Below are 115343 nucleotides of genomic sequence, written 5' to 3'. Positions count from 1 at the left end.
TGGTCCGCTGCGGTCACCACGTCCGAGACGGAGGTCTTCTGCTGCGACTGGAGCCCGGCCATCCGCATCAGCAACGCAAGGTTTCCGGCTTCCCGGACCAGGGCTGCCGCCAGCTGGTAATCGTCCAATGCGGGGTCAAGTTCAACGGCGCTGTGCCTGCCAATGGTCATGGTTTCAGTTTATGGGGCGGGATAATGGGGTTATGGCCAAAACCCCCGCCCAGCGCATCAGGAAGCACGGATCCAAAGCGGTGGTGCCGCAGCACCGGCTCCCGCCGGTGTTGAACCCCACCACCCCCCGGACGCCGGAGAAGGCGCAGAACAACACCAACCTGATCCTGATCGCGGGCGTGGTGGCCAGCCTTTTCCTGTTCTGGTACGTGCACCTGCTGACCCTCGACCAGCTCCGCCAGCTGACCGTTGGCCTGGCGATGCCCGACTCGCTGGTGGGCGGTTTTGATCCCGCGTACATCGACCGGCTGCACAGTGTGATGAATGACGACGCCCGCGGGCAGTTGAACTACGTCCACAAGACTGCCGGCACCCTGTTTCCCCTGATTTTCGGGTTTACGTGGCTGCTGCTGATCGGCACCAACGTTGCCCGTAAGGCCCTCCGGTGGGCGCTTTGGGCCCTGCCGCTGCTGTTTGTGGTGGTCCGACTCTGGGCCAACGTGGCCATTGACGGCATATTGGCCACGGAACCAGCCGACCCCGGGCAGGTGGCCCTCGCCTCGGTCCTCACCGTGGCGGGCTGGGTGCTGCTGGTCCTCAGCCTGCTGGCCGGTGGTGCAGCAGTGGTGCTGCGGACCCGGAAGCGCAAGACCGCAGCCTAACCCCGCAGCTGCTTGCGCTGGCGGTGGACCCGCCGCGCGATGACCAGGCCTGCCGTGGCAATGCCCACTGTCACCGGATAGCCCATCAGCCGTTCCAGGGTTCCCGGCTCGGGCACGTCCATGCCGGTAAGTCCGCCCGTCGCCAGCGCGGCAAGGGACACCGCGCCGCAGGCGAGGATGAACCAGGCCATGGCTGTTTTCCGCAGCCACAGTCCGCCCAGGACCAGCAGGGCCGCCGCCCCGGCCAAAAAATACACCACAGCGCCGATGTAGTGCCACGCGGATCCTGCGTCCTCGGGCACCAGCCCCACCACCACGGTGCCCACACCGGCTGCGCCCGTCAGCAGGCGCACGGCGATGGCAGCCCGCCAGGGTGCGCGTCGGCCCGGCTCAACGCGGGCCCCGGGCCGGGCCGCTACGCACAGCAGCCCGGAGGTGAGCAGGATGGCGCCCAGCACCATGCCCAGCCCCTGGACCACAAAGGAAGCGTTCATCAGCCAGTTCAGGGGCGAACAGACGTCCCGCCCGTCGTACACACCGCAGTGCAGCGCGCCGAGGTCGCTGATGTAGCCGGTCCGCAGGTCATAGGGCAACGGTCCCGCCCACGCGGCGATCACCGCCGCTTCGGCGGCGAAATACTGCAGGACGCTCAGCACCGCCCACGCGCCCACGTACTGGCGGGTGGCGGCGGTGTCCGGAACCAAGGCTGCCGCGGGCGCGGCGGACGGGGCGGAATTCATGCCTTGAGCGTAGTACGGCTCCGCACCTTGTATGCTTGTATCCGTGTCCGGCCGGACTGCCTCGCGGTTCACGGAACGCCCGCCCTCGTAGCTCAGTGGATAGAGCACGGCTCTCCTAAAGCCGGTGTCGTTGGTTCGATTCCAATCGAGGGCACTTGAATGAACTGCCTCCGGAGTTTGATCTCCGCGCCTACCTCCTGGGTGGCCCGGCCAGCCCGGTTACCGGCACCTGGGTGGTGGAAAGGGACCTCCTGGACCGTGCAGCAGGCACCCGCGGAACCTTCGCCGGCGTCGTCCGCTTCAGTCCCACGCCCGACGGCGGCCTGGCCCTCCGGGAAGAAGGCACCATGCGCTGGCCTTCCTTCGTGGGCCCCGCCTCGCGGGAGTACCTCCTGCGCCCCGCCGGCCGGGCCGACGCGCTGGACGTGTTTTTCCCGGACGGCAGGCCTTTCCACCGGATGGGCTTTGCCCCGGAGGCCAACGCGGCCAGCCACTGGTGCGACCCCGATGCATACCGCGTGGCGTATGCCTACGAAAACGCTGACCGGTTCAGTTACACCTGGGATATCACCGGCCCCCGCAAGGACCTGGAACTCGCCTCGCGCCTGCACCGCAGCCAGGGGACGGACGCATGAAGCACCGCATTGTGGTGTCCGCCGTCTGCGTTTTTGATCCTGCCGGCCGGCTCCTGACCGTCCGGAAACGCGGCACCGGCATGTTTATGCATCCCGGCGGCAAGCCCGAAGCCGGCGAGACGGCGGTCCAGGCCGCTGCCCGGGAACTGGCCGAGGAAGTGGGCATCGGTATCGACCCGGCGCTCCTGCAGCCCATGGGCGTGTGGATCGCCGACGCCGCGAACGAGGCGGACACGGACATCGAAGCCACCGTGTTCCTGGCGCCGGGAACCTGGCAGGCCAGCCCGTCCGCCGAGATCGCGGAAATCCGCTGGCTGGACCTGGCCGCGGCCTGGCCCGCGGACCTGGCCCCGCTGCTCACGGACCACATCCTGCCGGCACTGGCCGCGGGCCCGGCCCGGTAACCTGCTACGTCTCCGGGACGGCTTCCTGCGCCACTGCGGTGGCTTCGGCGAACTGGGTCCGGTACAGCTCCGCGTACCGGCCGTCGGCTGCGAGCAGGCCGGTGTGCGTGCCCCGCTCCACGATCCGGCCGTCCTCCACCACCAGGATGGCGTCGGCGGCGCGGATGGTGGACAGCCGGTGGGCGATTACAACGGCGGTACGGCCTTCAAGGGCTGCACCCAGCGCAGCCTGGACCGCGGCCTCGTTGGTGGAGTCCAGGGCTGCGGTGGCCTCGTCAAGGATCACCACGCGCGGCTGGGCTATCAGCAGCCGGGCGATGGTGAGGCGCTGGCGTTCGCCGCCGGACAGCCGGTAGCCGCGCTCCCCCACCACGGTGTCCAGTCCGTCCGGCAGGGACCGGATCATCGTTTCCAGCCGGGCCTGCCGGATGGCCTCCCACATGTCCTCCTCCGTGGCGCCGGGGCGGGCCAGCCGCAGGTTGGACGCGATGCTCTCGTGGAAGAGGTGGCCGTCCTGCGTGACCATGCCCAGGGTGTCCCGGAGCGAGTCGAAGGTGGCATCGCGGACGTCCAGCCCGGAGCCGGCGGCCCCGCCGCCCAGCCTGACGGCGCCGGAATCCACGTCGTACAGCCTGGTCAGCAACTGGGCGATGGTGGACTTGCCGGCACCGGAGGAGCCCACCAGGGCAACGGTCTGGCCGGGTTCCACCCGGAAGCTGATGCCGTGCAGGACCTCCTCGCCGCCGCGGGTGTCCAGGGTGGCAACCTCTTCGAGGGAGGCCAGCGAGACCTTGTCGGCGGACGGGTAGGCGAAGCGGACGTCGTCGAATTCCACGGCCACCGGACCGGCGGGAACCGCCGCGGCGTCCGGTTTCTCGGCGATCAACGGCTTGAGGTCCAGGATCTCGAAGACCCGCTCGAAGCTGACCAGCGCGCTCATGATCTCCACCCGGGCGTTTGACAGGGACGTCAGCGGGGCGTACAGCCGGGTGAGGAGCAGCGCGAGCACCACCACGTCGCCAGGTGCCAGCTGGCCCGCGATGGCCAGCCAGCCACCCATTCCGTAGACCAGGGCCAGCGCCAGCGCCGAGACCAGGGTCAGGGCGGTCACAAACGTGAACTGCAGCATGGCGGTCCGGATGCCGATGTCCCGCACCCTGCCGGCGCGGACGGCGAACTCGCGGGACTCGTCGGCAGGCCGGCCAAAAAGCTTGACCAGGGTGGCGCCGGGGGCCGAGAACCGTTCGGTCATCTGCGTGCCCATGGCGGCGTTGTGCTCCGCTGCTTCGCGGCGCAGGTCGGCAAGGCGCGAGCCCATCCGGCGGGCCGGGACCAGGAAGATGGGCAGCAGGATCATGGCCAGCACCGTCACCTGCCAGGAGGTGCCCAGCATCACGATGAGGGTCAGGATGAGCGCCACCACGTTGCTGACCACCCCTGACAGGGTTCCGGCGAAGGCGGACTGGGCGCCGATCACGTCATTGTTCAGGCGGCTGACCAAGGCTCCGGTCCGGGTCCGGGTAAAGAACGCGATGGGCATCTTCTGCACGTGGTCAAAGACCCTGGTGCGCAGGTCCACAATGACGCCTTCACCGATCACCGAGGACAGCCAGCGGGTCACCAGGCCCAGGCCTGCCTCCGCGACTGCCACGACGGCGATCAGCACGGCCAGCCGGATGACCTCGTCAATGCCGGCCTTGGCCACGATGGTGTCCACCACCTGCCCTGCCAGGACGGGGGTGGCGACGGCCAGGAAGGCCATGGCCACGGACAGCAGCACAAAGGCCAGCAGTTTGCCGCGGTAGGGCCGGGCAAACGCGAGGACCCGCTTCAGGGTGGCCTTGGAGAACGGCTGGGAACCGCTCTTGGCCCGGGTGATGTTGTAAAGGGAGCCCCAGGCTACCCGTTCCATGCTCATGGTTGCTGCTCCGCGCCTAGATTGGTGGTGGTTCCCCCGGGGTGCTTCAGTTTCAGGAACTGCTGCCGGTGTGCTGCTCGGTGACCTTGCCGCTGTCCACGTCCCAACGTACATCCAACCGGACGTTCTCCAGCAGCCGCCTGTCGTGCGTCACCAGCAGCAGGGCGCCGTCGTAGCTGTCCAGGGCATCTTCGAGCTGCTCGATGGCCGGCAGGTCAAGGTGGTTGGTGGGTTCGTCCAGGACCAGCAGGTTCACCCCGCGCGCCTGGAGCAGGGCCAGGGCCGCCCGGGTCCGTTCGCCGGGCGAGAGGGAGTCCACGGGACGTGCCGTGTGGTCCGCCTTCAGCCCGAACTTGGCCAGCAGGGTGCGGACCTCCGCGGCGGTCAGGTCCACCAGGACGGATTCGACGGCGTCTGCCAGGGGCAGGTGCCCGGCCAGCAGGCCGCGGGCCTGGTCAATTTCGCCCACGGCCACCGAGGCGCCCATGGCTGCGTTGCCGGAGTCCGGTTCGATACTGCCAAGGAGCAGGCGCAGGAGCGTGGACTTGCCGGCCCCGTTGGGTCCGGTGATGCCGATCCGCTCCCCCGCGTTGAGCTGGAGGTTCACGGGCCCCAGGGTGAAGCTGCCCTGTCGGACCACGGCGTCGCGGAGGGTCGCCACAACGGCGCTGGACCGGGGGGCCTGGCCGATGGTGAACTGCAGCTGCCATTCCTTGCGCGGCTCCTCCACGGTGTCCAGCCGGGCGATCCGGGATTCCATCTGCCGCACCTTCTGGGCCTGCTTCTCCGAGGACTCCACGCTGGCCGCACGGCGGATCTTGTCGTTGTCGGGGCTCTTTTTCATGGCGTTCCGGACGCCTTGGGAGCTCCATTCGCGCTGGGTCCGGGCCCGGGACACCAGATCGGCCTTGGTGGCAGCGAATTCCTCGTACTTTTCGCGGGCGTGGCGCTTGGCCACCGCGCGTTCCTCCAGGAAGGCGTCGTAGCCGCCGTCGTAGACGGCCACGGAGTTCTGGGCCAGATCCAGTTCCACCACGGTGGTGACGCAGCGGGCCAGGAATTCGCGGTCGTGGCTGACCAGGACCACTCCGCCGCGCAGGCCGGTCACGAAGGCCTCAAGCTTGGCCAGGCCTGCGAGGTCCAGGTCGTTGGTGGGCTCGTCCAGAAGGACGACGTCGAAGCGGCTCAGCAACAGGGCGGCGAGCGCCACCCGTGCGGCCTGGCCGCCGGACAGCCCGGTCATGGCCGAGTCAGCACCTGCGGTCAGTCCAAGGTCGGCCAGGACCCCGGGAATGCGGTCGTCGAGGTCCGCGGCACCGGATGCCATCCAGCGGTCGAAGGCGCGCGCGTAGTCATCGTCGGCGCCGGGCGCGCCGGCACCCAGGGCCTCGGCAGTGGATTCCATCTCGATGGTGGCCTGCGCGCAGCCTGTCCGGCGCGCGATGTAGCCTGCCACTGTTTCGCCGGACACCCGTTCGTGTTCCTGGGGAAGCCAGCCCACAAAGGCGTCAGCGGGGGCCAGGCTAACGGTCCCCTCCTGCGGCTTGTCCACACCGGCGAGGAGTCGCAGCAGGGTGGACTTCCCGGCGCCGTTGGCACCCACCACGCCCACCACATCTCCCGGGGCAACGGTCAGGGAAAGATTGGCGAAAAGTTGGCGGTGGTCATGCCCGCCGGCAACATCCTTGGCAACCAGGGTGGCAGTCATCCGTGTGTCCTTTCGCCGGCGCATCCGCAACCGGATTCCTGCCTGGCAGCTGCCGGCAAAAGCCATGCGGTTCAGGCATTGCGGCCGCAGGACATAAAAGAACCCGCTGGTCCGGACTTGGGGGGGTGTACGGACCAGCGGGCTCGACGTTCAAGCATAGTCGAAGCGGAGGCCTGCGTAAAATCCGAAGATTCCGGCAGGCTAAAATGGGTACACCGTCCGTTCTGCAGAGAGCTGTCCATGCCACTCCCCGCCAAGGCGTTCCAGCGCTGGCTGCAAGGCATCGCGCCCAACGCCAGCACCGCCGACGTCTGCAGGGTTTCCGGAATCAAGCGGACCACCCTCGCCCAGCAGCTGGTCCGGGGCAAGGTATCGGAAAGCACCCTTGTCAGCATCAGCCGCGCCTACAACATCGGCCCGGTCGCGGCCCTCGCGGATTTCGAGGCGTACCGCGAGCTGGCCGGCCCGCCCCGGCTGCCCACCCGGGGCGAACTGGTCAGCCAGATTTCCACCCCCGACCTGCTGCGGGCCGTGCTGTCGCGGACCGCGGTGGAGCCTGAGGGCGCAGCAGCCGGACTGCCACCGGCGCTCAGCCCGGCCCCGCACGCCACCTCGGTTAAAAACTGGGTTGATGCCATTGACGACGGCGAGGTGCGGCACCGCGTTTCAGCCGCCACCGGCATCGCCCCGCAGAACTACTCAGCCCAGCTGACCGCCAACCGGTTGACGCCGGAGCTGGCCCTGGCCACTTCACAGGCGGCCGGGGTGGGGCCAGCAGGGGGGCTGGTTGCCACGGGCCTGGTTACGGAGGAGGAGGCCGGCTGGCCACCCGGGGCGCGGCAGGCAGCACTGGAGGGCATGTCCGACGCCGACCTGACCGTTTTGGCGGGCGAGCGGCTGCAGGCCCTCGGCAAGGTGCTGCGGCGCCAGGAGCAGGACCACGAGCAGGCAGAAAAGATCTGGGAGAACCTGGGATGATCGATATTCTTCAGTGGACAACGCTGGCCGTGTGCGGGCTGGTGGCCCTGGCCCGGATCCCCAGCGCCCTCCGGGGGGAAAACAGGTCGCTGTTTTCCATCTTTGCGCTGATGACCCTTGCCATCCTGCTCAGCATCGAAGCACCATACGTGTGGATTGATGCGGCCCTGGGCGGCATCAACCTCACCAACCTGGCGCTGCGCTTCATCATTTTCGGAGCCGTGTTTTTTATCGGCGTACGGACCACCCGTGGGTTCGGCGCCGATGGTGCCTACCGGCTTTTGACCGGCCGGGTGGGGATGGCGGCCCTGCTGGTCATCTCCGTAGCGGTGGTGGGCGTGTTCCTGCTGATGGATACCACCGGTTCCTCGGCGGGTCTCTCGGCAGTCTCCGACAGGGACGCGCGGCACGCCATGCTGGCCGAGTACTACGGGGCGGCAGGACGGGCCTATCCCGCGTTTGTTGCCCTGGTCCTGCTTCCGGCCATGGTCCGGGCGGCGCTGGGCCGGCTGCCCGTTCCGGTGCGCTTTGCGGCTGCACTCCTGGGCCTTGGCGCCATCGCCACTGCGCTGTCCCTGCTGTTCCCATTCCTGCCGCCGAATTCCGACGCCGTGGCCTTTGTGGTCAACTACACAGCCATCCTGTGCTTCGTTCTTGGCCTCGCGCTGATCTGGGCGGCAAAGGTCTGGACCCGGCGAAAAAGCTGCCGACGCAGGAAATATACCGAAAAGTAATCTCCCGACCTTTCACAAAATCATTAGAATGTGAAACAATCATGAATGTGTGAAGGTGGGGCGCAGCGCGTTTCTGAACGGGGATAAATTTCTTTAGCGTCGTTCGCCCCGGGGGCCTTTGCACACATTGGGGGGATGAGTGGTGGCGGCCGTTGGGGACCGCCCCCACTCAGCCTGTTTAAGGCTGTTTTGCCTTGCCGCGCTTCCCGTTGGCTGCGCGGCAAGGCAAAAAGTCAGGACGCGGGCAGCTGCTGCCGGACGAACCGCAGCGTCACCAGCTGGAAGGGCCGCAGCCGGAGGCCGGCGCCGTCGGAGCCGGCATCCACGCCGGGAGCCTCAACGGGGCGTTCCAACAGATCGACGGCCTGCACCGTGGTGCAGGGGAAGCCTGCCGTGATCCTGGCCGTGGAGCGCCGGCCCAGCGACTCGTACAGCCGCACCACCACATCGCCTGAGCCGTCCTCGGCAAGCTTCACGGCTTCGACCACCACAGCGTCGTTGCTCACGGCCACCAGCGGCTCCACCGGCGCCGCCCCGCTGACCAGCCGGGGCACCAGGTTGGTCCGGTAGCCTTCCTGGACGGCGTCGGCGATTGCGGCACCGGGCCGGATGGTGACGGTGAACTCGTGGCGGCCGCGGTCCGCTTCGGGATCGGGGAACTTCGGAGCCCGCACCAGGGACAGCCGGACGGTGGTGGTGGTCCCGCCGTCGGCCCTGACGTTCCTGGTGACGTCGTGGCCGTAGGTGGACGAATTGGAGACCGCCACCCCGTAGCCGGGTTCGGCAACGTGGATCCACCGGTGGGCGCAGACTTCAAACTTCGCTGCTTCCCAGGACGTATTGGTGTGCGTCGGCCGGAAAACGTGGCCGAACTGCGTCTCCGCGGCGGAACGGTCCGCCCGGACGTCCAGGCCGAAGCCGAGTTTGAGCAGCTTCTCCCGCTCCTGCCAGTCGACCGTGGTGGTGATGGACAGCGCGGGGCTGCCCGGGGCAAGGGTGATGTGCTGCGTTACCGGGGACGTGCCGGCCAGCCGCTCCACCACCACGCCGGCGTCCGGCCCGTGGGTGGACACCCGGACGGACGCCGCAGCCGTCAGCGGTGTGACATTGCGGCGGTAGAACTCATCGATGTCCCAGGCGTCCCATTCATTGGGGGTGTCCCGGTGCAGCTCCAGGAGGTTACCCGGCTGGCCGGGGGCGATGGCCTCACGGCCGCTGGCATGGTCCACCAGGGAGACCAGTAACCCCGCCCCGTCCAGCTCTGCCCTGATAACGCCGTTATCCAGGACGTAACTGCCGCCCTGGGCCTGGGCCGTCGCCGGCACGGGCACGATCGACCGTTCGGCCGCGCCCAGGGCCGGCACACCGTCCCTGGCGTGCGGTGCTGCGTTCAGCAGGAACTGCCGGCCGCCCTGGCCCAGCATCGCAGCAGCGGCTGCGGCGATAACGGCCTCCAGCCCGGCCGCGGCGGCGGCGTAGTTGCGTTCGGCATCCTGGTGCACCCAGGCGATCGAGCTGCCGGGCAGAATGTCGTGGAACTGCTGCAGCAGCACCAGGCGCCAGAGGCGCTTGAGCTCGGCTGCGGGATACTCGAAGCCGCCATGGGTCCGGACTGTTGCGGTGGCGCACCAGAGTTCCGCTTCGCGCAGCAGGTGTTCACTGCGCCGGTTGCCTTTTTTGGTGTTGGCCTGGCTGGTGTAGGTGCCACGGTGCAGTTCCAGGTACATTTCACCCACCCAGACGGGCAGGCCCTGGTAGTCGTCCTCGGCCTGCTGGAAGAAGCTCTCCGCGGATCCCAGGCGTACCTTCGGGGACCCTTCGAGGTCAGCGGTGCGGGCAGCGGCTGCAAGCATCTCCCGGGTGGGTCCGCCGCCGCCGTCACCGTAGCCGAACGGTACCAGCGAGACTGAGCCGCGGCCGTGGTCGCGGTAATTGCGTTCCGCGTGGGCCAGGTCCGCTCCGCTGAGTTCGGAATTATAGGTGTCCACCGGCGGGAAGTGGGTGAACAGGCGGGTGCCGTCGATGCCCTCCCAGTTGAACGTGTGGTGCGGCATCTTGTTGGTCTGGTTCCAGGAAATTTTCTGGGTCAGGAACCAGCGGCTGCCTGCTTCTTTGACGATCTGCGGCAGGGCGGCTGAGTAGCCGAAGGAATCGGGCAGCCAGGCCTCCCGGCATTCGACGCCGAACTCGGCCAGGAAAAAGCTCTTGCCCTCAAGGAACTGGCGGGCCATGGCCTCGCCGCCGGGCATGTTGGTGTCCGACTCCACCCACATGCCGCCCACGGGAACGAACTGGCCCGTACGGACCTTCTCCCGGATGCGGGCGAAAAGTTCAGGGTAGAACTCCTTGATCCAGGAAAGCTGCTGGGCGGAGGAGCACGAAAACACAAAGTCCGGGTCCTCGTCCATCAGGGCCACCACGTTGGAGAACGTCCTGGCACACTTGCGGATGGTTTCCCGCACCGGCCACAGCCAGGCCGAATCGATGTGCGCGTGCCCGGTGGCCACCAGCTGGTGCGCGGATCCGTACGCGGGCCGGGCCAGGACCCTGGCCAGGACCTCCCGTCCGGCGGCGGCAGTCCCGGCGATGTCGTCCGGATCCATCAGATCGAGCATGCGTTCCAGGGCGCGGAGTATTTCGTGCCGGCGGGGAAGCTCAAGGGGCAGCTGCGCCATCAGGCCCGCCAGGGTCAAGATGTCCTGCTGCAGCTCCCAGACCTCCTGCTGCAGTTCGGCGATCGCGATGCGTCCCAGCCGGTACTGCGGAGCCGTTCCGGCCGTCGCCTTGTCGCCGTAAGGAGTGGCCGCAAACGTCCACCCTTGCGCCACATCGGGGTTGGCTGCAGCCTCCACGTAGAAGTCCACCGCCATGCCGCTGCCCAGCAGCTTCAACGGGATGTACTGGTTGCGGGGCGAGATGGCCTTGATGATGCTGCCGTCTGCCCGCCAGGCGATGCCCTCGCACTGGAACCCCGGCACCTCGGTGGTGAAGCCAAGGTCAACCACCACCTCGACGGCGGTACCAGGCCCGGTGCCCCACGTTTCGGGGACCTCGCCCTGCACGCGCAGCCAGGTGGTCCCCCACGGCTTGCCCCAGGCGGCGTTGTGCTCCTGTGGAAGGAATTCCTGGCGCATGGCCTCCAGCGCGGGGACCGGCTCGTCCGGAACCTCCCAGCTGGTCAGCGTCAGCGGCAGGCTGCGGCTGTATACGGCGGGGTTGATGCGCTCACGCAGGAACCTCTCAAGGCGGACTTCCGTGATCCGGCGGTCGTCATGCAATCTGGGTCCTCTTTAGCGCTGGGAAGTGGACCAAGATGTCCATTCGATGGATAAATCTACCGGGTGCTTTCGGTGATAGCTACCCCGGCACACGGGCCGCGGGTAGCCCGGGCTGCAGCTCCCGGGCCCTCAGGATGGCTGAACAGCAGCGCCGGGTGGGGCAATGCGGCCGGCCCCGGCATAGACGTTAAAGCTGGTGCCCCGGCTGAAGCCGGCCAGGGTCAGCCCGCTGGATTCCGCGAGCTCCACTGCCAGGGACGACGGCGCACTGACGGCGGACAGCACCGGGATACCTGCCAGGGCCGCTTTCTGGACCAGTTCAAAGGAGGCGCGGCCGGAGACCTGCAGGACCGTCCCGCGCAGCGGAAGGAGGCCTTCCCGGAGGGCCCACCCCACCACCTTGTCCACGGCGTTGTGCCGGCCCACGTCCTCCCGGACGCACAGCAGCCGGGCGCCGCCGTCGCCGTCTATGGTGAACAGTCCGGCGGCGTGCACACCGCCGGTGCGCTCGAAAACAGTCTGCCCTTTCCTCAGCTGGTCCGGCAGGGACGCCAGGACTTCCGCGGCCACGGTGAGCTGATCGCCGGCGGGGCTGTAGTGCGAGGACCGGGTCACCGCATCCACCGAGTCGGTCCCGCAGATTCCGCAGGCGCTGGAGGTATAGGACCGGCGTCCGTGGTCCGGGACGGTGACGTCCGGGCGGAGCTGGGCTTCGACCACGTTAAAGGTCTGGACACCGTTTTCGTCTTCGCCGGCGCAGAAACGCAGGGACGGCAGCTGTCCGGGCTCCCAGATGATGCCCTCGGAGACCAGGAAACCAGCCACGAGGTCAAAATCATCGCCCGGCGTGCGCATGGTGACCGAGTGGCTCAGGCCGCCCAGCCGGATCTCCAGCGGTTCCTCCACCGCCAGGATGTCCTCCTTGTGCCGCACCGGGAACTCGAGGGCAGCCGCTGAGCCGTCCAGGACATACCTGTGCACCTTGCGGCGCTGTGTCACCCTGCCCATGTCTGCTCCGTCCTGCTCATCGATCCATCATCCCAACGTGGCGGCCGGCGCTCAACCAAGGAGTGCGCTCCAGTCCACCGGGCCGGCCGCAGCTGGTTTTGCCGCCGGCCTGGCTGGCCGGGTGGCAGTCCTGGGTTTGGCTTTGGCCTTGGCGGCCGGGTCGGCGGGGGCCGGCAGGTCCGGACCCCAGGGCAGGGCGAAGGCCGGGACCGGTTCGCCCAGTTGGACCCCGTGCGGCGGCACCACCAGCACGCCGTCGGCGGCGGCGAGGCCGCGCATCATGCCGGGCCCGGTGTGCTGCGCGGGTGAGGCCATCCCATATACGAGCCGGAACGGCATCAGCCGGGTGCGCCCGGGCTCGGGTTCGATCATGGTTCCGCACGGCACCTCCTGCACCGGCGGCAGCGGCGCGTGCCCCAGCGCAGCCAGCAACGGCCCGCCCACGGTGGACAGCGCCAGCATGGCGGCCAGGGGGTTGCCGGGCAGCCCCAGGATAAAGCGGCCGTCGGGCAGTTCGGCGAGCACCACCGGGTGCCCGGGCCGCATCGCGATGCCGTCGATCAGCAGCCGGCCGCCCAGCCCGGCAACGGCTTTGCGGAGGTGGTCGGTGCCGGAGAGCCCGGTTCCGCCGGTGGTGATCACGACGTCGGCCGGCAGGTCCGCCGCACCGGCCATCTCCGGAACGTCGTCCTCCAGGGCTCCCAGCCAGTCGTCGTAGGCATCGCCGATCCGTTGCCGGCCGCCGTCCATGCCGCCGAGCATGGCCACCGCCCCGGACAGTTGCGGGCCGAAAGTGTCGCGGACCTTGCCCGGTCCGGGCACGCCGTTGTGGACCACCTCACCCCCGGTCAGGAGCAGCCTGACCAGCGGTTTGCCCTGCACCTGCAGGGTATCGTGGCCGGCGAGGGCCGCCAGGGCGATGTGCGCGGGGTTCAGTGTCACACCGGCCTTCACCAGGACGTCTCCGGTCAGCGCTTCCTCACCGGCCTTGCGGATGTGCTGGCCGTTCCGGGGTTCGCCGGGCCGGGCCGCACGGCCGCTGGTGAGGACGGGCAGGCCGTCCTCGTCGCTGGTCAGCACGGCGGCCTCGGTGCGCAGGATTGCCTTGGCTCCGGGCGGGATGAGTCCGCCCGTGGCGATGGGGCTTGCCTGGTGGGGCGCCAGCCGGGTGCCTTGCTCCGCCAGGATCCACGGCCCGCTGCCGTTGACCGCCCAGCCATCCATGGCCGAGGAGGCGTAGTGCGGCATGTCCTGCAAGGCCACAATGTCCTGTTCCAGGCGCCTGCCCAGGGCGAGGTCCAGCGCCACCGGTCCGGCCGGAATCGGTGTGGCTGCGTCGAAGGCGGCCTGCCGCGCCTCTTCCCACGTGTGGGCAAGGCGTGTTGGCGGCTCCGTTTGCTCGGGCTCCTGCGTTTCCTGGTGGGCTTCGGTCATTCGCCGGCTGTCCCGGCGGCGTCCTCGGCATAGGCGACGGCCAACCCCCGGGCCACGGCCAGGACGGCGTCCATGGCTGCCGGATCCTGGACCTGGCCGGGTGCCGACGCCAGGCCTGCGGCGTAACCGGCAATAAACGTTGTCAGGGGCGCGGCCGGGCGGACCACCGAGTGCGCTGCTACGCCGGCGAGCGAGAGGACGGCGTTCACATCCACGTGGAAGCCCTCAAGTTCGTAAGCCTGCAACAGTGCCCGGCACCATTCCTCGAGGGTCTCTTCCTGGCTTTTCACGTGCTGCCTCCAAGGTAGCTGCGGCCGCGGGCGTCAGGGCCCGTATGTGGTTCCTGACCTTCAGCGGCAATTCCTAGTGCGGCGGCGTCGTCCCACGTATCCACATCTGCTGTGGAGCCGGCCGGGACGGTGACGGGCTGCACGTCAAGACTAGCAAGGAGGGACCGGACCGAGCCGTTCGTCAGGCGGCCATCGGCGGCCAAGGCAGCGGCCGCCTTTTTTAGTCCATCTGTGCTGTAAAGGCCGGCCAGCGGCTGGTTGGTGCCGTCGGCTGCCCGGGCGATCACCCCCTGCTTTCCCGCGTCCGCCGCATCGGGGAGCGCCGCGCACAGCACCCGAACGGCTTCCGCGGCGTGCGGCATATCGCAGGCAAGCACCAGGACAAAAGCGGCCGGGGCGTGTGCGTGCGGTCCGGCCAAGGCTTCCAACCCGGCCAGGGCGTCCAGTCCGGCCGCGATGGCAGCTGCCGGCCCGGCAAAGGCCGGCTCCTCCCGGCAGGACTGCACACCGTCCGGCAGGGTTCCGGGGTCCGGCCCCACCACCACCCTGCGGGCCGCGCCGGAGGCTGCTTCGAGGGCACGGTCCAGAAGGCTGGCAGCGCCAAGAACCAGGTCCTGTTTGGGGGTTCCGCCCAGCCGGGATGACCTGCCGCCGGCAAGGATTACAGCATCAAATTCAACCGGGGTACCGTCCACTCCCCCAGCCTAGCCACGGACGGCTCCGCCCGCACAGCCGGTATGTGCTGCCGTGGCAGCGGTCAGGCAGCGCGCTCCGGCAACAGGAAGGGGTCCCAGGCGGGGGTCGGCTTTTCGAGTTCCTTGATCTGCCAGATGGCGCCGCGGGGCGGGGCAGGCACAAACCGCAGTTTCCAACCCATTTCGCCGGGCGTGTGGTCACCCTTGACGTTGTTGCAGCGCAGGCAGGCCGCCACCAGGTTCTCCCACGAGTCGGCTCCGCCGCGTGATTTGGGCTGGATGTGGTCTATGGTGTGCGCTGCCTTGCCGCAGTAACCGCAGGCATGTCCATCCCGGCGCAGCACCCCCCGGCGGCTTACCGCTGTTGACTGGTTATACCGGGGACGGATGTAGCGGTTCAGCAGGATAACGGAAGGCCTGCCCAGGATCTCCTGCGGACCCACGACGGGATCGTCGCCTTCGGCCACAACGCTTGCCTTGCCCGTGAGCACAAGCACCAGCGCCCGGCGGAAGGTGATAACCGCCAGCGGTTCATATCCAGCATTCAGAACGAGAGTGCGCATGCACGTACCTCCGGCCGCACCCGTCAGGGGCACGAGGGCCGGCTGCCCCCGGCGTGTCCGGGCTATGGATCGACATGACAAGAGTAAACAACGAAACGCGCTATCAACTAATTCCGGAGTTCACCGGTTCCGTGTCGTTGCGGCAGCTCCCTGCGGGGCGGCATCACATGGCAGGGCCTGGCGGCGGATGCACGAAGGACCCCCGCACCGTGGTGCGGAGGTCCTTCGGAGTGTGGCCTTTGGGCGGTTGACGCCGGCCGGGCCTGGGGTTCCCGGGAACCCGCTGGAATCAGCTGACGCGGATAAACACGGGGCCGGAGCCCACGTTGGCACTGAACACGATGGTCTGGTTGCCGTTGAAGCCGCCGTGAACTGCCTGGCCGTTGCCTGCGTAGACAGCGATGTGGGCCATGCCCGAGCCGCCGTTGGCGTAGTAGATCAGGTCACCGGGCTGAGCCTCGGCGGCACTCACGGTGCGGCCCAGGGAGAGGTAGCCTGCAGGCCAGTCGTGGAAGTTGATGCCCACTGCTGCGAGGGAGTTGGTGACCAGCATGGTGCAGTCCTGGACCACACCCAGCTGGGCGTAGGCGGCGGAGAGGATAGCCGCGCCCTTGCCGCTGGCGGGGGCCTGGGCTGCGGGTGCAGCCGCCGGAGCGGGAGCCGAGGCAACGGTGGCCGTGACCTTCGGTGCCGCAGCAGGCTGCGCAGCAGGGGCTGCGGCGGCGGGCGCTGCGGGCTCGGCTTCCTGGACGGTAACTTCGGGCTCGGGCTCAACAACGGGAGCCGGCGTGGTGGTCACGGCCGGCTTCTCGAAGGTGATGGCGATGGTCGAAGCGGCGGAGATGGGGGCGTCAACCGTCGATTCAACTTCCAGCCCGGACAGCGGCGCTGATTCGCGCTGGGTGCTGGCGTCTGCAGCGTTGGCTGCGATTCCGCTGGTGAGGACCAGGCCGGAAGCTGCGGCGATGACGGCAGCCTGGCGTCCGAAGACTCCGGCGTTGCTGCCGACAGCCTTGGCAATGACGGTGATCGAGTTGGTTTTGGTGACCTCGGCGCGATGCCGTGCGATTGCACGAGTAGTCATCAGTTCTCTCTTTCGTTGTCCCGGGCCCTGCTGGTGGGCAGGCCCGGGGCGTTGGCCGCGCCGGCATCTTGGGGGTATTCCGGCGCGTCCAGAACGGGGATTTGGTGATTGGCGTGAAGCGGTTTCGAGCAAAGAAAAAGTTCCCGGGGCCGAAGCCCCAGGAACTACTTGCCGAGCGTGTAGAACGAGGAGGAGCCCGTGGCTGCCACTGCGTGGAGCAGGGTGCCCTGGGAGGGGTTGAGCGCGCTGATCATCATGCCGTTGCCGACGTAGATACCAACGTGCGCGCCGCCATTCTGCATGACCAGGTCACCCGGCTGCGGGTTGGACGTGGGCGTCATGGCGTTCCAGGCATTCGTGCGGGGAATGCTGATGCCGGCCTGGGCGTAGACCCACTGGGTGAATCCGGAGCAGTCCCAGCCATTGGGGCTGGTGCCGCCCCAGACGTAGGGACGGCCGATGCCCGTGTAGGCGATGGCTGCGATGCCGGACGTCGAAGCCGCAACAGGCGCGGCCTTCTCTGCCGGCGCTGCTGCCGCGGCCGTAGCTCCGGCTGCGGCCGGGGCTGCTGCCGTTGCGGTGGCTGCGGGGGTGGCCTGCACTCGGACCGGCTCCGGCTTCGGCGCAGCAATGGTTGTGACCACTGTGCGTTCGAAGGAAACGGTGGCGGTGGGAGCGGCGGTGACTGCCAGCGCGGTCTGGGCGGTGCCGGACTCGGTGGAAGCGGACACTCCGGCAGTGGTGTCAGCAGCTGTGGCAGGCAGTCCCATGGTCAGGATCAGGCCCGACGCGGCGGCGAATACTGCCGCCTGGCGACCTACTGTCCCGGCATTGGCACTGACGGCTTTGGAAACACTGTCCAAAGGGCTGGTGCGAACCGTGAGCGCACGGTGGCGCGCAGAATTGTGGCGTGAAGACAAGAAGGTGGCCTCTCCCAATGCCTGCGAGGTGAGCTGTCGGATTCGGATGGGAGTCACCCGGCCGCGCTGCTTCCTGGGAAGCTTTGCGACTTAACCCCAAGGCCTTCGATACAGCTGAAGGCCAAAATTGGTTCCCCCGCCCCTGCCAGACGATGAAATGCGAACGGACCTTGAGCGGTGGCAGAGCTAGGCAATCCACTCAAGAGCGTCAAGTTCGGAAAACTTGACGCAAGTTAGACGGTACAGCAGTTTCGTTTCAATGTCACATTCAGGTCACGGCGGATCTCGGCGATCCGGTAGTGAACCATCATTTGACTAGAGCCAGCCGGTAGGATCGACGACTTCGCCGTTGACCTGGACCTCGAAGTGGAGGTGGCAGCCGGTGGAAGCGCCCGTGGTGCCGCTCAGGGCCACCACATCGCCGCGGGACACCGTCTGGCCTTCCTTCACAGTGAAGGAGGAGAGGTGGTTATAGGTGGTCTCCAGGCCATTGCCGTGGTCGATCACCACGCGGTTTCCACCGCCGTACTGGTGCCAGCCGACGAATGTCACGGTTCCGGTTGCAGCAGCAAGCACGGATGTGCCGCACTGGGCCACGTAGTCCTGGCCACGGTGGAAGTCGCCGTTGCCGCCGGTGATGGGGCTGACGCGGTAGCCGAAGGGAGAGGCAGTGGTGAGCGTGGCCAGCGGCGCAGCAAGGCTGCCTGCCGAGGCCGCCCGGGAGACGGCGCTGGCGGACTGGGCGCTGAGCAGCTGCTTGAGCTTGCCGTCCGGATCGGCCTGGGTCACCACAGCGGAACGGCTGAAGTCCAGCTGGGCGCCGGCTTCTGCGGAGATCCGGGGCTGCGGGGTTACTGCGGCGGCAGCCACGGGGGTGGCTCCGGGTGCGTCGGTTGCAAGCACGGGGCTGGTGGCCGGGACGGTCACGGTAAGGACCAGGCCCGTGGCAGCCAGGGCGATGCCGGCTTTCTGGCCCATGCCGCTGGCCGACGCGAAGTCGGTGATCTGCCGGAAGGGACCCCTGCGGCGGCGCGCGTCGCGGTGGAAATCGCGCGGGCGCTCCGTGCTGGTGGCTTCAGCTGCCCGTGGCGCCGAAGCGGGGACGGCCGCACGGCGGCGTCCCCTGGAGGTCTGCATGGTCAAGAACGGTTCCTCTCTGGAAAAGCCTGCGGAGTTAGCTGTCGGATTCGGGTCAGAGAGTTCGTTCGACCCGGTCCGCGCGGGCAAGCTTTGGCACAGGGGTATCCCGTAGGATCCTTCACTGGAGAGGCTTGCTGCTGACGGACTTCACCCCAAGGCAGCCCCCGCTGCCGGTTGTGGTTCCCCCGCCTCTGCCAGAAATGACTTGTGCGCCTGATCCGCTGGCAGAGCTCGGCTCCGGATCAAGTAACGCTTATGTATCAACGCTTAGGTTCAACTATATCCGTTACCCCCGCAAAGTAACAATTCCGTTATCTTTGCGTAACCCGCTCGGGATTGGGTAAGTGCGGCGTCGGGCAGCGTCAGTTGACCGCGACGAAGACGTGCGCTGCCACTTCAGGGGGCAGTTCCAGGGCACCTTCGATGCCGGCCACGCGGACGGAGATGTAGTCGCCAACGCGCTCCAGCGAAACGGCTGCGCCGGGCCGGATGCCGCCTTCGTCGAGCTGGACCAGAAGTTCCGGTTCAACCTGGATGGGCTCCGCCAGCCGGCTCACCGTCACCGAGGAGGCGGGGCCGTAGGACTTCATGGCTTCGAGCAGGCTGACGGCTCCGTCCCGGAAGCCGTTGCCGGGCTGGCCACCCAACGCCGCGAGGCCCGGGATGGGGTTGCCGTAGGGCGACTCCGTGGGGTGGTTCAGCATCTCGTAGATGCGCTTCTCCACGCGTTCGCTCATCACGTGTTCCCAGCGGCAGGCCTCGTCGTGGACGTACGCCCAGTCCAGGCCGATAACGTCCGCCAGGAGGCGCTCGGCGAGCCGGTGTTTGCGCATGACTTCGGTGGCGCGCTTACGGCCGGTCTCGGTCAGTTCCAGGTGCCGGTCCCCGGACACCACCACCAGGCCGTCACGCTCCATCCGGCCGATGGTCTGCGAAACCGTGGGCCCCGAGTGCCTCAGCCGTTCCGCGATGCGGGCCCGGAGGGCAACGATGTTTTCTTCCTCAAGCTCCAAAATGGTGCGAAGGTACATCTCCGTAGTGTCGATAAGATCCGTCATCCAGCTCAGCTCCTCGAGCGCAGTACCTTGCGTTGTCCCACCGTACCGCCCAGACGGCGGCGTAGTCCGTGGAAAAGCTTAGCCTATTTTGAGTTTGTCCGAATAGATTCGGCTCTTCTGCCGGACTGTCTCAATGACTGGACTATGACGGGTGCGGTTCCCGCCGAAACACCACTTCAGGCACAATTGGAGGGTCCGGGCCGAGGGCCGCTGACCACTGGCGGCCGGCACCCAGCCGTCCCGGCGCAACAACTTCCACGCCGAAATTGGAGCACCTGTGAGCGAAACCAGCATCACGATCCCCGCCAACCTGCTGCCCCGGGACGGACGGTTCGGCGCCGGACCCTCCAAGGTCCGGCAGGAGCAGATCGATGCTCTTTCCGCCGCGTCCAAGGCCATTCTGGGGACCTCCCACCGCCAGGCTCCGGTCAAAAACCTGGTGGGCTCCGTCCGCTCCGGCCTGAGCCAGTTCTTCCGCGCCCCCGAAGGCTACGAAGTAGTCCTCGGCGTCGGTGGCTCCACCGCATTCTGGGATGTTGCCAGCTTTGGCCTGGTTGAGGAGAAGGCGCAGCACCTGTCCTTCGGTGAGTTCGGTTCCAAGTTCGCAGCCGCCACCAACAAGGCCCCGTTCCTGGCGGCTTCCTCCATCATCAAGGCGGAGCCGGGCACCCGTCCCACGGCACAGGCAGAGGCCGGTGTGGACGTCTACGCCTGGCCCCAGAACGAAACCTCCACTGGCGTCTCCGCCCCGGTGCGCCGCGTCGCGGGGGCCGATGAAGGCTCGCTGGTCCTGGTGGATGCCACCTCGGCTGCCGGCGGGCTGGACGTGGACGTTGCCGAAAGCGATGTCTACTACTTCGCACCGCAGAAGAACTTTGCCTCGGACGGCGGGCTGTGGCTGGGCCTGTTCTCGCCGGCCGCACTGGAGCGTGCCGCGCGGATCAAGGCCGGCAACCGCTGGATCCCGGATTTCCTGGACCTGCAGACGGCCATCGACAACTCCCGGCTGAACCAGACCTACAACACCCCGGCGCTCTCCACCCTGGTGACCCTGGACGCCCAGGTGCAGTGGCTGAACAGCAACGGCGGCCTGGACTTTGCTGCCGGGCGCACCGCCGATTCGGCAGGCCGGATCTACAGCTGGGCCGAGGCTTCGGAGTACGCAACACCGTTCGTAGCCAACCCGGACGAACGGTCCAATGTCATCGCCACCATTGATTTCGATGATTCCGTGGACGCCGCCCAGGTGGCAAAGGTCCTGCGAGCCAACGGCGTGGTGGACACCGAACCCTACCGCAAGCTGGGACGCAACCAGTTGCGCATTGCCACGTTTGTTGCCATCGATCCGGACGACGTGACCGCCCTGCTGGCCAGCATCGACTACGTGGTGGGCGAACTGCGCAAATAGCGCGCAGCGACATGTCCTGAACGCACGACGGCGCCGCCCGGCTAAACAGCCGGGCGGCGCCTTTTTGTTGTGGTGCGGAGTGCCGTGGTGCGGAGTGCTTGGTGCGGAGTACTTTGGTCAGAAAATGCCGTGCGGAGTGCTGGGGCTTCGGCGGGAAAAACCGGGCCCGCGGGGCCTTAGTCTCCCCGGCCGCCGAAACCGGCACTGTCCGGCGAGTCTTCATCCTCGTCCGTTTCGGCGTCGTCCGCGTCATCGTCGTCATTGTCGTTAGCTGCATCAGCTGACACAACTGCGTCGTGTTCCTGGCCTTCCGGCACCTGGTCCGCAACGTCGTCGTCCGTTTCTGCGGCATCCGCATCAGCAGAGCTGTGGGCCGGCGCGTCCCGGTGCCGGCGTTCCTGCTCCTGGGCAGCCTGTTCCTGCTCATCCTCAGGCCGGACGCGTTCGGCCCACGGCACCCATTCAGGGGCGAGGATGGATTCCCCGGACGGTAGCATGCCGAGCTCGTTGACGGTGACCGTCTTGGAGCGGGAGTTGCGGGTCAGCACGGCGTACCACTGCCAGCCCTGGTAGCCGGCGAGCCTGGACTCGAACAGGTGCGTCACCAGGCGGTCGCCTTCGCTTTTGGCGGCCAGGTGCCGGCCAACGGCGCCAGGTTCGGTGATGCCCTCGACGGCGGCGCGGGCCGAATCCACGGCTGCGGCCAGGAAGGCATCCGGCTTTCCAACCCGCCAGACGGGCACACCGGCGCCCCGCTTGGGCGCGGCCGGTGCGGGGGCTGCCGCAGCAGGGGTGGCCTGGTCAGCGGCCGGGGCGTCAGCGGCCTGGTCCTGCAGCACCGCTTCCGGCTGTTCAGCTTGGGGGTTCATGGTTGCCTAAACGTCCAGCTCGTCGGCGACCTTGCGGAGGGCAGCGGCGATGGCCTTGCCCTTGTTGCCTTCCGGGTACTTACCGGCCGACAGGGTGCCGGACAGGTTATCCAGCACACTCACGAGGTCCTGGACCAGGGGCGCCAGGTCCTTGGCGCTGGGCCGCTTGGCCTTGGCCAGGGACGGCGTTTTGTCCAGTACCCGCAGGCCCAGCGCCTGGGCACCCTTCCGGCCGTCAGCGACGCCGAACTCCACACGGGTGCCGGCCTTGAGTTCCGTCACACCCTCGGGCAGCGACGATTTGGGCAGGAATACTTCCTGCCCGTCCTCGCCGGCGAGGAAGCCGAACCCTTTGTCCTTGTCATACCACTTGACCTTGCCGGTAGGCACGTAATCAACCTTCTTCGTCTTAATGTCTGGGGACCCGGCCGGCCACCACCGCGTCCGCACTGTGGTGCGGGTTCAGGGTATGGCAGCTGCGGACCGTCTTGGTCTGTATCCTTCAAGGTTATCCTGCCCGGTGCCACATTCCCGCTTTACCGGGCCCCACGGGAGCCGTTCACCCCCGCCGCCGCGGGCCTGTAGCGTTACTTCCATGACACCCCCGCGCTACCGCAGGCCCCTGATGATTGCGGCCGCAGCCATTGCCCTGCTGTCCCTGGCCGCCGTTGCAGCCGTTATGGCGCTGGCCTTCGCCGGCGCCGTGGCTCCGCCCTGGGTGACCTACTCCGCCCTTTACGGGCTGCCGCTGGCATTCATCCTGATGCTCTTCCTGGTTCTGGACAGTGTTGCCGGGCGTCGCCGGGCAACAAAGCCTGACCGGCGGTAACGTTGGACTGATGTCCCTCATTCGCGCGCTCAGCAAGGACTTGGCCGCCCGCACCGATGACTCGCTGCGGGCGCTGTTTGCGGCGCGGCCGGACCTTATCTCCCCGGGCGTCCCGGATTTCGCCGCGCTGGCGGCCCGGGCCAGTGCGCGGGTCAGCGTCCAGCGGGCGCTGGAACGGCTTAACCGGCCGCAGATGCAGGTCCTGGAAACCCTCCACCTGTGCACCAACACGGACACCGGCCACAGCGCGTCCGCCGCGGGGCTCCGCAAACTCATCACCGGGTCCACCGCCGCCACCGTCGACGGCATCCTGGCCACCCTGCAGGAAATGGCGCTGGTCCACCGGGCAGCCCCACCGTCCGGAACCGCCGCCGGGCCGGCAAAACACCGGTTTTACCTGCCTGTGGGCTCCTTGAAGGACGTGGTGGGGATTTACCCGGCCGGGCTCGGCCGCAGCTACACGGAACTGGTCCGGCTCCAGCCCGCGTTTGCGCAGCGCGCCGTTCAGCTGGTTTCCGAACTGCACCGCAGCGGTGCGGACATCCACGATGCCACCACCCCCATGGAAGCAGCTCTGGCCCTGCAACATTGGACGTCATCGCCGGAGGGACTGCACCATATCCTCGCAGGGGCACCGGCAAGGACCACGGCGTTGCTCGCCAGGTTCCGGAACTGGGCCATGGGCGCCGTCCCCCAGGCGCAACGCAAGGCGTCGATCACCACCGAGGGTGCCGACGTCGGGCCCGTGGACTGGCTGCTGGCCCGCGGCCTGCTGGTGCCCCTGGACGCGGCGCATGTGGAACTGCCGCACAGCGTGGGCACGTCGCTGCGCGGCGGTGTGGTTATCGACGACTTCAGCCTTACCCCGCCCCGCCCCGAGCTTGGCCGGACCACCGCCGCGTTGCGCAGGAACGCTGCCCTCAGCGCCATCTCGGAGACCCTGCGCCTGGTGGGCGAGCTGCTGCACGCCGTTGGCGAACAGCCGTTGGCAACCCTGCGCAGCGGCGGCGTGGGCGTCCGCGAAACCCGCAGGCTGAGCGAGGTGCTGCGCCTTGACCAGACCCGGGCGGGGGTGCTGCTGGAACTGTGCGCCCTGGCGGGCCTGATCCGGCTGGACGTGGACACCAGTTCCTGGGTGCGCCCGGCGGACCTCGAATGGCTCCTTGTGCCCCGGCAGGAGCAATGGTTGTGGCTGGTCAACGCCTGGCTGGCCAGCGAGCGGGTGCCCTCCCTGGTGGGCCAGCCCGGCGCCGGGCCCGCAACGGGCCACCGCGCCCCGGGCGGCGGTGCCATCGTGGCGCTCTCCGCCGAGGCGCAGCGCCCCGACGCCCCGGTGGTGCGCAAACGGATCCTGGAAATCCTGAAGGAGCTCACCGACGAGGCAGGGGCGCCGGACGGAACGGCGCCCGTGCTGGACGCAGTCGCGGTCCTCCAGCGCGCCGAATGGTCGCAGCCCAGGATGGCCCGGCGCTTCAGCTCCCTGATCCGCGGCGTCCTCGCCGAAGCCGAGCTCCTGGGCCTGGTGGGATCCGGCGCGTTGACCCAGCTGGGCAGTGCCGTGGCGGCGGACCAGCAGGACGATGCGCTGGACATCCTGGGCGAGCACCTGCCCGCGGCACTGAACCACGTGCTGCTCCAGGCCGACCTGACCGCCGTTGCCCCCGGCTACCTGGCACCGGCCCTGACGGAGCAGCTCCTGCTGATGGCCGACGCCGAGGGCCAAGGACCTGCAGGGATCTACCGCTTTTCGGCCGGGTCCATCCGCCGGGCCCTGGACAACGGTTTTGATGCCGCCGGGCTGCTCGCCTTCCTCCGCGAGCACTCGGCCACTGCCGTGCCCCAGCCGTTGGAGTACCTCGTGGCGGACACGGCATCCCGGCATGGCAGGCTCCAAGTGGGGCCCGCCGCCAGCTTCATCCAAAGCGACGACGAGGCCGCCCTGCAGGAGCTCCTCTCCGGCCCCCGCGCGGTCGCCCTGGGCCTGGCCCGGATCGCCCCCACGGTGCTGGTGGCCTCCGTGGCTCCCCGGGAAGCCGCGCAGGCCCTCCGCAGCCTGGGCCTCTCCCCCGCGGTGGATAACGGGGACGGGCCAGCGTTGCGGCTCCGGCGGACCACCGCGCCGCAGGAGAACGGCCGCCCGGTCTATTCCGCGCCGCGGACCGCGCCCCCGGCTGAGGACGTGGAGGCGCAACTGGCCGTGCTGCGGCAGGTGGGGGCCGCCGTCGGCAACGGAACATCCGGTGCCGGCGCATCCGGCAACGGGCACTCCGGCGAGGTGGCCACCCAGCTGGGGCTTGAGGCGCTGCAGCGGGCCATCCGGCTCAAGCAGAAAATCAGCATGAACGTGGTGGACAGCCTGGGGAATGCCAACCTGGAAATTGTTGTTCCGCTATCCGTAAGCGGCGGCCGGGTCCGGGTGTTTGACCCTGCCAGGGAAACAGAACGGGTCCTGTCCGTCCACCGCATCATCGATATCGAGGCCGCAGGGGAACTGCGCCAGTAAAGGACCCCCGTGAACGACGGACCCCTGATCGTCCAGAGTGATAAAACCATCCTCCTGGAGGTGGACCACGAGCTCGCCACCGAAGCCCGGCACGCGATCGCGCCCTTCGCGGAACTGGAACGCGCCCCGGAACACGTCCACAGCTACCGGCTCACCCCGCTGGGCCTGTGGAATGCGCGGGCCGCGGGCCTGGACGCCGAACGGGTCCTGGATACGCTGCTGAAGTACTCCCGGTTCCCGGTACCGCATTCGTTGCTGGTGGATGTGGCCGAAACCATGTCCCGGTACGGCCGGTTGCGGCTGGAAAAGGACCCCCAGCACGGCCTGGTGATGCGCACCGACGACTATCCGGTCCTGGAGGAAGTGATCAGGGCCAAAAAGATCCAGCCCCTGCTGGGCCCCCGGATCGACGGCGAAACCGTTGTGGTGCACGCCTCCCAGCGGGGCCAGCTGAAGCAGCTGCTGCTGAAGATCGGCTGGCCTGCGGAAGACCTGGCCGGCTACGTGGACGGCACCCCGCACCTGATTGCGCTCAAGGAAGAGGGTTGGCAGCTGCGGCCCTACCAGCAGCAGGCCAGCGAAAACTTCTGGTCCGGCGGCAGTGGAGTGGTGGTGCTGCCTTGCGGCGCCGGGAAAACCATTGTGGGCGCAGCGGCGATGGCCACCGGCTGCACCACCACCTTGATCCTCGTGACCAACACGGTGGCTGCCCGGCAGTGGAAGGACGAACTGCTCAAACGCACCACCCTGACTGAGGATGAGATCGGCGAATATTCCGGTGCCGTCAAGGAGGTCCGGCCGGTCACCATCGCCACCTACCAGGTCCTCACGCTCAAGCGCGGCGGCCTGTACCCGCACCTTGAGCTGGTGGACGGCCACGACTGGGGCCTGATCATCTACGACGAGGTCCACCTGCTGCCCGCCCCGATCTTCCGGATGACGGCGGACCTGCAGGCCAGGCGCCGGCTGGGCCTGACCGCCACGCTGGTCCGTGAGGACGGCCGCGAGGGTGAGGTTTTCAGCCTGATCGGCCCCAAACGCTACGACGCGCCGTGGAAGGACATCGAGTCGCAGGGCTACATCGCGTCGGCGGACTGCGTGGAGGTCCGCGTGGACCTGCCCCACGACGAACGGGTGGCCTACGCCATGGCCGAGGACGCGGACAAGTACCGGCTGTGCTCCACGTCAGAGTCCAAGACCCTGGTGGTGGAGCGCCTGGTGGAAAAGCACCGCGACGAACAGCTCCTGGTAATCGGACAGTACATCGACCAGCTGGACGAGATCGGCGAGCGCCTGGCCGCCCCGGTGATCAAGGGCGACACGACCGTGAAGGAACGCCAGAAGCTGTTCGACGCGTTCCGGGCCGGGGAGGTCAGGACCCTGGTGGTGTCCAAGGTGGCCAACTTCTCCATCGACCTTCCGGAGGCCTCCGTGGCCATCCAGGTGTCCGGCTCCTTCGGCTCGCGCCAGGAGGAAGCGCAGCGGCTGGGCCGGTTGCTGCGGCCCAAGAAGGATGGCCGGGCCGCCCGCTTCTACTCCCTGGTGGCCAGGGACACCCTGGACCAGGAGTTCGCCGCCAAACGGCAGCGGTTCCTGGCCGAGCAGGGGTACGCCTACCGCATCCTCGATGCCAAGGATGCGGACCGGCCGGGCTGATCCCTAGGTGACACTTTCGTTGCTGTCCCGCTCCATGGTGCCGGTCCGCGGATCGAACTGCGGACGTTCGTAGGCCAGTTCGCCGCCGCTCCGGCCGCCGTGCGGGCGCCCATGGTCCGCGAATTCCTCCCGGAAAAACGCCAGGCACCATTGCCCCATCTGGATCCGCGCGCCGGTGCGGAGCACTGACGGGCCGGTTCCGGACACGCTGCCGCTGACGCTGCCGTGCGGCACCAGGATGTACTCGTCCCGGCCGTCATGGACCACCTCGGCGTGCAGCCCGTCGAGCCCTTCGAGCAGGAGCCCGGAACCGGGGTCGCTGCCGATGCTCAGCGATTCCTGGTCCAGGGTCACCTCGCGGGGGACCTGGCCGGTCCAGCTGGCCGCGTCCTGGACAAAGATCAGCCGGGGCCGGCCACTGCCCCGGGTGTAGTGGGTGGTGGTGATCCGGCGGGTGATGTTCCGCCGGACCGTGGGGAGCAACGGCAGCGGGGTGGCAGGTGGCAGCAGGGGCACACCCGCGGCCTTGCGCCGGCCCTGCCGGGCAAGCGGCATCAACGCGCCCAGCTTTCCCAGCTTGATGTTGGCGCTGCGGGTGACGAGCCGCTGTGTCGCGGGGCTGTTCACCGCCCCCAGGCTCAGGATGGTCCCGTCCGGACCGGCCAGCGTCACACTCACGCCTTTGCCGGCCAGCATGTCGGCGAACGGCCGGACGTCATCCAAGGACGGCAGCCCGCCGCCGCCCACCGGCGCCAGGCTGTCCAGGGATACCGTCACTTCCGTGCCGGCCGCACGGGCAGTCCCGTTGGTGACGGTGCCTGCCCCGTCCGTGTAGGAAAAGTCCACGTCGATATCCAGGCGGTACTCGGCCATAACCGTCAGCTGCGGTTCAGATCGGACCCGGCGGCGTCCTTGTCGCTGGTGGTGACTCTGAGGCTGCCGTTGAGTTTCCACGTTGCCCGGGGCGCGTCCGGTCCGATGTCGCGGGGTACCTCCACGGTCATGTCCACAAACTGGTAGTTGATCGCGGCGCCCTTGCCGGTCAGGTAGGACCACATTTCCTCGGCCAGGTCAGCCCAGTCGCGGATGCTGCGGTCAGTGGCGCCGTTGCTTTCGGTGGCACTTCCATCGGTCATGGTGTTTCGTCCCCTTCGGTTGGGCAGGAAATCTATCTGATGTTGCCTCAAAGAATGCTGGGACGTGCCGGCAGCCGGATTCACCGGCCCCTGACCGGACGGGCCCAACACCCCTCACTGTATTCCTGACCCGGGGCAGGGGGAATACGTCCGGCGGTGAACGTTCCGGGGCGGATTTGCGTTCCCGGCCGGCGCTTCAGCCCGCCTCTTTCCGGGGTTCCCGACGGCGGAACCCGCCCGGGTGCCGCAGGCCGCCTGTCCGCCCTGCCGCGCAGGCCCGGCGTGGGTCCGCCCCGCCGGCGCACCCACGGGATGGATCGTGCACACTGGAGGCATGACGACTGCAAAGACCCCACTGGTCCCCCTGCCCGGGCAGGAGTCCGTCTGGGACTACCCCCGGCCGCCACGGGTGGAACCCAGCAGCGAAAGGATCCGCATCTTCCTGGGCGGGGCCCTGATCCTGGACACGTCGGACTCCCTCCGGGTCCTGGAGACAAGCCACCCGCCCGTCTACTACTTCCCGGCGTCGGCGTTTGTGCCGGGTGCGCTGGAACCGGCCCCAGGCAGCAGCTTCTGCGAATTCAAGGGCGCTGCCCGGTACCTGACCGTCCGCGGCAGGGATGCCGCCGCGGAGGGCGCCGCCTGGTTTTATCCGGAGCCCGTGGCCGGCTACGCGGCGCTGGCCGGCCATGTGGCGCTCTACCCTGGCCGGATGGACAGCTGCGAAGTCGACGGCGAGCGCGTCAGGCCGCAGGCCGGCGGCTTCTACGGCGGCTGGATCACGGACCGGGTGGTGGGCCCGTTCAAAGGTGAGCCGGGGACCATGGGCTGGTAAATACGCCGGCCCGCGGCGCCGCAAGGCCGGCTACCAGCCGGCGTCCAGTGCGCCCAGGATAAAGCGGGCCATCTCCAACCGGCCTGCCACGAGGTCATCCAGCCCGGGCGTGGGCGGCCCGCCCAGGCGGTCAAACGGCAGCACCCCCAACCCGCTGAACAGGGCCAGCGCCGCCACCATCCCGTGCCGGACCTCCGACGGTACCGGCTCCGCACCGGCGTCGGACATTCCTTCGCAGTAGGCCTCCCCGCACAGCGGGGCGAGGCGGTGCAGCTGGTCGCCGGACAGGTCCCCGGAGTTCACACGGCCGGCCAGCAGCTGGGCGAGGTCGAAGCCTGCGGGGCCGCGGCCGAAGTTTCCCCAGTCCACCACGGCGAACCCGGTCCGGCTGCCGTTCGCTGCGGGACGGCGCAGCATCAGGTTCTGCGGGCTCGCATCACCGTGGACGGGGAGCTGCGGCAGTGCCACCAGCCCGTCCATCAGGTCCCAGCAGTCGTCCGCGAGCCGGCGCAGGCCGGTGATGACCGCTTCGTCAGCGGCCCCGGTAACCGCCGGATGCTGCCAGATGTCATTGCCCTGGATCATCGGGATCAGCAGTTGGGACCCCACGCCTTCCAGGTAGAACCGGAGGCGGAGGATCGTGGTGGCGTCCGCCACCTGCGCCACGCACGCGGCTACTTCCGGGCTGCCGGAGATCCTGCCGAGGGCGTACGCTGCGTCAGCGTACGCCGCATCGGACCAGTTGGCAGCGGCACCGGCGGCGTCCGCCATCCAGATCAAGGTCCGCTGTGGGTCGATTTCGGTGATGAGATACGCGTCGGGCATCCAGGCGACGTCCGGCAAGGCCGCTGCCAGGCCGGAGGCGTAGGCCTGCGCTTCCGTGCGCCACGGGTAGCGCAGGCCGAGCTGTTCGCGGAGGTCCGGGGGCACCACGTCGATGCCTGACCACAGCAGCGGCGACTGCGTGAGCTTGACGACGACGCTGAAGGGCTGGTCGCCGGGACGACCGTCGCCCGCGTGTGCCCGTGCCGTGCCGGTGATCCGCCACAGCCCGCCCGTGGTCATGTTGGCGCCGGGCGGGGTGATGCTTTCCGCCTGCACTTCCGCCAGGTCCGTGACGCTGCGCCGGAGGGACGTTGCGGCGACGGCGGGAAGGTCGGCTTCCAGCAATGCGGGTATCCGGTGGTCCGGGCCGGCCGGCTTTATGCCATCCATCTACGTCCCCTTGCATAGTGGGGCGCCAGTGTATCGCCGCCGGCTCCTTGGTGGAAGAGTGGAAGACCAACGGGTCCGGCTCCCACCTGCCTTCCACCGTGCATCCAGACAACTCCCAGTGTCTGGGAGCATGATGGGAACATGAACAAGACCGGCCCGGAGGCTAAGCTCCTCGTTGTGGATGACGAACCCAACATCCGTGAACTGCTGTCCACGTCCCTGCGGTTCGCCGGGTTCGAGGTGGTCTCGGCTGCCAACGGCCGCGATGCCCTGGCAGCAGCCGAAGCGCACGCGCCGGACCTCGCCGTCCTGGACGTTATGCTGCCCGACATGGACGGCTTCACCGTCACCCGGCGGCTCCGGGCCTCCGGAAAGCACTTCCCCGTGCTGTTCCTCACGGCCAAGGACGATACGGAAGACAAGGTCACGGGCCTTACGGTGGGCGGGGACGACTACGTCACCAAGCCTTTCAGCCTGGATGAAGTGGTGGCGCGGATCCGCGCTGTCCTGCGCCGGACTCAGCCCACCCTCGATGACGACGACGCCGTCATCCGCGTGGACGACCTGGAGCTCGACGACGACGCCCACGAGGTGCGGCGCGGCGGCACCGTGATCGAACTGTCCCCCACCGAATTCAAGCTCCTGCGCTACCTCATGCTGAACCCCAACCGGGTGCTGTCGAAGTCCCAGATCCTGGACCACGTCTGGGAGTACAACTTCAACGGCGACGCCTCGATTGTTGAGTCCTACATCTCCTACCTGCGCCGCAAGGTGGACCTCGACCCGGAGGCGCCGGCACTGATCCAGACCAAACGCGGCGTGGGCTACGTGCTCCGGACGGCCGAAAAGCGCTGACCTTGGTACAGCGATGGAAATCGGCGTCCCTGCGGTCCCAGCTGGTGGCCATCATCATGGGCCTGCTGGTGGTGGCGCTGACCGTCACCGGCGCCGTGACGCTGACCCTGATGCACAGCTACCTGCAGGGCCAGGTGGACGACAAACTGAATGCCGCTGTCGCCCTCGCCGGCAAGCAGCAGTCGTTCAGCCAGCTGCAGGCCCCCACCAATCCCAGCGTCCCCACTGACTATTCGCTCATCCTCTACCGGGACCAGCAGGATCCTTATCCGCTCGGCGGGGATAAGCAGAACCATCCTGACATCCAGGACATCTCCGCAGCCCAGGCCGAAGCCCGGAACCGGGTTCCGTTCCAGGTGCGCGGCACCGACGGGGAAAACTGGCGCGTGGTCGCCGTCAACGTTGTCCTGAACAACAGCGAGAAAGGCGTCGTTGTCATCGGGCTGCCGCTGCAGAGCGTCGACGATGTCCTCAGCCACGTGACCCTGGTGGTGACAGGCGTGGGCCTGCTGACCCTGCTGCTGGCATCGCTGATCGGCAGCTGGACGGTGAGCCGGTCCTTCCGGCCGCTGGCCCGGGTGGAGAAGACGGCAGCCGCCATCGCCGCCGGTGACCTGGCCCGGCGCGTGGAAGTGGACAACCCCCACACGGAGTTGGGCAGGCTGGGCAGTTCCCTGAATGCCATGCTGGCCCACATCGAGACTGCCTTCGCTGCGCGGACGGCATCGGAAGCGAAAATGCGCCGGTTCGCCGCCGACGCCTCCCACGAGCTCCGCACCCCGCTGGTGACCATCCGCGGCTTCTCCGAGCTGTACCGGCACGGCGCCCTGACCACACCCGAGGACGTCTCCACAGCCATGGGCCGGATCGAAAGTGAAGCCAAGCGGATGGGCTCCATGGTGGAGGACCTGCTGCTGCTGGCCCGGCTGGACGAGCAACGCCCGCTGCAGGAAAAGCCCGTGGATCTCCAGCTGATAGCCCACGACGCCGTGGTGGACACCCAGGCCAGCGACCGGTCGAGGGTGGTTTCGCTCACCGGGATCGACGGCGGCCCTGCGGCCCCGGCCCCGGCGCTGGGGGACGAAGCCAAACTCCGCCAGGTGGTGGGGAACCTCGTAGGCAACGCCATGCGCTACACGCCCGATGGCAGTCCTATTGAACTCGCCGTGGGCGTCCGCACCGTTGATGGCCGGCCGGCCTCCGTCATTGAGGTGCGGGACCATGGTCCGGGCATCTCCGCCGAGGACGCCGGCAAAGTTTTCCAGCGGTTCTACCGCGCGGACACCTCCCGCACCCGCGAAACCGGCGGGAGCGGCCTGGGCCTGGCCATCGTGGCAGCGATCGTGGGCTCCCACGGCGGTTCGGTGCGGGTGACGGATACCGACGGCGGCGGGGCAACCCTGGTGGTCAGCCTCCCCTTCCGCGAGGACGCTCCGGCCGCGGGCCCCGACGCGTCAGGCGACGGGGCAGCGGACGCCCGCGCAGCGGGCAGCGACGACGGGGTTGTCCACATACAGCGCTAGTCCCGTGGCGGTGCCCCGGTGGCGTCCGTAGGCTCGATTGCAGCAGCCCGGACCTTCCGGGCAGGGCACGTGCCCGCTGGAGCGAAAGGCCCCGCCATGAGCATCATCTCCGTCGATACCGAACTTCTCCAGGTGAAATCCGCTTCCGTCCAGGCCACCGTTGAACGGATCAGCGCAGACGTCCACGCCATGAAGAGCGGACTGGACGAGCTGCAGGGTTCGTGGCGGGGCGCCGCCGCCACCAGTTTCCAGGCGCTGATCACCGAGTGGACCCTGACGCAGGGCCGGGTGGAAGCTTCGCTGGCGTCCATCAACAGTGCCCTGGCGTCCGCCGCCGCCACGTATGCCCAGGCCGAGCAAGGCAACACGCAGCGGTTCGGCTGAGCCCGCGGTTCGGCGGAGCTTTCGGTTGGGCGAAGCTGTCGGTTCGGCGAAGCTTTCGGTTCGGTGCAGCTTTCGGCTCGACTGGGCGAAGCTTTCGGTTCGGTGCAGCCCTGTGGCGCCGGGGTCCGGTGACGGAGGTGCACTGCGCGCTCAGGCCTCAGGGGTGCCTTGGTGGAACCGCAGCCGCCAGCGGGCGCCGTCCAGCACCCAGAGTGAGCTCCGGAGGGTAGTGCCTGCGCGGCCGAAGCTCCGGTAGGTCAGCAGGACCGAGGTGTCTTCGATCCGGTCGGCTGACAGGATTTCAATGTCGGTCCGCTCCCCCGGATCCTCCTCCAGCGCCATCATCATGGCATCCCGGGTCCACATCCGCCCCGAGCTGCCGATCTCCACAAAGTCGGGGTGCAGCAGCACAGCTGTCCGGCCTATGTCGCCGCGGACCAGCGGGCCCAGAAGCTCGCGCTCCAGTTCCTCCACGATCGCCTCAGGGGCACCGGCGCCGCCGGCGGCCTGCGCGGGCTCTGCAGTGTCAAAGGCCTCGGCGGCCAGTTCGCTGAACAGGTCCGGCGCATCGTAGCCGGGTTCCAGCCGCGGCCGGGCACCCGGTCGGGCGGACCCGGCAGCTGGTGCCGCGCTGTGTGGATCCACCGATACACGTGGTTCCACCCCGGCGCCAACCACTGCCGTTCCTGGGTAGCCCGAGTCCGGAAAACCGGGTCCGCTGCGGGGCGCCACACCTTGCTGGAACGCCGTCGCAGCTGCCCGGGCACGATCGTCGGCGGCCTCGTTGAGGTCGTGGCCGGCGTGCCCCTTGACCCATTCAAACCTGTATTTCCGGCCTGCGAGTTCCCGGTCCAGGTCCTTCAGGAGGTCCACATTCAGCACTGGCTTGCCGTCGGCCTTGCGCCAGCCTTTGCGCTTCCAGCCCGGCATCCACTTGGTGATTGAGTTGATGACGTACTGGCTGTCGCAGAGGATGTGCAGGTCCTCGCCAGGCAGGTGCGCCGTGGCGCGGAACAGGTCCAGCACCGCCATCAGTTCGCCCTGGTTGTTGGTGCCATGCGGCCAGCCACCAGCCCGCCAGCAGTCGTCATCCACGTACCAGGCCCATCCGGCGGGGCCGGGATTTCCCAAAGCCGAACCGTCAGCCGCTGCAGTAATCGTCACCGGTCCATCCTGCCAGAGAGCCAGGACATTCCCGATTCCGGGCGGCATGGTGCCGTTCCGATTCCGGGCACACCGCACTCTGCTGACCCCTGATGCAGGCACGTTCTTCGCATTTTTCGGAAAGCGGTTACCGAAAAAGTCTTGACGAGACCCCCGCGGTGGGAAACAATCACTTCTACAACCTGAGAAAACGTTTTCTCATGCGGAGTGAAATGAATGTCCCGCTCCCAGGGAAACGTGCAGACCATCACCAGGAAGGTTCATCAATGACGATCCCTACCAGCCTCGGCAGGCGCTTCCGGCTCGGCGCAGCCGCCGTGGCCTTCTCCATCCTTGCAACCGGCTGCGGTGCCGCCGGAAGCTCCAACAGCGACGAAGTGACCTTGCGCTTTGCCTGGTGGGGCAACGAGTACCTGAACGCCCAGACCGAAAAGGTCATCGCCGCTTTCGAAGCCGAACACCCGAACATCAACATCGAATCCGAACCCGGCGAATGGGGCGGCTACTGGGACAAGCTGGCTACCAAGACGGCCGCCAACGATGCCCCTGACGTCATCCAGATGGACCAGAAGTACATCGCAGAGTACGGCGGCCGCGGCGCCCTCCTGGACCTCGCCAAGCAGGACGGCATCGACACCGGAAAACTGGACAAGGAAGCCCTGGCCTCCGGCCAGTACGACGGGTCGCAATACGGGCTCAGCACCGGCCAGAACGCCTACGTGATCATGGCCAACACCAAGGTCTTCGAAGCCGCCAACGTCCCGATCCCCGATGACGCCACCTGGACCTGGGACGACTTTATGGACACGGCAGCGAAAATCAGCGCGTCCGGCGACGGCAAGACCTATGGCGCCGCCTACGGCAGCAACGAGGCGGACCTGATCATTTGGCTCCGGCAGCACGGCGAAGCCCTGTATTCCGCTGATGGAAAGCTGGACTTCGACACCGCAACCGCCGCCTCCTTCTGGGAACGGCTGAAGGAACAGCGCGATTCGAAGGCCAGCCCACCGGCCACGGTGGCGACGGAGGACTCAGGGGCCGGCCTGGAGGAAAGCCTCTTCGGCACCAACCGCGTAGGCATGGCCTGGTGGTGGACCAACCAGCTGGGTTCCCTTGAAGCCACTACCGGGGGCAGCATCAAGATGCTCCGGGCCCCCAGCACGGACGGCTCCTCGGCGGACAATGGCATGTACTACAAGCCCACCATGTTCTGGTCCGCGTCGTCCCGATCCAAGCACCCGGCCGAGGCCGCGACGTTCATCAATTACCTGACCAACAACCCTGAAGCCGGCAAGATCCTGATGACGGACCGCGGCGTGCCCACCAACACGGACATCGTCCAGGCCATCACCCCGGACCTGAAGCCGGCCGATACCACGGTGGTGTCCTTCCTGAAGGACATCTCCCCGGACATCAAAGCCGCGCCCGCCGTTCCGCCCGTCGGCGCCGGCAGCGTCCAGAACGTCATCAAGCGCTTCACTGACGAGGTGCTGTATGACCGGCTTAGCCCGTCAGCTGCAGCCGAAGGCTTCCGGAAGGAAGTTGACGAAATGCTTTCCAGCGCACGTAAGTAAAAGTCCACACACAAAAGCGGCCCCCTCCGAGGAGGGGGCCGCTTTGGTGTACGGCGGGACTGGTCCCGGCGAAGGGGTGGCTAGAAGCCGCCCATGCCGCCCATGTCGTCGCCGCCGCCTGCGGGGGCGGGGTTCTTCTCGGGCTTGTCAGCAACAACTGCCTCGGTGGTGAGGAACAGACCGGCGATGGAGGCCGCGTTCTGCAGTGCAGAGCGGGTCACCTTGACGGGGTCGTTGATGCCGGCTGCCAGCAGGTCGACGTATTCGCCGGTGGCTGCGTTCAGGCCGTGGCCTGCGGGCAGGCCACGGACCTTGTCGACTACAACGCCCGGCTCGAGGCCGGCGTTGAAGGCGATCTGCTTCAGCGGGGCGTCGATGGCAACGCGGACGATGTTGGCGCCCGTTGCTTCGTCGCCGGAGAGCTGCAGGTTGGCGAACGCCTTGGCGCCGGCCTGGATGAGGGCGACGCCGCCACCGGCGACGATGCCTTCTTCAACGGCTGCCTTGGCGTTACGCACGGCATCTTCGATGCGGTGCTTGCGCTCCTTGAGCTCAACTTCGGTAGCGGCACCGGCCTTGATGACTGCAACGCCGCCGGCCAGCTTGGCCAGGCGTTCCTGCAGCTTCTCGCGGTCGTAGTCCGAATCGGAGTTTTCGATCTCGGAACGGATCTGGGCAACGCGGCCGGCAATCTGGTCGGCGTCGCCTGCACCCTCAACGATGGTGGTCTCGTCCTTGGTGACAACAACCTTGCGTGCCTGGCCCAGGAGTTCAAGGCCTGCAGTTTCGAGCTTGAGGCCAACCTCTTCGGAGATGACCTGGCCGCCGGTGAGGACGGCGATGTCGGCCAGCTGGGCCTTGCGGCGGTCGCCGAAGCCCGGAGCCTTGACGGCGACTGACTTGAAGGTGCCGCGGATCTTGTTCACGATCAGCGTGGCCAGGGCCTCGCCTTCGATGTCCTCGGCGATGATCAGCAGCGACTTGTTGGACTGCATGACCTTTTCGAGGACAGCAACCAGTTCCTTGACGTTGGAGATCTTGGAGTTGACGATCAGGATGTACGGGTCCTCGAGGACCGTTTCCTGGCGCTCTGCGTCAGTGACGAAGTACGCGGAAATGTAGCCCTTGTCGAAGCGCATGCCTTCGGTGAGCTCGAGTTCCAGGCCGAAGGTGTTGGATTCCTCGACCGTGATGACGCCTTCCTTGCCCACCTTGTCCAGGGCTTCGGCAATCAGCGCACCGATTTCGTCGTCACCGGCAGAGATCGATGCCGTGGCAGCGATTTCTTCCTTGGTTTCGATTTCCTTGGCGGAGTTCAGCAGCTCGGCAGTAACTGCCTCGACTGCCTTCTCGATGCCGCGCTTGAGGGAGAGCGGGTCGGCGCCGGCGGCAACGTTGCGCAGGCCTTCCTTGACCAGTGCCTGTGCCAGCACGGTGGCGGTGGTGGTACCGTCGCCAGCGACGTCGTCCGTCTTCTTGGCAACTTCCTTGACCAGCTCTGCGCCGATCTTCTCGTAAGGATCGTCCAGCTCGATCTCCTTGGCGATGGAAACACCATCGTTGGTGATCGTGGGGGCGCCCCACTTCTTTTCGAGGACGACGTTGCGTCCACGCGGGCCGAGGGTGACCTTAACGGCGTCGGCGAGGATGTTCAGGCCCCGCTCAAGGCCGCGGCGTGCCTCTTCATCAAATGCAATGATCTTGGCCATAACGGCAGTAGTCCTTTCGGGGACAGACGTTAAGAATGAACCTTCGCTGCGGTGCCCGCGACGGACGACCTTTCGCCGGTGGCCTCTGTATGCCCCCGGGTCCGGGTCTCACTTCAGGAAGGTGTTTCTCTCGCTCCGAATCCGGCGCCAGGCGCTGCCGGCCGGAACCGGACATCGCTTAGCAGTCGATACGTCAGAGTGCTAACTCAATAATTAGCACTCTCCACGTGTGAGTGCAAGCGAATGAAGCCCTGTTCCGCTCTGCGCAAAGAGGCGTGGGACGGTGCCTTAGCTCCCGGCCCGGCCCGCCGTCTCGGTGCCTGAGGCTGCCGGCACGTTGTCGTCGCCGTACCTGAACACGCTGTAGGTGGCAGCGGTGATGTCCCCGTTGGCGTCGAAGGCAACCGGCCCTGACTCGCCGTTGTAATTGATCCCCGGGCCCGAACCCGCTGCCGGAAGGCAATCCGCGTAGGAAAGGCAAGGCGTCACCGCCGGAGCCGTCGCGGTTGCCTCGGTTGTTCCGCCGGAGACGGCGATCAGGTTGGCGGCGATGGATGCGCCGGAGTCGTCGTCCGCCTTGGCTGCAGCCAGCACGGCCAGGGTGACGGCGTCGAAGGTTTCGGCGGCGAAGGAGACGTCTTTGAGGTCCGGCGCCACTGCCAGCAGCCTGGCCTGGAAGGCGGGCGTGGGCAGCTTGCCGGGGACCAGGGCGCGGGCCCCGGTCAGTGCTTTGGGGGCCAGCGCGGAACCGTACCTGGCGAAGGCGCCGTCGCTGAGGATGAGGCGCGTGCCGGGAACCCCCGCCTTGGCCAGTTCCTGCAGGGCCCCTTCCGCGCCGTCACGTGCGATGAGGATTACGGCTCCCGGGGCCGCGGCGCCGGCTGCTGCCGCCGCACTGCGTGCCTCTCCGGGTTTGAACGCGGTGTTGGCCACCACGTCCAGGCCGGCCTGGCGGGCCGCTTCCGCAGCGGCAGTGGCCACGTCCTTGCCGTAGGCGCTGTCCTGGTACAGCACCGAAACTGTGGTGGCGCCGCCGTCCCCGGCGAGTTTGGCGAGCAGCGGGCCCTGGGCAACGTCCGCGGCCGCGGTGCGGAAGTAATAACCGCCGCTGTCGATGGCGGTGAGGCCTGCAGCCGTGTTGGCGGGCGAGATGAGTGGCGTGCGTGCACGGGAGAGCACATCGATGGCTTCGGCGGCATGGCTCGAATCGGTAGGCCCGATGACCACGTCCGCTTCGGATTCCACCAGCCGGTGGGCCTGGGCTGCCGTGTCCTGCCCCGCCGTGGCAGGCAGGAGTTCCACCTGCCGGGCCTTGAGCCCGCCGGCGGCGTTGATTTCCTTGACTGCCAGCCTGGCCGCGGCCTGCTGGGAATCGTTGAGGTAGCTTCCGTCGCCGGTGTTGTCCAGGATAAGGCCCACCCGCAGGACGCCGTCACCGGAAGCAGCGGCCGTGGCGGCCCCATCGGTGCGGGCGTTGCCGGTCATCCCGGAGCATGATGCCAACGCCATGGAGGCGCCCACCATCAGCGCCAGGGTCAGCGGAAAACGGCGGGTCGCGGGAATGCCCATCACCCTGCGGGCCGGACGTTATCGGCCTGCGGGCCCTTTTCGCCTTCGCCCACGTCGAGTTCCACGCGCTGGCCTTCGTCCAGGGCCCGGTAGCCTTCCCCCTGGATGGCGGACCAGTGGACAAAGACGTCATCGCCGGACCCGTCCACGGTGATGAAGCCGTAGCCCTTCTCCGCGTTGAACCACTTGACGGTTCCCTGTGCCATGCTGACCCACCCATTTTTCCATTGGGCCCGTCAGCGGCGCCGCGTAGGGCACCGGATCCGGACCAAGCCTGAAATGTCACTCTAGCCAATGTCCGGCCGCTGCCGCTGGCGCCGGTCGGGGCTGCCGGGAATAGTTATTCGGGCGTGACCGGACGGGCGTTACTGGAAACCGGGGCCCACCACAACCACCAGCGGCACCTGGAATTCGGTGCTGCTCACCACTGTGGGGATGTCCAGGAGGACTGCGAGCGCCTGCGCATTGGCCTGCTGCTCGGCTCCTGCATAGAAGATGACGGAGCCCTGCTGCGGGGCACCGGCCCAGTTGCCAACCTGGCCCAGCTGCCAGCCATCGGACTGCACGGTGGCGCCAACACTGGTGGCCAGCCCTGCGATACCGGCGGCGTTATAGACGGCCACGGGCTGGGTCTTGTCAGCGGCCGCTGCGGTGGTTGCCGGGGCGCTGGGCTCCTGCGATGCACCGGCGGCGGGTCCCCCGGTGCTGGCCGGAGCGGGTTCCGCGGACGGCGAGGTGGTGTCCCCGGGTGCTACGGCCGACGGAGCGTCAGTCCCTGCAAGCGGCGCTTCCTGGCTGGTGCCTGCCTGGCTGCCGGGACCGGTGAAACCGAGTTTGGGGAGGACCAGGAAGGACACCAGTCCGATGGCCAACGCGGCGATTCCCACGGCCAAAATGGGCCACAACCGCGTCCGGGACGGGGCCGTTGCCGTTCGGTGGACACCTTGGCGGGACGCGGTCTGGGGAACCTTGTCGAATTCGTCGCGGGCGTATTTGGTCATGGGAAATGACATCCTTGCTGGTCGCTGCTGGCGTCCTGGCGGGGGCGACTATGCGTCGGACCCCAGGCGCCGCGCGGTACGGGCGCGGTGACGGGACGTACGTAGTCTACGCAATCTCTTCACCAGCATGGGATCGTGCGCCAGCGCATCCTCGCTGTCGATCAGGGCGTTGAGCAGCTGGTAGTAGTGGGTGGCGGAGAGGTCAAACAGTTCCCGGATGGCCTGTTCCTTGGCCCCGGCGTACTTCCACCACTGCCGTTCCAGGGCCAGCATCCGCTGTTCACGCTCGCCCAGGGGCGAGTCCCGGAGCGTGAAATCCGCCAGTGGAGAGGTCCGCGGCTCCTGCGCAGGCACGTGTTCGTGTGCTGGTTCCGCCACGGCGCACTCCTTCGCTGGTTGCAGTCAATGTCCACCCCCATGGTACGGACGAATAACAGGCTTGTCATTTGCTCCGGTGGATGGTCCGGAGCCGTGAAGGGCCCGCCCGGGCCACAACATAGCGGGCGGTCCTGCCACAATGGGACGGTGGCTGAAACCGACGCACTTTTCGACCTGGACCCGGAGCCCGCGGATGCCGGCGGCTTTGCCGCCCTGGTGGATCGCCCCCTGCCCGGGCTGATGGCACCGGACTGGGCGGCGGCACTGGCCGGGGTGGAGGACGAACTCCGGAGCGTCCTGCGCTTCCTTGCCGCCGAAGCCGGGGCCGGGCACCCGGTCCTGCCGGCGCCGTCGAACATCCTGCGCGCCTTCCGCCAACCGTTGGCGGACGTCAGGGTCCTCATCATGGGCCAGGACCCGTATCCAACGCCCGGGCACGCTGTGGGGTTGTCCTTCGCGGTGGACCGCCGCACCCGTCCCATCCCCCGAAGCCTGGCCAACATCTACCGTGAGCTGGAGGCCGACCTGGGCCTTCCGCCGCGGGTCCACGGCGACCTGGCAGCCTGGGCGGGCCAGGGCGTCCTGCTCCTGAACCGGGTCCTGTCCGTGCGGGCCGGGACTGCAGGGTCGCACCGGGGCAAAGGCTGGGAGGCGGTCACGACGGCGGCCGTCACCGCAGTGGCGGGGCGCACCGCAGCGGACGGGACGCCGACGCCGTTGGTCGCGGTGCTGTGGGGCAAGGACGCGGAGGGGATCCGGCCGCTCCTGGGCGGCACACCCGTGGTCGCCAGCGCCCACCCCAGCCCACTCTCCGCGTCCCGCGGGTTTTTCGGTTCCCGGCCGTTCAGTGCCGTGAACCGGCTGCTGCAGGAGCAGGGCGCTCCGGGCGTAACCTGGGAGCTCCCGCCGGCGCCCTAGCTTAGGCTTGCCTTATGAGCACCGTTCCCGCTGCCACCAGCGCCACCAAAAAAAGCCGTCCGCAGATCACCCTGGAGGTGGTGCGACGGGAGCAACTGTCCCCGCACATGGTGCGGATCGTCGCCGGCGGGGACGGGTTCGCGGATTTTGTGAACAACGGGTTTGTGGACCGCTACGTCAAGATCGCGTTCCCCCAGCCGGGCGTTGCCTACCCCGCGCCCTTGGACCTGTGGACCATCCGGGAAACCATGCCGCGCGAACAGTGGCCCTTCACGCGGACGTACACCCTCCGCTGGGTGGACCCGGCGGCACGTGAACTGGCTATCGACTTCGTGGTGCACGGGGACGAGGGCCTGGCCGGGCCCTGGGCCGCTACGGCCGAACCAGGGGACACCCTCACGTTCACGGGCCCGGGCGGCGCGTACAACCCGGACCCGGAGGCCGACTGGTACCTGTTTGCCGGCGATGAGGCGGCCCTGCCGGCCATTGCCGCGAGCATTGAGTCCCTGCCGGCTGACGCCGTGGGCCTGGCCTTCCTTGAGGTGGAGTCCGACGCCGGAATCCAGCCCATCGCCGCGCCGGCCGGCGTTACGGTGGCCTGGCTGGCCCGCAACGGCGCAGCCGCCGGCGACCAGGGCCTCCTGGTCGCGGCGGTTGCCGGGGCGCAGTGGCCTGCCGGCACCGTTGACGTCTTCGCCCACGGCGAGCGGGGTGCCATGAAGGCCCTGCGGGAAATCTTTTTTGTCCAACGTGGCCTGGAACGCCGGCAGGTGTCGCTGTCCGGCTACTGGGCCCGGGGCCGGGTGGAAGACGAATTCCAGGCGGAAAAGAAACTGCCCGTTGGCCAGATCTGACTTGCAGCACCGCCGGGCGGTCCTGTCAGCGCCGCCGGGCGCGGCGCCGTTCGTTGCTGGCCAGGCTGCGGGTCAGCGGCCGGGCCAGCGTGTCGCCCAGGACGATGCCCCCGGCGGTCCCCAGCACGATCGCACCGGCGCTGAGCATGCCGCCGGCGCCCAGCAGGACCTGGGTTTCCTCCACGGTGAGGACGTACATGGACCGGAAGATGGTCAGCCCTGGCAGCAGGATCAGGGCCGCGGGTACGGCCACCACCAGCTGGGGCGCCCCCAGCCGCAGGGCCACCACCCGGGCCAGCAGTCCGATGACCACTGCGGCGAGCGCGGGTGAGAACCTGTCGCCGATACCCAGCTGGTCGCTGCCCAGCAGCACCAGGTACCCGGCCACACCCACCGCGGCGGTGGGCAGCAGCAATTGCCAGCTGGTCTGCTCCGTAATGCCGATGGCGATGACGGCCACGGCCACAAAAAGGACCAGGACCCACAGGTCGTAGGCCGGGGGGAAGGTCTGCGTGACGTCGATCCGCTGCATCCCGGTCAGCTCCCCCACCACAAAGGCCACGGCTATGCCGGCCACAATGGCACTGAAGGTCAGGAGGGTGGACAGGAACCGCCCGGCGGCTGTGACCGGGAAGCCGTTGATGGCATCCTGCACCGACGAAACCAGCCTGCCTGTAGGCAGGAGCAGCAGGATCCCGCCCACCACCACGATGGCCGGTGAGGTGGTCAGGCCGAATTGCCACAGGGTCAGGGCCAGCATTGTCACCACAAACGAGCTGCTGGCGGTGATGAAGAAGTCCGGGACGCGCCACCGCCCCAGCTGGCGGGCGAGCAGGCTGATGGCGATGTTGGCCACAAACGCGATGGCGGACGAGACCGGTCCCCCGCCCAGCACACCAACAAAGACGGCGGCAAACACGCCGAATGCCGTGGTGACCATCCAGCGCGGGAACGGTTTGGGGTTGGTGATGATCCCGTTCAGCCGCCGGATGGCCTCGTCGCGGCCCACTCCCCCGGCCACGATGTCCGTTACCAGCTGATGGACCCTGGCCAGGCCGGCGTAGTTGTTGGTCCAGGACCGCACCACGCGCAGCAGTGCGATGGGGGTCTGGTCCTTGGGCGCGTAGTTGATGCCCACCGACTGGTTGGTGATGTCCACTTCAATGTTTTTCAGGCCCAGCGCCGCCGTGACGGCGATGATGCTGGTTTCCACTTCGAGGGCTCCTGCGCCGTACCGGAACATGGTTTCGGCCAGGTGCAGGGCGAAGTCCAGTGTTTTGCGGGCGGAGGTGTCAACACCACCCACCTGGATGGTGGGGTTGGCGTAGGGGCTGCCCGCCAGCCTGTCCACGATGCTCAGCGGCGCGGTGGGCGGGTTCTCGCCCTGCACCAGGCGCCGCAGCATCCGTTTGGCGGCGGCGTCCTGCCGCAGCTGGGCAGCGGTCAACGCTTGAGTCTTGGGCAGGCCGTCAGTGTGCGGCCGTGCGCCGGGGTGTCCTGGCCGGTCGGTCATGGTCCCCTCCTCCCGGTTGCGGTGTTCGGTGTTCGGTATCTGGTGTGTCAGGAGCGGCGCAGCGGTAGGCGGGCCACAAGCGTGCGGGCGGTGGCCGCGGCTTTTCGGGCGGCGGCTGCTGCCGTACGCCCGGTGGTCGCGGCCTGCCGGGCCAGCCGGTTGGCATGGAACACCGCCGGCCGGACCGGAAGGACAAAGTCGCCTACCAGCTGGACCACTTCGCCGCCGAAGCCCTTCTTGAATTCATAACCGCCGTGGCCTTCCTGGTCTTCCCCGGAAATGCCGAACGTGCCATAGAAGTTGTACCGCGGATACCCCTTCTCCAAAGCGTGCAGCATCATGCCCCAGTACAGGGACGTGGCGCCGTTGAAGTAGATGTAGTCCTGGACGGTGCCGCCGATCACGCACACCACCTCGTCCGCGTAGCAGATGAAGTGGATCGCGGCCACGGTGGCAACGCCCACGGAGTCCGGGAAGCGTTCAATGTCCTTGAGGCTGCGTTCGTAGCTGTCCACAAGGTCCTGGACCACTTTGAGCCGGTTGGCCTTCTTTTTGCTGCCGGTCTCCTCCACTTCACGACGGAGGCCATCGGCGGTGGCCGATTCGGCGGCGAGGCGTTCCGTGATGGATTTGCGGTACGCCGGGATGTCGATTTTGGCCATCATGAGTTTGGTGAACTCAGGGTTCGTGGTGCGGAGCAGGTTTTCGTAATACGCGCGTTCGCGGTAAACGAAGCCCTTGCCATCGCCCGCGGTGCTTAGCGCGCCGTAGAAGTCGTCCAGGGTCTCCAGCGTGGCCTGCTCCAGGAAGACGCCGTTCTTTTCCGCCTTGCGGATGGCTTTCCGGGTCCGGTAACTGGTGCCCATGATCAGTTCCTCGGCGTCGGCCGCGGCGGTAAGGTCCTTGACGAACATCCAGTTCACGTTGACGAAGTTCATCTCCAGTCCCTGGTGCGCGAAGCCGAGCCTGCCCAGGCGGGCCAGCAGCGGCCGGTTGTCCAGGACCTCAGGATGCTCCGCGCCGTCCTCGTCGCGGGCCACGTATTTCAGGTTCGGTGAGATGCGCAGTTCCGCTGCCTTGCGTTCGGTGGCGCGTTGGCGGAGGAGCCCGACGACGGCGGGCAGCAAGTCGGGGTCGGTGTAGTCAAACAGGGGTCCCTTGGCGCATTCCAGGACGGTGTAGCCCAACCGGGTGGTGGTGGTGTTGAGCTTTCCGGCAGCGACGAGTTCGCCGTTCCGGCGGGCGCCGAACAGTTCCACCTGCTGGCCGCGGGCGCGCTGGAAGCGGGCGAAGTCCACGGACTGGAGGAAGCTGTTCTGGGGGTGGGCCAGCGCGAAGGCCTCGAACTCGTCGTCGCTGAGGAGGGCGAACTCAAGGTCGGTGGTGTGCTGTGCGTTCACGGGATTACCTTCTTCGGTGCGTTTCGCTGTCCTGGCGTGCGGGACGTGCAGGACGGTGTCCCGGGACCTGGCAGGTGCCGGGGCTGGTCAGTAGGACTGCTCGTCAGTAGAACTGTTGGCCGGTGCGGGCGGTCTCGAGGCGGCGGAACACTTTTTCGCCACCGCGCACCCATAGCCGGTGCTTCAGCGGAGACAGGATGTAGTCGTGGCAGCCCACAAAATCGGTGACCGATTTGGTGAAGCTGGTTTTGAACATTCCCATGCCGTGGAGGTTGTGGGTCTTGTCCTTGATGCGCGCTGCGGGCGGGGTACCGCAGAAGTCGTACTCCGTGCAGCCCAGGTCCTGCATGTGGCGGATGGCCGTCCACTGGACCAGGTGCGAGTCGCCGTACTGCTTGCGGTCCTGCAGGGATCCGCCGTCCTTGTACGTGGCCTTGGCGCCGTAGTTGATGACAAAGGCCCCCACACTGGGTTTGCCGCCCTCATAGGCGAAGAAGAAACTGCCCTGCCCGCGGCTGCAGAACTCGTCCCAGAACCGGGTGTAATAGTCGTAGCTGCGCAGCGGCATGGACCCCTTCGCCTTCACGGTGTCGGCCATGAGGTCGTAGAGGGCGCGGTACGTCTCCGGACCGGCTTCGCGGCGCAGTACTTCGCAGCCTTCCCGCTCCGCCCGGCGGACAGCATTGCGGGCCCGGGAGGTGATGGCCTTGAGGACCGTCTCGCTGTCCGCGGAGATGTCCAGCAGGGCGGTGGAGTCATTCGATTGGATGTTGGGCGCCTTGACCAGTCCGGCGGCGCCCAGGTGCGCCTGGGCGTCATCGGTGGCAAGGATGTCCGGCTCCACCTTGATGGTGAAGACGTTGAGCTTTTGGGTACGCACCAGCGCCGCACAGGCTTTCAGCGCTGCGGGAAGCTCGGCGGCCCCGCCAAGTCCGGGGCCTTTGATCAGATACCAGAGGCCACCCAGCAGGGGGAAGCGCTTTTCCAGCACCAGGTTGTAACTGGCGGTCCCGGCCGATTCCAGCACCAGGAACAGGACCTTCCAGCCGCTGCCGTTCTTAACCGAAGCGTAGGCCGCCGACTGCAGCATGTTGCCGCCGTCAGGGTTGGCCGTGACGTACTTGTCCCAGTTTTCAATTTCCTCGGCGGTGGCGAATCGTGCGGTGAATTCTCGCAAGGGGGCCGTGTCCAATCTCAGGGTCTGTGCGCGGTTCTGTCTCGTGGCGTGCGTGCGGACATGCAGCATCAAGTCTAAAGCCTGCGGGGGCACCGGCATTGCCCGCCACCTGCCACCAACTGGCTGCCGCCTTGACGGGGCCGCACCGGTTCGGAAGGGTGGAACGTATGCAGACCAATGGGGAACGGACCGAGTCACTGCCGGCTGACAGGCCGGCGCAGCGTAGCGCAGGCGTCCAGGCCGCGGTCCTGGCCGGGTTGCTGGCGGCGTCGTTCGTGGTGGCTTTCCTGGGCGGCCTGGCGTCCACCAGCAACGTGGACGGCTGGTACAGCACGGCCAGCAAAGCCCCGTGGACCCCGCCCAACTGGGTGTTCGGGCCGGTCTGGACCGTGCTTTACATCCTGATGGCGGTGGCCGCCTGGCTGGTGTGGCGCAAGGGCGGCCCGGCCAGCAGGAATTTCCTGAAGCTGTACTGGGTCCAGCTGGTACTCAACCTTTGCTGGACGCCCCTGTTCTTCGCCCTGTACCCGGCCTTCGGTGCCCCGGCACTCTGGTTGGGGTTCGTGGACATCGCAGCCCTCGCCGTCGTCCTGGTCCTCCTGATCCGGAAGGCCTTCCCGGTGAGCCGGCTGGCTGGCGTGCTGCTGCTCCCCTACCTCGCCTGGGTTGGCTACGCGTCAACCCTGAATCTGTGGGCCGCGCTCAACAACTAGGGCCGTTCAGCACTCCACCACGTTGACGGCGAGCCCGCCCATGGCGGTCTCCTTGTACTTTGAGCTCATGTCCTTGCCGGTCTCACGCATGGTGATGATGACTTCGTCCAGGGACACCCGGTGCGAGCCGTCACCCCACAGCGCCATTTTGGCGGCGTTTATGGCCTTCGCCGCAGCGATGGCGTTCCGTTCAATGCAGGGCACCTGCACCAGCCCGCCGATGGGATCGCAAGTCAGGCCCAAGTTGTGTTCCATGGCGATTTCGGCGGCGTTTTCCACCTGCGCGGGGGTTCCGCCCATCACCTCGGCCAGGCCTGCGGCGGCCATGGACGACGCCGATCCGACCTCGCCCTGGCACCCCACCTCGGCGCCGGAAATGGAGGCCTGCTCCTTGTACAGCACCCCGATGGCCCCGGCCGTGAGCAGGAACTTGACCACAACGTCGTCGCGGTCCTCCTGCGTCGCCTTGTCCATCCCGGGCGCGAAGTGCAGGGCGTAGTGCAGCACGGCCGGGATGATTCCGGCGGCACCGTTGGTGGGCGCCGTCACCACCCGGCCGCCAGAGGCATTTTCCTCGTTGACCGCCAGGGCCACCAGGTTCACCCATTCCTGCCAGTACTTGGGGTCCCGGTCCTTGTCTTCCTTCATCAGCCGCGCGTGCCAGCCGGGAGCACGGCGCCGGACCTTCAACCCGCCGGGCAGCAGCCCTTCTCGCTTGAGGCTGGTCTCCACGCAGGTTTCCATCACGGCGTGGATGTGCAGCAGCCCGTCGCGGATTTCCTGTTCCGTCCGGGACGCTTCCTCGTTCACCAGCATGATCTCGCCGATGGACAGCCCCTTGGCCTGGCACCACGCCAGCAGTTCGGCAGCGGTGCGGAAGGGCAGCGGCAGTTCCTCCTTGGAGGCGTCCAGTTCCTGCTGCGCCGCGGTTTCCTCGCCCTCCCGGACAATAAAGCCGCCGCCTACGGAGAAGAAGGTGGCCTGGTGCAGGACGTTCCCGCCGGCGTCGGAAACGGTGAACGTGAGGCCGTTGGTGTGCCGGGGCAAAATGGTGAGCGGCCGGAGCACCATGTCCGCAACACCGTACGGCAGCGGCACGGCGCCGGCCAGCTGCAGCGTCCCCGTCGCGGCAATGCCGGCCAGGCGTTCCTCCACCTCTTCGGGCAGGATCTGCTCGGGGTGGTAGCCCTCAAGGCCCAGCAGGATCGCGGTCATGGTGCCGTGCCCGTGGCCCGTGGCGGCCAGGGAGCCGTACAGGTCCACGCGCAGCGAGGCCACCTGTCCCAGGTCCCCGGAGGCTTTCAGTTCCTCGGCGAATACGGCCGCGGCCCGCATGGGACCCACGGTGTGCGAGCTTGACGGCCCGATCCCCACGGAAAAGAGATCAAAAACTCCAACGGCCATGAGGTGGGTCCTTACTGGGTGACGGGGATGGGGCGGGGGGCCGGTTCCGGATGTCCGGCCGGCCCCCGCAGGCAGCCTGGGTGTCCGGGCTGCAGGTGCTTCGGTTGCTGCGGTTGGCTAGGAACCGGCGGCCACGGCGGGGCCACCCAGGTCGCCGCCGTTTTTGGAGGCGTATTCCTGGGCGGACAGCAGCGGACCGTCGTGGTCCGCTGCGACCTTAAAAAGCCAGCCGGCGCCGTAGGGATCGCTGTTGATCAGGGCGGGGTCATCCACCACGGCGGGGTTGGTTTCGGTGACCTCACCGGTGACGGGCGCGTACAGGTCGGAGACGGACTTGGTGGATTCCACCTCGCCACAGGTTTCGCCGGCCGTGACCGTGGAGCCCACCTCGGGCAGGTCCACGTACACGATGTCGCCCAGGGCGTCCGTGGCGACGGCGGAAATGCCAACGGAGACCAGGTTTCCGGCCTCGCGGGCCACCCACTCGTGCTCGTCGGAGTACTGAAGTTCAGGGGCAACGATTGCCATGCAGGGTTCCTTAGGGTTGGTGCGGAAAGTGGAAGGGCCTCGGGAAAAGCCGGCCCGGGAGTGGGTGGGTGTCCGGGCGGCCGCGGCCGCCCGGACCGCGGCTTACTTGCCGCGCTTGTAGAACGGCAGGGCCACAACTTCGAACGGTTCGGCCTTGCCGCGCAGGTCGATGTCCAGGGCGGTTCCGGGGGCGGCGTGCGCCACGTCCACGTAGGCCATCGCCACGGGGAAGCCCAGGGTGGGTGAGGGCTGGCCGGAGGTGACCTCGCCAACAACCACGCTGTCCTTGAGGACCGGGTAGTGGGCGCGGCCGGCGCGGCGGCCCAGGCCCTTCAGGCCCACCAGGCGGCGGCCGGAGGTGCTGCCGGCGCCGGCTTCCTTGCGTGCGGCCAGTGCAGCCTTCCCCACGAAGTCGCCTTCCTTGGACAGCGCGACGACGGGTCCCAGGCCGGCGGCGAAAGGATCCGCCTGCCGCGAGAGTTCGTTGCCGTACAGCGGCATCCCGGCTTCGAGTCGGAGCGAGTCCCGGCAGGCCAGCCCGGCCGGCGTCAATTCGCCGGGTTCGGCAACCGCCATCAAAGCCTGCCACAGGCCGGCGGCGTCGCTGTTGGCCACAAAGATCTCGAAGCCGTCCTCGCCGGTGTAACCGGTGCGTGCCAGCAGCAGGTCCAGTCCGGCGCCGCCCACCAGGAACGTCACGTCCACGCCGGCGTAGTACTTCAGGCCCGTAACGGCCTCGTGCTGAGCCGCCGGGACCAGGCGAAGCAGGATGTCCTGCGCCTTGGGGCCCTGTACGGCGATCAGGGAGGTTTCGGCGGAGGCGTCCTTGACGATCGCATCGAAGCCTTCGGCCCGTTCGGCCAGGGCTGCGGCCACCACGTCGGCGTTGCCGGCGTTGGGAACCACCAGGAAAACGTCGGTACCGTCCGCTGCCTGGGGCCGGCGGTAGATGATGAGGTCATCGATGATGCCTCCGTCTTCAGCGCAGATCAGCGAGTATTTCGCCTTGCCCACGGGCATTGCGGAAATCTTTCCCACCACGGCGTAGTCCAGGAACTGGGCTGCCTCCGGGCCGGTGATCTCCACTTCGCCCATGTGGGACAGGTCGAACAGGCCGGCGCCGTTCCGGACCGCGTGGTGCTCGGCCAGTTCGGAGCTGTACTTGAGCGGCATCTGCCAGCCGCCGAAGTCCGTGAAGGAAGCGCCGAGCGCTTTGTGGGCGTCGTACAGTGCTGTGTATTTCTCGGTCACGGTGCTGTCCTTAGTTTTCGAACGCTTCGAGCGGCGGGCAGGAGCAGATCAGGTTGCGGTCACCGGCGGCGCCGTCCACCCGTCCCACGGGCGGGAAGTACTTGTCCTGCCGGAGGTGCGGGACGGGGAACGCGGCCTGCTCGCGGGGGTAGGGCCGGTCCCAGTCGGAGGTGATGACGGCAGCTGCCGTGTGGGGTGCACGCCGCAGCGGCGAGTCGGCCACGGCGAAATCGCCGTGGGCCACCTGGTCGATTTCGTGCCGGATGGTGACCATGGCCTCGATGAACCGATCAATCTCGGCCAGGTCCTCGGACTCGGTGGGCTCCACCATCAGGGTTCCGGCCACCGGGAAGGACAGCGTGGGCGCGTGGAAGCCGAAGTCGATGAGGCGCTTGGCCACATCCTCGGCCGTGACGCCGGTCTTGGCCGTGAGGTCGCGGAGGTCCAGGATGCACTCATGGGCCACCAGGCCACCCTCGCCGGTGTAGAGGACGGGGAAGTGTTCGTTGAGCCGCTTGGCGATGTAGTTGGCGGCGAGCAGCGCGGATTTGGTGGCGTCGGTGAGTCCCTGGCCGCCCATCAGCCGGACGTAGGCCCAGGAAATGGGCAGCACGCCGGCGGAGCCGTACTTTGAAGCGGAAATGGGAACGTCGTTGCCTTCGGTCCAGGTGGCAGCGTTGCCCGGCATAAACGGTGCCAGGTGGGCTTTGGCAGCAACGGGGCCCACACCGGGTCCGCCGCCGCCGTGCGGGATGCAGAAGGTCTTGTGCAGGTTCAGGTGCGAGACGTCGCCGCCGAAGTGGCCGGGCTGTGCCAGCCCCACCAGGGCGTTGAGGTTGGCGCCGTCGATGTAGACCTGGCCGCCGGCCGCGTGGACGGCGTCGCAGACCTCGCGGACGTCGGCGTCGTACACCCCGTGCGTGGACGGGTAGGTGATCATGATGGCGGAGAGGGCGTCCTTGTGGGCCTCGATTTTGGCGTACAGGTCCGCGTGGTCGATCGTGCCGTCGGCGGCGGTGGCCACCACCACCACCTTCATGCCGGCCAGGACGGCGGAGGCTGCGTTGGTGCCGTGCGCCGACGCCGGGATCAGGCAGATGGTGCGCTGGTCATCGCCGCGGGACAGGTGGTAGCCGCGGATGGCCAGCAGCCCGGCAAGTTCGCCCTGCGAGCCGGCGTTCGGCTGGATGGAGACCTGGTCGTAGCCGGTGATCTCCGTCAGCTGGCCTTCGAGGTCGGCGATGAGTTCCCGCCAGCCTTCGGTCTGGGAATCGGGAGCGAACGGGTGGATCGAGGCGAACTCGGGCCAGGAGATGGCTTCCATTTCCGCCGTGGCGTTCAGCTTCATGGTGCAGGAGCCCAGGGGGATCATGGTGCGGTCCAGGGCCAGGTCCCGGTCGGAGAGCTTGCGGATGTAACGCAGCAGCTGCGTCTCGGAGCGGTGGGTGCTGAACACCGGGTGCTGCAGGAACGCGCTGGAACGGACCACGGCGGCGGGCAGCGAGAAGCCGTCCACGGACCGGGAGATGCCGGCCCCGAAGATGCCCACCACGTCGGCAATGACCGCGGCACTGGTGGTCTCGTCCGCGGAGATACCCACGGTATCGGCGTCGATGGAGCGCAGGTTGATGCCCTTGTCCTCGGCCGCTGCCACGAGTTCGGCGGCCTTGCCGGGGACCCGGACGGTGACGGTGTCGAAGAAGGAGCCGTGCAGCACTTCAAGGCCGGCGCCCTGCAGGGATGCCGCCAGGGTGCGCGCGTGTCCGTGGACGGTTTCCGCGATGGCTTTAAGGCCTTCGGGGCCGTGGTAGACGGCGTACATGGACGCCACAATGGCCAGCAGCGCCTGCGCGGTGCAGATATTGGACGTGGCCTTCTCACGGCGGATGTGCTGTTCGCGGGTCTGCAGCGCCAGGCGGTAGGCGGGGACACCGGCGTCGTCCTTGGAAACGCCCACCAGGCGGCCGGGCATGGAACGCTCGAGGCCCTTCTGGACGGCCATGTAGGCGGCGTGCGGTCCGCCGTAGAAGAGCGGGACGCCGAAGCGCTGCGCGGTTCCCACGGCGATGTCGGCACCCTGCTCGCCCGGCGGCGTGATCAGCGTCAGGGCCAGCAGGTCCGCGGCCACCGTGACCAGGGCGCCCCGCTCCTTGGCTGCTGCGATGACGGCGGAGTGGTCAAAAACGCGGCCGGAAACACCGGGCTGCTGGAGGACCACGCCGTTGATGGCGCCGTCGGGCAGGCCGTGGGTGAGGTCGGCGACGCGGACTTCGAAGCCCAGCGCCTCGGCGCGGCCCTTCACCACGGCGATGGTCTGCGGCAGGCAGTCGGCATCCAGCACTGTGATGCCGTCCTTGGCGCCCTTGTCCTTGTTGGCGCGGCGCATCATCAGAACGGCTTCGGCGACGGCAGTGGCTTCGTCCAGCAGCGAGGCGTTGGCGATGGGCAGGCCCACCAGGTCCTGGACCATGGTCTGGAAGTTCAGCAGGGCTTCGAGCCGGCCTTGGGAAATTTCGGGCTGGTAGGGCGTGTACGCGGTGTACCAGGCGGGGCCTTCAAGGATGTTGCGGCGGATCACGGGCGGAGTCACGGTGTCGTAATACCCCTGGCCGATCATCTGCACGGCGGTCTTGTTTTTGGCGGCGATCCGGCGCAGCTCGGCCAGGACCTCCACCTCGCTCACCGCCGGGGCCAGCTCCAGCGGCGTTTCCTGCCGGATGCCTTTGGGGACGGCGGTATCAACGAGTGAATCCACGCTCTCATGGCCAACTGCCTTGAGCATGGCCTGTACTTCGGCAGCGCGGCGGACGCCGATATGCCGGTCAACGAAAGTGGCGGGTGCCGGGGCGACAGTCACAAGGAACTCCATAAACTTAGGCGGCGCAGGGTGCGCCGCATCGATTCGGGTTCCTCCCCGCTCTGTATTGGACCTGAGAGTTTCCGCGCCGCCTGCCGAAGCTGGCCCCGCTTGCACCGTCGGTGAGCCTGGCTGTCCTGCATCCCGGAACGGGGCACAGATGGACTGCCTGCTGCTTTCCAGAGGCGCCTCGCCGCGGCGGTACATGGGCCTGTGAGATTCCTGGGGAGGATTTGCTCCTACGGCGCCTGCTTGTACCTTGACAGCAGGACTCTCCCGCCGCAGATCAAAGGCAATTCATTTAGTTTTTCAGCATCCGTGCGGGCCGGGTGACAGCCCTCACAGACCTTTATTGTCCTATGCCCGGGCCGCAGCCGCAAACCAGCCCGCCGGTCACAGCGGAAGGGTGCGCGTCCGGGGAGTCAGGCCCGGAGTTTCCGCACGGCGAGGATAAGGCTTTCGACGTCGGCCAGCTGGCGCTCACTGACGCCTTCGGTGCCGCTTTCCCACATGGCGTTGAAGTAGAGTCCGTCACCCATGTACAGGACGGCTTTCGCAACGCCGGGCCCGACGTCGGCGGCCAGCAGGTCCAGCCACTGGCCCTGGATCCCCGCGAACCGGCGCCGCGCTTCGGCATGTGCCACTTCCGCGAGACGGGTAGCGGCCACAAAGGCCCGGTCCATGGCGGTGTCGGAGAAGAGGGATGTCCGGATGAAGTATTCGGCTGCCCCTTCGGGGGCGGCCGCCATGCGGGCGAGATCCGCGTCGGCGAGCGCGTCGAGGCGCTCCAGCAGGGCGCTGATCAGCGCTTCCTTGTTCGGAAAGTGATACAAGAGCCCGCCTTTGGAAACCCCCGCCTGCCGGGCCACGGCGTCGAGGGTGGCGGCGCGTTCGCCCACGTCGATCAGCAGGGCTTCGAAGGCATCCAGGACAGCATCACGGGCGACTGGTTTTCGGGGCATGGTTCCCATCATGCACAAAGCTGCGGCGAAACCCTCAACTGGCAGAAATTTTGTAACTGTACCGTCCGGACGGTACAGTTGGCGGATGATAACAACAGCCTCCACGCGGAAGGACCAGGCGGCGGAAGCCGCAACGCCCACCTCAGCCGGTTCGTGGCGCGACTGGTTGGCGCTGGGACTGCTGATGTTTCCGGTCCTGCTGGTGGCGGTTGACAACACCGCGCTGACGTTTGCGCTCCCTGAAATCGCGCGGAGCCTGCAGACCACCGGCGTCCAGCTCCTGTGGATCGTGGACGCCTACCCACTGGTCCTCGCGGCACTGCTGGTGGCGATGGGCAGCCTGGGCGACCGGATCGGGCGCCGGCGCCTGCTGCTGACGGGCAGCCTCGGCTTTGCGGCCGTCTCGGCCGCAACGGCCTTTGCGCCCACCGCGGAGTGGCTCATCGCGGGCCGCGCCGGCCTGGGGTTCTTCGGCGCCATGCTGATGCCCTCCACCCTGTCCCTGATCCGGAACATCTTCCCGGACCCGAACAGGCGCCGGCTTGCCGTAGCCATCTGGGCGGCAGGCTTCTCGGGCGGCGCCGCACTTGGCCCGATTTTCGGCGGCTGGCTGGTGGAACACTTCTGGTGGGGTGCCGTGCTGCTGGTGGCAGTTCCCATCATGCTGCCACTCCTGGCCCTTGGCCCGTTCTTCATCCCGGAGTCCAGGGATCCCCGGCCGGGACGGGTGGATCTCGTCAGCATCGTCCTCTCCATGCTGGTGATGGTCCCCGTGGTTTACGGCATCAAGGAAATCGCCACCGCCGGCTTCAGCCTCAAGGCCGTGGCCATCATCGCCCTGGGCCTGGCCATGGGCTGGGTTTTTGTCCGGCGCCAGCGCACCCTCGCCGCCCCGCTGCTGGATATGGGCCTGTTCTCCGACCGCGTCTTCAGCACGGCCATCACCGCCAACGTGCTGGCCCTGTTTTCCTTCAACGGCTTCATCTTCTTCCTGGCCCAGCACCTGCAACTGCTTGAAGGCATGTCACCCTCGGCGTCCGGCGTGGCCATGATCCCGGCACTCCTGGCCACCGTGGCGGCCGGCCTGCTGGTGGTCCCGCTGGTCCGCAAGGTCCGGCCCGGGTTTGTGGTGGCCGGCGGCCTCAGCCTCAGCGCCGCCGGCTATGCACTGGTGGCGTTCGGCGACCACAGCGCGGGACCGGCACTGCTGCTGGCGGCGCTGCTGGTCCTGGCCCTGGGCGTGGGGGCCGCGGAAACCATTTCCAATGACCTCATCCTTGGCTCCGTCCCGGCCGCAAAATCAGGGGCCGCGGCGGCGATCTCCGAAACGGGCTACGAGGTGGGCTCGCTGCTGGGCACCGCCGTGCTGGGTTCCATCCTGACGGCTTCCTACCAGCGGAACCTGGTGCTGCCCGAGGGCGTGGCCAGTTCCCTGCCCCAGGGCGCCACCCACCAGGCCGGCGAGACGCTGGCCGGCGCCGTGGAGCTGGCAGCGACCCTGCAGGCGCCGGCCGCCGGGGAACTGCTTGCCACGGCACGCGCCGCCTTCGACTCCGGCGTGCACATCACAGCCACCATCGCCTTGGTGCTGATGGCATTGACGGCGGTTCTGGCCGGCACCGTGCTGCGGAAGGTTCCGCGGGCCGGCAAGTAGCGGCGGGACTGCGGGCGCCGTCACGGCGGCCCGACCGGGGAAACCACGCGGGGATGACACCGGCTTGATATAACCCGCCAGGACAAAAGACGCCCGGCGCCGGAGCATAGGCTCCGACGCCGGGCGTCTCTGTAGTTGGCAGCCCACAGGCTGCAGAAACTACTTGGCGTCGGCGGTGGTGACGCTGGCGGTGGGCTTCATGTTTTCCGCCTGCACCATCCAGGCGAACTGCTCGAGCCTGGCGATGAACTCGTGCAGGAGGTCCGCGCTGGTGGGATCCTCCTCGTCCACCTCGTCATGGACCTTGCGCATGGTGCCTACGGCAGCTTCCATCGCAGCCACGATGCGTTCGATTGCATCCTTGGTACTGATCAGGCCTTCCGGGAACTGCGCCAGGCTGGTGGATCCGGACACCGTTGCGCTGCGTCCGTCCGGCAGGGCGTGCAGGGCCCGCATACGTTCGGCCGTGTCGTCAGCGAACTGGCGGGCAGCGTCGACGATTTCGTCCAGCTGCAGGTGCAGGTCGCGGAAGTTCGTTCCCACGATGTTCCAGTGGGCCTGCTTGCCCTGGATGTGCAGTTCAATCAGGTCCGCCAGGACGGCCTGGAGGTTGTTGGTCAGTGTCGGTGAAGCTTTCATGCGTCCTCCTCGAGTGGTCCAGTAATCCCGACGCTACCAGCCTGCCGCCGCTTCAGCGCGGGCCCGGACGGGATTTCTCAGTGAGCTTACTAATTTTCCCTGAAGCGTGGCAAGCAGGGTGCCGGGGACCACTTTTTGCTGCGCCCTTGCATCCTGGCCGGTCCGACCCCATACTAAATGAACGCCATTCATATAGTGACTGCCGTCTCAATTTCTTCCAGAAAGTGGTGCCATGACAGAGACCACCCGCACCAGCGCCAAGTCCCCCGGCAACGCGCCCGCCTCCGGAGACGCCGGCATCTCCGCCAAAGGCCTCAAGGGCGGCCAGCTGGGACTCCTGGCCGTGGTTGTCCTGGGCATTTCGACCATCGCCCCGGCCTACACCCTGACCAGCGCCCTGGGCCCTACCGTGAATGAGGCCGGCCTGCAGCTGCCCGTCATCTTCCTCATCGGATTCATCCCCATGATCCTGGTGTCCCTGGCCTACCGGGAGCTCAACGCCGACTCGCCGGACAGCGGCACCACCTTCACCTGGGTGACCAAGGCGTTTGGCCCCTGGGTGGGCTGGATGGGCGGCTGGGGCCTCCTGGCGGCCAACATCATTGTGCTCTCCAACCTGGCTGGCGTCGCCGTCGACTTCTTCTACCTCTTCCTTTCCCAGGTGACGGGCTCCCCCGACCACGCCGACCTCGCGGGGAACAAGGCTGTCAACGTAATGACCTGCTTCGTCTTTGTGGCTCTTGCGGTCTGGGTCAGCTACCGCGGCATGCACACCACGAAAGTGGTGCAGTACAGCCTGGTGGGCTTCCAACTGGTGGTCCTGGGCTTGTTTGTGGGGATGGCCTTCGCCAACTGGTCCACCTCCGAAACCGCCATCCCCTTCAGCTGGGAATGGTTCGACGTCACCAAAATCGAGACGTTCGGCCAGATCGCCGCCGGCATCTCGCTGTCCATCTTTGTGTACTGGGGCTGGGACGTCTGCCTGACGGTCAATGAGGAAACCGCCAACGGCAAGCGGACCTCGGGACTGGCCGGCACCCTTACGGCCGTCATCGTCCTGGGCATCTACCTGGTGGTGAGCATCGCCACCATGATGTTTGCCGGCGTCGGGGACACCGGCAACGGCCTGAACAACGCCGACATCCACGAGAACATCTTCACGGCCCTGGCCTCACCCATCATGGGCCCCTTTGCCATCCTGATGTCGCTGGCCGTGCTGTCCAGCTCGGCTGCATCCCTGCAGTCCACGTTTATGTCCCCTTCGCGCAGCCTGCTGGCAATGGGCCATTACGGCGCCATGCCGCAGCCGTTCAGCCGCATCAGCCGCAAATTTGCGACGCCGGGCTACGCCACCATTGCCGCCGGCATCGTCTCGGCGGGCTTCTACGCCGTGATGCACGTGGTCAGCGAAAATGTCCTCAATGACACCATCCTGGCCCTGGGGCTGATGATCTGCTTCTACTACGGCCTGACCGCCCTGGCCTGCGCCTGGTACTTCCGGCACAGCGTTTTCAGCAGCGTCCGCCACTTCGTCCTTCGGCTGCTCTGCCCGGTCCTGGGCGGCGTGGGCCTGTTTGTGGTGTTCCTCCAGACCGCTGCCGACAGCTGGGCGCCCGAATTCGGCAGCGGCTCCGAGGTGTTCGGGGTGGGCCTGGTGTTTATCCTCGGCATCGGCATCCTGGCGCTGGGCGCCGTGTTTATGCTGGTCATGGCCAAGGTGCGGCCCGGGTTCTTCCGCGGCGAGACGCTACGGCGTGACACGCCGGCCCTGGTGGTCCCGGAGTAGGAACTGCGGCACCATCGCGGTAGGGCCCCGCAAGCCAGCCCGACCTGGACCCGGACGCCCTGCCAGCCCGCGCCTGCCTGTTCCAGCTGGCTCCCGTTGATCCACCGCCGGACCAAAACCGCGTCGCATCATGTTTCCAATCCATCGGCAGTACGCAACGAAAGGTGCCGCGGTCCCTGGTTCGGGGCTGCGGCACCTTTTCTGTGGTCATACCGGGGAATTTACGCCGGGCGGGACAGGCTCACCAGAAGTGTGCCACGTCGATCACCAGGCGGGACCCGCCGCCCGGACCGACCAGGGTGAAGGCCCGGAACGGAAGCCTGGCACGAACGCCCAGGCCCAGAGTTGTCTGGCCCTCGTAGCTTCCGGCCCAGACCACCTGGCGGAAGGTCTGGTAACCGGCCACGTTGACTACTTCCTTCGGGTTGGCCGGCAGATAGGTGGCGGACCCGGAGTCGTTGTAGGCAGGAGCCAGGGCAACGATCCGCAGCCGGGCACCGCCCCTGACGGGTATTACCTCTCCCTTGCCGTCGCTGGTGATGACACTAACGTACTCAACCCTGTAGCCGTCCGTCCGGCCATTGAGGTCGATCACCAGCCGGTCGTAGCAGGCCTGACGGCCGGAGCGGACGTTGGTGACGGACCCTGCGCCGGTGTCAGGAGCTGCCTTGGCCAATGACCCCCAAGTGAGGCCGCAATACGATGTAGCTGCCGAGGCTGGCCCCGGGATGATGATGCCCAGCCCTGCCGCGATGAGAAGCGCGGTGAGCCAGATTGATAGTTTTTTCATTGTCGTTTTCCTGGGTGAGGAGCGGGTGGATAGCTCAAGGCTAGGAGCCTCCAGACCCGGAAAAAAGGCTTGTTTCCGCTTCGGCGCGCAACCGTTAGCGAAGCTTCCCCAGCATCACGCCACCATGCATCAAGACCGGAAATTTGCCCCGCCGTCATCCGTTTGATGTCGTTTCGGCACCCGCGCCGTTATGGCAGGTAACGACGCCGGCCGGCAGCAAAAACCACACGTTCCGCCGGCACGGGACAGGTGTTAAAGCAGTGGCGCAAGTATCACCTGGGGCCGTTCCGATGCCACGTCGTCAGGCCAATCCACGACTGTTTTCGGGCTCCAGGCCGCCGTGATGGCTTGCCCTCGCGTGGTGCGCACCGGCGGCCACACCGCTGAGCGCCGGCAACCAGCCCCAGCGGGTCGCGTCGGCCATGGCGTCGGCGGCGCGGTCCGGGGATTCGTAGGTAAAGACGTCCCGAAGCCAGTCAAGGAGCCGGCCTGCGTTGTGAGCTGTCATGCGCCCAACCTACGCAGCGATTGTTGTGGCCGCGTTTCGTCCCCGTCTCCCGGCGATTAACTCTGCCGCGGCTGCCCCTGCCCGGCACCCGCCGGAAACGGTCAAGGCGCAGGTGCCGTTCCGGCGTCGGTCCCTGCCGTTGCGTCCGTGTCCGGTGCCGGCTCGGTCCGGACATCAGCAGCAGCGCGTTGCCGGCGGCTGAGGAAAATGAAGGGGGCGGCCAGCAGCTGGACGGCACCGCCCACGGCGAGGGACGCCGGGTAACCGTACAGGTCGGCCGTGCGGCCCAGGGCAGGCTGTACCGCCACGCCCCCGACGGACCCCATCAGCGAATCGAAGCTGAGGACCGTGGCGCGCTGCCTGGATTCGATCATGTCGTTGAGGTAGGCCTGCCGGACGGGGGTGCCTGCGGACCCCACCACGGCCCAGAGCGCCAGGAGGGCCAGCGCCACCCAGAAGTTGGCGGTGACCATCAGCACCACCAGGATCACGGAGCTGATGACGTTGCTGGCGATCAGGATGGTGGTGCGCCGCCGGACCAGGCGCCGGACCCGCGGGGCCATCCACCCGCCCACCACATCCGCTCCAGCCACGATGGCCGCGGCCAGCCCGGCCACCGCGTAGGCACGGGGGTCACCGAACAGCTGCAGCAGGTAGGGCTGCAGCGCGTAAAAAACGTAGAAGCCGACACCTTCGGTGAAGGGTGCGGCAAGCATCATGTAGCGGACCGGCGGATTCTTCAGCCCGCCGTCCACGGATGCCTTCAGCACAGCCCGCGTGGCCCGGATCGGGTGCGGAGAGCGCTCGGGTGTGAAGCCGACGTCGTGCATCAGCCGCAGGGCCACGGCAAACAGGGCCAGCAGCACCGCCACGCGGACCAGGAAGGGGACGCCCAGGTTGGTGGCCTGCGCCAGGACGCCGCCGGCCACGGATCCGGCCAGCATGGCGATGCCCGAGACCATCTGTCCGCGGCCCAGCACTGCCTCCAGGTCACCGTCGTATCCGGAGAAGCGCAGCGCGTCCACCAGCCAGGCCTCAACGGCCCCGGAAAAGAACGTGAACCCGAGGCCAAGCAGGACGGACACGGCGGCCCACCACCAGAACGGCGCGGACCACTGCCACAGCAGGTAGTACAGGAAGGTCGATACGGCCAGCGTCAACGTCCCGAGCAGGAATGAGGTGCGCCGGCCCCAGCCGTCGGCGATGACGCCGGTGGGCACCTCGAAGAGGACCATCCCGGCCGTGAAGAACGCATTGGCGGCGAAGGCCTCCAGGTTGCTGAGGCCGGCATCCAGCAGGAAGAGGGTGTTGATGCCCCAGATGAACGAGGCCGCAAGGGTGTTGCCCAGGGTCAGCGTGAGGTAGATGCGCTGGATCTTTTGGGCGGCCGGGTTCATTGCAGTGCCGTGCAGGAAATGGCGGACAATGTTCCTCCTGGCGTCCAAGCCGGCCCACATGTGTCTTCTGATTCGACACCCTGGCGGGCGGAACGGCAAGGGCCAGTTGGCGGGGCGCCCTGGTCAGCTGGGAACCGCTAGCCGCCGCTGGCCCTGCGCGTGGCGGCGTCGTTGGCTTTCCGTAGGGCCTGGACCAGTTGGTCCTTGCCCATGGTGGAGCGGGCGGCGACGTCGAGTTCCTTCGCGAGCTTATAGAGGTGGGCCTTGGAGGCGTTGGCGTCCACACCGCCGGCTGTGGGTTTATCCGACAAACCGCCCTGCTCCGCCCGTTCGTCCGACGGGCCGTTCTCCGCTTTGGGCTCCCAATGGTCGGCCACCTTTTCGTGGCTGTGCTTGAGGGCGGCGAACGCCGTCCGCGCGGCGCGGCCTTCGTCGTTGTAGGACTCCATGGCCGAGTCGTAGGTTTTGGCGAAAGTGTCCTGGGCTTCCTGGCCGGAGCGCTGCAGGGTGGACGGCAGCTCCTTCTTCAGGGCGTGGTGGTTCTTGCCGGTCTTGGGCATTGGCACTCCTGTCCGGTCGTGGTGCTGGCGGGTCCCAGAGTACCGCCGGAAGGTGCGTCCCGGGAAGGGAAAGCGCGGCGCAGGGCTGGCCCCGGGCAAGGCCTGCGCAGCTAGAACGGGGCCGTTCCGCCGGGCAGCCCCGAGATCCGTTTGGGCGCCTTGCGCCGGCGCTTCACGTAGGTGGTTGCCCTGTCGCTGGAAAGCGCCAGCAGCACCAGCACCGTCAGCGCCACGCTCCACAGGTTCTGCCGCACGTCATCCGGGTTGCCGGACTCAGACGCGGTGACGAGGGCTGCGATGGAGAGCACGCTGAGCAGCATCACGGCGGACCTGGCCCGGGCACTGCCCAGGAAGACCCGCCAGGCGAGCAGCGCCATCACCACCCCCACGGCGATCACGGCGGACGCCGCGACCTGTACCACCACGGTGGCGAGCGGCCCCAGTCCAGGGTCGGTGTCGGCGGCGGTGATGGGCGCGTCCAGCAGCTGCACGATGCCGGTGAGGATCGAGGCGAGCGCGCTGACGGCGGTCATGACCGCGCCCACCACCACCGGCGCGGGGCGCCGGTCGCGGCTGTCCGTGCCCTGGTCAGGCTCCGCGGTGCCGGCAGCCAGCTGGCGCAGGTCAAGGATGGGCAGGTCGCCGTCGGTAACTATGGCATCGCCGCCGCCGTTGCGCGCGTGGTATCCGGTGGAAAAATCGCGGATGACGCTCACCGTCGCGTCCCCCTGCGCGGCAAGGACAGTAGCCACGATATGGTCCCGTTCCACATCGGTGTCCGGCGCGATCTTGTGGGTGACCTGCAGCGTAAAAAGCGAAAAGCCCACGCTTCGGTCATAGGTGCCGGCGGCGAGCCAATCGGCGCTGATGCCGCCGGGCAGCAACCACCCCGCGGGGGCGCGCCAGAACCGGACATGGTGTCGTTTGCCGGGGCTGCCGTCCACTTCCTGCTGGTACGCGAAGTCCTGCCTGCGGCCAAACAGAAGGAGCGGACTGACGGGCGCGGCCAGGTAGCTGCGCCGCAGGACGGTGGACTTCACAATGCGGAACCCGGTCCGGAACGACAGGTCATCGGCCCGGATCCACGCGGCGCCCTGCATGGCGGCGTGGAGCTGGGCTTCGGAGCCGAGGAGGGCGAGGTTGACCGGGTCGCCCAGCAACCCGTCGCTGGTCCGGGCCCGGCCGATGAAGTAGTCGGGGACGTAGATCCGGGTCAGGATGCTGTGCAGCCGGGGCAGCACCAGGTAGGCAAGCGCCACCCAGAACCCCACAAGGAAGAGCAACTGCCACCAGCCGAAGAGGAAGCTCTCCCGGACCAGGACGGCGGCAAGCCAGACGGCTGACACGCCGCCGAGCACAAAAAAGGCCCAGTCAGCGAAACTTTGCCGGGTGGCTGCGGGTACCGGCGGCACCCTTCGCCCGGTGCGCACGGACATCCGGTGGCGACCCTTCACGAAGGTTTGTTGCACTGACCCTAGCCCACATTGCCGGACAGGATCGGGCACCAGCGGGACCGGCTGCTTCCGGGAAAAGGAAAAGCCCTCCGTTCCGGCAGAATCGCCGGAACGGAGGGCTCCTGTGAGATTTCACTGCAGGAGGGCCTATTTCACCTTCTTGGACCCATCAGCGCCGTGTCGGACAGCCTGCCGCAAAGCCACTCTCGTTTCAACTTAGCTGATCCTTTTGGCGCCGACATTCGGCTGCTTTTCGATGGATGGCATGGCTTTTAGGCGTGAAAGGACCGCGCCATTTGGCGCGGTCCTTGGAACCTTCTATTGGAGATCTACGACTGTTACTTACTTTGCTGATGCCCTGCCCAGAGGGCCTATGACTGAGCATCCAACTAGCGGCAAAAACACAGGCACAAATTCAATCAGTGGCGGCTCCGAGCATTTTGGCAGCGGGGGTGGTGAGGTTGGGGGGGGTTTAGCTGCTTTCGGAGGCTGCGAGTTCAATCGCGCGTAGTGACGGTGGGCACTGCTTGCATCCTCGTGAGGCCATCCGTCCGATAACTGTTTGCTGGTAGGTGTGACCGTCGGTGCAGGTCCACCACCATCTCCTGTTGCCAGCCAGGACCTCATTTGGGCCGACGGCGTTGCGCTCCTCGTCCCAGTTCACACTTATTTGTGGGAATCGGGTAAGAACATCGTTGAATGCGGGCATAACTTTTTTGTTAGAGCAGTAGGGGCAGCCGCTTCCTTCAAGGCGTGCTCCCAGGTTCATTTGGAAGGCGTGACCGTGCATGCACCGCCAAACGTAGCGTTGTGTCGTTTTGGCTTCATGAAGCTTGAGTCCACCGTTTAGCTCATCGATCCATTCGCCCGCCAAAGCCGCGGTTGCAATCCGCTCTCCGGGGATCGCTTGGACGGTCCGCTCGGCGCAGTGAGGGCAGCTGCCGCCGAGCAGCTTGAGGTTCATGTTCATTGTGTAGTTGTGGTCGTTTCTGCATCTCCACCAGAATCTCTTGGTGCTGCGCAGTGGGATGGCGTCGGAGTATGAGCCGTTGCGGGTGGGATGCCATTCGGAAAACGCGTTTGGGTGTGCCTCCACGGCTTCGTGAAGGCTGCTTCTGGCTAGTCGCCGAAGGCAGGGCGAGCACCCTGGGGAACCCGCCTGGCCTATCGCTCGTCGCTGGTAGGACGAACCGCACTCGCAGAGCCACCAGTAAGATGCGGACGAGCCGTGTGTGACTTGGTCGAGTGAGGTGTCTCCGTTCATCGTGGGGTGCCACTGGCTTGCTGCTTGTGGAAACAGCTGCTGTATGGTCCCGTAAGTTCGTCCGGGACGGCAGCGGATGCATCCTTCACCAGCCGTGCGCTTAGCAACTTGCTTTTGGTACGAATGCCCGTCTGGGCACTTCCACCAGGCTTTCCTCCGTGAACCGGCAAGGACTTCTGACGCCGCGGCGCCATTGCGTGCCTCATCCCATTCGGCCGCTATTAGCGGATGCGTCGTTACTAGGTCATTGACACCGGCCAGCACCACTCTCCTGGAGCAAAAACGGCAGCCGGGGCTTCCCGCATCTATGGCTTTTGCGAGGCCGTCGAGCTCTCTTATTATCCGATGTCCGGCCAAGCAAATAATGTTTGCCTTTTTCGAGGTCTGACGGGGGACGTTTCGACGGGATAGCGACACTTCTCCGTAGTGATAAATACGGAGTGCCCAATCGGTCCGCTCATCCTTCGGTTCACTGATCACTGAGAAGTAGTCACTGAATTTCTGAATTGGACCTATTGCTGGACAGGCTCGAAAGCCGCTGGCGTCGATGGCGCGGTAGTCGTGTTCCCACACGGACGGGAGGAGTCCGTCGTCGTCTGCTTCCCTTACCCGGAGAAAGGTGGGGCGGAAGTAGATCCACAGTTCGGTGGCCAGCCTGGAGATGTCTCGCTTTGTGATGGTCAGCAGTTTCGTGGCCAGATAGCTGAAGGCTGACTTGTAGGACTGTCCAGCGACGAAGAAATCGCTGATGAAGTCTCGGTCACTGATGAGGGAGAGCACGGCGATGAGTAACTCGTACAGTGCGGCGTCCGGTTCCTTTCGGATAACAGGCGCGGAGCATGTCCCTGGTCTCCGTGTAGAGGACTGCGTCGACCAGGCCTTTCTTTCGCAACCGCCTGAACCTGGTTTCGGCTTGAACGGCTTCCGGGCTGACTTCGTTCTGGGTAGCTGGGCTGGAGTCCGGGCCGATCCACAGCCTGTGTCGGAGGCAGATATTCCCATCCATGTGTGGACGAACCTGGATGTCTTCCCCATGGGCGCATCTTTTGCACATCCACCGTACGTCCACTCCGACCGTGCAATGGGCACATGCTGTTCCGTCCGGATGGACCAAGTCAGAGTTGGTCGCACGATCAAAGAAGCCGGGTTCGAGTCCGGCTTTGGCGTGCATGATCCTCAGACGGATCGCTGAGGTGAGGTCTCGGCGTTTGCTGTCGGTGACCGTCCTGACCAGGTGTGCCAGGTGCGCGTCGTTCTCTCCGTTGGTTTGTGAGAGCCGGCGCCAGTAGCTGTCCAGGGTTTCCCGGTGACGCGGCCTGACGTGAACGGGGTAGGCGCGCGACATGATTACATCGGCTTCACGCGACATGTGCTTCCGTTCTGTTCGTGGGGCGGTGCCCGCGCCCTTGAGCTTCTCGGCTTAGCTCGGCTGAGTGGTCGATCGTCCAGTCGTCGAGAAGTTCCTGGGTGAGCTTTTCCTCTGAGGCGGGTACGCCTTGGTGGATTTGCCACATGGCTGCGCCCGTGAGCAAGCGTCCCAGGGAGCCGATAGATCCGTTGGTGCGGTCATGCAGGTAGTCACTAAGGGGCAGAAGCTCACCCGGTTCATGGTTCAGCAAAAACAGTTGGGACTGCCCCGGCTTTTGTTGACTCGGGGTCTTAGGCCGCTGTGAACGCGGTCCGGTTGATTGTTTCATATTCGATGGGCGTGAGTTTGCCCAGCCGTCTTTGCCGTCGCCGGCGGTGGTAGGTCCGCTCGATCCAGGTCATGATGGCCAGCCGGAGTTCCTGGCGTGTGAGCCACCGCTGACGGTCCAGGACGTTCTTCTGCAGCAGCGAGAAGAACGATTCCATCGCGGCGTTGTCCGCGCACGCACCCACCCTGCCCATCGATCCGGTGAGCCCGTGGCGACGGAGCGATTCAACGAAGCGGCGGGACCGGAACTGGGAACCACGATCCGAATGCACCACCGTTCCGGCCGGACGCCGCGCCCGCACCGCGCTCTCCAGCGCTGCCACCGCCAGCGAGGACTTCATCCGCGAGTCCATCGAGTACCCGACGATCCTGCCGGAATAGACGTCCTTCACCGCGCAGAGGTAGAGCTTCCCCTCGGCCGTGGGGTGCTCGGTGATGTCCGTCAGCCACAGCTCATTCGGCGACGCGGCAGTGAAATCCCGCTCCACTAGGTCGTCGTGAACCGGCGGCCCGGGCTTCCGGTTCAGCCCACGCTTCTTCGAGAACACCGACCAGATGCCGTGGTCCCTGCACAGGCGCTGAACCCTGTTCTCGCCCGCCGTGATGCCCTTCCCCGGAAGCTCATCGGCGATGAACCTGTACCCGAAAGCAGGATCGTCGGCGTGGATCTCCCGAGCGGCGTTGACCACGTGCGCATCCGCCCAGTCCCGTTTAGTCACCGGACTGGCCCGCCATCGGTAATAGCCTTGCTTGGCTGTTTCCCAACACCCTGCAGGTCACCGCCACGGGAACACCGTCGGCGGCAAGATCCGTGACCAGCGGGTAAATCATTTTGGGTTGATGTCCCTCGCCAGATAGGCAGCAGCCCGGCGCAGAATCTCGTTTTCCTGCTCCAACAGGCGGTTGCGCTTCTTCAGCTCTCGCATCTCGGTCGACTCCGCAACCGCCGGGCCGGCTCCGGAATCTTTACGTTCGGCGATGGCAATCCAGCGCTTCAACGTCGTGACCGAAAGCCCGAAATCCTTCGCAATCTGCGCCAGCGGCGCCTCGCCCTTGCGGGCCACATCAATAACATCCTGGCGGAACTCCGCCCCATAAGCCGTGGGCATGGTCAACATCCTTCCACGAGCACAAGCTCGCTAGGTCAAGGAGTCAACAAAACCCGGGGCAGTCCCCTCTGTACGACGTCTGAACGAGGTAGCCTTGCCCGCCCGCCGTGGCCTTGGCTAACCAAGGTAGCTTTTCGTGGCTTGGATCAGTTCTCACCCCTCTAAGCCGACACCCTCCCCGAGCGTCAGGATAGGAACGCTGAGGATGTAAGGATTGCTTTTGTGACTGATAGGAACATAAAACACGATGCGGACAAGCCTGATAATGCTGAAACCGCTGAGGCTGACGCAGAGGAGTCTACTAATCCTGGGCAGTCCAAAGATTCGAGGCCTCACGCGGAGCCGGGAAGTTACGTAGTTACTCTCGATCAGATACTCACCGATGCGAAGGGTAGCGCCAGCGAAGCACAAGATGCTGAGAAACCTGCGCGCCTAGACAACGTTGCCTTCCCACCAAAGGAATTGGAGCGCCTCCGACGGATCGTGTCAGCACCCTGGTTGCAGTCTTACGCAGCCTCAAATATGCCGGTCAGCGCCATAACGAACTCCCTAGGATTTTTGTCACACCCCAACGTGCCTAAACCGTATATTTCTACCCAAGTGTTGGAAAGCATCAACCGGATCCTCAAAGTAGCGACACCTGACCTTTCTCAGATGCTCGTTAATCCCTCATTTCCACTCGGCCAGTTGCAGTTCCAGCAGAACGTTTCACTGAAGCCTGTCTCGGATGCTTTGACGAAGTTTATTGAAACTTCCCTGCGACATGCGTCGCTTGCGGGTTTCGCCAAAAAAACCCAGGAGTGGCTCACCACAACAGAAACGTTGCGGTACCGAAGCAACAACTACGTGTGGCATTACACCAACGGCTATGCGTGCCTGTCCATCATCAAGAGTGGGAACCTTTGGGCTTCAAGCCCCGAAAGTCTCAACGACGCTTCCGAGATGACCCATGGACTTTCACTCATTGGTGAAGCCTTCGAGAAACAGTTGAACGAGGCGAAGGAAGACGAGGAGTACGACCCCGACGATTGGGAGACTGTCGAGCTGCTGATGAGCGAGGTCCTGGACGCGACCTACTTCGACACCATACTGAACGAGGTCTACTACATATCCGCTTCTAGTCAACCTGACAGCCTCACGTTGTGGAGGAATTATGCGAACGGTGACGGCTTCGCGCTCGGTTTGAGCACGAAAATAGAATTGTCCGCTGACGGTATTGCCCTGGACGACGATGGGGACTCCGAGAGCCTTCGGGACGACGTACCTCCCATTAGCGGTTGGTATCGAGTTACTTACAAGAAAAACCAAAAGGAACGACTGGCGACTGAGTTCATCCAGAACGCTATCGAGGACATCGACCGTGCTGGCGAAAGTGATCACGAAGCATTGGTCAAGGAACTTCGGAAGCAGGCGGTCATCCTAGCGTCTGTAATGAAGCATGATGCTTTCGAGGACGAGAAGGAGGTGCGGTGGATTACTACCAACTTCACCAACTTCGATCCGGTGCACTACGAGCATGGGCGTAGGAGTATCGTTCCTGTCCTCCATGTAAGAACTGCGTCACAGGATGAGGACGCACGGCTACCGCTGCGGGGTGTGCGGTGTTCTCCCGTCGCCCCTGATGGCATCGTTCGAACCATTGAGGGCTTGTTGACGCAGTTGGACTACAGGCAAGCGAGCAGAAACGTCAAGAAGTCCGAGCAACCATTCAAGGGCTGACGCCGGCCGGGTGGCTCGCCTTCCAGCAAGTAGACAGAGTCCGGGGCCGTGTCCCGAAATACATACTTCTTCAAGAGGGAGCTGCAGAGTCAAAGAGGTCTGCTGACATAGTCAGGCCAGTGGGTCGAATCACTTGGCCGGCCGGTCGCTGGCTCAATGGGAGGGGGAACATTGCTGCTTACCGCGATGCTCGACGGTGCACGGGTCGATGCCACGAAGCACGACGCTATGTCCTGGGCCGAACTTCAGGAGTCAGACGACCGGGTCCGTATGATCCTCCCGCTCTGCGGGACTCGGGCGGTGCCTATGAAGCGAGGGATGTCCACCCGGTATTTCGCTCATTACAGCAAGAAGAGCTGCGATTCGCTGCACGGCGGGGAATCACAGCAGCATCTTGCCCTGAAGGAAGCCCTGCAGCGCTGCATTGACAATGTCCCTGGCTGGCACGCCATCGTAGAGCATGCCCATCCGTCCCGTGATTGGGTCATCGATGTCCTGGCCGAATCCGATGACTTGAGGAAGGGCGTGGCCTTCGAGGTCCAACTGTCGCCGCAAACACCCGATGAGTACATCAGGCGATCCCAGCGCTATTTCGAGAGCGCTCTCTTTCCTGTCTGGCTCGTGCCCCGCCAACTGGAGCCCCAGGACATCAAGGTGCCGGTGGTTGTGACCGGGTTCGGTAAAACATCCGCGGTCCCTGACGACCCTTCCGACCTCCTGGACCTGCCCACCGAACAGGACTTCCTGGAAGCCGGAGGCAGGCTTGGCGCCTTCATCGAAACCTTGCTGCGTCAGGGCCACTCGTGGAAGCACGGGACCCCAAAGCAGCAGGCCGACGCGCATAAAGCTGCTGCAGACGAGGCAGCCGCGGCTGCCGAGGTCGAGCGATTGCAACAAGAGGCGCTCGATCAACAGATCGAGGAGATGAATAATCGATGTGCCTCCCCCGAATCAGCGTTCGGCCCCCACATAGTGCGCGTCCAGACGGACACCTTCGTCTGGGGTACTCTCACCTGCTGCTGGAACTGTGAAGAGCCAATGCTGGTCTGGGATGCCCGACGCCCCGGGTTCAGGAAAAAGTGGGCCCGGATTCCCCGCCCGGACATAAAGGCCGAAGTGGGCGACACACGGATCGAGAACCAGACAGAGGTGCACCGCGCTGTCGACGACTGGATGAAGGCCGCCGAGTCCGACATTCCAAAAGCCGTCATAAAACTTAGGCGCACAACGGCCCGCGGCAGGCTCTACAGCGCCTTCGTCTGTCCCGGCTGCGACAGCACCATGGGCCAGTTCTTTATCTCCCGGATCCGACCGGAGAAATGGTCCACCATCAGCGGTCCCAACCTGGAAACCCCGCAGCCTTCCGCGGTCCCGCAGCCACGCGCTGCAGCCGATCCCAGTACATCGGGGCGGTGCCTTATCCACTCAACACCCAAGCAGTGGTGCGACTGGTGCCAGAAACGACCTACGCCGCGGTTGGGCAACCCGTTCTTCAAGCGGCAGTAAATACACCCCGGCAGCAGGGCCGTCCCCGCGTCATCATCGGGATGCTGACCCACAGGCCGTATCGAATCGAAGCGGTCCGGAGCTTCCAAGTGCGCCAGGAAGAAGATCTGTACTCGCCGCACTCCCCCAGGTTCCCAAGTCGGCGCCAGCGCTTCGTGGAGCGGCGGCCCGGGCCTGATAAAACGACAGGATTATTTCCAGTCAGTTCGCCGACCTCTCTCACCCCCAGGACGAGAAAAGGTTGCCCTCTTTCCAGCAGCGCGCTGTCCAGCACAACACTCCGGAGGGCAACCTCTGGAGTCATCCTATGCGTGGCGCCGCGCCCGCGGATTAGGCGTGGAATTCCGTAGCCGGTACCAGACTGCCCAACAGCTTTCGGTCACTCGTGGCAAGCCCTGTCGTGCTGGTTCCGGTGTCTAAGACACCACTGGACTGCAGGAAGCCTTTTGCGACGAACCGGACAAGCGGGCTGCGGTCGTAGCTTAGGGCGTCAAGGACATCCCGAGGGACGTCAGGGTTCATGGCAACGAGAACAGCCAGGTCCACACTTCGACCTGCGAGGTCCACGAGCAAATCCAGTGGAGTCGCCTCGTTGAAAGCGACGGCCTGGCGGACCAGGTAGTCGTCGTCATCGGCAAGTGCGCGCAAGACCGCCGCAGGAGTGTTCGGGTTGGCGGCCACGACCCGCCGCACCCGAGTACTCCCGCGTTCGCCCCCAAGCATCCTCAGCAGGTCGGCATCAGCGGCCGGGCTATAGGCGACGCCCATGCGCACCTCCGCCCTCTTATCCGCGACCATTTGCTCCAGGACTGTTCGGCCGGGTCCCGTCCGTGCAGTCCAGGAGAGGGCCAATTCGGCTTCCACTTCCCGCACACGCTCCTCCGGCGCTGCGGGGTTTTTCAGGGCTGCTGTCCGGACGCTGTCCGCCGTGTCGTTGAGCAGGGCTTCCAGGATGCTTGGAGGAAGGTTCCGGTTCCCGGCCGCCCGGGCCCGGACCTGAGGCTCTTCGTCGTGGGCGAGCCAGGAGAGAACAGCCGTAGGTGTACCCGGGTTGGCAGCTATCGATGCCCGAACGCCTGGCTCTGGGTCTCCGGCGAGCTGCTCCGTCACCGAGTCTGAAATACGGGGGTTTAATGCGACCTCCCGGCGTACATCCTCGTCGGCGCTTCGGGCCAGCCGCGCCAGAGTCTTTCCACTTGTGCGTTCGTCGCCGGCAACCCTAAGGCGCATGTCGGGGTCGCGCCTTCGACTCTTCGATAGCCGGTCAAGGGCACCTTCAGCCACCGGGGCCGGCACGTCAACGTCGGTGCGTCCACTCACTAGTCCAAGCACTTCCAACAGGGCTTCATCTACGTCTGCCAGCAGCAGGGATTCTGCGATGGACCCGGCCGCTTCAGCGGGACTTACCGGGTTTCCCAATACCGCAAGCCGGACCTCGCGCTGACGGTCCCCGGCCAGCCTGGTGAGGGTGGACGGCGGTGTTGAGGGATGTCGGGCCACGGCCGCCCGGACGCTGGCGTCTCTATCCGAGGCCAATTCGATCAGGGCGGGCATCGGTACAGACCCGAGCGACGCGAGCATCACTCGGACTGCGACTGATCTGCTGGCCTTCAAAGCCCCGATAAGCCGTGCGTGATCTTCGGCCTTCAGGGTCGGGTTTTCGGCCAGCATCGCGAGCACTTCAGGCGGGGAGTCCTCCATCAGGAGCGACAGTGCGCTGTAGGGGGTCGACGGGTGCGCGGCGAGAACGCAGAGTGTTTGCCGCTCATATTCGGCGGCGCTAAAGGGCCACTCGCGCCGGGGACCCAACCCGGCGGTGCGGAAGCGCAGCCTCGCTTCCCGGGATGCCCCGAGGTCGGCCAGGAATGCCGTGAGATCATCGGCATGGTGGTGAACCGAGCGTTCCAACATTTGCCAGCGAATCGCAGGATCAGGATCGTTGAGCAGCGTTGAACGAACCGCCGGCTCGGTGAGGGGCAGCTTGCCTGCAGCTACCCTCCGCACCCAGGCGGGGCGTTCTACGCGGATCAGATCGGTCAGGACGTCGTCGGGGAGGCCTGCCCGCACCCACTCCTCGACCACCAGCCGCCGCCCCGTCTGCCAGCCCCAGACGTAGCTCGCCTGCGGTATCGGCAGTTGATCGAAACCTCCGACCATCAGGAGGAAGTTTGAAAACCAGCGCGTTTCCAGAGCGGATTCGTCTCGATCCTGATTGATGTGGATCCTGCTCACATCCAGCGCTGTGCCCGTTTGCGTCTCGGGGGCTACCCTGGCGTCCACGCCTGTTCCGATTCCGACCGCCTGCGCATCCTGGGCACCGTCACGGCTGATGTCAGCCGTGACGGCCTTCAGCTGCGGCCGAGGAGCGCGCGGATTCTCCTCAGCTGCCCGCCTAACCGCCACGCTCCGATCGCAGGCCAAGGCCTCCAGCACGTCCTCGGGCGCATTCCTGTTGGTGGCGACCCCCTGGCGCACCAGCCAGCGGGCATCGCTGGCCAGTATCCGGACAGTGGGCTCCGGAGTCGACTCATTCCGTCCCACGCGGCGGCGGATGTCGGGGTCCCTGCTGGTCGCGAGGTCGTCCAGTATGTCGAACGGCGTGTTCCGGTTGTCGGCAAGATACTGGTGCCGGCGCCGCTCGGGTACCGGCTCATGCAGGGCAAGCTGCGTCCTTGCAGTCGCCTTGATGAACCCTTCCCGCAGGGACGGCAGCAGTTCTGCTGCCTCCCCGCCCAAGAGATGGGTAAGGCTCCAGATCGGCATGAGCCGCTGGCGCGGAAGCCAGATGCCGACGCGGCGGATTCCGAGACTGTCGTCGGAATCGAGCATGACATAGCCGAGCAACTGCCGCAGGAACGCCCTGAGCCTGCTGACCGACAACGTGCTGTAGACCTTGCAGTCGATGAGGGTCTGCCCAATCGTCCAGTCCGCGTCGGCGCCCCCGACGAGTTCAGACCCGGCGAACTGCGGGTTGGGTTCGTAGCGGACGCCCGCGGCGATCTGCTCCCGCCAGGCTTCCAGTTGATCAGCGTTGGAGGACATCAAGGATCTGAGGTTGGCAAGCGCCCGTGAATCAACCTGAGCCGCGAATGAGTCTCCGTCCAATGACTGGTCGCAAATCGTACCTAAGGAACCGTTCATCGCTGCGGCGCCCTTCCGCGCGACCTGTTCGCAGTACGCCAGCAGAATGGCCGCCCGATCGCGGTCCGAGTCACTGGACGGTTCATCTAAGAGCATGACAGCGACGTTGAAGGCTTCGGTAAGGATCCGTGTTCGGTGGATGCCGTTTTTGACAGAGGGAGCAAGGGCAGCCTGTAGCGCAACGCCGCTGGCCGCCTCGGAATGGTGGGGGTCAAAACCGCCTAGATCGATTCGCGCGCGGAAATCGAAGGCCGTGCCGGCCAGCCGGGGGTCCGCCCCCGGGAACGGGGACACCACAGTTTTGCTGACGGCGAGCTCCCTCAGGCCCAGGGCCTCCGCGGCCGCACGGGCGCCGTTGGTTTGCCCACCCGATGCTTCAAGCAGCGGAGAGATGCGATCAAGGTAAGCGCGCTCTGGCGATTGCGGGTCCCGGAGAAGCGAAGTAAGGCTCATCGACTGACACTCTATCCGTGCAGGATGATTGCCGGGTGCCAGCCGTTGCCCTCAGGCCTGACCCCGGAAGATAGAAGGAGCTCCTCGGATCGTCCGCATCGAGGAAGGCAGATCGTGCCGGGACGGCTAAAAGGCCTGAGTTGCAAACGAAGAGGCCTACCCGGGAACTAAATAACTTGCGACGTGGCGGCCTCAGCTTCCCGAGCCGTGGCTGCCCCACAAGAAAATATCCTCGTGCTCTATGTCGTCAGTCCAGTAGCCGAACCGGTCCCCTAGAAACTGAAAGATGGACGTGAAGTCGATCGGATTCGTGTGGCATTCGAGCTCATAGACGTTGAGCGTCGCTGTAAGGGAGAATGTAAGGCCGTCTCTAAGTTCCGTTTCGGTGAACAGTTCCGGTGAGGCAATGTCCTGTAGCTCGGGCCGGGTCATCATGTCCATAGCAGTCGGCCCGGACAAGTTTTTCCTCCAGTCCCCTTCAAAGAATCCTTCCCTAGTGAGACGCTCATTTCCCGCGATGTTGGCGATCGCCATGAGCAGATGCCAGTCGTGCCAGCCCTCTGACCTCAATCGGGTAGCGGTTGCCCGGAAATTGTCATCCCCGTTTAGCCCTGCGACCGTGTGCCGGGTAGCAGGAATGAGTTTCCGGTAACGGCTGGCGTTTATCTCGGCGTGTCGACCAGCCGTAAAACCTTCCGCATATCCTTCGAATGCGGGGAGTTCGGGAGCTTGAGGAAATACCGGGCCCTCGGGCTTATCTTCTTCAGCGCGGGACATCGCTTCATAGGCTGAGTCCGGCAGCAGATCTGCTGTCTCGTCGTAGGGACGGCTGGAGAGCAGTTTGTGCCAAAGTCCTTGGTCGAACGCTTTCTCGAACCACGCTCGGAGCTGAACACCATTCCTCAGGCTCGCGGCATAAACAGTCTTGAGTACGGCAGCGGACACCTCCACATGGGCGGTCCTCGCATCCAGATGCTGCACAGGCGTCAAGTTCACCTGAAGGATCCCGTCCTGATCATGGTCTCCGGCCGGGAGCTCTGTCCCCAGCTTCGCACCCTTCGGGACGTCAGCCATCACCTTCACCTCCGACCGTCCCGGGGGGAAAAATGGGTCGTAGGTTGTCATCTCACAGAGAACGATTTGCAGCATGGCGACAAACCGTTCCGCTGCCAGGACTGAGATTCGGTCATTGGCGCAACTCACCTCCCATTCACGCCCGAACGCCTTCCATCTGTACGCGCGATCGCTGCCGGCGTCCGCGAAAATGAACCCGGGCTCATACTCCACATCGTTAGGCATCACTTTGGCTGTCTTTTCGAGCTGTTCGACCCATTCTCCGCCAAAGAGTGACAAGACCACCGGTTTCGCTATCGAGAAGCATGCCGGGAAGCTGCTGCGCGCGACACCGTAGATGCGCAGCTGGGATTCGACCAGTTCCGAGAGGTAGGGGTGTCGGTCCGGATCGCCGGGTGCCTTGCTGAGGGAGCTGTGGACGTCAAGGGCAGCTTTCGCCAGCCCGGCCGAGCTGAGCCACATTCCGGAGCGGTAATCGCAGAGGGATGCCTGCATGAAGGCCAAGGGGATGAACGCGGCCAGGGCAGGGTCACTTGTACTGTGCGCTAGGGTGGCTGCGGAAAGTGCGTACTGTTTTGCAGCCAACGGAAGGCCCATGCGCGAGTATAAATCTGAGATGAGCATCGACATCTCGACGCTGTACTCGACGGTGTCGCCTTTCCACCAGTTCAGCTTTGCTTCCTGCACTTCGTTGAGTGCAGCCCGGAGCTGGTTTGACTCGAGCATGCGGTTGGCCCGTTCCCATGCCCTGCGTCCCCTGGCCGATTTTCCTTCGGCGGCCTCCACGGCGGTATCCAAAGCTTCGCGAACGTCCATGTAAAGGCGGTGTTCCGCAAGGTAGGGACTAACGGTCTCGAAAAACTCAGCAAGCGGGGCCACGGGATAGAGAGGCGCCGCTGGAATGTCCCGCCCCACGTCGAGGAGCAACTGCATCCCCTTTTCGAGGTCGCGCAAGGGCACCGGCGCATGCTGGGTTCTCAGGTTGTGGTGTTCGGTGTCCACGGTACCGTCCCAGTCGAGGGTGACCACCTCATAATCCGCTGTATGGAGATCGTCCGGGGAGGCAGGGCTCAGCGCCATGCGGGCAGACAGCGATCGAAGTGTCATCCCCAAACGCACGGACTCTGCAGCAGCCAGCCGCTCATCCACTTGTTCGGCGAGACGGTCAAAGTATGAGTCGAGCTCCTCCTTCGAAAAGCTCTTTCCATTCCTGAGCCAATGGCCGTACATGTACTGAAGCATGACAAAGGCATCTTCAAGGAGCCCGGGATCCTCTGCTCCTTTGGTGACGGGATCCAAGAACTGCCTTGCCAAATCGCTCACCGAGGCCATGTCCTGCAGCCCTCGGTACGTTGCGACGACCGCTTCATATCGGCAGCGCAATGCCATACCGGTATCCTCTGCGGAGTCCATCAGGTGGCGGGCGTGCGCAATGAGCTCGGGCAGATCGCTTCGGGCCTCAGCGTTGAAAGTGGCGTACCGGAGCAGGGCTCGAAGGTCCATCAGCTCACCCAGTGACGCCTGGTTGGGACGGTCAGACCGCCACCTGTCCCTGGAGTCGATATACCAGGAGGGCAGTTCCGGAGTGGGCGCGGAGGGTGCTGGGGCCAGACTTGCCGGAACTTTGAGGTGACTGACGGCCAGGTAGAAGAGGTCCTCATCCGCGAGGTGTTCGGATATAGCTGCCGCGTCCCAGATGTCCAGCGAGACCTTGTAATCCTTTTTTGCCTTCTTCTGAAGCTGATGACGCCTGGCGACGGGAATTGGCGTGACGGTGAAGTAGATGACGCGTTTGACGGTGCTTCCTGTGCCACAAATTTTGGCAATATCCTTTTGGATTTTCCCCGCAACTGCCTTCTTTTGCGTGGTGCAGGCCAAAACAACGCGTTCGGTGGAGGCCAACGCGACAAACACCGATGTTCCGGGGAGTTCGGCAGGCAGATTCGTCCAGTGGCTCTCGCCGTCCCGACCCTGGTCCCCACCGGAGCTGACTGGCCCCGTTGCGGGAAGTATGTTGCTGACGATGCGACGTCGGGCAAGGCCTAGGCAGAGCCGCTCAAAGTCATGATGAGCATTCAGCTCACCAATGGTTTCAAGGCCGAAACGGACTTGTTGAACCAGCTGCTCGTGATCATCAGTCATGACCCGCCCCCTATTCTTTTGGTCGTCTCCCCACCACCGGCTTCACCGGCACACACCCCTTTTCAACCCGGTCCGCGCACGACACGCTGAGGCGCACCAGGAAGAAACCGGCAGACCTTGGAACCGTGTCCCAACTGATATGGCCGGTACGGCAGCCTTCACCATATCCCGCCACAGGACCGCCTTGAGGAACAGATGGCCGCGCCTTTCGGGGAGCGGCTGTCTGCACCGAAGTCAGCCGGAACCCTCCCACTAGGCCGTCGTCGAAACGGGCTACTCGGTACCTTCATGATTGCTACGCCTCCCCAGGTATCCGTCCTGCTCGCTTTGCACGACCCCGAACCGACGGATAGCCGATGACGCCGGACAGACATGAGCAGCACCGTATCCCAAAGGAAATGTCAGGATGTAACCATGGGCTCGGCGATCACGTTGACACTGAACGGCATTGACATCCACTACGGGAAGAACCGGAACTGGATCAGTCACCACTGGCTTTTCCCCCCAGGGAGCCTTACCGACGTTGAGACCCGCTATGCCGGTGATGTTGTCGAAGTACAGCCGGGGTTCCGGACAACTTTGAACGAGGCATACTTCCGGCTTTGCCACCTCGGCTACTCGCAGCAGGAGACGAAGGTCAAGTTCGAGGCCACCGTGGCACGCTGGAACCGCACCGCTGACCTGCGCCTGTCCTTCGCCGACTTCCATGATGCCATCACCCGCATTGACTTTGCTGCGCTCACTTCTGAGGATCTGGAACCGTACATCTGGGACTTCAGGGCGTTTGTGGTGGACGTGCTTTCCGCGTGGGACTCGGAGGATGCTTTTCTTGAAGAGTTCATCGCCGACGTGGATTTCGCGCTCATCCTCCGGGTGCTTGCCGAGCGCGCGGAGAGCCGTCCGCTGCCGCTGGTGTGGCACCACCACGATCTGGTCGAGAACGGGTGGGCATCGCTCGAGGACCTGACCGACATTGACCTGCAAACGTTCATCGTGAACCACACGAGGCTGTACGGACGCTTGCAGGATCGCGCCGAAGAGAGCCGCCCACACAAATTTGATGGTTGGATGGCGCAATATGGAGTTCACAAAACGACGCTCTACCGACGATTGAAGGAGGACGGGTCGGTAGTCGAGGAGAGAACAACTCTTCCGACGGCCGTTCGCCACATGATCCATCACCCGGAGAATCAACATAACGACTTGACCGGCGACAAAATCCGCAACAGCATCGAGCTTCTTCTGGGGATAGCGAAGCGTCTCCCACGCCCGCTTCCCGGCCTTCCGTAGACGGCAATAAGCGCAAAGCGCAGGTCTCACTTGATGGATCGACCAGCCTTCACTTCCTTGTCCCCATCAAGTCCGGAGAGTGCTTCGAAAGAAGGTTGTTCCGCCGCCCTCAGACATTCGTAGGTCGGGCCTTCCGGGCACCAACGCCTCTGCTCGGCAAAGGACCGCTTCGTCGCTCATCACCATGCACGATGGACAACGAGCGGACGTCACCGCGCACCCGATAAAAACTGGTTGTCAGCGATGCTGGGTCCGCGCTGCAGACGTGTGAGGACAGATTTCGTAGGCTGCGCCGACACCGCGCGCGAATACTCGGTCGTAACCAGGCCGTGTGCACCGGCAGAACCGTCCTTCCCTCACGCGTGCCTATCTCCCGGGAGCAACCAACAACAGCGTCCGGCACTGGTCCTCAGCAAGCCACAGTTCGTGGGACCACAGAGAAGCAGGTCGTATGCAACGTGCTTCAGTTTCCTGCATGACGTTGGGTCAACCATTCACACCGCAATAAGTGGTCGCAGGCGATACACGGGAGGGGCGGCAGCGTCAAGGACGAGCGTGCGCCGGCACGTCCTCTGCCATCGCTGAGCAGCAGGTAGGCGGCCGCATAGCCAGGCAGCAGCTGTACTGGCGGCACCTGCGATAGTCCGTAGAGCAGCAGGGCCATCGAGACGACCCTGACGCGCACACCGCCGCGAAGGTCCATGGGCGGCGGACAAAACTCACTCCAGAGCCACTTCCTCATCTAGCCCTTCAGAATCATCTGTGCTGGGGAAATTCTTGCGGAAGAAGTAGACCAACCAGCCAGCAGGCGTAATTGAGTTAACCGTCTTTTGGCCGTTGTCGGGGTCCAGTTCTCTAACTATGAGGTTCGCATCAGAGAGATCGGTTACGGCAGCGGAAAGACCCTGTGGTTGAGCAAATCCGAACCGCTCGTATTCGCTTGAGCCGGCACGCCCGCCGTATTCGCAAAGTGCATCGAAAAATGTCCAGCTTCTCCTGCGTACTGACCGCGAACTCTCCGCTGCCGACTCGGCTTTGTCCATCAGCCAGGTGCTGACCAATGCATCACGCTCAGCCTCATCAGGGACCGGTTCATCCAAGTTGTCGACGTATTGGTCATGGAACCAGCGTGAGAACTCACCTGCCCGGGTCAACGCCTCCCGTAGGTTTCGGTTAAAAGTCTTGTATAGGAAATCGAAGGACTCCGGCGAGACTGGGACAACGGCGCTTTCCGTCCCATATTCACTGATTCTACGTGTGATGGCATCGCATGCGGCTTGATCGTCTATGGGTTTTAGGATCAGGGGGTCTAGCATTACTCCGCTGAGCTTCTCACTCTTGGCCCTCGAAACGATGCCGCGTGACCCCGAAAGGACCCAGCGAACTTGGGGTATGTCGAAAACCTTGTCGCGCAGCTCGTCTAAAGCATCCCTCGCCTTGCCGGCTGTTTGCAGGATCTCCAAGTTGTCCAGCACGCACACAACCCCGCCCGCCCCTTCGGGAAAGCAATCTTTCAGCAGCTGCCGGACGTTGCGCTGGAAGCCTGATTCGGTAACGACGGGATTCGGTTCCGAGCCATAGCTTGCCTGGACGGCTACAGTTGCAGCCTCAACCCCACCGCCTTTGCTGGTGTACTGGTAATGGTTCAGCCACTTGTCCATGAGTCTTACGTCCGGCTCTGGGAGGCCCACTTTGGCGAACTGATCTTTGTACTTGATAAGGGTCTGAGCCAGAACGTAGTACAAATCCCGCTCGAACTTAACCGGATCGGGGTCAGGCTGGAAGTCACCCTCAGCCGGAAGATAAAGTTCCTGGGCGTTGGCTTCAAGGCATGTCTGCTGCATGCGATAAATGGCGACATTGATCATGCTTGTTTTACCGGCGCCGATCGGTCCCTCGACTGAGGGATGCGCCCCCGAGTCCCCGATCTCTCTTATCAGAAGTTTGATTTCCTTGTCGCGGCCGGCAAGCAGACGCTCTCCAACTTCATCGGCTCGTAGTGTCACCTGGCTGTAGGGGTTGTCGTTGAACCCGAGTTCGTTCCAAATGCTGAATAGAGCCATGGCTTCAGGGTAGCCGAATACAAATAGGCGGAGGCTCACTGGAAGGGCTGTCAAACCAGCCTCACCACAACGGTGGGCTGTCTCACGAACTGTAGCTTGCGCGACACCATCTAGCACCTACCAAGGAGGCCCTTTTGGTGCCAAAAACCGTCTCATCGAGTCTGTCTCATGGGAACGTCTCACAAACCCTCAAGGCCAACTGAGACACGTCACAGCGGTGCTGTGGAGTTCGCCTGTAAATGGCTGGTCCATCATGAGTCCTCTTCGTAGCGGGGAAGCCGCGGCCGGCGGCGCGGTGGTTCGGCGGTTCGAGGTTGTTCGCGTGCATCGACGACCAGGCTGTGGTCGTTGATAGTACGGTGCAGTTCGCGTCTTCGTGCGCGGCGGACGGCTTCGACGTCCCGCAGGCTGAGCCGGAGATTCGGGTGGTCTTCATCGATAGCGGTGCAGGGCCGAACACGTCACGTTCAGCTGGAAGGTTGTGACACCGTAGAGGCACCACAAGCAAGTGGAGACAGATGGGTGGCCTGAGCCGGGCTGCGGTAGGGGACCCCATGGTGGAGAAGGAAACCGTTCCTGTTGAGCGTCTCCCCCATGAAGGCGGGCCTCCCGGCTTACGGGCCCGGCAGAGGCAGCAGACGACACGACATGCCAGGGCACTAAAGCTGTTCCTGCGCCACCGTATCTGAGGGATTAGCGGCACTGAGACGTGAATGCATACGGGACCACGGATTGTTGTTGGCGGATCAGTACAAAGCTAGATTCTAATCAGCTAAAATATTTCTGCATATTTTCGTTGACTTCTACGTCGTAATTTTTTAGGATCAAATCATGGAACAAGCCGCCAGGCACGAAACGGAACCCCTCTTGGGAAGGGTGCGCGTGGCCAGAGGTCTGACCCAGAGTGCTCTGGCCAAGAAGGCAGGAATATCTCAGGGGCTGCTGTCAAAGGCGGAAAGCGGCCTGGTGGAGCTTGATGTCGACCGGGCGAGGTCCCTCGCCGAAGTGTTGCAAGTGCCCTTGGCAGCCCTCACCGTGCCTGTCACCGCACTCTCGTCCAGCATCGTGTTCCACCGCAAACGGGCAACTATGCCCGTCTCCAAGGCCAATCAGGTTCGCGCCGCGCTTGACATGGCCCACATCCAAGTCAGCGCCATCATGGGGCACCGTCGGCCCCCACTGCGGATAGTCCGAACACCCTTGCCGGAGGACGGCTACACGACCCCGGAGGACCTGGCCAAGTCCCTTCGCCAGCAACTTGCTCCCGGGTCCGGCCCGGTAGAAAGCGTCGTCTCAACGCTCGAGGACGCAGGAGTTCCCGTCTTGGTAAGGGATTTTGACTCAACCCTCATCGACGCCATCTTCAGCTGGCCGGCAGATGCACATCCGCTGGTCATTCTGGCGAGTCATGCACCAGCCGACAGGCAGCGCTTCACCCTAGCTCACGAGCTTGGCCATGCAGTCATGCACCAAGTTCCATCGGAAACCCAGGAAGCCGAAGCTGACCGGTTCGCCTCCGAGTTCCTCATGCCAGCCAAAGGAATCCGTGATGAGCTCGGCGAGGTTACTGTTCCATCCTTGGCCCGTCTCAAGCCTGCTTGGAGGGTTTCGATGGCAGCGCTCTTGCGGCGGGCAAGGGATCTGGGCCAAATAACGGAATCAAAGTACAAAACCCTATCCATTGAAATGTCAGCAGCCGGCTACCGAAAGAACGAGCCCGTCTCGATCGCCCCTGAAGAACCGACCCTCATCCAGCAGACCATCGCACACAGGCTCGCAGCCGGGGAGACGATCGACGCCCTGGCCTCCGAGGCCTACATGACCACCGAAGAATTCCACACCACCTATGGAGGACCGCTCCAATGAGCCCATCCGATCAGCTGAGCACCCTTCCGTCCATGCCGGGGGCTACCGCAACCCCTACGAAAGTCACGCGCACACAGGCAGAGCGCACGAAAGCTGCCGAATTGCTCGCGGGCAGGACCCTAGTGCTTGCAAGCTCCGATGCGCCCCAGTTGGCGCCCCTCCTGGATACCCAGCTCAGCGGCATGATCCTGACCGGATCATCGGCGTATGAATCACTCAAGCCGCTCCAACGGCAGAATCCTGACCTGCTTGCTGCCATCGAACCGACATCGGTCACGAAGTACACGGCAACGGCCGACAGCCCGTTCGAGCTCCAAACCGACGGGCTGTTTGATCAGACATTAATTGAAGTGCTCAATAGCCAGTCCCTGGCGGGAGCGCAAATCACGGTCACACCTACAGGTTTTATTCCTGCCGGGGACGCAGACCCGATCAAGGAGGCAGTAAAACAGGCAAACGATTCGGGCAGGAATGACACCGTTCTGCTGCTGCCGGTTCATCCACGCTGGCTGAAAGCGGAAAACGTCGACCAGCTAATCGCCATCGCGAAACGGAGCCTCCATCCGGTAGGCCTTGTTGTGTGTGACAGCTACAAGGATCCGATGAATGAGAAAGGCGTTCCTGCGGGCTACCGGAAGTTCTTTGCCTCAGTGCCCGCCGCGATCGCTTGGAGAACAGACATGGCGGGCTTCGAAGCCATGACCCACGGCGCCATAGCAGCAGCCATCGGTGAGCTGCCGAGCATGCGACGAGGCATCGAGCCCGACCGCGGGTCACGCTCCTCCGACAAGACTGATAAGTCCCCCTCCGTCCTTCTGCCGGGTTTGCTGAGGTATGCGCGGACCAGTTGGATGACCAAGAGCTGGTTCGCATCCACCGCCGCACCGGCCTGTACCTGCAAATTCTGTCTGGGCAGGACCTGGGACTCATTCACAGGTGCCGCTGAAGACCGCCTCGCCGCGCACCTGCACAACCTTGAGATTGTCATGACCCTCGCCCATGACATGAACGCGTTGACTTCCGAAAGCCGTCCAGCCTGGTGGCGCCGCCTCCTCACTCAGGCTGAAGCCGAACACGAACTCCTTTCCGCCCGCACCTCCGTCAAGATCGAGTTGCCCGGCCCAATCAAACAGTGGCTGAGCCTAGGCTAAACTTCCAGCGGTCGCCGCGCGTTCCTGGGCGGACTGCCATGCTTCAAAGACCAGTTCGGAAAACTGCCAAGAGGCGCCCGTGTAGCGATCAGGAACGAAAGGTGCCGGCTCCAGACGCCAAACGGGGGCTTCCCCTGCCCCGATGGAAACTGCGACGCCAACACCATAGAATCGCGCCTCCAGCAGCAGCATCTCTTCGTCCACAGGCACAGCGGGCAGCATGATGGCGCGACGGCAGTACGGAGCAAACCGTGTTGCCCGCACCAGGGCAGACCTCCAATTCCGGCCTCGAACAACGATTTGGGAGACCGAAGCCGGCGGCACCACCAACCGGCGCACTGTCCTTCTTCCGGTGCCGTCGACATCACACTGAAGCAGGCCTGGACCTAACCGGCGTAACTTGTCCCGTTCACGCCGCGAGAATATCGCCTCGGACACTGCCCCTTCAAGCGGGACGCGAAGAAGAATGTCCAACGACTCGAGGTCCTGCGGCATCGCCAGAACACCGAGCGAGCGCCGCCGCAGCACCTCCCGTTCATGCGGACTCACGTAGGCATCAACCCAGCCACCGGCACATTTCACCCTGACCTCTTGAAACGCCGTCACGTCATTCCCCAGACCCTGTTGCAGTATTCCCATTCATCTGCCAACTCTCCCTCGGCCCGTCACAGCATCACCTTCGCCAGGCCGGCCACGATCAACCTCAAAAGCCGCATCAGACAGCATGGACACAGCATCCCAGAACGGATGCTCAATCTGCCGTAAATACAGCGCACGACTCCCCTGGTCCTGCGGCTGCTTTTCGATCAATCCCACTAACAGAAGGTCCACAAGCAGGCGGTGTATCGTGCTCCCAGGTATCCGGGACTGGCGCGCCAACTGTGAGCCCGTAAAGACTCCCTCCATCGCCATGATCGAACCCGCCAGATGCAGCATGAACCTGTTGCCAAAAAGCGTCTTTGACCAGACCTCCCGCGTGCCCTCCGATTCTTCCATGGAGTTCACCGTATTTCATATTCTGGAAAATGAAAGGGAACGACCCAAACGAGTCCCTGCCGCCAAGCGGAGGCCTTTGCCCTTGCGCTGACGAACGAAGGGAGCCCGGGTCATTCACCGAAGCACGGCGATAGGTTGCTAAATCCGGACCGCGCGCCCCGCCAGTAAGTGCCTAGCTCCTGCCCCTTACGCCGCGGTCGCGGGAACCTGAAGACACTCGACGCAACCGGGCGGCTTGGGAACTGCGTCGGAGCGCCCCTACCCCGTCCGAAGCGCCTCTCGGAGAGTACAGAGGACGTATGGCCCAAAGGGCTTAGGAAGACAGAAGAAATGTCTGAGGCCCCGCTAGCATCTCTTTGTGCAGCCTGGTCAGTGTATGCGCCCATGTTGCTGTCGGCATCGGAGTGCAACGCTCACGCCATGCTGCTGCGGAGATACTGCAGGGCATCCGCAATGGCACGGCGCGGGATAGTTTTTGTGAAAAGGTCCTAGGTCGGATGAAACGCGACCAGAAACGATGCAGAAAAGATCACTAAGAATGAAATCTCGCAGCTCCGTTGGAGCCTCCTGTCGGATTCGAACCGACGACCCCCGCTTTACAAGAGCGGTGCTCTGGCCAACTGAGCTAAGGAGGCACACCCCCAATGGGGCAGCGCCTGAACGGCACTGGATAAGGGTAGCCCAAAGTCCCACCGGTGGTAAAAACGCTTGCGTCCGGCAGGCCCTGCGCAAAAACCCGCCCCCGGAGAAAACCGGGAGCGGGCCTTGGGTACTTCGGGCGGATCAGGCCTTGGCGTCGATCGCAGCCTGGATGTCGGCATTCAGGTCGGTGGTACCGTCCCACTGCTTGCCGTCCACAAAGATGGTGGGCGTGCCGCTGATGCCGGTGTTGGCGGCCAGGCCGGTGGCGTACTTGACGTACGGGCGGAACGTTTTGTCGTCCACGCAGCTGCCGATGTCCGCGCCGATGTCGCTGGCCAGGGACTTCAGCTTGTCATCGGAAAGGCCGGCGCCACCTTCAGCGGGCTGGTTAGTGAAAAGGGTGTCCACGTATTCGCCGTACTTGTCCGGAGCCTTGTCCGCGACGCAAGCGGCGGCGTTGGCGGCACGTGAGGAGTAGTTGGTGCTGGACTGGCGGTCCAGGAAGCCCAGCGGGCGGTATTCGAGGGAGATTTTGCCTTCGTTGCGGAGCCCGGTGAGGGCCTCGTTGTAGGTGTCCTCGAACCGCTTGCAGACGGGGCAGATGAAGTCGACGTACGCAACAACCTTGACGGGCTGGCCGGTCTCGGCTTCGGCGCCGGGGGCGACCAGCGGGCTGGGCAGGGTCTCGGGCTTGGCCGGCAGGTTGGCCATGTCCACGGAGCCGCCGTCGGCGGCCTTGACCTCGGTGTTCGCCAGCAGGGTCACGCCGCCGTTGGTGTTGGCGCTGGTGGGGACCGGTCCCTGGTCCGCGATCGGCGTGTTCTGCTTGAGCGAGGTGGTGACCACCAGCCCCACGATGACCAGGATGGCCACCACGGCCGCGACGATGCCCCAGCCGATCAGCAGCTTGTTCCGCCGTTCCTTCTTCAGCTGGGCTTCGCGGATCATCCGAGCCTTCTCGCGCGCCTCCGCGGTGCGCTCAGCCTTGGACTTCCGTACTTCATTTGCGGGGCTCATGTGTTCCTTGGGTCGATCGACGTGGGGGGACCACTCAGTGGCAACTCCACCATTTTAGGGGAGAAAGCTGGGAGCTTGCGCTTTCAACCATTCCGCCGGGTTGCCCAACGGATGAATAGCACGGATGACCCCGTCCCGTTAGGGTTGCCTGAGAGCACAAGCAACCCCAGGGGGCCGCAATGCAATCACCCGTCCAGGACAAATCCACCGCCAAATCCCGGCCAGGAACCACCGGTTCCGCGCACGGCGACGCCACGAAATACGACTTTATGGTGGTGTCCAACAGGCTGCCGGTGGACCGTTGCGCTCCGGGCGACAACGGCGACGACGGCTCGGGGTGGCGTCGCTCCCCCGGTGGGCTGGTGACGGCCCTGGCACCCATGATGGGTAAAACGGACGGCGCCTGGGTGGGCTGGCACGGTGCCCCCGACGAAACGCTGGAACCGTTCAGCCACGGCGGCATGGACCTTGTCCCCGTCCAGCTCAGCGACGACGAGGTGGAGCTCTACTATGAGGGCTTCTCCAACGCGACCCTCTGGCCGCTTTACCACGACGTCATCGCACCCCCGGAATTCCACCGGACCTGGTGGGACGCCTACCGCAAGATCAACCAAAGGTTCGCCGACGCCGTCGTCCGCCATGCCGACACAAACGCCACCGTCTGGGTCCAGGACTACCAGCTGCAGCTGGTGCCACGGATGCTGCGGAAGGTCCGCCCGGATCTGCGGATCGGATTCTTTAACCACATCCCCTTCCCGCCCCCGGAGATCTTCGCCCAGCTCCCTTGGCGGCAGGCCATCATCGACGGGCTGCTCGGCGCGGACCTGGTGGGCTTCCAGCGCGCCAGCGACGCCGGAAACTTCATGCGCTCGGCCCGCCGCTTCCTTGGCGCCAGCGTCAAGCAGCAGCAGGTCCACGTCAAGGACGGCGACGGCGAAATCACGCACATCGCCCGCGCCCAGGCGTTCCCCATTTCCATCGACGTCCAGCAGATCAGCGAACTGGCCGGCCGGCCGGACATCATTGAACGGGCGCGCCAGATCCGGCAGGACCTGGGCAACCCCAAAACCATCCTGCTGGGTGTTGACCGGCTGGACTACACCAAGGGGATCCGGCACCGGCTCAAGGCCTTCGAGGAGCTCCTGGCGGACGGCAAGCTGTCCGTCGCCGACGCCACCCTGATCCAGGTTGCCTCGCCGAGCCGGGAGCGCGTGGAGCAGTACCGCCTGCTCCGCGAAGAGGTGGAGGGTACCGTGGGCCACATCAACGGCACCTACGACACCCTGGAAAACACCGCCGTCCGCTACCTGCACCACAGCTACCCGGTGGAGGAAATGGTGGCCCTGTACCTGGCCGCGGACGTTATGCTGGTCACCGCGCTGCGGGACGGGATGAACCTGGTGGCCAAGGAATACGTCACGGCCCGGAACAATAACGACGGCGCGCTGGTCCTCAGCGAGTTCGCCGGGGCGGCGGACCAGCTCAAGCAGGCGCTGCTGATGAACCCGCACGATATTGACGGCCTCAAGAGCGCCATCATGACCGCCGTGGACATGCCGGCCCGGGAAGCCTCCCGCCGGATGAAGTCCATGCGCAAGCAGATTTTGGAGCACGACGTCGACCACTGGTCAGCGGATTTCCTGCAGGCCCTGAACGAGAAGGTCATCCGCGATGACACCTGAGGCCCGCCCCGGCCAGGGCCCCCTGGCCCTGTCCCCTGAACTCCGTGCAGCCCTCCGCGAAATTGCCCGCACGGAACACCTGCTGGTGGCCCTGGACTTCGACGGCACTATGGCGCCGATAGTGGGCCACGCGGACGACGCCCGGCCGCTGCCACGGTCGGCTGCGGCGTTCGCAGGACTCGCCGTCCTGCCGCGCACGACGACGGCACTCATCTCCGGGCGCGCACTCGCCAGCCTGAGGGTGGTCGCCTCGCCACCTGTGGACTCCCTGCTGATCGGCAGCCACGGCGCCGAGGCCTGGCTGGGCCCCGGTTCCGCCGGCCTCACGCTGGACGCGGCGCAGGCGGAACTGCTGGCCGAGGTCCGCAGCGCGCTCGCCGAAATCGTCGCCGTGGCACCGGGCACCATGCTCGAGGACAAACCGGCGGGCGTGGTGCTCCACACCCGGCTCGCGGCCGATGACGTCGCCGAGGATGCTGTGGCCGCTGCCCGGTCCCTGCTGCAGGACCGCAAGGGGGTGTTCCTCAAGGATGGGAAACGCGTCCTGGAAACGTCAGTCGTCAACGCCTCCAAGGGTGAGGGGGTAACCTTCCTGCGCCAGATCACCGGAGCCACTGCGGTGCTGTTTGCCGGGGATGACACCACCGACGAGGATGCGCTGGCCCGGCTCGAACCCGGGGACGTTGGCATCAAGGTGGGTTTCGACTTCACCGGGGCACAGTTCCGTGTGGAGGCCCCCATCCATGTGGCGGAACTCCTCGAAACACTCCTGCAGGAACGCAGCCTGGCCGTTGCCGAAGAGGATCCCGGACACACCGGCAGCTGACGCCGTGCCGAACTTCACGTGTGACGTTCGTAACAAAGACAACAAAACGGGCAGCGTCTGGCATACTCTTGCTTGTGATGTGGCGCACAAACACCGTGCGGCATTACCCACTGCCTCCTGGCGCTAGCCGGATGGCAGTGGTGCAAAACAAAACTGAACAAACATGAACCATTCACAACGGATCGTCCGGCACGTACCTGCCGGTGAAGGGATTGATAACTGTGGCTACAGTTACTTTTGATAACGCTACGCGTCTGTACCCGGGCACAGAAAAGCCCGCCGTCGATAAGCTCAACATCGACATCGCCGATGGCGAGTTCCTCGTCCTCGTTGGACCCTCCGGTTGCGGTAAGTCCACCTCCCTGCGCATGCTCGCAGGCCTTGAGGATGTCAACGCAGGCCGTATCCTCATTGGCGACCGCGACGTCACCGACGTTCCGCCGAAGGACCGCGACATCGCGATGGTTTTCCAGAACTACGCGCTGTACCCGCACATGACGGTTGCCGACAACATGGGCTTCGCCCTGAAGATCGCCGGCGTTTCCAAGGAAGAGCGCGCCGAGCGTGTCCGTGAAGCAGCAAAGCTTCTTGACCTTGAGCCGTACCTGGACCGCAAGCCGAAGGCACTTTCCGGTGGCCAGCGCCAGCGTGTTGCCATGGGCCGCGCCATTGTGCGTAACCCGCAGGTCTTCCTCATGGATGAGCCGCTCTCCAACCTGGACGCCAAGCTCCGTGTCCAGACCCGTACGCAGATCGCGTCCCTGACCCGCCGCCTGGGCGTCACCACGGTCTACGTGACCCACGACCAGGTCGAGGCAATGACCATGGGTGACCGCGTGGCTGTGCTGAAGGACGGCCTGCTGATGCAGGTCGACACCCCGCGCAACCTGTACGACCGCCCGAAGAACGTGTTTGTCGCCGGCTTCATCGGCTCCCCCGCCATGAACCTGCTCGAACTGCCCGTCGTCGACGGTGGCGTCCAGTTCGGTGGAACGGTTTACCCCGTGCCGCGCAACATCCTCGAAGAAGCCCACGGCAGCACGGTCACCGTTGGTTCCCGTCCGGAAGACCTCGAGACCGCACCGCAGGGTGAGGGCCTCAAGGTCGAGGTCGACGTCGTTGAAGAACTCGGCGCCGACGCCTACGTCTACGGCCACACCACGCTCGACGGCAAGGACCACGACATCGTGGCACGCGTCGACGGTCGCCGTCCTCCGCTGAAGGGCGAGACCCTCTACGTCCGTCCGCAGTCGGGCCACGTGCACCTGTTCGACACCAAGACCGGTCTGCGCCTCGGCGACTGATTCGTTCTGTAACCGGCGGCGGCCCCTTCACTGGAGGGGCCGCCGTCGGCCGTTTAACCCGATGTTTAGCCCAACACCGCAAAGTACGGAAGAATTGAGCCATGACCGAGGAAAACAGCGCCCAGTGGCACGATGAACCCACCGACTATGCGCAGATCGGAAAACTGCCGCGGTTTGTGGCGGCCAGCGCGGACGACGATAAAGCGGCCTCGGTCTCCAGTTCCCTGAACATCACGGCCGCGGCCGCGGACCCCGAGTTGCTGGACCTTCCGTGGCACATCGCCCTGGAGGACTGGCCGGCGGAAAACCTCGCGGCACTGCCCCGCGGCATCTCCCGGCACATTGTGCGCTTCGCCCATCTGGGCGGTTCCGTGATTGCCATCAAGGAAACGTCCGAGCACGTGGCCCGGCACGAATACCACATGCTCCGCAAACTGGCGCGGCTGGATGTCCCCTGCGTGGAACCCGTCGCCGTCATCACCGGCCGGACCACCATGGACGGCCGCCCCCTCAACCCGGTGCTGGTGACCCGGCACCTGAAGTTCTCCATGCCGTACCGCGCATTGTTCTCGCAGATGCTGCGCAAGGACACCCTGACGCGGCTGATCGACGCCCAGGCGCTCCTGATGGTCCGGCTGCACCTGATCGGCTTCTACTGGGGCGACGTGTCCCTGTCCAACACGCTGTTCCGCCGCGACGCCGGCGCTTTCGCGGCCTACCTGGTCGACGCCGAAACCGGCGAGCTCTACCCGGACCTGTCCACCGGCCAGCGTGAATACGACCTCGAAATCGCCCGGGTGAACATCGCCGGTGAACTGATGGACCTGCTCGACGGCGGCCTGATCGAGGAAAAAGTGGACCCCGTGGCCACCAGCGAACTCATCATGGACAGCTACCGGCGGCTCTGGACTGAGCTGACGGAAAAGGAATCCTTTGAACTTGGCGAGCGGTGGCGGGTGGGTGCCCGGATCCGGCGGCTCAACGAACTGGGATTCGACGTTGAAGAATATGCCATCAAGACCACCCAGAACGGGACCACCATCCAGCTGCAGCCCAAGGTGGTGGACGCCGGCCACCACATGCGGCGGCTGCTGCGCCTCACCGGGCTGGATGCCCAGGAAAACCAGGCACGACGGCTGCTGAACGACATGGACTCGTTCCGGGCCGACAACAACCCGGACATGGACGAGGAATACAGCGCCCACCTCTGGGTCAGCCAGATCTTCGAACCCATTGTCCGCTCCATACCCCGGGACCTGTCCGGTAAACTGGAACCGGCGGAAGCCGTGCACGAGGTCCTGGAACACCGCTGGTACATGTCGGAGAAGCAGGAACGCCACATCCCGCTGGCCGAAGCCGTGCAGTCCTACATCGACTCCATCCTGCGGCACCGCCGCGACGAGGCAGCGATCATGCTCAACCCGGACACCGGGATGCTCAAGATCCTCGAAGTGGAGACCGAGGAGTCCCGCTACGGAGCGGACAGCGAATACCCCGACGCCGACGACTGAGCCCTCCCGCACTGAGCCCTCCCGCAGGGCCGGGGGTCAGCCCCCAACTAGGTCGCAGTTGTTGTCGTTTTGGGCCCTCAAAACGACAACAACTGCGACCCAGTTGGGATGACGGAAGGCTAGATTGCCTTGCCGGGGTTCAGTATCCCGGCGGGGTCGAACAGCGCCTTGATCCTGTGCTGGAGCTCCCGCACGGGTTCAGCCTGCTCCTGGCCCAGCCAGCGCAGCTTGTACTGGCCCACGCCATGCTCACCCGTGATGGTGCCGCCCATGGCCAGCGCGGCCGTCACCGAGTCGTCCAGCACCCGTTCCAGGCGGGCCAGGGCTCCGGCATCAACACCCGTCTCCTCCCGGTCCACCCAGAACGTGGGGTGCAGGTTGCCGTCGCCGGCGTGCGCAACAACCTTCAGGTGCACCCTGTGCTCCCCGGCCATGGCTTCCAGGGCCGCCACATAGTCCACCAGCCGTGAGCGCGGGACGGCGACATCCTCGCCCACCCGGTACTGGTCGTCCACCTCGGCGCCCCGGCTGTGCCGTCGCAGTTCCACCAGACGCTGCGCTTCGGCGCTCTCCTCAGTGGTCACCACCGCGCCGCTGTCCTGCAGAACCTGCCGGATCCTGGCTGCTTCAGCTGCAGCGCCGAAGCCGTCCGTCTGGACGAGGAGGAGGGAGCTGCCGCGTGCGCTGAGGTCCGAGCCGTGGATTTCGTCCAGCTGCGCCAGCGTCCCGCCGTCGAGCAGTTCCATGATGGCCGGCTGGACCCGGGCCCGGCCCACGGCGAGGACACCCGCTGCGGCGCGCTTGAAGTCGGGGTAGAAGGCGGCCACGGTGTGCACCTCCTGCGGCAGGTACTTCAGCCGGACGGTGATGCCCACCACAATCCCGAGCGTTCCCTCGGAGCCAACAAAAAGCCCGGTCAGGTCATAGCCCGCCACGCCCTTGAACGTCTGGTGGCCGGTGTGGATCAGCGAGCCGTCGGCCAGGACAACGTCCAGGGCCAGCACCGAGTCCCGGGTGACGCCGTACTTGGCACAGCGGAGACCGCCGGCGTTGGTAGCCACGTTCCCGCCGATGGTGGAACTGCGGTAGCTTGCAGGGTCCGGCGCGTACATCAGCCCGTGGGTGGCCGCGGCCTCATTAAGCACGGCGTTGATGACCCCCGGTTCCACTGTTGCCGTTTCATCGTCGGGGCTCAGGTCCAGGATCCGGTCCAGCCGTTCCAGGGAGAGGACCACGCAGCCGCGCGTGGCATGGGCACCGCCGGACACACCCGTCCCCGCTCCGCGGGGCACCAGCGCCACATTCGCGGCGGCGCAGGCACGCACCACCGCCTGGACCTCAGGTACCGACGCCGGGAACACCACGGCCACGGGAAGGTGGAAGTCGATGATGGGCGCCTGGTCCACCGCGTACCGCCGCAGGGTCCCTTCGGCGGTGTCCACCTGAGCTGCCCCGACGGCAGCCACCAATTCCTCAACCACGCTTTCCACAAAGCCTCCATCCGCCGTCGCACGTCTCCACCCAGTCTAGGTTGAGCGCCGGTGGTGGACGCAGGCTCGGATGCAAGCGCTTCCAGCTCCTGACCTGCGCGGATGGCTTCAACTATCAATAGGCCCTGCAAACCAGACTGGAAGCGCTTTCATTTAATCCGGATTCTGCTCTAAGGTAACTCTCATGACTGTCGAAACTGTGACACCGGACACCACCCTGGCGGCGGGCCCGCTCACGCTGATCCACTCTGCCGATACCATCCCCGGATGGTGGCGCTCCGCCGTGATCTACCAGGTGTACCCACGGTCATTCCGCGACCTCAATGGTGACGGCGTAGGCGACCTCGCAGGCATCACCGAGGAGCTGCCGCAGCTCGCGGACCTGGGGGTGGACGCCGTCTGGCTGTCCCCGTTCTACCGCTCGCCCCAGCGCGACGCCGGGTACGACGTCAGCGACTACTGCGACGTGGACCCCATCTTCGGCACCCTCACCGACTTCGACGTGATGATGGCCGAATCCCACCGGCTGGGGCTCCGCGTGATTGTGGACCTTGTGCCCAACCACTGCTCGGACCAGCACGTCGCCTTCCAGGCAGCCGTGCAGGCGTCCGCAGGCAGCCCCGAACGGGACATGTTCATTTTCCGTGACGGCAGCGGCCCTGACGGCAACGAGCCGCCCAACAACTGGGAGTCGCACTTCGGCGGCCCGGCCTGGACCCGCATCATTGGCACCGACGGCCGCCCGGAACAGTGGTACCTGCACCTCTTCGATTCCTCCCAGCCGGATTTCAACTGGGACAACCCCGCCGTCCATGCCGAGTTCGAGCGGGTCCTCCGCTTCTGGCTGGACCGCGGCGTGTCCGGGTTCAGGGTGGACGTGGCCCACGCGCTGGTCAAGGCGGCAGGTTTGCCCGCCTGGGGCGGCCGCGCGGACGGCAGCAGCAGCGAAGGCTTCCCGGGTTCTGCAGCGCCCATGTTCGGGCAGCCCGCCCTGCATGACATCTACCGCCGCTGGCGGGCAATCCTCAACGAATACGGCCACGACCGCATCCTTTGTGCCGAAGCCAACGTGGACCCGCTGCCCAGGTTGGCCGACTGGGTGCGGCCGGATGAAATGCAGCAGGCATTCAACTTCCCCTACCTGCATGCAGGCCTGGACATCCACCGCCTCCGCGGTGTCATCACCGATTCGCTGGTGGCGCTGGACGCTGTTGGCGCGCCCAGCACCTGGGTCCTGTCCAACCATGACGTGGTCCGCCACGCGAGCCGGTTCGGCTACAACGGGCAGGGACCGCGCGGCGGGGACGGCATCGGCCCCGCAGACCCGCAGCCGGACGTTGCCCTGGGCAGGCGCCGTGCTGCGGCTGCGTCCGTGTTTATGCTGGGCCTGCCGGGCGCCGCGTACCTCTATCAGGGTGAAGAACTGGGACTGCCTGACGGTATCGACATTCCCGAGCAGCTCCGCCAGGATCCCACTTTTGCCCGGACCGGCGGCGAACGCCTGGGCCGGGACGGCTGCCGGATCCCACTGCCATGGCGTGCGGCAGAACCCCACCTCGGCTTTGGACCAGGGGCTGACCCGTGGCTCCCCTTCCCCGACTCGTTTGCCGCCCTGGCGCGTGACCTGCAGACCGGATCACCGGCGTCGCACCTTTCCCTCTACAAGGAAACCCTGGCACTCCGCCGCAACCTGGACCTGGGCCGCGGCTCGCTGCTCTGGGCAGAAGACTGGTGCAGCGGATCCGCGCTGGGCTACGTCAACGGGACTACGCTGGTGCTGATGAACCTTAACCACGAACCGCTGGAGCTGCCTGCAGGCCAGGTCCTGGTCCGCAGCGCCGCCGACGGAACCGACGGCTGGCTCGCTTCCGGCGAAACGGCCTGGATTGCGCTGGGGCAGGGCGGCGCAACGGACTAGCATGCCGGGGATCAAAGAGGTTGCGGACCGGGCCGGCCTGTCGGTGGCCACGGTTTCGCGGGCGCTCAGCGGCAAGGCCAATGTTTCGGCCAAGAGCCGGGAGCGGGCCCGCAGGGCAGCGCAGGAGCTGGGCTTCGTCCCGTCGTACCACGCCGCCAGCCTGGCGTCCGGGCGGAACTACAACATCGGCCTGGTGGTGCCCTATGTGCAGCGCTGGTACTTCGCCTCCGTGCTGGAGGGCGTCTCCGAGACCCTGCTGGATGCCGGCTACGACCTCACCCTCTATAACGTGGGCGAACAGACGGAGCGCAGGAACAGCGTCCTGAGCGACTTCCTGCTGCGGAAGCGCCTGGATGCCGTGATCGCCGTTGCCCTGGTGCTCAGCGAGGCGGAGATCATGCAGCTCCTGGCCGTCCGCAGGCCCCTCGTGGCGATCGGCGGCGCCCTGCCCGGTGCGGCCTCCATCAGGATCGACGATGCCCGCCTTGCGCGGCTCGTCACCGAACACCTCATCCGGCTGGGGCACACGCGGATTGCGCATATGACCGGGGACACTGAATTGAACCGGGACTTCAAGCTTCCGGGCATCCGCCTCAGCGGATACCAGGCTGCGATGGCGGCCGCGGGCCTGCCGGTCCATCCGGACTGGCAGGTCGCGGCGGACTTCACCATCCAGGGGGCATATACGGCCGCCAAGCGGCTTCTGGGGACGGCTTCCGAACGGCCAACAGCGGTTTTCGCGGCGTCGGATGAGATGGCGGTGGGCACCATCCTCGCGGCCAGGGACTTCGGCCTCCAGGTCCCCCGGGACATCTCCGTGGTAGGCCTGGACGGGCATGAACTTGGCGAGGCCTTCGGGTTGACCACCATCGACCAGAATCCCCGCGGCCAGGGCAAGCTCGCCGCTACAACGGCGCTTGAGCTGCTGGATACGGCCTGGAACTCCGACGCCGATGCAGCACCCATCCCTGCGCCCGACTACGAATACCCCACGGACTTTGTCATCCGCACCAGCACGGCCATCCCGCCAACGAAACCCTAGCTGTGGTGTCCTAGCCGGCCGACCCCATAAAGCGGGAGTAGCGGGCCAGGATCAGCGGCCACGCCGCAACGTACCCTGCCCGGGTGGCAGCGGGATCCTCGGCGCCCTCCCAGCCCTCATGGAGCACCTTGACCTCTGCGCCGCCCTCGACGGCCCTGAAGACCACGCGGAGCTCAGTGGACCACAGCGCCGTTGAGCCGGGGTGCCAGGTGGCGTGGAAGGACAGCGGCGGCTGCCAGTCGTCAAGGGTTCCCCAGATACTGGTCCTGCCATCGTCGGCGGTCTCCAGGATGAGGTTCTCCTCGAACTCCACGTAGGACCCTCCCCCGTAAGCCCCGTGCTCTTCAAGGGGCCACCAGAGGTGTGTGTGGTCCGTGAAGCCAGCGAAGGCGTGGGCTACGGTTCCGGGCACCACAACGGTTTCGATGACCGGGACGAGCTCAGGAGGACCGGGCTGCGCCGGACTGCCGGGCTGTACAGGGCTTCCATGCTGGTCCTGGCCGTGGCTGAAGAGGCTGTTCATGAGCCCCGATTCTACCGGACCTGCCTTGTCCGTCCCGTCTGTCCCTCACCGTTACGCTATCGGTTGTGGTTGTTATTCGGGGGGTTTGGGGACCGTATCTGATAGGTCAACGGGGGTGTTTGTTTGTTAAATGTGGGAGGCCCCAACCAGGTGCTGGTTGGGGCCTCGACCGTTAATGATGTTCCGGCGGCGTCCTACTCTCCCACACCCTCCCGGGTGCAGTACCATCGGCGCTGTGGGTCTTAGCTTCCGGGTTCGGGATGGGACCGGGCGTTTCCCCCACGCTATGACCGCCGTAACCCTTGTACCCGTCCCCTGGGGTGTTGCCCGGGGGTGGGAAATCTGTGGTTACAACATTGTGGTGTTGTTATTTTGTTGTGTTTTTGTTCCCTGCAACGAAACCGTGTGACGGGTTTGTTGTTTGGGAACCACATAGTGGACGCAAGCAGTCTTGTTTCTTTTTACCACCCCACGGGTGCAACCCCTTTTGAAGGGAAGGTTGCGGGGGTGGTGTGTGGTGTAAGTTATCGGCCTATTAGTACCGGTCAGCTTCACGAGTCGTTAGTCCTCGCTTCCACATCCGGCCTATCAACCCAGTGGTCTGGCTGGGGGCCTCTCACACACAAGGTGTATGGAAATCTCATCTCGAAGCGAGCTTCCCGCTTAGATGCTTTCAGCGGTTATCCCATCCGAACGTAGCTAATCAGCGGTGCACTTGGCAGTACAACTGACACACCAGAGGTTCGTCCGTCCCGGTCCTCTCGTACTAAGGACAGCCCTTCTCAAATTTCCTGCGCGCGCAGCGGATAGGGACCGAACTGTCTCACGACGTTCTAAACCCAGCTCGCGTACCGCTTTAATGGGCGAACAGCCCAACCCTTGGGACCTACTCCAGCCCCAGGATGCGACGAGCCGACATCGAGGTGCCAAACCATGCCGTCGATATGGACTCTTGGGCAAGATCAGCCTGTTATCCCCGAGGTACCTTTTATCCGTTGAGCGACGGCCATTCCACAATGTACCGCCGGATCACTAGTCCCGACTTTCGTCCCTGCTCGAGATGTCTCTCTCACAGTCAAGCTCCCTTGTGCACTTACACTCGACACCTGATTGCCAACCAGGCTGAGGGAACCTTTGGGCGCCTCCGTTACTTTTTAGGAGGCAACCGCCCCAGTTAAACTACCCATCAGGCACTGTCCCTGACCCGGATTACGGGCCGAAGTTAGATGTCCAAAGTGACCAGAGTGGTATTTCAACGATGACTCCACCCGAACTGGCGTCCGGGTTTCAACGTCTCCCACCTATCCTACACAAGCCACTCCGAACACCAATACCAAACTATAGTAAAGGTCTCGGGGTCTTTCCGTCCTGCTGCGCGTAACGAGCATCTTTACTCGTACTGCAATTTCGCCGAGTTTATGGTTGAGACAGCGGGGAAGTCGTTACTCCATTCGTGCAGGTCGGAACTTACCCGACAAGGAATTTCGCTACCTTAGGATGGTTATAGTTACCACCGCCGTTTACTGGGGCTTAAATTCTCAGCTTCGCCTTGCGGCTAACCGGTCCTCTTAACCTTCCAGCACCGGGCAGGAGTCAGTCCGTATACATCGTCTTGCGACTTCGCACGGACCTGTGTTTTTAGTAAACAGTCGCTTCCCCCTGGTCTCTGCGGCCCCGATCCCCTCCCACCAGCGTGTGGTGTTCAAGGTTGGGGCCCCCCTTCTCCCGAAGTTACGGGGGCATTTTGCCGAGTTCCTTAACCATAATTCTCTCGATCGCCTTAGTATTCTCTACCTGATCACCTGTGTCGGTTTGGGGTACGGGCGGCTAAAACCTCGCGTCGATGCTTTTCTCGGCAGCATAGGATCACCAAATCCCCCCACTAAAGGGGGTCCCATCAGATCTCAGGCATCATGAACAGCGGATTTGCCTACCATTCGCCCTACATCCTTAGACCGGGACAACCATCGCCCGGCTTGGCTACCTTCCTGCGTCACACCTGTTAATACGCTTGCCTCCCAGGATCAGGTCCCGCGCTCCACCAAAAACCACGTCACCACAAGGGCGGGCGGTCAGGTCTCGGGCGGTTAGTATCCCCTGTTCAACATGGACGGTTTTTCGCCGGTACGGGAATATCAACCCGTTGTCCATCGACTACGCCTGTCGGCCTCGCCTTAGGTCCCGACTTACCCAGGGCAGATTAGCTTGACCCTGGAACCCTTGATCATTCGGCGGACGGGTTTCTCACCCGTCTTTCGCTACTCATGCCTGCATTCTCACTCGTGTAGGCTCCACCGCTGGTTTACACCGCGACTTCACTGCCCACACGACGCTCCCCTACCCATCCAAACGCCTGAACCACAAGGGCTTAGCTAATATTTGAATGCCACAACTTCGGCGGTGTACTTGAGCCCCGCTACATTGTCGGCGCGGAATCACTTGACCAGTGAGCTATTACGCACTCTTTTAAGGATGGCTGCTTCTAAGCCAACCTCCTGGTTGTCTTCGCAACTCCACATCCTTTCCCACTTAGCACACGCTTAGGGGCCTTAGTTGGTGGTCTGGGCTGTTTCCCTCTCGACTATGAAGCTTATCCCCCACAGTCTCACTGCTGCGCTCTCACTTACCGGCATTCGGAGTTTGGCTGACGTCAGTAACCTTGTAGGGCCCATTAGCCATCCAGTAGCTCTACCTCCAGCAAGAAACACGCAACGCTGCACCTAAATGCATTTCGGGGAGAACCAGCTATCACGAAGTTTGATTGGCCTTTCACCCCTACCCACAGCTCATCCCCTCCATTTTCAACTGAAGTGGGTTCGGTCCTCCACGACGTCTTACCGTCGCTTCAACCTGGCCATGGGTAGATCACTTCGCTTCGGGTCTAGATCACGCCACTGCAACGCCCTATTCAGACTCGCTTTCGCTACGGCTTCCCCACACGGGTTAACCTCGCGACGTAACACTAACTCGCAGGCTCATTCTTCAAAAGGCACGCCGTCACAACTACTATGCACACAAGGTGCGGTTGCTCCGACGGATTGTAAGCACACGGTTTCAGGTACTGTTTCACTCCCCTCCCGGGGTACTTTTCACCTTTCCCTCACGGTACTGGTCCGCTATCGGTCATTAGGGAGTATTTAGGCTTATCAGGTGGTCCTGACAGATTCACACGGGATTTCTCGGGCCCCGTGCTACTTGGGATACTCTCACAGGCGGCACAAAACATTACGGTTACGGGGCTCACACCCTCTCTGGCCGGCCTTTCAAGACCGTTCACCTATGCCTGTACATCACACCCCACCGGTCCGGCAGAACCAGTATGGAAAGTCCCACAACCCCGCCCATGCAACGCCCGCCGGCTATCACACATGGAACGGTTTAGCCTGATCCGCGTTCGCTCGCCACTACTAACGGAATCACTATTGTTTTCTCTTCCTGCGGGTACTGAGATGTTTCACTTCCCCGCGTTCCCCCCACACACCCTATGTGTTCAGATGCGGGTCACCAGGTCACTCGCGCGCCTGGCGGGGTTTCCCCATTCGGACACCCTGGGATCACAGTCCGGTTATCGACTCCCCCAGGCTTATCGCAGATTCCTACGTCCTTCTTCGGCTCCTAATGCCAAGGCATCCACCGTGTGCTCTTAAAAACTTGACCACAAAAGATCAAAAACGCTAATTTTCGAGAGAACCACAGAAACCAACCACACGATCAACACCACCCCGAAAGGTGACACCATCACGCGCAGCCAGATTCAGGTTCATATTCTTGGAAATTGCTTCTTATAAAAGATGCTCGCGTCCACTATGTAGTTCTCAAACAACAACCCCAAACCACACACCCCACACAACCCTCCCAAAAGGAAAAGCAACCGTGTGTTCGGTGCAGCCAGGAAACCAGAAACAAACAAACCCGGACCAGCCCCGCACCAGCCAAAAAGACCAGCCACGGAACCACCCCGGTCCTGTTGCCTCAGGACCCAACAGTGTGCCATACACTACCCAGCAACCACAGACCATCATCGTTCCTGAACCACCCCCGAAGGAGTAACCCGTACTAAACCATGGTTCGTGCCACCAGGCACCTATTTGCTGATATTCCACCCTTGAGCACCCGCCGCAGAACAATCGTCTGCGCAACGGGCCTTTACTCCTGACAACCCCCACCCACCACATACATGAGGAATGAAGGACTGTAGGTGCTCCTTAGAAAGGAGGTGATCCAGCCGCACCTTCCGGTACGGCTACCTTGTTACGACTTAGTCCCAATCGCCAGTCCCACCTTCGACAGCTCCCTCCCACAAGGGGTTAGGCCACCGGCTTCGGGTGTTACCAACTTTCGTGACTTGACGGGCGGTGTGTACAAGGCCCGGGAACGTATTCACCGCAGCGTTGCTGATCTGCGATTACTAGCGACTCCGACTTCATGGGGTCGAGTTGCAGACCCCAATCCGAACTGAGACCGGCTTTTTGGGATTAGCTCCACCTCACAGTATCGCAACCCTTTGTACCGGCCATTGTAGCATGCGTGAAGCCCAAGACATAAGGGGCATGATGATTTGACGTCGTCCCCACCTTCCTCCGAGTTGACCCCGGCAGTCTCCTATGAGTCCCCACCATCACGTGCTGGCAACATAGAACGAGGGTTGCGCTCGTTGCGGGACTTAACCCAACATCTCACGACACGAGCTGACGACAACCATGCACCACCTGTGAACCAACCCCAAAGGGGAAGAACTGTCTCCAGTCCGGTCTGGTCCATGTCAAGCCTTGGTAAGGTTCTTCGCGTTGCATCGAATTAATCCGCATGCTCCGCCGCTTGTGCGGGCCCCCGTCAATTCCTTTGAGTTTTAGCCTTGCGGCCGTACTCCCCAGGCGGGGCACTTAATGCGTTAGCTACGGCGCGGAAAACGTGGAATGTCCCCCACACCTAGTGCCCAACGTTTACGGCATGGACTACCAGGGTATCTAATCCTGTTCGCTCCCCATGCTTTCGCTCCTCAGCGTCAGTTAATGCCCAGAGACCTGCCTTCGCCATCGGTGTTCCTCCTGATATCTGCGCATTTCACCGCTACACCAGGAATTCCAGTCTCCCCTACATCACTCTAGTCTGCCCGTACCCACCGCAGATCCGGAGTTGAGCCCCGGACTTTCACGGCAGACGCGACAAACCGCCTACGAGCTCTTTACGCCCAATAATTCCGGATAACGCTTGCGCCCTACGTATTACCGCGGCTGCTGGCACGTAGTTAGCCGGCGCTTCTTCTGCAGGTACCGTCACTTTCGCTTCTTCCCTACTGAAAGAGGTTTACAACCCGAAGGCCGTCATCCCTCACGCGGCGTCGCTGCATCAGGCTTGCGCCCATTGTGCAATATTCCCCACTGCTGCCTCCCGTAGGAGTCTGGGCCGTGTCTCAGTCCCAGTGTGGCCGGTCACCCTCTCAGGCCGGCTACCCGTCGTCGCCTTGGTAAGCCATTACCTCACCAACAAGCTGATAGGCCGCGAGTCCATCCAAAACCACAAAAAGCTTTCCACCCCCCACCATGCGATGAGGAGTCATATCCGGTATTAGACCCAGTTTCCCAGGCTTATCCCAGAGTCAAGGGCAGGTTACTCACGTGTTACTCACCCGTTCGCCACTAATCACCCCAGCAAGCTGGAGGTCATCGTTCGACTTGCATGTGTTAAGCACGCCGCCAGCGTTCATCCTGAGCCAGGATCAAACTCTCCGTTGAAGTAAAAACAAAAACAGACACAACCACCAACCCCGGAAACACGGGACAAAATGGCTGCACAAAATTCGAAACCAGCTGTAAAAACCAGACAACACCACAGGGGCGGCATCATCCAGCCAATTCAACCAATTCAATACAAAAAATTGGTATCAACAAACATGGCACACTATTGAGTTCTCAAACAACAGACACACCCGACACCACCACAACCACAGGTCGCAGATCGCTCCGGAGCAACTTTCCAAACTTACCGGCTGCATTCCAGTCTGTCAAACCGGGATCCGCGGCCATCATAGCTGTAAAGCATAACGGCCGGGGTTTTCGGTCTGACTCCGTGGAGCAGCGCGGAAATAAACTGTACCACCACTTGGCCGGGAAGACCACCCGGCCCGGTTACGGTCATCCAACGCTCCCCCGGTTGGACCCAAAAGGCCCGGAATCACGGGGATCCCGGGCCTTCGAGGTGTTCCGCAGAAAAGCGGTGCCGGTTGCAGAGATGTCAGCCTGCGGCCGGAGCACCCACGGTGAAGTACGCGGCACCCAGCGGCGGCAACGTGACGGTCAGCGTTGCCGGCTGCCCGTCCTGGCCTTCATCGGTGGCAACCAGCGGGCCATCGTTCAGGACGCCCGATCCGCCATAGGTGGCATGGTCGGTATTGAGCACCTCGTTCCACGCCCCGGCAACGGGAACCCCCAGGGTGTAGCCCACATGGGGAGCCCCGGAGAAGTTGATGGCGCAAACCACTGCGTTGCCGTTCGTGTCCCACCGGATGAAGGACAGGACGTTGCGGTCCGCGTCTCCCCCGTTGATCCACTGGAACCCGCCGGGTTCGTTGTCCCGTTCGTACAGTGCCGGGGTGGCAGCGTAGAGCTCGTTGAGGTCCTTGGTCAGCAGCTGCAGTCCCTTGTGGGCCGGGATATCGGCAAGCCACCAGTCCAGGCCGTGCTGCTCGGACCACTCGGCTTCCTGGCCGAACTCCGTGCCCATAAAGATGAGCTGCTTGCCCGGGTGTGCCCACTGGTAGGCGAAGAAGGCGCGCAGGTTGGCCAGCTGCTGCCAACGGTCACCCGGCATCTTCCGCAGCATCGAACCCTTGCCATGCACAACCTCGTCGTGGCTGATGGGCAGCAGGAAGTTCTCGGTGAACGCGTACACCAGCGAGAACGTGACGGTCCCGTGGTGCCACTTGCGGTTGATCGGTTCCTCGGCGGCGTAGGACAGGGAATCGTGCATCCAGCCCATGTTCCATTTCAGGCCGAAGCCCAGCCCGCCGTGGCTGGTGGGCGCGGTGACGCCGGGGAACGCCGTGGATTCCTCGGCGATCATCACGGCACCGGGGTGCGTTTTGTAGACAGTGGCGTTCACTTCCTGCAGGAAGGACATGGCCTCCAGGTTCTCGCGCCCGCCGAACCGGTTGGGCTGCCACTGTCCTTCCTCGCGGGAGTAGTCCAGGTACAGCATCGAGGCGACCGCATCCACCCGCAGCCCATCGATGTGGAACTCCTCCAGCCAGTACAAGGCGTTCGCCACCAGGAAGTTCCGGACCTCGGAGCGGCCGAAGTCGAAGATCAGGGTGCCCCAGTCAGGGTGCTCGCCCAGGTTCGGGTCGGCGTGCTCGTAGAGCGGTTCGCCGTCAAACTTGGCCAGCGCCCAGGCATCCTTGGGGAAGTGGGCCGGCACCCAGTCCAGCAGCACGCCGATTCCCGCCTGGTGCAGCGCATCCACGAGGAAGCGGAACTCGTCGGGGTGCCCGAAGCGGGATGTCGGCGCGAAGTAGGAGGTGACCTGGTAGCCCCAGGAGCCACCGAACGGGTGTTCGGCCACGGGCATGAACTCGACGTGCGTAAACCCGAGCCACTTGACGTAGTCCACCAGTTCGGTGGCCAGTTCCTTGTAGCCCAGGCCCAGACGCCAGGAGCCGAGGTGGACCTCGTAGACGCTCATGGCTGAGTTGTGCGGGTCACGCTCGGCGCGGGCCGCCATCCATTCGGCGTCCTTGAAGGCGTAGGACGGCTCCACGACACGTGAAGCGGTCAGCGGCGGTACCTCGGTCCCGAAGGCCAGCGGATCGGCTTTTTCCACCCAGTAGCCGGCTTTGGTCCGGATCTCGAATTTATAGCACGCCCCTGCTACAACGCCGGGAACGAAGATTTCCCAGACCCCCGAGGAGCCCAGGGACCGGAGCGAGTTCTCGCGCCCGTCCCAGCCGTTGAAGTCACCCTTGACCCGCACGGCCTGGGCGTTGGGGGCCCACACGGCGAAGGACACGCCGTCCACGTCACCCAGCGATGACTTGTAGTGCTGGACGTGCGCCCCGAGCACCTCCCAGAGTTTTTCGTGCCGGCCTTCGCCGATCAGGTGCAGGTCCACTTCGCCCACGGTGGGAAGGTAGCGGTACGGCTCGTCGACCGTGACGGCGTCGGCTCCGGGGTAGGTCACGGAAAGCCGGTAGTCGGGCACATGGCCCTGCTGCAGCGGTTCCAGGACCGCCACCCAAACGCCGTGCGCCTCGTGCTCCATGGGTACTGACCCGGCGGACGTCACCACGGAGACGGCTTCCGCCAGATGCTTGACGGTACGGACTGTCACGTGGCCGTAGTCGTCAAGGTGCGCGCCGAGGACGGAGTGCGGGGCGTGGTGTTCGCCGTTCGCGATCCTGCCCAGCGTGTCGGCGTCCACCGGCAGCGGCGCCCCGGGGCGGTCGGTCTGTGCTGAGCCTGTCATTTCATTGCCTTCCGATGCTGCCCCGGCGAGGATGCCGGCGCCATTACTGCCCAGGAGCCGTCTGGAGGCGTTCACGGGGATCGCCAGCCAGTCCGGCCTGTTGCGCATTTCGTAAACCACTTCATAAAGCGCCTTGTCCAGCCACAATGCCACAAAGAGCGGCGATTCCCGGTCCACGGTGCCGGCCCTGACGCCGGCGTAGCCGGCCAGGAACGCGTCCGCGCAGTCATCCACCCAGGAATCGGGAACCTGCGCCCCGTCCTGTTCGCGCAGCGCGGCGCCCGCGGCGTAGTCGAAGGACCGGAGCATCCCCACCACGTCCCGTAGCGGAACGTCCGGGACATTCCGTTCGGCGATGGGCCGCAGGGGCTCACCCTCGAAGTCCAGGATGGCCCACCGTGAGGCGCCGGCGCTGCCGGGCACCTGCAGGATCTGGCCAAGGTGGAGGTCGCCGTGGATCCGCTGCAGCGGACCCGCGGCGACGCCGTCGAGCCCTGCCAGCAGGTCGTCGAGGGCGTCGTTGTATGGCCCGACGGCGGGACCGGCTTCCGCCCAGGCCTCGCGGACGCGCTGTGCAACAGCGGGTCCGATCACGGTCCCGGACGAGGGTTCGGCAGAGGTACCCAGCGCTGCCGCGAGCCGGCGGTGGACGGTGGCCGTGGCCGCGCCAAGCGCGTGGGCTTCCGCGGTGAAGTCGGTACCGGACCGGGCGGCGTCAACTGCCAGCCGCCACGCGTCGCGGCCGCCGGCCAGGAATTCGTGGGCCACTGCCAGTTCGCCCTGCACTGTCCGGGTGCTTCTGCCGGACTGCCCGGCACCGGCACCGTTGACCGGGCCCTGGGCGAGCCACTCCCCGCGGACCCAGCCCAACGTGGCCGGCACCTCGGTGGTGCCGCCGGCCGTCAAGGCGGAACCCACTTCCACCTCGGGGTTGGTGCCGTCGGAGAGCACCCGGAAGAATTTGACGATCGCTGCCGATTCGCCGTCGTCCACAATGACCGAACTGTTGGACTGCTCACCGGAGAGGACCTTGACCACGCCCCGGGCGGTGGGCAGGCGGTAGTCGCCGGCCACCTTGAAGCCGGTGGCCGTCCCGGTGGGCGCGGTGCCCTGGTGCCGGATGAGTTCCAGCCAGGCGGCCACGAAGTCGGGGTCATGGACGGCGTCGTAGACCCAGGTCCGGGACGGGTCGGTCCCGGCAGCCTGACCCACGAGGGCCCGCTCCATCCCGGCCGCGGGGGCGGGCCGGAAACTCAACGGAACCTGGACCACTGAGGTCCGGGGACCGCCGTCGGCCGTCCTGGTGGTGACGTTCAGGATGAAGACGGCGAGCCCGGCGTGCCCCGCGGGGTCGGCCAGGCCAAGGCTGCCCGCCTGGGACATCTCGAAGTCGTCGGTTTTGACGGGGAACCAGCGCTGCCTCGGAAGCCATTCCCGAAGCAGGGCAGTCAGGGCGGGGGTGAGGATGGGCTGGCTCATATCAGTTCTCGATCGAGAGGATCGGCAAGGCCTGCGTATACGGCGAGGCCGGATTTGACGACGCCGAGCGGATCCGCAGCCAGAAGAAATCGTGGCTGCCCAGCGTGAGCGTCAGCGTCCCGTCCTCGCTGATGCCCGGGAACGGCTGGCCGCCGAAAACGTCCCGCAGGCCCCGCCCCGCGTACTGCGGGATCCGCAGCTTGGCTGCCACCGGGTGCTGGGAAAGATTGAAGGCACACAGGATCGTCTCGCTGTCGGCCCCCGCCGAATTCCCCTCCGGGAGTTCACGCAGGTACGACAGGACGGCGTCGTGATCGGCCTCGACGTGCTTGAAGCCGCCGAGTCCGAAGGCCGGGTGGTTGCGCCGGACGCTGAGGATCTGCCGGGTCCAGCGCAGCAGCGAACCCGAGTGGGCGGATTCCGCTTCCACGTTGGCCATGGCGTAGTTGTACACCAGCGACTGGATGGGCGGCAGGTACAGCTTGCCGGGGTCGGCACTGGAGAATCCCGCGTTGCGGTCGGGGTTCCACTGCATGGGCGTGCGCACGGCGTCGCGGTCGTCCAGCCAGATGTTGTCGCCCATGCCGATCTCGTCCCCGTAGTACAGGAACGGGCTGCCCGGCAGGGACAGCAGCAGCGCGTTGATCAGTTCAATCTCGGCGCGGGAGTTGTCCAGCAGCGGGGCCAGCCGGCGGCGGATGCCGATGTTGGCCCGCATCCGGGGATCCGGGGCGTACCAGCCCAGCATGGCGGCGCGCTCGTCCGGGGTCACCATCTCCAGGGTCAGCTCATCGTGGTTGCGCAGGAACGTACCCCATTGGGCCCCCTCGGGGATTTCCGGGGTGTCCTGCATGGTTTCGATGATGGGCGCGGCCTTCTGGTCGCGCAGCGCGTAGTACAGCCGCGGCATGATGGGGAAGTGGAAGGCCATGTGGCATTCCGGTTCCTCCTCGGTTCCGAAGTATTCCACCACCTCGTTGGGCGGCTGGTTCGCCTCGGCGATGATCACCCGGCCCGGGTAGCTTTCATCCACCATGGTGCGCAGTTTCCGGAGGAAGTCGTGCGTGGCAGGCAGGTTTTCGCAGTTGGTCCCCTCCTCTTCGAAGAGGTACGGAATGGCGTCGGCCCGGAAGCCGTCGATGCCTTGGTCCAGCCAGAAGCGCACCACGTCGAACAGGGCTTCGATGACCTTGGGGTTTTCGAAGTTCAGGTCCGGCTGGTGGCCGAAGAAACGGTGCCAGAAGAACTGCCGGCGGATCGGATCAAACGTCCAGTTCGATTCCTCAGTGTCCACGAAGATGATGCGGGCGTCCTCGTACTTTTCGTCCGTATCGCTCCACACGTAGAAGTCGCCGAACGGACCGTCAGGGTCCTTGCGGGATTCCTGGAACCAAGGGTGCTGGTCCGAGGTGTGGTTCAGGGGCAGGTCGATGATGACCCGCACGCCCCTGGCATGGGCCTCGGCGACCAGGCGCTTGAAGTCGCTGATGGTGCCGAACTCGTCCAGGACGGAGTTGTAGTCGGAAATGTCGTAGCCACCATCACGCAGCGGCGACTGGAAGAACGGCGGCAGCCAGAGGCAGTCCACCCCCAGCCACTGGAGGTAGTCGAGCCTGTCGATGAGGCCGGAGAAGTCACCGGACCCATCGCCGTTGGCATCCGCGAAGGCCCGGACGAGCACTTCGTAAAACACGGCCTTCCGGTACCACAGCGGGTCGTGCTGCAGGCCCGGAGCGTTCAGCTCAAAGCTGCTTTTGGGGGTGAAATGCTGGCTGGCACCCTGCGGATTGAAATTCACTGATGCATTCTCCTCACGCTCAGGATGTGGGCGGGTTCAAGGTGCGGGTCGCGGCGGACGTAGTTGTACTCGCCCCATTCCCAGCTTTCACCGGTGAGCAGGTCATCGACGTAGAAACCGCCGCCGGGGGTCAGGTCCTGCTGGTCCAGTTCCAGGGCGGCCAGGTCCAGCACCACCGTGCACTCGCGGGCGCCGTGCGGGTCCACGTTGGCCACCACGATGATGGTGTCCTTCGTTCCGTCCGGCAGGGTCTTGTGCTTGGAGTAGGCCACCGTGGCGTCGTCAGTGGTGTGGTGGACCGTCAGGTTCTGCAGGTCCTGCAGCGCCGGGTGGTTGTGCCGGAGGTGGTTGAGCCGGGTGATGAACGGCGCCAGGGTGCGGCCGGACGCGGCAGCACCCTCCCAGTCGCGGGCCTTGTACTCAAACTTTTCGTTGTCGATGTATTCCTCGGCACCGGGCCGGGCAACGTGCTCGTAGAGTTCGTAGCCGGCGTACACACCCCACAGCGGGCTGGCCGTGGCGGCGAGGACCGCGCGGATCTTGAACGCTGCCGGGCCGCCGAACTGCAGGTATTCGGTGAGGATGTCCGGGGTGTTGACAAAGAAGTTGGGCCGGAAGAAAGCCGCGGATTCGTGGCTGACCTCGGCGAAGTACTTCTCGATCTCCGCCTTGGTGTTGCGCCAGGTGAAGTAGGTGTAGGACTGCTGGAACCCGGCCCGGCCCAGCGCGTGCATCATGGCGGGGCGGGTGAAGGCCTCGGCGAGGAACACCACGCCGTCCACGTTTTTGTCCACTTCGGCGATCAGCCATTCCCAGAACCACACGGGTTTGGTATGCGGATTATCGACCCGGAAGATCTTTACGCCATGGCTGACCCACAGGAGGACAATCCGGAGAATTTCGCGGGAAAGTCCTTCCGGATCATTATCGAAATTCAGCGGGTAAATGTCCTGGTATTTTTTCGGCGGGTTTTCCGCGTAGGCAATGCTGCCGTCCACGCGGGTGGTGAACCACTCCGGGTTTGACGCCACCCAGGGGTGGTCAGGGGCGGCCTGCAACGCCAGGTCCAGGGCTACATCGAGGCCCAATTCGGTGGCCCGCGCCACAAAGGCGTCAAAGTCCTCAAAGGTGCCCAGGTCGGGGTGGATGGCGTCGTGGCCGCCTTCAGCCGCGCCGATGGCCCAAGGCGAGCCGGGGTCGTTGGGGCCGGCAATGAGGGTGTTGTTGGGGCCCTTGCGGTGCTGTACGCCGATCGGGTGGATGGGCGGCATGTACAGGACGTCGAAGCCCATGGCCGCCACGGCGTCGAGGCGCTTCGCGGCCGTGCGGAAGTTTCCCGAGGTCCAGGCGCCGGTGGTGTGGTCCTTAACGGCGCCTTCGGAACGGGGGAAGAACTCGTACCAGGCCCCGCGGCCGGCACGTTCGCGCTCCACGAGCAGCGGGTAGCGGCGCGAAACAGTGACAAGTTCGCGGATGGGCTGGCGGGCCACAACGTCCGTGACGTCGGCGGCGAATCCGGCGCCCAAACGTTCCTCGGTGCTGCGACCGGTGTCGGCCAGGGCCTGCGCGGCCCGGCCCAGGACGTCCCTGTCGTTTCCGTCGCGGGACTCGTCGTTCGCGGCTTCGCCCAGCAGCGCCGCACCTTCGGCAAGCATCAGCTCAACGTCCACGCCGGCGGCGATCTTCACCTCCGCGTTGTGGTGCCACGTGCCGTAGCGGTCATGCCAGGCTTCAATACTGAACGTCCAGTTGCCGGGTTCCGACGGCGTGAGGATGCCTTCCCAGCGGTCGGTACCCATGCCGCGTTCCCCGCGGGGCGGGGCCAGGCGGACGCGCTGGCGCTCGGCGCCTGCGGCGTCGTGCAGGACGGCGCTGACGCCCAGCTGGTCGTGGCCTTCGCGGAATGAGGTAGCGCCCACCACGATTCCTTCTCCCGGCACGGCCTTGGCCGGGAACGCCCCGTCTTCGATGACCGGCTGTACGGCGGTGATCGGAAAACGTCCGAAGCGCAGGCCCTCAGTGATGCTGCCCGTTGGTTTCGTCGTGGATGCGGCTGTGTTTCCTGGGTTAGTCGTCACAGGCTCGACGTTAGCGAGAAAAGCCGGAATTTGCTAAGCCTGCGCACCTTTTGCGCCGTGGCGCACGTCATTCCTGTCATTTACCCAAAAGAAACCCTGTGCTTGTTCCAGCCGCGGAAGTTGTCCGTTAGTGTGACGCAGGTGAAGGCAATCCGCAGGTTTACGGTCCGTACAGTCCTCCCCGAGCCCATCCGTCCGCTGTCGCGGCTGGCCAGCAATCTGCGCTGGTCCTGGCACCGCCCCACCAGGGAACTTTTCGCCGCCCTGAACCCCAGGATCTGGGCGGAAAGCGGGCAGGACCCTGTTAGCTTCCTGGGCCTGGTCAGCCGGGAGGAGTTCCAACAACTCGCAGCCGACCAGTCGGTAGTGGACCGGATCAGTGCCGCCGCGGCGGATCTTGACCGGTACCTGGACGAGCCCCGCTGGTACCAGGGCCTCGGGCCGGAAGCGCCCGCGGCGATCGCCTACTTCTCGCCGGAGTTCGGCATTACCGAGGTCCTGCCGCAGTACTCGGGCGGCCTGGGCATCCTGGCCGGGGACCACCTGAAGGCCGCCTCGGACCTCGGCGTACCGCTGATCGGCGTCGGCCTGCTCTACCAGGCCGGCTATTTCAAGCAGTCCCTGTCACGTGATGCGTGGCAACAGGAGACGTACCCCGTACTGGACCCGGACGGGCTGCCGCTGACGCTGCTCCGGGAACCCTCGGCGGACGGCAACGGCCGGCCCCTGCAGGTGTCGCTGCCCCTGCCCAACGGCCGCCGGCTGCTGGCACACATCTGGCGGGCCGACGTCGGCCGCGTTCCCCTGCTGCTCCTGGACTCCAACGTGCCGGGCAACGACGACGCCGCCCGCGGCATCACCGACCGCCTGTACGGCGGCGGCGGGGACCACCGGCTGCAGCAGGAACTGCTGCTGGGCATGGGCGGGGTGAAGGCGCTGCGCGCCTTCCAGCAGCTGACCGGGACCCCTGCACCGGAGGTCTTCCACACCAACGAAGGCCATGCCGGGTTCCTGGGCATCGAACGCATCCAGGAGCTGATGGCCGGTGAGCAGGCGCTGACCTTCGACGAGGCACTCGCCGCTGGCCGGGCCTCCACGGTGTTCACCACGCACACACCGGTTCCCGCCGGCATCGACCGGTTCGAGATCGCCCAGATCAACCACTTCTTCCAGGCGGGGCTGGCCCCCGAGGTTCCTGTTGACCGGATCCTGGAACTGGGCCGGGAGAATTACGCCGATGGGAACCCGTCAGTGTTCAACATGGCCGTGATGGGCCTGCGGCTGGCGCAGCGGGCCAACGGCGTGGCCAAGCTCCACGGCGAGGTGTCCCGCGGTATGTTCTCGGCCCTCTGGCCGGGCTTTGACCACTCGGAGGTGCCCATCACGTCCGTGACCAACGGCGTGCACGTGCCCACGTGGGTGGACAGCCGGATCTCCAAGCTGGCCCGCGACCAGTTCGGCAGCGAAGCGGAGGCCAACGGCCGCTGGGACCTCGCCTACAACGTCAGCGACGCCGATGTGTGGGCGCTGCGCCGGGAAATGCGCTCGGCGCTGGTGGATGATGTCCGCCGCCGGCTCCGGGCCGCGTGGAAGAAGCGCGGCGCCGCCGACGCGGAGCTGGGCTGGACCGAGAAGGTCCTCGACCCGGATGTGCTGACCATCGGGTTCGCCCGCCGCGTGCCCACCTACAAGCGGCTCACGCTGATGCTCCGTGAACCCGACCGCCTGAAGGCACTGCTCCTGCACAAGGACCATCCCATCCAGCTGGTCATTGCGGGCAAGTCGCACCCGGCGGACGACGCCGGCAAAAAGATGATCCAGGACCTGGTCCGGTTCACCGATGATCCCGAGGTCCGGCACCGGATCGCGTTCCTGCCCAACTACGACATCGCCATGGCCCGGACGTTGTTCCCGGGCTGCGACGTGTGGCTCAACAACCCGCTCCGCCCGCTGGAGGCCTGCGGCACGTCAGGCATGAAGGCGGCACTGAACGGTTCGCTGAACCTGTCCGTCCTGGACGGCTGGTGGGATGAAATGTACGACGGCGAAAACGGCTGGGCGATTCCCACCGCCAACAATGGGGCCTCACCGGAGGAACGCGACGATATCGAGGCGGCCGCGCTGTACGAACTGCTCGAAACGCAGGTGGCGCCGAGGTTCTACGGCAACACCGTTTCCGAGGCTGCGGGCGCGGCAGGACCGTCGACGTCGGCCGCTGAGAAGGTGCCAACGCACTGGGTGTCGATGATCAAGCACACCCTGTCGCACCTGGGCCCCGCTGTGTCCGCCGAGCGGATGCTCCGCGACTACGTCAACATCCTGTACCGCCCGGCGGCGGAAGCCGGCCGGACCGCCGTCGCGAATTCCTTCTCCCAGGCCCGCACCCTGGCAGCCTGGACCGCGGGGGTGCGTGCGGCTTGGCCGCACGTGAGTGTGGAGCACGTGGACTCCGTGAACGTCTCGGAGGATCCGCAGATCGGCGACACACTCCAGGTCAACGCGTACGTGGCGCTGCAGGCCCTCACCCCGGAGGATGTCTGCGTTGAAGTGGCCTACGGCCGGGCCGAGGAAAGCGACAGCCTCACGGACATCACGCTGATGGAACTGAAGGCGCAGGAGGACCTGGGTGGCGGCCGCCACCTGTTCAGCGGTTCCCTGGTGATCGACAGGTCCGGCTCCTTCGGCTACACGGTCCGGGTCCTCCCCCGCCACGACGCGCTGGCATCCAAGGCTGAGCTCGGGCTGATCGCCAACGCCTGACAGGACAAAAAGCCGGGTCCGGCAGGGATGAAAAGGCTGCCGGACCCGGCTTTTTGCGTATCGGCGCGCTCAGCTCAGAGCAGGACTGCCGTCACCGAAAGGTCAGCTCCCGCGTAACGCTCGGCGTCCTGGAGGACCTCGCAGATAATTCCGAAGGAACGGTCACTGCGGAACGGTCCCGCCACCTGCCACAGGACCGTCACGGGCGGGTTGCCGTTGTCAGCGATGCTGTCCGCGAAGTCGTGCAGGGAGTCGTTGAGCGCGTCAAGGTCCGCGTCGGATTCAGCCGGGAAGCTGAGGACCTCCCCGAAGGTCTCCAGGACCGCCCGTTTGCTGTCGGCGGCCGGAACCAGGAGGCTGCGGCGGCCCTGATCGGACACCTGCTCCTGCAGTTCGGCAAGGGTCCAGGTGTCGCCTGAGTAAATCTTCATGGGGGTGCTGTGCTGCCTTCCGACAGGGTTGGGCCGAAGCCTAGGTGCGGTAGATGCTGATGGAGTTTGCCTCCACCAGGTCCTTTTCGCCGGACGCCACCCTGCCGCCCTTGCGCAGTTCGTGCAGGGGCGAGGTGGTGACCCGGAGTTCGAACATTCGGGGGGCAGCGCTGCCGGCGATCGCCGGCAGGGTGATCTGGACGTCCGAGGTGCTGCCGTTGACCACCACCAGCCCGGCCAGGGTGCCGTCGTCGGAGCCCAGCAGGAGCTGGACCACGCGGTGCTGCGGATTGTTCCAGGCGTCCATGCTCATGGGCTGGCCGCTCTGGTCGAACCAGTAAAGGTAGGACTGTTCATCCCGGACGGGGAAGTCGTGCCGTTGGGCGGCCAAAAATTCCTTGCGCAGCCGGATGTACCGCGTGGTGCTGCGCAGCATCTCCTCCGACTCCGGCGTGCGGGTCCAGTCCAGCCAGGCGATGGCATTGTCCTGGCAGTAGGCGTTGTTGTTGCCCTGCTGGGTGCGGGCCAGTTCGTCGCCTGCGGTGATCATGGGCACGCCGAGGGAGATCAGCAGCGAGGCCATCAGGTTCCGGCGGGACTGGGCCCGTTTGGCCAAGATGGCCCCGTTTTCGGTGGGGCCCTCCACACCGTGGTTGTAGCTGCGGTTGTCGCCGTGGCCGTCGCGGTTCTGCTCACCGTTGGCTTCGTTGTGTTTCCGGTCGAAGGACACCAGGTCGTGGAGGGTGAACCCGTCGTGGGCGGTGACCAGGTTGACCGAGGCGAGCCGGGACCTGCCCGAGCCTTCAAACAGTGCTGCCGAGCCGGAGAGGGCATCGGCGAGCCGGGCCACGGAACCGCCCTGGCCGCCGGCGTCGATGGCGGCGCGGTCCGCGAGCCAGAAGGACCGGACGGAGTCCCGGAAGTGGTCGTTCCAGTCCACCCAGCCGGCAGGGAACCGGCCGGTCTGCCAGCCGCCGTAGCCCACGTCCCAGGGTTCGGCGATGAGCTTCACGTCCGACAGGACAGGATCGGCGGCGATGGCCACCAGGAACGGGTGCCGCGGGTCGAATTCGTTGGCGGCATTGCGGCACAGCGTCACGGCCAGGTCGAACCGGAACCCGTCAATGTGGAACTCGTCCACCCAGTAGCGCAGGGAATCCAGGACCATCTGGACCACGCGGGGTTCACCGAAGTTCAGGCTGTTGCCGCAGCCCGTGGTGTCCAGGTACCGGCCGTTCCCGTCGGTGCGGTAATACCTGTCTTCACCGAGGCCACGGAAGCTGAGGGTCTGCCCGTCCGGGCCGCCTTCGGCCGTGTGGTTGTAGACGACGTCCAGGATGACTTCCAGGCCGGCCGCGTGCAGGAGCTTCACCATGCCCTTGAACTCGTCCTGGACGGCTTGGGGCCCGGCGTCCTGCGCGGCCCGCGTGGCGTAGCCGGGGTGGGGCGCGAAGAACGCTGCAGTGTTGTAGCCCCAGTAATTGGTCAAGGCAAGGTCCTGCAGGTGCGGTTCGTCCAGATGGAAGTGCACCGGCAGCAGCTGCACCGACGTGATGCCCAGTCCCTGGAGGTGCGCTATCACGGCAGGGTGGGCCATGCCGGCGTACGTCCCGCGCAGTTCCTCCGGCACGTCGGGGTGGAGCATGCTCTGCCCGCGGACGTGGGCCTCGTAGATGATGGTGTTGCGCCACTGCAGGCCCAGGCGGGCGTCGGAGCCCCAGTCGAAGGCCGATGCCATCCGGACGCTGGTGAGGAACCCGTCGCGCTGGTCAATGGCGCGGCCGTAGGGATCAAGCAGCAGCGGCTGGCCGCCGGCGTCATCCACATCCCTGGTGGGCACCGCGAGCGGCAGGGACTGCTCGGGCGACGCCGGCCGGAAACCGTACCGGGATCCAACAGGCAGGTCCGCCACGATGCCGTGGTGGACGCCGTGGGTGACGTTGGGCAGCGCCTGCACCCGCCAGTCCCCGCCCGGGGCGATGTAGACGATTTCCAGGCTGGGGACGCCCGGAGCGTAGCAGGCAACGTTGGCCCGGGCCGTCCCGTGGTGCCCGGCGCCGCTGGTTTCCGGACGCGGCACGCTGACACCCAGCGGCACCGCCGTGGAGGTGTCCGTGGTGGAAGCGGTGTCGAAGAGCGGCATGACCATCACCTAAAATTTTAGCCGCCAGCGGCACATAAGACTGACCGGCCGCCGATATGACGGCCGGGTAACAGCTACGGAACGGGCGTCCGCTACTTCGTGGCGCGCTGGCGCGAGACTTCGTACAGGGAAATGCCCACGGCCATGGAGGCGTTCAGGGATTCCATGGCCGAATCGATCGGGATGGAGACGATCTGGTCGCAGTTCTCGCGGACCAGGCGGCTGAGGCCCTTGCCCTCGGAGCCCACCACGATGCACACGGGTTCGGTGGCGAGGGTGAGGTCCGGCAGCGACACGTCGCCGTCGCCGTCGAGGCCCAGCACAAAAATGCCCATGCCTTTGAACTGCTTGAGCGCGCTGTTCAGGTTGGCGGCACG

General features: G+C 65.3%; 85 protein-coding genes, 2 tRNA genes, 3 rRNA genes, 1 pseudogene and 3 riboswitches (2 of these 94 only partly in view). Of the genes and pseudogenes, 32 read left to right on the top strand and 59 right to left on the bottom strand.

Going from position 1 to position 115343, the window contains the following annotated elements:
- Positions 1 to 170, bottom strand: partial view of an inositol monophosphatase family protein gene (locus tag ACRB8A_RS04180; protein WP_432245651.1) — the 5' end (the start) only. It extends 661 nt beyond the left edge of the window; only the first 170 of its 831 coding nucleotides appear in the window; its start codon is at positions 168 to 170; its stop codon lies beyond the left edge, outside the window.
- Between the two features lie 32 nt (positions 171 to 202).
- Here ACRB8A_RS04180 and ACRB8A_RS04175 point away from each other — a divergent pair, with 32 nt between their 5' ends.
- Entirely contained in the window at positions 203 to 832 is a 630-nt protein-coding gene (locus ACRB8A_RS04175) for a hypothetical protein (RefSeq protein WP_432245650.1), read from the top strand.
- Here ACRB8A_RS04175 and ACRB8A_RS04170 read toward each other — a convergent pair.
- Positions 829 to 1572 (bottom strand): DUF998 domain-containing protein, encoded by a 744-nt coding sequence (locus tag ACRB8A_RS04170; RefSeq protein WP_050683971.1) that lies wholly within the window; start codon positions 1570 to 1572, stop codon positions 829 to 831. The two genes, ACRB8A_RS04175 and ACRB8A_RS04170, sit on opposite strands and share 4 nt — an antisense overlap.
- Positions 1573 to 1653: 81 nt before the next feature.
- On the opposite strand from ACRB8A_RS04170, the gene ACRB8A_RS04165 reads away from it, so the two are divergent.
- The 3 genes from ACRB8A_RS04165 to ACRB8A_RS04155 all read left to right on the top strand — a co-directional run bounded on the left by ACRB8A_RS04165 (position 1654) and on the right by ACRB8A_RS04155 (position 2611).
- Positions 1654 to 1726: transfer RNA gene (locus tag ACRB8A_RS04165), tRNA-Arg, on the top strand.
- A gap of 1 nt (position 1727) precedes the next feature.
- On the top strand, positions 1728 to 2207 hold the full coding sequence (locus tag ACRB8A_RS04160; RefSeq protein ID WP_050683972.1) for a DUF6314 family protein: 480 nt from the start codon (positions 1728 to 1730) through the stop codon (positions 2205 to 2207).
- Positions 2204 to 2611 carry an NUDIX hydrolase gene (locus ACRB8A_RS04155; RefSeq protein ID WP_050683973.1) on the top strand — a complete coding sequence of 136 codons (408 nt, stop codon included), beginning with the start codon at positions 2204 to 2206 and terminating at the stop codon, positions 2609 to 2611. Before ACRB8A_RS04160 ends, ACRB8A_RS04155 begins: the two co-directional genes overlap by 4 nt.
- A gap of 4 nt (positions 2612 to 2615) precedes the next feature.
- On the opposite strand, the gene ACRB8A_RS04150 is transcribed toward ACRB8A_RS04155, so the two are convergent.
- The gene (locus ACRB8A_RS04150; protein WP_432245649.1) at positions 2616 to 4529 is read right to left on the bottom strand and encodes an ABC transporter ATP-binding protein; all 1914 of its coding nucleotides are present in this window, start codon (positions 4527 to 4529) and stop codon (positions 2616 to 2618) included.
- A 52-nt stretch (positions 4530 to 4581) separates the two neighbouring features.
- Complete coding sequence (locus ACRB8A_RS04145) at positions 4582 to 6237, bottom strand: ABC-F family ATP-binding cassette domain-containing protein (RefSeq protein ID WP_050686643.1); 1656 nt, start codon at positions 6235 to 6237, stop codon at positions 4582 to 4584.
- Positions 6238 to 6477: 240 nt separating this feature from the next.
- Between ACRB8A_RS04145 and ACRB8A_RS04140 the strand changes: the two genes are divergently transcribed.
- Both ACRB8A_RS04140 and ACRB8A_RS04135 read left to right on the top strand, forming a co-directional pair.
- Positions 6478 to 7215: a hypothetical protein gene (locus ACRB8A_RS04140; RefSeq protein ID WP_050686642.1), complete on the top strand. Its 738-nt coding sequence runs from the start codon at positions 6478 to 6480 to the stop codon at positions 7213 to 7215.
- Positions 7212 to 7949, top strand: a complete 738-nt coding sequence (locus ACRB8A_RS04135; RefSeq protein ID WP_056596082.1) for a hypothetical protein — start codon at positions 7212 to 7214, stop codon at positions 7947 to 7949. The genes ACRB8A_RS04140 and ACRB8A_RS04135 overlap by 4 nt, the downstream gene beginning before the upstream one ends.
- Positions 7950 to 8182: 233 nt before the next feature.
- Here ACRB8A_RS04135 and ACRB8A_RS04130 read toward each other — a convergent pair whose 3' ends face one another.
- The 10 genes from ACRB8A_RS04130 to ACRB8A_RS04085 form a co-directional block, all read right to left on the bottom strand.
- A complete protein-coding gene (locus ACRB8A_RS04130) occupies positions 8183 to 11227 on the bottom strand; it encodes an alpha-mannosidase (RefSeq protein WP_432245648.1) in 3045 nt (1014 codons plus the stop codon).
- A gap of 129 nt (positions 11228 to 11356) precedes the next feature.
- Positions 11357 to 12235, bottom strand: a complete 879-nt coding sequence (gene fdhD, locus ACRB8A_RS04125) for a formate dehydrogenase accessory sulfurtransferase FdhD (protein ID WP_050686637.1) — start codon at positions 12233 to 12235, stop codon at positions 11357 to 11359.
- A gap of 51 nt (positions 12236 to 12286) precedes the next feature.
- Entirely contained in the window at positions 12287 to 13669 is a 1383-nt protein-coding gene (locus ACRB8A_RS04120) for a molybdopterin molybdotransferase MoeA (RefSeq protein WP_050686636.1), read from the bottom strand.
- Positions 13666 to 13959: a DUF6457 domain-containing protein gene (locus ACRB8A_RS04115; RefSeq protein WP_050686634.1), complete on the bottom strand. Its 294-nt coding sequence runs from the start codon at positions 13957 to 13959 to the stop codon at positions 13666 to 13668. The genes ACRB8A_RS04120 and ACRB8A_RS04115 overlap by 4 nt, the downstream gene beginning before the upstream one ends.
- Entirely contained in the window at positions 13956 to 14654 is a 699-nt protein-coding gene (gene mobA, locus ACRB8A_RS04110) for a molybdenum cofactor guanylyltransferase (RefSeq protein WP_056596071.1), read from the bottom strand. Before mobA ends, ACRB8A_RS04115 begins: the two co-directional genes overlap by 4 nt.
- Before the next feature lie 62 nt (positions 14655 to 14716).
- Entirely contained in the window at positions 14717 to 15217 is a 501-nt protein-coding gene (locus ACRB8A_RS04105) for an HNH endonuclease (RefSeq protein ID WP_050686630.1), read from the bottom strand.
- 289 nt (positions 15218 to 15506) lie between these two features.
- Positions 15507 to 16301: an NlpC/P60 family protein gene (locus ACRB8A_RS04100; protein WP_050686628.1), complete on the bottom strand. Its 795-nt coding sequence runs from the start codon at positions 16299 to 16301 to the stop codon at positions 15507 to 15509.
- Positions 16302 to 16465: 164 nt separating this feature from the next.
- A complete protein-coding gene (locus ACRB8A_RS04095; protein ID WP_050686626.1) occupies positions 16466 to 17164 on the bottom strand; it encodes a C40 family peptidase in 699 nt (232 codons plus the stop codon).
- A 61-nt stretch (positions 17165 to 17225) separates the two neighbouring features.
- Positions 17226 to 17400, bottom strand: a riboswitch (cyclic di-AMP (ydaO/yuaA leader).
- Positions 17401 to 17536: 136 nt separating this feature from the next.
- On the bottom strand, positions 17537 to 18358 hold the full coding sequence (locus tag ACRB8A_RS04090) for a M23 family metallopeptidase (RefSeq protein WP_050686650.1): 822 nt from the start codon (positions 18356 to 18358) through the stop codon (positions 17537 to 17539).
- Positions 18359 to 18368: 10 nt separating this feature from the next.
- A riboswitch (cyclic di-AMP (ydaO/yuaA leader) is annotated at positions 18369 to 18577 on the bottom strand.
- A 146-nt stretch (positions 18578 to 18723) separates the two neighbouring features.
- Entirely contained in the window at positions 18724 to 19419 is a 696-nt protein-coding gene (locus ACRB8A_RS04085; protein ID WP_050686625.1) for a metal-dependent transcriptional regulator, read from the bottom strand.
- A gap of 277 nt (positions 19420 to 19696) precedes the next feature.
- Between ACRB8A_RS04085 and serC the strand changes: the two genes are divergently transcribed.
- The gene (serC, locus tag ACRB8A_RS04080; protein ID WP_050686624.1) at positions 19697 to 20827 is read left to right on the top strand and encodes a phosphoserine transaminase; all 1131 of its coding nucleotides are present in this window, start codon (positions 19697 to 19699) and stop codon (positions 20825 to 20827) included.
- A gap of 176 nt (positions 20828 to 21003) precedes the next feature.
- Here serC and ACRB8A_RS04075 read toward each other — a convergent pair whose 3' ends face one another.
- Together ACRB8A_RS04075 and ACRB8A_RS04070 are read right to left on the bottom strand one after the other, a co-directional pair.
- Complete coding sequence (locus tag ACRB8A_RS04075) at positions 21004 to 21696, bottom strand: DUF3027 domain-containing protein (RefSeq protein WP_050686623.1); 693 nt, start codon at positions 21694 to 21696, stop codon at positions 21004 to 21006.
- A 6-nt stretch (positions 21697 to 21702) separates the two neighbouring features.
- The gene (locus ACRB8A_RS04070) at positions 21703 to 22086 is read right to left on the bottom strand and encodes a cold-shock protein (protein ID WP_050686622.1); all 384 of its coding nucleotides are present in this window, start codon (positions 22084 to 22086) and stop codon (positions 21703 to 21705) included.
- Positions 22087 to 22291: 205 nt separating this feature from the next.
- On the opposite strand from ACRB8A_RS04070, the gene ACRB8A_RS04065 reads away from it, so the two are divergent.
- The 3 genes from ACRB8A_RS04065 to ACRB8A_RS04055 are packed head-to-tail and all read left to right on the top strand — an operon-like array spanning position 22292 to position 26684.
- Positions 22292 to 22525 carry a hypothetical protein gene (locus ACRB8A_RS04065; RefSeq protein WP_050686621.1) on the top strand — a complete coding sequence of 78 codons (234 nt, stop codon included), beginning with the start codon at positions 22292 to 22294 and terminating at the stop codon, positions 22523 to 22525.
- Positions 22526 to 22535: 10 nt separating this feature from the next.
- Positions 22536 to 25028, top strand: coding sequence for a helicase-associated domain-containing protein (locus tag ACRB8A_RS04060; protein ID WP_056596067.1), 2493 nt, complete (start codon positions 22536 to 22538; stop codon positions 25026 to 25028).
- 9 nt (positions 25029 to 25037) lie between these two features.
- Complete coding sequence (locus ACRB8A_RS04055) at positions 25038 to 26684, top strand: DNA repair helicase XPB (RefSeq protein ID WP_432245647.1); 1647 nt, start codon at positions 25038 to 25040, stop codon at positions 26682 to 26684.
- Positions 26685 to 26687: 3 nt separating this feature from the next.
- Here ACRB8A_RS04055 and ACRB8A_RS04050 read toward each other — a convergent pair whose 3' ends face one another.
- Together ACRB8A_RS04050 and ACRB8A_RS04045 are read right to left on the bottom strand one after the other, a co-directional pair.
- Positions 26688 to 27557 (bottom strand): hypothetical protein, encoded by an 870-nt coding sequence (locus tag ACRB8A_RS04050; RefSeq protein WP_056596062.1) that lies wholly within the window; start codon positions 27555 to 27557, stop codon positions 26688 to 26690.
- A gap of 5 nt (positions 27558 to 27562) precedes the next feature.
- Positions 27563 to 27820, bottom strand: a complete 258-nt coding sequence (locus ACRB8A_RS04045; RefSeq protein WP_050686617.1) for a hypothetical protein — start codon at positions 27818 to 27820, stop codon at positions 27563 to 27565.
- 334 nt (positions 27821 to 28154) lie between these two features.
- Between ACRB8A_RS04045 and ACRB8A_RS04040 the strand changes: the two genes are divergently transcribed.
- Positions 28155 to 28655: a DUF427 domain-containing protein gene (locus tag ACRB8A_RS04040; protein ID WP_432245646.1), complete on the top strand. Its 501-nt coding sequence runs from the start codon at positions 28155 to 28157 to the stop codon at positions 28653 to 28655.
- A gap of 30 nt (positions 28656 to 28685) precedes the next feature.
- On the opposite strand, the gene ACRB8A_RS04035 is transcribed toward ACRB8A_RS04040, so the two are convergent.
- Complete coding sequence (locus ACRB8A_RS04035; RefSeq protein WP_162242785.1) at positions 28686 to 29870, bottom strand: phosphotransferase; 1185 nt, start codon at positions 29868 to 29870, stop codon at positions 28686 to 28688.
- Positions 29871 to 30011: 141 nt separating this feature from the next.
- Between ACRB8A_RS04035 and ACRB8A_RS04030 the strand changes: the two genes are divergently transcribed.
- The 3 genes from ACRB8A_RS04030 to ACRB8A_RS04020 all read left to right on the top strand — a co-directional run bounded on the left by ACRB8A_RS04030 (position 30012) and on the right by ACRB8A_RS04020 (position 32632).
- Positions 30012 to 30725, top strand: a complete 714-nt coding sequence (locus ACRB8A_RS04030; protein ID WP_050686611.1) for a response regulator transcription factor — start codon at positions 30012 to 30014, stop codon at positions 30723 to 30725.
- A gap of 2 nt (positions 30726 to 30727) precedes the next feature.
- On the top strand, positions 30728 to 32248 hold the full coding sequence (locus tag ACRB8A_RS04025; RefSeq protein ID WP_432245645.1) for an ATP-binding protein: 1521 nt from the start codon (positions 30728 to 30730) through the stop codon (positions 32246 to 32248).
- A gap of 96 nt (positions 32249 to 32344) precedes the next feature.
- Entirely contained in the window at positions 32345 to 32632 is a 288-nt protein-coding gene (locus ACRB8A_RS04020) for a WXG100 family type VII secretion target (protein WP_050686607.1), read from the top strand.
- Between the two features lie 150 nt (positions 32633 to 32782).
- On the opposite strand, the gene ACRB8A_RS04015 is transcribed toward ACRB8A_RS04020, so the two are convergent.
- Positions 32783 to 33796 (bottom strand): ribonuclease HI family protein, encoded by a 1014-nt coding sequence (locus tag ACRB8A_RS04015; RefSeq protein ID WP_050686648.1) that lies wholly within the window; start codon positions 33794 to 33796, stop codon positions 32783 to 32785.
- A 266-nt stretch (positions 33797 to 34062) separates the two neighbouring features.
- Here ACRB8A_RS04015 and ACRB8A_RS04010 point away from each other — a divergent pair, with 266 nt between their 5' ends.
- Positions 34063 to 35370: an ABC transporter substrate-binding protein gene (locus tag ACRB8A_RS04010; RefSeq protein WP_056596056.1), complete on the top strand. Its 1308-nt coding sequence runs from the start codon at positions 34063 to 34065 to the stop codon at positions 35368 to 35370.
- An 80-nt stretch (positions 35371 to 35450) separates the two neighbouring features.
- Here ACRB8A_RS04010 and groL read toward each other — a convergent pair whose 3' ends face one another.
- From groL to ACRB8A_RS03985, 5 genes are all read right to left on the bottom strand, one after another.
- Positions 35451 to 37079, bottom strand: a complete 1629-nt coding sequence (gene groL, locus ACRB8A_RS04005) for a chaperonin GroEL (RefSeq protein WP_432245644.1) — start codon at positions 37077 to 37079, stop codon at positions 35451 to 35453.
- A 288-nt stretch (positions 37080 to 37367) separates the two neighbouring features.
- Positions 37368 to 38648, bottom strand: a complete 1281-nt coding sequence (locus ACRB8A_RS04000; protein WP_432245643.1) for an ABC transporter substrate-binding protein — start codon at positions 38646 to 38648, stop codon at positions 37368 to 37370.
- A complete protein-coding gene (locus tag ACRB8A_RS03995) occupies positions 38648 to 38854 on the bottom strand; it encodes a cold-shock protein (RefSeq protein WP_056596050.1) in 207 nt (68 codons plus the stop codon). Before ACRB8A_RS03995 ends, ACRB8A_RS04000 begins: the two co-directional genes overlap by 1 nt.
- Before the next feature lie 159 nt (positions 38855 to 39013).
- Positions 39014 to 39649: a LytR C-terminal domain-containing protein gene (locus tag ACRB8A_RS03990; RefSeq protein WP_050686597.1), complete on the bottom strand. Its 636-nt coding sequence runs from the start codon at positions 39647 to 39649 to the stop codon at positions 39014 to 39016.
- 48 nt (positions 39650 to 39697) lie between these two features.
- Complete coding sequence (locus ACRB8A_RS03985) at positions 39698 to 40027, bottom strand: DUF3263 domain-containing protein (protein ID WP_050686595.1); 330 nt, start codon at positions 40025 to 40027, stop codon at positions 39698 to 39700.
- A gap of 147 nt (positions 40028 to 40174) precedes the next feature.
- On the opposite strand from ACRB8A_RS03985, the gene ACRB8A_RS03980 reads away from it, so the two are divergent.
- On the top strand, positions 40175 to 40945 hold the full coding sequence (locus ACRB8A_RS03980) for a uracil-DNA glycosylase (protein WP_432245642.1): 771 nt from the start codon (positions 40175 to 40177) through the stop codon (positions 40943 to 40945).
- Positions 40946 to 40959: 14 nt separating this feature from the next.
- Positions 40960 to 41799, top strand: a complete 840-nt coding sequence (locus ACRB8A_RS03975; protein ID WP_050686592.1) for a siderophore-interacting protein — start codon at positions 40960 to 40962, stop codon at positions 41797 to 41799.
- 25 nt (positions 41800 to 41824) lie between these two features.
- Here ACRB8A_RS03975 and ACRB8A_RS03970 read toward each other — a convergent pair whose 3' ends face one another.
- The 3 genes from ACRB8A_RS03970 to ACRB8A_RS03960 all read right to left on the bottom strand — a co-directional run bounded on the left by ACRB8A_RS03970 (position 41825) and on the right by ACRB8A_RS03960 (position 45889).
- Complete coding sequence (locus ACRB8A_RS03970; protein WP_050686590.1) at positions 41825 to 43312, bottom strand: threonine/serine ThrE exporter family protein; 1488 nt, start codon at positions 43310 to 43312, stop codon at positions 41825 to 41827.
- Between the two features lie 47 nt (positions 43313 to 43359).
- On the bottom strand, positions 43360 to 44712 hold the full coding sequence (locus ACRB8A_RS03965) for a peptidoglycan bridge formation glycyltransferase FemA/FemB family protein (RefSeq protein ID WP_056596043.1): 1353 nt from the start codon (positions 44710 to 44712) through the stop codon (positions 43360 to 43362).
- Positions 44713 to 44815: 103 nt separating this feature from the next.
- A complete protein-coding gene (locus ACRB8A_RS03960) occupies positions 44816 to 45889 on the bottom strand; it encodes a lipid II:glycine glycyltransferase FemX (protein ID WP_432245641.1) in 1074 nt (357 codons plus the stop codon).
- 167 nt (positions 45890 to 46056) lie between these two features.
- Here ACRB8A_RS03960 and ACRB8A_RS03955 point away from each other — a divergent pair, with 167 nt between their 5' ends.
- Complete coding sequence (locus ACRB8A_RS03955; RefSeq protein ID WP_050686583.1) at positions 46057 to 46602, top strand: TspO/MBR family protein; 546 nt, start codon at positions 46057 to 46059, stop codon at positions 46600 to 46602.
- 6 nt (positions 46603 to 46608) lie between these two features.
- Here ACRB8A_RS03955 and ACRB8A_RS03950 read toward each other — a convergent pair whose 3' ends face one another.
- The 5 genes from ACRB8A_RS03950 to ACRB8A_RS03930 all read right to left on the bottom strand — a co-directional run bounded on the left by ACRB8A_RS03950 (position 46609) and on the right by ACRB8A_RS03930 (position 53604).
- The gene (locus tag ACRB8A_RS03950) at positions 46609 to 48006 is read right to left on the bottom strand and encodes an L-serine ammonia-lyase (RefSeq protein ID WP_432245640.1); all 1398 of its coding nucleotides are present in this window, start codon (positions 48004 to 48006) and stop codon (positions 46609 to 46611) included.
- Positions 48007 to 48123: 117 nt separating this feature from the next.
- Positions 48124 to 48534: a glycine cleavage system protein GcvH gene (gene gcvH / locus ACRB8A_RS03945; RefSeq protein ID WP_050686579.1), complete on the bottom strand. Its 411-nt coding sequence runs from the start codon at positions 48532 to 48534 to the stop codon at positions 48124 to 48126.
- A gap of 102 nt (positions 48535 to 48636) precedes the next feature.
- Positions 48637 to 49785 carry a glycine cleavage system aminomethyltransferase GcvT gene (gene gcvT / locus ACRB8A_RS03940; RefSeq protein ID WP_056596033.1) on the bottom strand — a complete coding sequence of 383 codons (1149 nt, stop codon included), beginning with the start codon at positions 49783 to 49785 and terminating at the stop codon, positions 48637 to 48639.
- A gap of 10 nt (positions 49786 to 49795) precedes the next feature.
- Entirely contained in the window at positions 49796 to 52654 is a 2859-nt protein-coding gene (gcvP, locus tag ACRB8A_RS03935) for an aminomethyl-transferring glycine dehydrogenase (RefSeq protein WP_432245639.1), read from the bottom strand.
- Positions 52655 to 52831: 177 nt separating this feature from the next.
- Positions 52832 to 52931, bottom strand: a riboswitch (glycine riboswitch).
- 133 nt (positions 52932 to 53064) lie between these two features.
- Positions 53065 to 53604 (bottom strand): TetR/AcrR family transcriptional regulator, encoded by a 540-nt coding sequence (locus ACRB8A_RS03930; RefSeq protein WP_050686573.1) that lies wholly within the window; start codon positions 53602 to 53604, stop codon positions 53065 to 53067.
- A gap of 85 nt (positions 53605 to 53689) precedes the next feature.
- On the opposite strand from ACRB8A_RS03930, the gene ACRB8A_RS03925 reads away from it, so the two are divergent.
- Positions 53690 to 55258, top strand: a complete 1569-nt coding sequence (locus ACRB8A_RS03925; protein ID WP_432245638.1) for an MFS transporter — start codon at positions 53690 to 53692, stop codon at positions 55256 to 55258.
- A 159-nt stretch (positions 55259 to 55417) separates the two neighbouring features.
- On the opposite strand, the gene ACRB8A_RS03920 is transcribed toward ACRB8A_RS03925, so the two are convergent.
- Positions 55418 to 55897: a Dps family protein gene (locus ACRB8A_RS03920; RefSeq protein ID WP_050686569.1), complete on the bottom strand. Its 480-nt coding sequence runs from the start codon at positions 55895 to 55897 to the stop codon at positions 55418 to 55420.
- A gap of 232 nt (positions 55898 to 56129) precedes the next feature.
- On the opposite strand from ACRB8A_RS03920, the gene ACRB8A_RS03915 reads away from it, so the two are divergent.
- The gene (locus tag ACRB8A_RS03915; RefSeq protein ID WP_432245637.1) at positions 56130 to 57683 is read left to right on the top strand and encodes an APC family permease; all 1554 of its coding nucleotides are present in this window, start codon (positions 56130 to 56132) and stop codon (positions 57681 to 57683) included.
- A gap of 241 nt (positions 57684 to 57924) precedes the next feature.
- On the opposite strand, the gene ACRB8A_RS03910 is transcribed toward ACRB8A_RS03915, so the two are convergent.
- The 7 genes and pseudogenes from ACRB8A_RS03910 to ACRB8A_RS03880 form a co-directional block, all read right to left on the bottom strand.
- On the bottom strand, positions 57925 to 58473 hold the full coding sequence (locus tag ACRB8A_RS03910; RefSeq protein ID WP_056596024.1) for an AMIN-like domain-containing (lipo)protein: 549 nt from the start codon (positions 58471 to 58473) through the stop codon (positions 57925 to 57927).
- Between the two features lie 301 nt (positions 58474 to 58774).
- A complete protein-coding gene (locus ACRB8A_RS03905; protein WP_056596022.1) occupies positions 58775 to 58981 on the bottom strand; it encodes a hypothetical protein in 207 nt (68 codons plus the stop codon).
- A 101-nt stretch (positions 58982 to 59082) separates the two neighbouring features.
- Positions 59083 to 60378: an MFS transporter gene (locus ACRB8A_RS03900; RefSeq protein WP_056596319.1), complete on the bottom strand. Its 1296-nt coding sequence runs from the start codon at positions 60376 to 60378 to the stop codon at positions 59083 to 59085.
- A gap of 137 nt (positions 60379 to 60515) precedes the next feature.
- Positions 60516 to 60938, bottom strand: coding sequence for a ChaB family protein (locus ACRB8A_RS03895; protein WP_432245636.1), 423 nt, complete (start codon positions 60936 to 60938; stop codon positions 60516 to 60518).
- Positions 60939 to 61048: 110 nt separating this feature from the next.
- Positions 61049 to 62374, bottom strand: coding sequence for an LssY C-terminal domain-containing protein (locus ACRB8A_RS03890; RefSeq protein WP_432245635.1), 1326 nt, complete (start codon positions 62372 to 62374; stop codon positions 61049 to 61051).
- Positions 62375 to 62864: 490 nt separating this feature from the next.
- Entirely contained in the window at positions 62865 to 64658 is a 1794-nt protein-coding gene (locus tag ACRB8A_RS03885) for a zinc-ribbon domain-containing protein (protein WP_432246011.1), read from the bottom strand.
- Between the two features lie 657 nt (positions 64659 to 65315).
- Positions 65316 to 66461, bottom strand: a pseudogene (locus ACRB8A_RS03880) (IS3 family transposase).
- Positions 66462 to 66683: 222 nt separating this feature from the next.
- Between ACRB8A_RS03880 and ACRB8A_RS03875 the strand changes: the two are divergent.
- On the top strand, positions 66684 to 68180 hold the full coding sequence (locus ACRB8A_RS03875) for a DUF2971 domain-containing protein (RefSeq protein WP_432245634.1): 1497 nt from the start codon (positions 66684 to 66686) through the stop codon (positions 68178 to 68180).
- A 156-nt stretch (positions 68181 to 68336) separates the two neighbouring features.
- On the top strand, positions 68337 to 69686 hold the full coding sequence (locus ACRB8A_RS03870; RefSeq protein ID WP_432245633.1) for a competence protein CoiA family protein: 1350 nt from the start codon (positions 68337 to 68339) through the stop codon (positions 69684 to 69686).
- A 330-nt stretch (positions 69687 to 70016) separates the two neighbouring features.
- Here ACRB8A_RS03870 and ACRB8A_RS03865 read toward each other — a convergent pair whose 3' ends face one another.
- A complete protein-coding gene (locus ACRB8A_RS03865) occupies positions 70017 to 73280 on the bottom strand; it encodes a hypothetical protein (protein WP_432245632.1) in 3264 nt (1087 codons plus the stop codon).
- 192 nt (positions 73281 to 73472) lie between these two features.
- On the bottom strand, positions 73473 to 76496 hold the full coding sequence (locus ACRB8A_RS03860) for a hypothetical protein (protein WP_432245631.1): 3024 nt from the start codon (positions 76494 to 76496) through the stop codon (positions 73473 to 73475).
- Positions 76497 to 76868: 372 nt separating this feature from the next.
- Here ACRB8A_RS03860 and ACRB8A_RS03855 point away from each other — a divergent pair, with 372 nt between their 5' ends.
- Entirely contained in the window at positions 76869 to 77786 is a 918-nt protein-coding gene (locus ACRB8A_RS03855; RefSeq protein WP_432245630.1) for a HEPN/Toprim-associated domain-containing protein, read from the top strand.
- Positions 77787 to 78505: 719 nt separating this feature from the next.
- Here ACRB8A_RS03855 and ACRB8A_RS03850 read toward each other — a convergent pair.
- Positions 78506 to 79849: a hypothetical protein gene (locus ACRB8A_RS03850; RefSeq protein ID WP_432245629.1), complete on the bottom strand. Its 1344-nt coding sequence runs from the start codon at positions 79847 to 79849 to the stop codon at positions 78506 to 78508.
- A gap of 831 nt (positions 79850 to 80680) precedes the next feature.
- On the opposite strand from ACRB8A_RS03850, the gene ACRB8A_RS03845 reads away from it, so the two are divergent.
- Both ACRB8A_RS03845 and ACRB8A_RS03840 read left to right on the top strand, forming a co-directional pair.
- A complete protein-coding gene (locus tag ACRB8A_RS03845) occupies positions 80681 to 81715 on the top strand; it encodes an XRE family transcriptional regulator (protein ID WP_432245628.1) in 1035 nt (344 codons plus the stop codon).
- Positions 81712 to 82866, top strand: coding sequence for a hypothetical protein (locus tag ACRB8A_RS03840; RefSeq protein ID WP_432245627.1), 1155 nt, complete (start codon positions 81712 to 81714; stop codon positions 82864 to 82866). The genes ACRB8A_RS03845 and ACRB8A_RS03840 overlap by 4 nt, the downstream gene beginning before the upstream one ends.
- Here the strand turns inward: ACRB8A_RS03840 and ACRB8A_RS03835 are convergent.
- From ACRB8A_RS03835 to ACRB8A_RS03820, 4 genes are all read right to left on the bottom strand, one after another.
- Positions 82858 to 83505, bottom strand: coding sequence for a hypothetical protein (locus ACRB8A_RS03835; protein ID WP_432245626.1), 648 nt, complete (start codon positions 83503 to 83505; stop codon positions 82858 to 82860). The genes ACRB8A_RS03840 and ACRB8A_RS03835 overlap by 9 nt on opposite strands.
- Positions 83506 to 83862, bottom strand: coding sequence for a hypothetical protein (locus ACRB8A_RS03830; RefSeq protein ID WP_432245625.1), 357 nt, complete (start codon positions 83860 to 83862; stop codon positions 83506 to 83508). It abuts the gene before it with no gap.
- Positions 83863 to 84420: 558 nt separating this feature from the next.
- Positions 84421 to 84497 (bottom strand) — tRNA-Thr (locus ACRB8A_RS03825).
- A 148-nt stretch (positions 84498 to 84645) separates the two neighbouring features.
- Complete coding sequence (locus tag ACRB8A_RS03820) at positions 84646 to 85521, bottom strand: DsbA family protein (RefSeq protein ID WP_050686558.1); 876 nt, start codon at positions 85519 to 85521, stop codon at positions 84646 to 84648.
- A gap of 179 nt (positions 85522 to 85700) precedes the next feature.
- Between ACRB8A_RS03820 and ACRB8A_RS03815 the strand changes: the two genes are divergently transcribed.
- From ACRB8A_RS03815 to ACRB8A_RS03800, 4 genes are all read left to right on the top strand, one after another.
- The gene (locus tag ACRB8A_RS03815) at positions 85701 to 87203 is read left to right on the top strand and encodes an alpha,alpha-trehalose-phosphate synthase (UDP-forming) (RefSeq protein ID WP_432245624.1); all 1503 of its coding nucleotides are present in this window, start codon (positions 85701 to 85703) and stop codon (positions 87201 to 87203) included.
- Entirely contained in the window at positions 87193 to 88029 is an 837-nt protein-coding gene (otsB, locus tag ACRB8A_RS03810) for a trehalose-phosphatase (protein WP_056596012.1), read from the top strand. The genes ACRB8A_RS03815 and otsB overlap by 11 nt, the downstream gene beginning before the upstream one ends.
- A gap of 221 nt (positions 88030 to 88250) precedes the next feature.
- The gene (locus ACRB8A_RS03805) at positions 88251 to 89333 is read left to right on the top strand and encodes an ABC transporter ATP-binding protein (RefSeq protein WP_050686555.1); all 1083 of its coding nucleotides are present in this window, start codon (positions 88251 to 88253) and stop codon (positions 89331 to 89333) included.
- A 101-nt stretch (positions 89334 to 89434) separates the two neighbouring features.
- The gene (locus ACRB8A_RS03800; protein ID WP_050686554.1) at positions 89435 to 90844 is read left to right on the top strand and encodes a DUF4032 domain-containing protein; all 1410 of its coding nucleotides are present in this window, start codon (positions 89435 to 89437) and stop codon (positions 90842 to 90844) included.
- A 119-nt stretch (positions 90845 to 90963) separates the two neighbouring features.
- Here the strand turns inward: ACRB8A_RS03800 and ACRB8A_RS03795 are convergent, their stop codons facing one another.
- The gene (locus tag ACRB8A_RS03795) at positions 90964 to 92334 is read right to left on the bottom strand and encodes an FAD-binding oxidoreductase (protein WP_432245623.1); all 1371 of its coding nucleotides are present in this window, start codon (positions 92332 to 92334) and stop codon (positions 90964 to 90966) included.
- 184 nt (positions 92335 to 92518) lie between these two features.
- Between ACRB8A_RS03795 and ACRB8A_RS03790 the strand changes: the two genes are divergently transcribed.
- Both ACRB8A_RS03790 and ACRB8A_RS03785 read left to right on the top strand, forming a co-directional pair.
- A complete protein-coding gene (locus tag ACRB8A_RS03790) occupies positions 92519 to 94252 on the top strand; it encodes a glycoside hydrolase family 13 protein (protein ID WP_050686552.1) in 1734 nt (577 codons plus the stop codon).
- 1 nt (position 94253) lies between these two features.
- Positions 94254 to 95294: a LacI family DNA-binding transcriptional regulator gene (locus tag ACRB8A_RS03785; RefSeq protein WP_050686551.1), complete on the top strand. Its 1041-nt coding sequence runs from the start codon at positions 94254 to 94256 to the stop codon at positions 95292 to 95294.
- A 10-nt stretch (positions 95295 to 95304) separates the two neighbouring features.
- On the opposite strand, the gene ACRB8A_RS03780 is transcribed toward ACRB8A_RS03785, so the two are convergent.
- The 7 genes from ACRB8A_RS03780 to ACRB8A_RS03750 form a co-directional block, all read right to left on the bottom strand.
- Complete coding sequence (locus ACRB8A_RS03780; protein WP_432245622.1) at positions 95305 to 95817, bottom strand: hypothetical protein; 513 nt, start codon at positions 95815 to 95817, stop codon at positions 95305 to 95307.
- 181 nt (positions 95818 to 95998) lie between these two features.
- A 5S ribosomal RNA gene (gene rrf / locus ACRB8A_RS03775) occupies positions 95999 to 96115 on the bottom strand.
- A gap of 216 nt (positions 96116 to 96331) precedes the next feature.
- Positions 96332 to 99474: ribosomal RNA gene (locus ACRB8A_RS03770) — 23S ribosomal RNA — on the bottom strand.
- A gap of 552 nt (positions 99475 to 100026) precedes the next feature.
- A 16S ribosomal RNA gene (locus ACRB8A_RS03765) occupies positions 100027 to 101552 on the bottom strand.
- The 16S, 23S and 5S rRNA genes sit together here, the layout of an rRNA operon.
- Before the next feature lie 499 nt (positions 101553 to 102051).
- Positions 102052 to 105756, bottom strand: a complete 3705-nt coding sequence (locus ACRB8A_RS03760) for a 1,4-alpha-glucan branching enzyme (RefSeq protein ID WP_432245621.1) — start codon at positions 105754 to 105756, stop codon at positions 102052 to 102054.
- 1 nt (position 105757) lies between these two features.
- On the bottom strand, positions 105758 to 107554 hold the full coding sequence (gene treS, locus ACRB8A_RS03755; RefSeq protein ID WP_050687538.1) for a maltose alpha-D-glucosyltransferase: 1797 nt from the start codon (positions 107552 to 107554) through the stop codon (positions 105758 to 105760).
- Positions 107551 to 109632, bottom strand: coding sequence for an alpha-1,4-glucan--maltose-1-phosphate maltosyltransferase (locus ACRB8A_RS03750; RefSeq protein ID WP_285241977.1), 2082 nt, complete (start codon positions 109630 to 109632; stop codon positions 107551 to 107553). The genes treS and ACRB8A_RS03750 overlap by 4 nt, the downstream gene beginning before the upstream one ends.
- A gap of 141 nt (positions 109633 to 109773) precedes the next feature.
- Here ACRB8A_RS03750 and glgP point away from each other — a divergent pair, with 141 nt between their 5' ends.
- Positions 109774 to 112392 (top strand): alpha-glucan family phosphorylase, encoded by a 2619-nt coding sequence (glgP, locus tag ACRB8A_RS03745; RefSeq protein WP_432245620.1) that lies wholly within the window; start codon positions 109774 to 109776, stop codon positions 112390 to 112392.
- A 74-nt stretch (positions 112393 to 112466) separates the two neighbouring features.
- On the opposite strand, the gene ACRB8A_RS03740 is transcribed toward glgP, so the two are convergent.
- From ACRB8A_RS03740 to rlmB, 3 genes are all read right to left on the bottom strand, one after another.
- Complete coding sequence (locus tag ACRB8A_RS03740; RefSeq protein WP_050687534.1) at positions 112467 to 112823, bottom strand: barstar family protein; 357 nt, start codon at positions 112821 to 112823, stop codon at positions 112467 to 112469.
- 40 nt (positions 112824 to 112863) lie between these two features.
- Positions 112864 to 114972, bottom strand: coding sequence for a glycogen debranching protein GlgX (gene glgX, locus ACRB8A_RS03735; protein ID WP_432245619.1), 2109 nt, complete (start codon positions 114970 to 114972; stop codon positions 112864 to 112866).
- Positions 114973 to 115058: 86 nt separating this feature from the next.
- A protein-coding gene (rlmB, locus tag ACRB8A_RS03730) for a 23S rRNA (guanosine(2251)-2'-O)-methyltransferase RlmB (RefSeq protein WP_050687530.1) crosses the window boundary here: on the bottom strand, positions 115059 to 115343 show its final stretch. It continues 705 nt past the right edge of the window; the window shows 285 of its 990 coding nt (coding positions 706-990); its start codon lies off the right edge, out of view; it ends in the stop codon at positions 115059 to 115061.

Origin of the sequence: Arthrobacter sp. G.S.26 (genome assembly GCF_050847375.1) — a bacterium.
GTDB lineage: Bacteria > Actinomycetota > Actinomycetes > Actinomycetales > Micrococcaceae > Arthrobacter.
The sequence above is the reverse complement of the archived record's forward strand: the minus strand, read 5'-3'. Positions and strand labels throughout refer to the sequence as shown.

Coding starts and splice junctions, on each gene's coding strand:
- ACRB8A_RS04120 (WP_050686636.1), bottom strand. CDS start 13,669: ATGACCGAAGCCCACCAGGAAACGCAGGAGCCCGAGCAAACGGAGCCG.
- ACRB8A_RS03835 (WP_432245626.1), bottom strand. CDS start 83,505: ATGGGAATACTGCAACAGGGTCTGGGGAATGACGTGACGGCGTTTCAA.
- ACRB8A_RS04030 (WP_050686611.1), top strand. CDS start 30,012: ATGAACAAGACCGGCCCGGAGGCTAAGCTCCTCGTTGTGGATGACGAA.
- ACRB8A_RS04010 (WP_056596056.1), top strand. CDS start 34,063: ATGACGATCCCTACCAGCCTCGGCAGGCGCTTCCGGCTCGGCGCAGCC.
- ACRB8A_RS03855 (WP_432245630.1), top strand. CDS start 76,869: ATGAGCAGCACCGTATCCCAAAGGAAATGTCAGGATGTAACCATGGGC.
- glgX (WP_432245619.1), bottom strand. CDS start 114,972: ATGGTCATGCCGCTCTTCGACACCGCTTCCACCACGGACACCTCCACG.
- ACRB8A_RS04145 (WP_050686643.1), bottom strand. CDS start 6,237: ATGACTGCCACCCTGGTTGCCAAGGATGTTGCCGGCGGGCATGACCAC.
- ACRB8A_RS04090 (WP_050686650.1), bottom strand. CDS start 18,358: ATGCAGACCTCCAGGGGACGCCGCCGTGCGGCCGTCCCCGCTTCGGCG.
- ACRB8A_RS03850 (WP_432245629.1), bottom strand. CDS start 79,849: ATGGCTCTATTCAGCATTTGGAACGAACTCGGGTTCAACGACAACCCC.
- ACRB8A_RS04000 (WP_432245643.1), bottom strand. CDS start 38,648: ATGGGCATTCCCGCGACCCGCCGTTTTCCGCTGACCCTGGCGCTGATG.
- ACRB8A_RS03830 (WP_432245625.1), bottom strand. CDS start 83,862: ATGGAAGAATCGGAGGGCACGCGGGAGGTCTGGTCAAAGACGCTTTTT.
- ACRB8A_RS03920 (WP_050686569.1), bottom strand. CDS start 55,897: ATGAAAGCTTCACCGACACTGACCAACAACCTCCAGGCCGTCCTGGCG.
- ACRB8A_RS03815 (WP_432245624.1), top strand. CDS start 85,701: ATGCAATCACCCGTCCAGGACAAATCCACCGCCAAATCCCGGCCAGGA.
- ACRB8A_RS03785 (WP_050686551.1), top strand. CDS start 94,254: ATGCCGGGGATCAAAGAGGTTGCGGACCGGGCCGGCCTGTCGGTGGCC.
- ACRB8A_RS03910 (WP_056596024.1), bottom strand. CDS start 58,473: ATGAAAAAACTATCAATCTGGCTCACCGCGCTTCTCATCGCGGCAGGG.
- ACRB8A_RS03925 (WP_432245638.1), top strand. CDS start 53,690: ATGATAACAACAGCCTCCACGCGGAAGGACCAGGCGGCGGAAGCCGCA.
- fdhD (WP_050686637.1), bottom strand. CDS start 12,235: ATGGGCAGGGTGACACAGCGCCGCAAGGTGCACAGGTATGTCCTGGAC.
- ACRB8A_RS04020 (WP_050686607.1), top strand. CDS start 32,345: ATGAGCATCATCTCCGTCGATACCGAACTTCTCCAGGTGAAATCCGCT.
- ACRB8A_RS04085 (WP_050686625.1), bottom strand. CDS start 19,419: ATGACGGATCTTATCGACACTACGGAGATGTACCTTCGCACCATTTTG.
- ACRB8A_RS03890 (WP_432245635.1), bottom strand. CDS start 62,374: ATGTCCGTGCGCACCGGGCGAAGGGTGCCGCCGGTACCCGCAGCCACC.
- ACRB8A_RS04100 (WP_050686628.1), bottom strand. CDS start 16,301: ATGACTACTCGTGCAATCGCACGGCATCGCGCCGAGGTCACCAAAACC.
- ACRB8A_RS03995 (WP_056596050.1), bottom strand. CDS start 38,854: ATGGCACAGGGAACCGTCAAGTGGTTCAACGCGGAGAAGGGCTACGGC.
- ACRB8A_RS04040 (WP_432245646.1), top strand. CDS start 28,155: ATGACGACTGCAAAGACCCCACTGGTCCCCCTGCCCGGGCAGGAGTCC.
- ACRB8A_RS04170 (WP_050683971.1), bottom strand. CDS start 1,572: ATGAATTCCGCCCCGTCCGCCGCGCCCGCGGCAGCCTTGGTTCCGGAC.
- ACRB8A_RS04060 (WP_056596067.1), top strand. CDS start 22,536: ATGTCCCTCATTCGCGCGCTCAGCAAGGACTTGGCCGCCCGCACCGAT.
- ACRB8A_RS03905 (WP_056596022.1), bottom strand. CDS start 58,981: ATGACAGCTCACAACGCAGGCCGGCTCCTTGACTGGCTTCGGGACGTC.
- ACRB8A_RS03930 (WP_050686573.1), bottom strand. CDS start 53,604: ATGCCCCGAAAACCAGTCGCCCGTGATGCTGTCCTGGATGCCTTCGAA.
- ACRB8A_RS03950 (WP_432245640.1), bottom strand. CDS start 48,006: ATGGCCGTTGGAGTTTTTGATCTCTTTTCCGTGGGGATCGGGCCGTCA.
- ACRB8A_RS03780 (WP_432245622.1), bottom strand. CDS start 95,817: ATGAACAGCCTCTTCAGCCACGGCCAGGACCAGCATGGAAGCCCTGTA.
- ACRB8A_RS03895 (WP_432245636.1), bottom strand. CDS start 60,938: ATGCCCAAGACCGGCAAGAACCACCACGCCCTGAAGAAGGAGCTGCCG.
- ACRB8A_RS04140 (WP_050686642.1), top strand. CDS start 6,478: ATGCCACTCCCCGCCAAGGCGTTCCAGCGCTGGCTGCAAGGCATCGCG.
- ACRB8A_RS03885 (WP_432246011.1), bottom strand. CDS start 64,658: ATGGGAATATCTGCCTCCGACACAGGCTGTGGATCGGCCCGGACTCCA.
- ACRB8A_RS04155 (WP_050683973.1), top strand. CDS start 2,204: ATGAAGCACCGCATTGTGGTGTCCGCCGTCTGCGTTTTTGATCCTGCC.
- ACRB8A_RS03800 (WP_050686554.1), top strand. CDS start 89,435: ATGACCGAGGAAAACAGCGCCCAGTGGCACGATGAACCCACCGACTAT.
- ACRB8A_RS04105 (WP_050686630.1), bottom strand. CDS start 15,217: ATGCGCACTCTCGTTCTGAATGCTGGATATGAACCGCTGGCGGTTATC.
- otsB (WP_056596012.1), top strand. CDS start 87,193: ATGACACCTGAGGCCCGCCCCGGCCAGGGCCCCCTGGCCCTGTCCCCT.
- ACRB8A_RS03740 (WP_050687534.1), bottom strand. CDS start 112,823: ATGAAGATTTACTCAGGCGACACCTGGACCCTTGCCGAACTGCAGGAG.
- ACRB8A_RS04050 (WP_056596062.1), bottom strand. CDS start 27,557: ATGGCCGAGTACCGCCTGGATATCGACGTGGACTTTTCCTACACGGAC.
- ACRB8A_RS04045 (WP_050686617.1), bottom strand. CDS start 27,820: ATGACCGATGGAAGTGCCACCGAAAGCAACGGCGCCACTGACCGCAGC.
- ACRB8A_RS04065 (WP_050686621.1), top strand. CDS start 22,292: ATGACACCCCCGCGCTACCGCAGGCCCCTGATGATTGCGGCCGCAGCC.
- groL (WP_432245644.1), bottom strand. CDS start 37,079: ATGGCCAAGATCATTGCATTTGATGAAGAGGCACGCCGCGGCCTTGAG.
- ACRB8A_RS03790 (WP_050686552.1), top strand. CDS start 92,519: ATGACTGTCGAAACTGTGACACCGGACACCACCCTGGCGGCGGGCCCG.
- ACRB8A_RS03760 (WP_432245621.1), bottom strand. CDS start 105,756: ATGAGCCAGCCCATCCTCACCCCCGCCCTGACTGCCCTGCTTCGGGAA.
- gcvP (WP_432245639.1), bottom strand. CDS start 52,654: ATGGAGTTCCTTGTGACTGTCGCCCCGGCACCCGCCACTTTCGTTGAC.
- ACRB8A_RS03970 (WP_050686590.1), bottom strand. CDS start 43,312: ATGACCGACCGGCCAGGACACCCCGGCGCACGGCCGCACACTGACGGC.
- ACRB8A_RS03975 (WP_050686592.1), top strand. CDS start 40,960: ATGAGCACCGTTCCCGCTGCCACCAGCGCCACCAAAAAAAGCCGTCCG.
- ACRB8A_RS04150 (WP_432245649.1), bottom strand. CDS start 4,529: ATGAGCATGGAACGGGTAGCCTGGGGCTCCCTTTACAACATCACCCGG.
- ACRB8A_RS03820 (WP_050686558.1), bottom strand. CDS start 85,521: ATGAGCCCCGCAAATGAAGTACGGAAGTCCAAGGCTGAGCGCACCGCG.
- ACRB8A_RS03900 (WP_056596319.1), bottom strand. CDS start 60,378: ATGAACCCGGCCGCCCAAAAGATCCAGCGCATCTACCTCACGCTGACC.
- ACRB8A_RS03840 (WP_432245627.1), top strand. CDS start 81,712: ATGAGCCCATCCGATCAGCTGAGCACCCTTCCGTCCATGCCGGGGGCT.
- ACRB8A_RS03990 (WP_050686597.1), bottom strand. CDS start 39,649: ATGACCAAATACGCCCGCGACGAATTCGACAAGGTTCCCCAGACCGCG.
- ACRB8A_RS04035 (WP_162242785.1), bottom strand. CDS start 29,870: ATGGATGGCATAAAGCCGGCCGGCCCGGACCACCGGATACCCGCATTG.
- ACRB8A_RS04175 (WP_432245650.1), top strand. CDS start 203: ATGGCCAAAACCCCCGCCCAGCGCATCAGGAAGCACGGATCCAAAGCG.
- ACRB8A_RS04075 (WP_050686623.1), bottom strand. CDS start 21,696: ATGAACCCCCAAGCTGAACAGCCGGAAGCGGTGCTGCAGGACCAGGCC.
- gcvH (WP_050686579.1), bottom strand. CDS start 48,534: ATGGCAATCGTTGCCCCTGAACTTCAGTACTCCGACGAGCACGAGTGG.
- ACRB8A_RS03860 (WP_432245631.1), bottom strand. CDS start 76,496: ATGACTGATGATCACGAGCAGCTGGTTCAACAAGTCCGTTTCGGCCTT.
- ACRB8A_RS03915 (WP_432245637.1), top strand. CDS start 56,130: ATGACAGAGACCACCCGCACCAGCGCCAAGTCCCCCGGCAACGCGCCC.
- ACRB8A_RS04135 (WP_056596082.1), top strand. CDS start 7,212: ATGATCGATATTCTTCAGTGGACAACGCTGGCCGTGTGCGGGCTGGTG.
- ACRB8A_RS03865 (WP_432245632.1), bottom strand. CDS start 73,280: ATGAGCCTTACTTCGCTTCTCCGGGACCCGCAATCGCCAGAGCGCGCT.
- ACRB8A_RS03845 (WP_432245628.1), top strand. CDS start 80,681: ATGGAACAAGCCGCCAGGCACGAAACGGAACCCCTCTTGGGAAGGGTG.
- ACRB8A_RS03955 (WP_050686583.1), top strand. CDS start 46,057: ATGCAGACCAATGGGGAACGGACCGAGTCACTGCCGGCTGACAGGCCG.
- ACRB8A_RS03870 (WP_432245633.1), top strand. CDS start 68,337: ATGGGAGGGGGAACATTGCTGCTTACCGCGATGCTCGACGGTGCACGG.